Source organism: Tepidiphilus sp. HLB4 (genome assembly GCF_054823945.1).
The window spans coordinates 1-81,925 of sequence record NZ_JSYB01000011.1; the positions used below are offsets into that span (position 1 = coordinate 1).

An 81,925-nucleotide genomic window follows, 5' to 3' on the forward strand; every position below is an offset into this window, starting at 1 on the left:
GGATCAATGCAATCGTCCGGGACCTGACACCTATTCGTTGCAAGCCGCACAGGGCAACCCATGACCTTGTCAGCCGTTGGGAAATTGTTTAAAGAGTTGCGCGAGAGGTGTCCGTCATTGCCCAAAGAATTGTCTGCACATGTTTTGCGACATACCTGGAACGATGTTTTTTCAAGGGAGATGGAAAGGAAAGGTGTGGCGCCCGAGAACGAGCGTCAGATACGCAGCTATTTGATGGGCTGGTCACCTACATCAGATACGGCTGCAGTTTATACCCGCCGCTATGTGCGCAATAAGGCCAAAGAGATTTCTCTCGGACTGCAAGAGAAGCTCGTGGGCGGAGGAAAAGGGCGATGAATAAGCTGGCGAAGGTACCCGCTGGTTGGCATGCTGCTACCGAATTGCCTGTGCTGGCGAGGACTCGATCCGGTATCGAGTTCGACCCGCGCGCGGATAGGTGGGCCTATGGGGAGAGCACATACAACACAAGCCTAGATTTCTCTAGTTTGCGAGGGGTGGGAAGGGATTTCATAAAGTCCGCAAAGCTTACATTGCTTTGGTATGCGGAGAACATGTCTCAGCCGCACCTGGTAAATATGTTTATGCGATTAGCGCACTTTCTTCGTTTTATTGAAGGCAAGCGTGTCGCACCGTTAACCGAAATAACAGCTGCTGACCTCATTAACTACAGGGCCACACTCACCGACGCTACGTCTTGGTACTTTGGCAGCCTCGCCGGCCTGTTAAAGAAATGGCACGGTCTCGGATACCCAGGAGTAACTGATGATGCCATTATGCTGCTGAGGCAGTTGCGCACCAAGGGTAATCGCAAGGGCGAAGCGGTGCTGACGCATGATCCGATGCATGGTCCTTATACCGACATTGAGTTGCAGTCCATTCAGGCTGCTCTGGACAGGGCCTATGCAGAGGGCGGGATAGACCGCGAGGCTTATTTGCTGGCCTACTTGTTTATGCTGCTTGGGCAACGTGCAGTGCAGTATGCTGCATTGAAAGTGTGTGACGTTGCGGTGACGACTGCCCAAGATGGTACGTCCATTTATACGCTGCGTGTCCCACGTGCTAAGCAGCGTAACAAGCTATCGCGGACAGAATTCAAAGACCGTCTTCTCACCCCCAAAATCGGGGAACTGTTGGTGCAGCACGCCAATGAGATCCGTGCAGCGTTTCATGGTCGACTACCTGACGCATCGTACGCGCCTTTGTTTCCTGCAAAACAGGCTCGCGCCCGCGTGCCAAAAGGGTTTGAGTTCCATCGGACTTCACAATCACTCGCCGATTCCCTGGAAAGAACCCTCAATAAACTGAGGGTAATGTCAGAGCGTACGGGGCAGCCTCTCCATATCACCGCCACGCGTTTCCGTCGCACTGTAGCCACGAGAGCCGCCATGGAGGGCCACGGCGAGCTGATCATTGCCGAATTGTTGGACCATACGGATACCCAAAACGTTGGGGTCTACATCGAGGCGCGGCCAGAGATCGTGGAGCGTATCGATCGGGCGATGGCTATGCATCTGGCACCGATGGCCCAGGCCTTTGCGGGAGTCATCATTGACGATGAATCCAAGGCGACACGAGCTGGCGACCCTTCCAGCCGGATCTGTGATCCAAGATTCGACCCCTCAATGAAACCTATGGGGAGTTGCGGCAAACATGGCTTCTGCGGCTTCTTGGCACCGATTGCCTGTTACACGTGTGTAAGTTTCCAGCCGTGGCTGGATGGTCCTCACGAGGCTGTACTCGATTACTTGATTGCCGAGCGTGAGCGTCTTGCATCACAAACCGATTTGCGCATTGCTTCGGTGAATGACCGAACCATCCTGGCCGTCGCCGAAGTGGTAAGACTATGCGAGGAGAGGCGCAAGGAAATGGCCAATGAGTAACATCGTCCTGTTCACGCCGAAGGCTGAGCTCGATGCTGCTGCAAACCTGCGCGGTTTTATCGACATGTGCCGCCGCAACCTCATGATCTTTGGGGCAGATTTCCCATTTGAAAGCAATGTGTGGGACTTGAGTGATTCTGTGACGCTTAAGGGACAGCCCAACAAGCGGGTGTGCATCAACTTCTCGAACATGGCTACTGTTGGTAACAAGGCTCCAAGCATGATGCAGGAGCCTTTTCTGTCTTTCGCGAAGGCCTACTTCCGGTACATGTACGGGATGCGCCCAACCAAGACGGTTTACAACAGAATGGCTGCGCTTCGAGCCATTGAAGCGGCTTTATCAGAGAAAGGGACGAGCCCAGATCCCGTCCACATCGATTCGCATATGCTCAACCGTGCCGCCCAGATAGTCGTCGAACATTTCAGCAATGGAGCAGCCTATCGGGTAGGTCAACAGATTGAAATGGTGGCCAGGTTTATGTCCGAGAACCGCCTCACTGCCATTCCTCTTCGCTGGTGCAATCCCATTGGGCGCCCCAATAGTGCCATACGGGTTGGCAAGGAATTCGATGAGCGGCGCGTAAAAAAGTTGCCTTCTCAAGCGGCATTAGACGCGCTACCCCGCATATTTAGACTGGTTACCGAGCCATCCGACGTGATTACGATCTCGATTGCTGCGATCCTGCTGGCCGCACCAGACCGCATCAGCGAGGTTCTTACCCTTCCTGAAGCTTGCGAAGTTCGCGAGCGCAGAAAAGGAAAAGAGGAAGCCTATGGTCTACGCTGGTGGCCAGCAAAGGGCGCCAAGCCAATGGTCAAGTGGTTGGTGCCCTCCATGGCGTCCGTTGTGGAGGAAGCATTACGGAAAATACGAGCCGTGACCGAAGAGGCACGGCGTATTGCCAAGTGGTATGAGCAGAATCCAGATCGGATTTACCTGGCCGCCGATGTGGCGCACATGCGTGGTCAGGAATGGTTGTCGATGGCGGATATTGCAGAGATCATCGGGTTCGGTGACAAATCATCAGCAAACACTTGGTGCAAGGCGGTGGGCGTCAAGACTGAACAGCGCGAGGGGAGAGGAATCTACGCCAGGTTCGCAGATGTGGAGTCTGCTGTGCTCGGCATGCTGCCCAGTGGGTTCCCTATCCTTGACCAGGCAACTGGTCTGAAGTACAGCGAGGCGTTGTTCGTAGTGCGGCGTAACGAGCTTGGAGTACAGCGTGGTACGTATCGGTGCATGATCGAGCCGGTTGGCATCAACCAAATAAATTCGCGCCTGGGCAGCCGCGCGACATTTGGTTACCAGTCGATTTTCAGCAAATTTGGCTTTACGGAACCTGACGGTAGCCCAATCAAGGTTACCACCCATCAGTTCCGGCATTACCTGAATACCCTTGCACAGGCCGGTGGGCTCAGTCAGCTGGATATTGCAAAGTGGTCGGGTCGCCGAGATGTCAGGCAGAACGAAGCATACGACCACGTAACTCCAGATCAGATGCTCCAGAAAATACGCGATGCTGTCGGAGGCGATGATATGTTCGGCCCACTGGCAGAGCTTCCAAAAAAGGTTTTGATCCGCAGGGACGAGTTTGCTCGGCTGGTAGTGCCGACCGCACATACAACTGATCTTGGCTACTGCATTCACGATTACACGGCCTCACCCTGTCAGCTGCACATGGACTGTATTCATTGTCAGGAACTGGTGTGCGTGAAAGGCGATGCAGAGAAAGAGGCCGTGCTGCGCCGGCGCCTCGATGAGGCCAGAGAATTGATGAACAAAGCCGAGGCAGCAACCCACGAAGGTTACTCAGGGAGCGACCGCTGGCTTGACCACCATCGTTCGACAGTCGAACGTTTGTCGCAGCTGTGCGCGATTATGGACGATCCCAATGTGCCGGGCGGTGCGATGATCCAGTTGGCGCCCCCTAAGATGCTGGGCCGTATCGAACAGGCAGGCAGCGACCGTTTGTTACGGCGGGATGATGGGCGGGCTCGTTTGCCTACTGGTGCCGCCAAATAGTTGAGAGGGGACTTAAAATGGTTAGCCGGAGTAGAAAAACCAAGACTCGCAGGGGTAAGAACCTTACTGATGAGGCAATTGAGCAGATCGTCAGGATTCTCGATGGCTGGAGCGGAAAGTTGACTTGGGAAGCATTAATCGACGCAATTTTGCTCAGGCTCCATTGTAGGTACACTAGGCAGGCCTTGTATAAGCATGAGCGTATTAGGGCAGCCTATGCACTCAGAAAGGCATCGCTGAGAGGAGCAAGCGGAGATGATGCTCACCCAGGATCAGGGCCGCTCGCCGATGCCATGGCGCGTATTGCCAGGCTAGAGGCTGAAAACAAACGTTTGGAATATGAGAATCAGCGCTTGCTGGAGCAGTTTGTCGTATGGGCTTACAACGCTCACACGCGCGGACTCGACAAGGACTTTTTGAGCCAGCCGCTGCCGGCCGTGAATAGAGGGCAGACTTTGTCTCATGGAGAGGTGAAGGCAAGAAGCAAGATGTAGCATATGAGGACAAGATCTTGAGAGGTGGCCAAAAAATGACCAACAACGCAGCCGCTCTCCAATCCAAGGCCAACCCACAGCAGCTCGAGGCCATCCTCGCTACCGATGGCCCGGTGCTCATCATCGCGGGCCCCGGGTCGGGGAAGACCTTCACGCTCGTCGAGCGGATCGTCTACCTGATCACGCACAAGGGCGTCGCGCCCGAGTCGCTCTTCGTCGTCACCTTCACGGACAAGGCCGCGCGCGAGCTGACGACCCGCATCTCCAATCGGCTGAGCGATCTGGGTATCAAGTTCAACCTGAACGAGATGTACCTGGGCACGTTCCACTCCATCTGCCTGCGGCTGCTGGAGGACTTCCGCGAGTTCACCCGCCTCAAGCGCAGCTTCACGCTGTTCGACCAGTTCGACCAGCAGTACTTCCTCTACCAGCACATCAAGGACTTCCGCGAGCTGCCCGACGCCCAGCTCATCATGGGCGACGACCAGACGGGCCGCTGGGCACAGTCGGAGAACCTGCTCAAGTGGGTCAACAAGGTCAGCGAAGAGGCGCTCGACGCCACCACGTTGGCAGCGGCCCCAGAGCCGGAGATCCGTGCGCTGGCGGCGTGCTTTGCCAAGTACCAGGAGCTGCTGCACGAGCACAACGCGCTGGACTTCTCCGGCATCCAGTACGAGGCCCTGCAACTGCTGGAAAAGCGCCCCGAGGTTCTGGCGCAGCTGCGCGACAAGCTCACCTACCTGATGGTGGACGAGTACCAGGACACCAACACCATTCAGGAGCGCATCCTCCTGCTGCTCGCCGGCGAGCGCCGCAATCTGTGCGTGGTGGGCGACGACGACCAGGGCTTGTATCGCTTTCGCGGGGCCACCATCCGCAACATCCTGGAGTTCCCTGCGCTGTTCGACGACGGCCAGTGCAAGCAGGTCAAGTTGACCGTCAACTATCGCTCGCACCCGGACATCATCCGCTTCTACAACGAGTGGATGAAAGAGCAGGCATGGGACGACGGAACGCGCGTCTTCCGTTTCGCCAAGCAGATCGTCCCACGCGACGACGTCTTCCCCGACGTGCCGACGGTGGTGCGGTTGGCGGCCAGTGACGACAAGGACGACACCACCAACTGGCACGCCGAGGTGCTGGCCTTCCTCAAGGGCCTGAAAGCGTCCGGCAAGCTGGCGGACTGGAACCAGGTCGCCTTCCTGTTCCGCTCGGTGAAGAACGACAAGGTGGTGGCGCTCGCGCGCTTCCTCGAAGCGCAGGGTGTGCCCGTGTTCTCCCCCCGCTCGAACATGTTTTTCGAGCGCGAGGAGATCCGCCTGATGATCGGCGCGCTGATCTTCCTGTTCCCGCAGTTCCCCAAGGTGCGGGCGTGGGCCGAAGGCGTGCATCTGGACATCTGGGACTACTACGACCACCACTGCTTCAAGCCCTTCACGGACGAGCTGCGCAAGCCGGAAAACAAGCCCCTGCTGGATTGGGCCCGCCCGCTGGCCAAGCGCCACGCCGTGCTTGCGCAGAACACCGACTACGCCTTCTCGGGTCTGTTCTACCAACTGCTGCAGTTCCCGCTGTTCTCGCGCTTCCTCTCGGAAGAGGCGATGCAGGGCGTGGACAAGGGCCGCGCCGCGCGCAATCTTGGCACTTTCTCCAAGCTGCTCACCAAGTTCGAGTACCTGCACTACGTCAGCGTGCTCAACCCGGACTTCCTGGAAAAGAACCTCCGTGACCTGTTCAACCAGTTCCTGCGCTTCCTGCAGGAGGGCGGCATCGGCGAGTACGAGGACGAGGCCGAGTACGCGCCCAAGGGTTGCGTCTCGTTCCTGACCATCCACCAGTCCAAGGGGCTGGAGTTCCCGGTGGTGGTGTGCGGCTCGCTGGAGGCGGTGCCGCGCAAGCAGCACGCCGCGCTCGACGAGCTGCTGGAAGATGGCGGGTACTTGTCGAAACCCCGCTTCGAGCCGCTGGAGCACATTAAGCACTTCGATTTCCGGCGGCTGTTCTATACCGCCTTCTCCCGCGCCCAGAACCTGCTAGTGCTGGCCGCGCAGGAGCGCAATGGCCGTGGCCTGGGCAAGTCGCCATCGAAGTATTTCGAGCGCTTGTTCTACGAGCTGCCCAGCTGGCGTGACATCGATCTGTCGGCGCTGACCTTCGAGGCCGTCAAACAGATCAACCTCAAGCGCGAGTACTCGTTCACCTCGCACATCACGGTGTTCGAGAACTGCGCCGAGCAGTACCGTTTTTTCAAGGAGCTGGAGTTCGCGCCCATCCGCGAGAGCCCGATGCTCTTCGGTACTCTGGTGCACCAGACCATCGAGGACATCCACAAGACCGTCCTGCGCGGCGAAGAGCACACCATCACCCTGGACGCCATCCGGGGCTGGTTCTCGGCCAACTACGCGATGCTTTCCAAGAAAGAGCGCGTCTACCTCGCGCCCTCCTCACAGCAGGCGGCGCTACTGCACGTGCTGCGCTACTACGAGCGCGAGAACGGCAACTGGGATCGCATCAAGGAAGCCGAGGTCGAGATTTCGCTGGTCAAGGATCAGTACATCCTCAAGGGCAGCGTCGACCTGATCCGGGGCGAGAACGACACGGTCGAGATCATCGACTTCAAGTCGGAGAAGAAGCCCGACATGGAGAAGGACCGGGAGCGGCTGCGCCAGTACCAGCACCAGCTGGAGGTGTACGCCCACCTGGTGGAAGAGCGCACCGGCCAGAAGGTCAGCCGGATGCATCTGTACTACACCGGCGAGGACGGCGGCAATCCTTACGTCTCCTTCACCAAGGACGACCGCGCCATCGGCAAAACCATCGCGCGGTTCGACGACATCGTGGCGCGCATCGAGCGGCAGGACTATCGGATGGCCGCACGCCCGGCCAAGCTGTGCCAGAACTGCGACATGCGCGCCTACTGCGACAACAAGAACTGGAAATTCAGGAAAAACGACCAATGAGCAAGAACACCCCTGCGCAGGAGTCCCTGCAACTGGCCACGCCCGATGGTGGCACCACCCACGTCGAAAAGTACGAGTTCGAGCCAATCAAGGGCTACCCGATGCTCAACTGGCGCGGCAAGCGCCCGTTCACCTCGACGCAGTATTACCCGGCGCAGTTGAAAGAGGTTCACGGCGAAGAGGTGGACGGCTGGCGCAACAAGATTTACTGGGGCGACAACCTTCAGGTGATGAGCCACTTGCTAAAGGAGTTCAGGGGCAAGGTTGATCTGATTTACATCGACCCACCATTTGATTCGAAAGCAGATTACAAAAAGGTTATTCGAAGAAAAGGGGCTGAAGCCGCAGCAGACCAAAACTCTTTTGAGGAGAAGCAATACTCAGATATGTGGTCTAACGACGAGTATTTGCAGTTCATGTTCGAAAGAATAACTCTTATGAGAGAGCTGCTTTCAGACAGAGGGAGCATTTTTTTGCACGCCGACTGGCACAAGATTCATCACCTGCGATGTATTCTCGATGAGATTTTTGGATCAGATCGCTTTTTGAATGAAATAATCTGGGGCTATGGCGCAGGTGGAAATCCAAGCAAATTTTTCCCGCGGAAGCACGATACTATACTGTGGTATGCGAAAAGTACTAACCATTTCTTTACAAAGGATCTATTTCAGAAAATACTGCGCGTCCCGTATGATGACAGTACACTAGAGACTCACTATAAAAATCGAGACGAACAAGGCAGGCGCTTCCGAGTACAGACCGTTAACGGACGAGATTATGTAACATATGCTGATGATGGAAAACTTGTAACAGATGTTTGGGTAGATATTGGCGCTCAAAATGCTGGCTCCCCGATATCGCCGGAATATACGGGTTTTCCGACACAGAAACCCGAAATGTTGCTAGAAAGAATCGTTTGTGCGGCGAGTGATGCTGGAAGCCTAGTTTTTGACTGCTTCATGGGCTCGGGGACCACACAAGCCGTCGCCATGAAGCTTGGCCGCCGCTTCATCGGCGCAGACATCAACCTCGGCGCGATCCAGACGACCACCAAGCGGCTGATCAAGGTGGCTGAGGAATTGCGCCAGAAGCAGCTCGACCCCGACACGAAGTACTACACTGGCTTCGAGGTTTACAACGTCAACCACTACGACATCTTCCGCAACCCGGTGCAAGCCAAGGAGCTGTTGCTGGAGGCGCTGGAGGTGCAGAAGCTGGAGTTCAGCACCGTATTCGATGGCGAGAAGGACGGGCGCATGATCAAAATCATGCCTGTCAACCGCATTGCTACGCGGGCGGATCTGAACGAGTTGATTGCGGGCTTCGACTACAAGGCCTGGGAGCGCAAGCAGAACGAGAGCCCGAACCGGCCCGTCGAGAAGATCACCCTCGTCTGCATGGGCCACGAGCCAGACCTGGCGGCGCAACTGGAACTGGCCGCCAAGCCCTTCAAGATCGACGTCGAGGTGGTGGACATTCTGCGCGACAAGGCCAATCTGGAGTTCAAGCGCGACTCCGAGGCCAAGGTCGTGGTGAAGAACGGCGAGCTGGTCATCGAGCGCTTCTACCCGATGAACCTGCTGCAAAAGCTCTCCTTGCAGAAGGAGTCGGTCGAGGACTGGAAGGAGCTGGTCGAGTCGGTGCTGATCGACTGGAACTACGACGGCGCGGTGCTGCAGCCGGCCGTGGTGGACATCCCCGGCAAAAACGAGATGGTCAAGGGCACCTACAAGGTGCCGGAGGATGCGGGCACCATCCGCGTCAAGATCACCGACCTGCTGTCGGAGTCCTGGGAAGGGAGCGTGTCCCATGGCGACTAAACGCAAATCTACCTCGGCCAAGGCTGGATCGTCCGGCGCGTCGCTGGACTTCGCCTTCTTTCGCTTTTTGTGGCAGTTCTACCAAGACAACCGAGGGGCGATCCGCTCGCACTACAAGGAGCTGACGCGCAAGTTCCTCGACTTCAACAACCCGGAAAAGAACCCCAAGGCCTTCCTGCGCCAGCCGCAGTTCGAGGCGCTGGAAACCTACGTTTTTCTCAAGGAGTTCCTCGACAACGCCAAGGTCGAGGAGATCTTCAAGGCGTGGTACGAGCGCAGCGGCAAGTTCGAGGGCCGCAAGTTCGGCTCCTTCCTCGGCACCGCCGGTCAGGAGATGTTCCAGTTCGGCGAAACGGACGAGCTGGAACTGGATTCGTACAAGCGGCTGTTCGAGAAGATGCGCAAGAACTCGCGCGCCTACCCGAACTACATCTTCGCGCTGACGATGGGGACGGGCAAAACCATCCTCATGGCCACCTGCATCTTCTACGAGTTCCTGCTGGGCAACAAGTTCGAGAAAGATCCGCGCTACTGCCACAACGCGCTGGTGTTCGCCCCGGACAAGACCGTGCTGCAGTCGCTGAAGGAGATCGAGTCGTTCGACCTGACCCGCGTGGTGCCGCCGGAGTACGTCAACTTCCTCACCACCCACCTGCGCTTCCACTACCTCGAGGAGGCGGGCACCTCACTCGACACGCTGGATCGCTCGCGCTTCAACATCATCGTCTCCAACACGCAGAAGATCATCCTCAAGCGCCAGCGCAAGGAAAAGACCTCCGTCGACAAGCTGTTCGGCGCGACCGGCGAAACCCTGGCCGCCACCGGTGTCTATGCCGAAGCCGCCGACCTCTACAACTTCGACCAGCCGGAAGAGGAAGGCGAGCTGACCACCAACCAGCGCTTTGAGAAACTGCGTCGCTTGGAGCAGCTGGGTATCTACGTGGACGAGGCGCACCACGCCTTCGGCAAGGCGCTGGCCAAGGACATGGGCCTGGGCACCAAGGAAACCGACACCAGCCTGCGCACCACCATCGACATCCTCGCCGCCAGCCTGAACGCGGCGGGCACGCGGGTGGTGGCCTGCTACAACTACACCGGCACGCCCTACGTGGGGCGCGAGGTGTTGCCGGAAGTGGTCTACGCCTACGGCCTGAAGGAAGCCATCGACAAAGGCTTTCTGAAGAAGGTGACGCTGCACGGCTACGCCAACACCCGCTCCGACGAGTTTGTCGACATCGCCATCGAAACCTTCCTGAGGGAAACGGGTGACTTGCGACCGGAAGGGCTGCTTCCCAAGCTGGCCTTCTTTGCAGCCACCATCGACGAGCTGACCGGCGAACTGCGCCCAGCGGTGGAGCGTGCGCTGCTCAAGCACGGCATTCCGACCTCGCGCATCCTGGTCAACGTGGGCGACGACAAGCTCACCACCAACGACGACATCCGCGAGTTCAACCGCCTGGACACCGAAGGATCGGAAAAGCAGTTCATCCTGTTGGTCAACAAGGGCCGAGAAGGCTGGAACTGCCGCTCCCTGTTCGGTGTAGGACTGTTCCGCGAGCCCAAGTCCAAGGTGTTTGTCTTGCAGGCCACGATGCGCTGCCTACGCGCCATCGGCCAGGCCCAGCACACCGGCCACGTCTTCCTCTCAGACGCCAACCTCAACACCCTGAACGACGAGCTGCAGCAGAACTTCCGCATCAGCGCCGACGAGCTGCAAAAGACCGGCAAGGATAAGGTGCGCGTGGAAGTGCGTGTGGTGGAGCCGCCGGTCAAGATCAAGCTGGTTCGCGTGCGTAAGCAGTACCAGATGCGCGAGAAGCAGTTGGTGACCGGGCAAGCGTTGATGCCCGAACGCGCTGACCCGCAGAAGTGGGGGGAGTTGGTCGAGAAGTACCGCCTCATCGAAACCCAGCAGGACGGCCTGACCGCCGCCGACGCGGCGCGCGCTTCTGCAAGTCGCACCTTCGATCTGACGGCGCGCCGGGAAAAGCGGGTGTTCTCGCGGCTATCGCTGGTGGCCGAGGTGTCACGCTATCTCAATCGCAGCCCTTTGGAGATCGAGGATCTACTCGACGCGACCAAGGAAGGTGCCGACGAGCTCGTGGCCATCACCAATGAGTTCAACGAGCTGCTCTACGACGAGATCATCCCGCGCCTGTTCCGCCAGCTCTACGACCTTGACGAGTCGCAACAGACCGAAGAACACGAGGTCGAGCTGATCAAGATGCCCCCGAACGGCTACTACGAGGTGTCGGCGGCGAAGGACAAGATCGTCCGGATGCACGACCCGCAGATCAAGGACGAAGAGCGCGCCAAGAGCTTCCACCTCGACACCTACTGCTTCGACTCCGGCTCGGAGAACTGGCTGTTCTGGGACCTCCTGCGCGAGCAGCGGGTGAAGAAGATCTACTTCACCGGGATGCTGACCCACGGCCAGTCAGACTTCTTCATCCAGTACATCGACCCCGATTCGCGCACCGTGCGCAGCTACTACCCCGACTTCATCTTCCAGCGCGAAGAGCCGGATGGCAGCCTGAAGTACGTGATCGTCGAGGTAAAGGCCGACAACCAGATCGAGGATGCCGTGGTGCAGGCTAAGAAGGACTTCGCCCAGCAGATCGCGGTGGCCAGCGGGATGGAGTACCGAATCCTCAAGTCGTCTGATGCGGACAAGAGGCATTACAGGCTGCTCTTATAGGGTGGGCGGTAGAGCGCCCGAACTGTTCGGTCTCCGAAATACGAGCTGCTAAGCAAAGTTGCCCAAATTGGGCGAAAGTAATGTTTAAACTGTTAACATCAACGCATCAAAGTCATACTTATTTACATTAACGGCATTTTGTGTACTGAGGAGGTCTTGTGGAGACATTTAGAAACAATATATTACACACGATGTTTACACATATTTGGTGTGAGTAACCGTTCTAGGAAGAGGGGGCTGCTTCTGGTCCCGATCGTCCCGGTGAAGCAAAAACCCGCACCGGGATTTGCGTTTGACGAATCGTACGAATCGCGGAATCGATGCGCTGGATCGGCGAGCTCGGCGACGGTGGCGGCCATGGTCTTTTGCTACCATGAGGCTGCAGGGCTGAACCTGCCTGGCGAGAGGGGGCAACGGTGGACTATGTGATCGCACACGAGGACGGGGTGCTCACCGTCGATACGGGCTATCTTCGCCCGGGTTTGGCGGCGGTGCACTTGATCGTGCAGGACGGGCGGGCAGCGGTGGTCGATACGGGGGTGAATGCCTCGGTGCCGCGGGTGCTGGAGGCGCTGGCGGCAAGCCACGTTCCTCCCCAGGCGGTGGACTACGTCCTGCTCACGCACGTGCATCTGGATCATGCCGGCGGAACGGGGCATCTCATGGCGGCCTTGCCCAACGCCCGACTGGTGGTGCATCCGCGCGGGGCACGCCACATGATCGATCCGTCGCGCTTGTGGCAGGCGGCCGCCGCCGTCTATGGCGAAGCCGAAACGTACGCGATGTACGGGCATCTCGTGCCGGTGCCGCCCGAACGGGTGATCGCCGTGGAGGACGGGCAAACCTTCCATCTCGGCACTCGTCCCCTGACGATCTGGCACTCGCCGGGACATGCGCGCCACCACGTCGTGATCCATGATCCGGCGGCGGGGGCGGTGTTCACGGGGGATACTTTTGGCATTTCGTACCGTGAGCTCGACGTGGCGGGGCGGGCTTCGGTGATCCCGACGACCACCCCCAGCGAGTTCGAGCCGGAAGCACTGCACGCTTCGATCGAGCGCATTCTCGCCGCTGGGCCGACGGCGGCGTATTTGACGCACTTCGGCCGGGTGCGCGAACTGGAGCGCTTGGCTGCGGATCTGCATCGCTTGATCGACGCCTACGTGGAGGTGGCCCGGGCGGCGCGCGGTGAGGGGGTGACGCGGCATCTGGAAATCCTCGGCGGGCTCGATGCCTTGATGCAGGAGGAAGCGGAGCGGCAAGGCTGGCCGTTGCGCGGAGAGGCGCTCACCGAGTTCCTGCGCATGGACATGGAGCTCAATGCCCAAGGCTTGGGAGTGTGGCTCGACCGGCAGAAACGGGCAAACGCCGGATGAGCGAGGCCGTCGATCTCGAGCGGCGTTTCGGCGGCATCGAGCGTCTCTATGGCCGGGGGGTGCTTGCCCGACTGCAGCGCTGCAAGGTGGCGGTGGTCGGGGTGGGCGGAGTCGGTTCCTGGGCGGCCGAAGCGCTCGCACGCAGTGGCGTGGGGGGCTTGCGCCTCATCGACCTCGACGTGGTGGCGGAATCGAACTGCAACCGGCAGGTGCATGCGCTCTCTTCGACGCTGGGGCGCGCCAAGGTGGAAGTGATGACGGAGCGCTTGGCCGACGTCAATCCCCTGCTGTCGTGCGAGCCGATCGACGATTTTCTCACGCCGGAGAATTGCGCCGCGCTCATCGCCGGCATGGACGCGGTGATCGACGCCGTGGATGGGGTGCGCGCCAAGGCGGCGCTGGCTGCGCAGTGCCGGGCGCAGGGAATTTTCCTCGTGATGACGGGCGCGGCCGGCGGCAAGCGCGATCCGGCGCGGATCGAGGTGGCCGATCTCACGCAGACGCTGCAAGATCCGCTGCTGGCGAAGACGCGGGCCCTGTTGCGCCGGGAGTACGGCTTTCCCCGCGGCCGGGAGCGCTTCGGCGTGCCGGCGGTATTCTCTTCCGAGCCGATGCGCCGCGATGCCCAATGCGATGCCCGCGCGGGGCTTGCCTGCGCCGGCTACGGCTCGAGCATGATGATGACCGCCGCCATGGGCCTGATCGCCGCCGAGCGGGTGGTCGCCCGCTTGCTGCAGGAGGGGAGATGAATACGGCCCCGGCGGTGATCCTCTTCGCGCATGGGGCGCGCGATCCCCGGTGGGCGGAACCGGTGCTTGCCTTGGCACAACGGCTGCGGCAGACCCTGCCCGAGGCGTACGTGCAGCCGGCGTTCCTCGAGTTCCTTTCTCCGAGCCTGCCGGAGGCGGTGGAGGCGGCGCTTGCGCGCGGCCATCGGCGCGTGGCGCTGGTGCCGGTGTTCATCGCCGTCGGCGGTCATCTGCGCGAGGACCTGCCGCAGCTGCTTGCCTGCGTGCGCTCGGCGCACCCGGACGTCTCGATCGAGGTCCTTCCTGCGCTGGGGGAAGCGGAAGCGGTACGCCGGGCGATGGCCGATACCGTTTTGGAATGGATCGCGGAGGGTGCATGAAACGTGTGGTGCCGCTGTGGTAATATCGACACACGAACGATAGCCCGCGAACGATCCATGCGTTTCCTGCTCAGCAACGACGACGGTTATTTCTCTCCCGGCCTCGAGGCGCTCGCGCATGCCCTGCGCACCCTGGGCGAGGTGACGGTGGTGGCGCCCGAGCGCGACCGCAGCGGGGCGAGCAATTCCCTCACGCTCGATCGTCCGCTCATCGTGCGGCGCGCGCCCAACGGGTTTTATTTCGTCAATGGCACGCCGAGCGACTGCGTGCACCTCGCGGTGACCGGCATGCTCGACCTGCAGCCGGACATGGTCATCTCGGGCATCAACATCGGCGCCAACATGGGCGACGACACCGTCTATTCCGGTACGGTGGCGGCGGCGACCGAAGGCTATCTGCTGGGGGTGCCGTCGCTGGCGGTGTCGCTGGTGAGCAAGTCGCCGCAGGATTTCTCCACCGCGGCCTATGTCACACGCCGCTTGGTCGAACGGCTCATGTCCCGACCGCTGTCGCAGCGGGCGGTGCTGCTCAATGTCAATATCCCCGATCTGCCACTGCCGCAACTGAAGGGGTATCGGGTGACGCGGCTGGGGCGGCGGCACAAGGCCGAGGCGGTGATTCCGGCGCAGAACCCGCGCGGTGAGACGGTCTACTGGATCGGTCCGGCGGGCAAGGCCGCCGAGGCCGGCGAGGGAACGGATTTCCACGCCGTGGCCGAAGGCTACGTCTCGATCACTCCCCTGCAGATGGATTTGACGCACTACGAGCTGCTGCTGGAGGTCGAGCGCTGGCTGCAGGAGACGGGGGCGCCATGAGCACGGCGCCGGCACGCCTCGATACGATCTCGGCGCGCGCGCTCGAGCGCCTGCTCGAGAAGCTGCGCCATGAAGGCATCCGCGACGAGCGGGTGCTGGAGGCGATGCGCCGCGTGCCGCGTCACCATTTCGTCGAGGAAGGCCTGCAGCTGCGCGCCTACGACGACATCGCCCTGCCGATCGGCTTTCAGCAGACGATTTCCCAGCCCTATGTGGTGGCGCGCATGCTCGAGCTGCTGCTCGCCGGGCGCGAGGCGGGGCGCACGCTGGAAGTGGGCGTGGGTTGCGGGTATCAGACGGCGCTGCTCGCGCAGCTCGCACCGGAAGTCTATGGCATCGAGCGCATCCGCGCGCTCTTCGAACTCGCGCGGGAAAACCTTCGCCCGTTTCGCTTGGCGCACGTGCGCCTGAAACACGGCGATGGTATGCTGGGCCTGCCGGAAGTGGCGCCGTTCGACTCGATCATCATCGCCGCGGCCGCGCCCGTCGTTCCTACGCCGCTCATCGAGCAGCTCGCCGAGGGCGGGCGCTTGGTGATGCCGGTGGGCGATGCGGCGCAAACGCTGCGGGTAGTCGATCGAACCTCTGCCGGGCTCGTGATCGCGGAGCACGACCCGGTGCGTTTCGTGCCCTTGCTGGGTGGAGTGGGTTGAATGAATGCCGAAGGAGCCGTGAGATGACGAAAGCGTGGAACCGCCGCGTGGCGTTCCTCTTGGGATGGACGGTGGCTCTGGCCGGCTGTTCGAGCGCGGTCAAAGCGCCTGTGGCCGATCGCTCCACGGCAAGCCCGTCGAGTGCGTCGGCTCCGGCCGCGAAGGCGCCGGAGGCGGCCACCGAGACGGTCTATCACGTCGTTCAACCAGGCGAGACTTTGCGCGGCATCGCCCGGCAATACGGCGTGACGACGGCGGAGCTGATCTCCCTCAACCAGCTCTCCGATCCGAACCGCATCGTCGTCGGTCAGCGTCTGAAGATCCGCGAGGGAACCTCGGTGGCGGCGAGCCCGGGGACGGGGGTGCAGGTGGTGCCGGTGCCGGTCGAAGGCGGGCCCGAAACGGTGAGCGCGGCGCCCGTGGTCACCTCACCCAAAGGGGGGCGCACGGGGGCGGAGGCGGTTCCCGCACCCGTCGCCCCGAAAGCGGAGGAACAAGCGCCGGGCGCTGCGAGCGAGGGCTGGCAGTGGCCGGCCGATGGACCGATCCTCACCCGCTTCAATGGCACCACCGTCAAAGGAATCGACATCGGCGGCAAGGTGGGCGATCCGGTGCGCGCGGCCCTCGATGGCACGGTCTCCTATACCGGCGAAGGGATCGAGGGCTACGGGCTCATCGTCATCATCCAGCATCCCAACGATTACGTCTCGGTGTATGCCCACAACAGCAAGGTCCTCGTCAAGGAAGGCCAGCAGGTCAAGCGCGGCGAGGTGATCGCGGCCGTGGGCCAGACCGGCAAGGACATAAAACAACCCAAACTGCATTTCCAGATCCGCAAGGCCGGCCAGGCCATCGATCCGCTCAAACTCTTACCCCCACGCTGAGGAGGCGATGCGCCATGGAGGAGAAAGACTTCACCGCGATCGAAGCGATTTCTGCCGACGGGGAAGCGACGTGGTGGGACAGCGAGGACGAGGCCGAGGAGGTACCGCCGGAGATCGCCGCGTTCGACGAAGAATCAGCCGTCGACGACGAGCTCTTCTCGGACGTCACGCAGCGCTACCTCAATGAAATCGGCAGCTTTCCTTTGCTCTCGGCCGAGGAGGAGCGGCGGCTGGCGCAACTGGCCAAGGAAGGGGACGAGCAGGCGCGCCGCACCATGATCGAGCGCAACTTGCGCCTGGTGGTGAGCATCGCCAAGCACTACCAGCACCGCGGGCTGCCTTTTCTCGATCTGATCGAGGAGGGCAATCTGGGGCTGATCCACGCGCTCGAGAAGTTCGATCCTTCCCGCGGTTTCCGTTTTTCTACCTACGCCACCTGGTGGATCCGGCAGAACATCGAGCGGGCGATCATGAACCAGGGTCGCACGATCCGCCTGCCGATCCACGTGATGAAGCGCATCAACCGGCTCTATCACGCGCGCCGGGCGGAGGCCACGGAAAACGGCGGCGAGACGCCCCAGTCGCTCGCCGAGCGCCTCGGACGTCCCGTCGAGGAAGTGCACGAACTGCTCGCGTTGCTGGAACCCACGGCTTCGCTCGATGCGCAGATCGACCGCGATACGGCGCGCTCGCTCGTCGAGCTGGTGGCCGACGAGTCCAGCCTCAGCCCGGAAGAGCAGATCTACAACGCCGAGCTCGAAGCGCTGGTGCAGCGCTGGCTCGATGCCTTGCCGCCGAAACATCGTTTCGTCGTCGTGCATCGCTACGGCTTGCGCGGCATCCTGCCGCAGACGCTAGAAGATCTCTCCGACGAGATGGGGCTCACCCGCGAGCGGGTGCGCCAGATCCAGCTCGAATCGCTGCGCCGGCTGCGCCACATGGCGCGCGAATCGGGGCTCGACGGTCAGGCGCTTTTTTCCTGACGCAGGCGGCGGCGCAGCTGGTGTAGGGCGCGCCGCATCGCCGCGGCGGCTTCCTCCGTTGCCAGACCGCCGCCGTAGCGCGCTTGGAGATAGGGGCGAAGCAGGGCCTCGATTTCTCCGCTCGCCTGGGGAAAGTGCCGCATCAGCCGCCTGCCGTAATCGAGCGGTCCCTCGGCCGGGGCGCGCGCCAGGCCGCGGCGCGCCATCAGGCGACAGAAGCGGTGCCACTGCCGCTCCAGGGGGTCGCGCGATGTCGGTGGCCGTTGCAGCCACCAGGCGAGCAGGGCCGCGAGCGCGAGCGCCATTCCCGTGGCGGCGAGCGCCCAGCCGAGGGCGCGGTCCGGCCTCCAGCCCAGACTGCGCCACAGGCGATGCTGGCGCTCGGCATCGAACCCCGCCACCCACACGTTCCAGCCGTATTCCCAGGCTTCGAGCTGGGCACGCAGGCGCCAGGCCCAGCGCCATTCGGGGCGCAAGAGTAGCGGCAACCCCTCGCGTTCGAGCAGCACTTCCCCCAGGCCCCGCTCGGCGCGCTCGGGTTGGGCAAAGGTGGTCGGATCGACGCGCACCCAGCCGTGAGGCGCGAGCCAGACTTCCACCCAGGAGTGCGCATCCGCCTGGCGGATGATCCAGGTGCCGTTGGCCGGATTGCGCTCGCCGCCGAGGTAGCCGAGCACGATGCGGGCAGGAATCCCCGCGGCGCGGGCCATCACGGCGAAGGCGTCGGCGAAGTGCTCGCAGAAGCCTGCGTGGGTGTCGAAGAGGACGGCATCGGCGCTGTCGCGCGCCACCGGCGGTGGCGTCAGGGTATAGCGCAGCTGCCGTTTGCGGAAGAAGTCGGCGATGGCTTCCAGCCGGGCTTCGGGTTGGAGGTATTCCCGGGCGATGGCTTCGCCCGCTTCGCGGGTGCGGGGATTCGCCTGCGGCGGCAGGAAGGTCAAGGCGCGGATCGCGGTCGACGTCAAGGCCTCGGGCAGCGGCTCGCCGAAGCGCGCCTCGCCCGTGAAGCGCGTGCGCTGCAGCAGCGGCCGGCGGGCGCGCCAGGATCCGGTCGAAGTGCGCTCTACTTCCACCGCGCCGCTCAGGGCGTGGGTACGCTCCAGGGTAAATATCCATGGCAGGTCGGACGGCTCCTGCAGGCTGCGGTAGCGTACCTGGGCCGGCCCCTGCGTGGCTTCGAGCGCAGGGTTCGGCGCGCGCCAGGGGGAAGGCTTCCAGCTGCGGCCGTCGTAGACTTCGAGCACCGGGCCGCGCCAGTAGCGTGCGGCAGGTAGTTCCCCTTCCTGGACTTCGACGACGAAGGCGATCTCGTCGGAGCGGGCGAGTTGGGCGATGCTGCCTGCTTCCAGCGTCTCCGACAAGCCCGTTTTGCCGGCGCGGGCATCGGCGGGCAGCCCCCACAGCGGCCCGGGGACGCGCGGCACCAGCACGAAGAGGAGCAGCGCGAGCGGAATCGCCCAGGCCATCGTTCGAGCGGCGTCGCGCGCCGGCTGGTCGGTCGGCAGCCTCTGGAAGGAGGAGAGCGTGAGCCGAGCGCAGGCAAGCAGCACGAGTCCGGCCCCAGCGAACACCGCCAGCGCGTGCAGCGGCGTCTGTCCGCGCAAAAAGACTGCCGTGAGGAGGAAGAGGGCGAGCGCGGCGACCATGCGCTCATCCCGTTCGCTACGCGTTTCGAGCCATTTCAGCCACACCAGCAGGGCGACGAGGGCAACGCCCGGTTCCTGACCGAACCAGTAGCCGTACTGCCAGCGTACGCCGAGTGCGCAGGCAAGACCTGCCAGCCACAGACGCCAGCCGGTGAGCGGTCCGGTCTCTTGGCGGCGGCGCAGGAACCAGACGACGGCGAGGACGGCGATACCGGCCTGGATGCCGAGGGGAAATTCGTTGAACTGGCTTCCCAGGGCCAGCATGAGTGCGAGGGCGAGCGGCGCGGCGGCCGTGCCGGCAAGGGGCCCTGTCAGCAGCTTCAGTCCGCGCAGCAGCGGTGCGATCGGCGCCGTCGCGTTCATGCCGCCTCCGGGGGGAAGAGGGCGAGGCGGCGCAGCACGGCGTGCAGATGGGATTCGCCCCGATCCGGAGGCATGAGGCCGTCGGGCAATTCCACGCCAAAGGCCAGACCCTGGCGATGGGCACCGAGTACCCAGGCGCACAGGCGCGAGAGGCGCGCTTCCACGTTGCCCGCGCCCGCGGTGTCGTTCCAGCGCAGGAGCACGGTGCCGGCGGCTGGCCCTTCACGCCGGGGCAGCATGCGCGGCCCACCGCGGGCGACGATCTTCCAGAGCACGCGCCGCAGCGGTTCGCCGGCCCGCCAGGGGCGAAGATCGGCGAAGTCCTCCTCTCCCGGCCGGACCCCCGCGGACATCGCGCCCGCCTCCTCGGCCAAGGATGCGGTTGCGGGCCAGGGGGGAGCGTCGGGCTCGGGCCGGGGATAGACCCATGCGCTCGTCGTGGGCCAGAGCACCGTCCAGGCGCGAAACCAGCCGAAGGGGTGGCGTGTGGCGACGACGAGGCGCCCGAGACGTACGAGGCCGCGCCGTTCGGTGTCCTGCTCGAGGAAGACGCGAACGGACCCCTCGGTGGGGGTGAGCCAGGCGAAGGCGTGCGCTTCCGGCGCCGTGAGCTCTAGCGGGCGGAAACGCGCCACCTCGGAGCGCAGCATCACCGGCCAGCGCAGGCGCTCTCCGGCGAAGACCGCTTCGGGCTCACCGACGTCGATCGCCACGCCGCGCAGGCTGGCGGCCGTGGCCGGGATCGCCATGACCGCCACGGCGGCGAGCCAGAAGACGAGGGCGTGGCCGAGAGAGAGCGAGTAGTTGATGGCGAGCAGCCAGAGCACGAGCAGAGTGAGGGCGTAACCGGCCCCGGCGGCGGTGGGAAGAATGTAGAGGGTACGGTTCGTGACGGTGAACGTGCCCCCGGGCGTGGCGGCGCGGCGGCGCTGCCAGCGTTCGAGTCGCTTTCTCCAGCTCGGGACGGCGCGTCCGGTCACGGCACCGGCACCGTGGAGAGGATGCGGGCCGCCGTCTCCTTGGCATCCTCGCGCGCTCCGCCGCGGTGTAGCACCAGGCGGTGCGCGGTGGCGGCGACGAACACGGCCTGCACGTCTTCCGGCAGCACGAACTCCCGGCCGGCGAGGAAGGCGTGGGCGCGAGCCGCAGCGAGCAGGGCAAGCCCGCCGCGCGGGCTCAGGCCGAGCCGCACGCCGGGATGCGTGCGGGTCTCCTGCACGAGCGCGAGCACGTAGTCGAGGAGCGCCTCGCGCGCTGCCAGGGAACGCACCTCGGCTTGCCAGACGCGCAGCTCCTTGGGGTCTGCCAACGGGCGCAGGGCCGACAGTGCGGCAGTACCTCCTTCGCCGGCGAGCAGCCGTTTCTCCACCTGGGGCGGCGGATAGCCGATCTCCAGGCGCAGCAGGAAACGATCGAGTTCGCTCTCCGGCAGGGGGTAAGTGCCCACCTGTTCGAGGGGGTTCTGCGTGGCGATCACGCAGAACGGCTCGGGCAGGGGGTGCGAGGTGCCGTCGACGGTGACCTGGCGCTCGGCCATGGCCTCGAGCAGGGCGCTCTGCGTCTTGGGGGAGGCGCGGTTGAGCTCGTCGGCGAGCAGCACCTGGTGGAAGATAGGCCCGGGCACGAAACGCAGTTCGCGCCGCGCCTCGTCGTAGACCGACAGTCCTAGCAAGTCGGAGGGCAGGAGGTCGTTCGTGCCCTGGACGCGCCCGAAATCGAGCCCGAAGACCCGGGCGAGGGCCTGCGCCAAGGTCGTCTTGCCGATGCCGGGCAGGTCTTCGAGGAGCAGGTGTCCGCCGGCGAGCAGCCCGGCGAGCGCCAGGCGCACCGTCGTCCCTTTCCCTAACAGCACGTTTTCCAGTGCTTGGCATATCGCGCCCAGGCGCTCGAATGAAGGGCTCATCGCGGGAGATTGTCAGCCAGGAAGAAAGACCCGATAATAGCCGATACGGACGGGCGCGACGGAGGAGACGGCCCAAGGAGCCCGTCCGCCCAAGGAGGGGATCCCCAACATGACGATGACCGCCCTGATCACCCATCGCGAGTGCGCCTTGCACGAGATGGGCTCTTATCACCCCGAATGTCCCGAGCGGCTGGCGGCGATCCAGGATCGATTGATCGCTACCGGCCTCGACCAGTATCTCGTCTACTACGATGCTCCCCTGGCCGAGCGCGAGCATCTGCTGCGAGCCCATACGCCCGAATATCTCGATGCGCTCTTTGCCAGCGCCCCGGAAAAAGGCTTGGTGCACCTCGACCCGGACACGGCCATGAATCCGCACACCCTGCGCGCGGCGCTGCGTGCGGCCGGGGGCGGCGTGTTCGCGGTCGATCTGGTGATGAAGGGCGAGGTGGAGAACGCCTTCTGCCTCGTGCGTCCGCCCGGCCATCATGCCGAACGCAGCAAGGCCATGGGCTTTTGCTTCTTCAACAACGTGGCCGTGGCCGCCCTGCACGCGCTGGAGACGCATGGGCTCGAGCGGGTGGCCATCGTCGATTTCGACGTGCATCACGGCAACGGCACCGAGGACATCTTCCGCAACGACCCCCGGGCGATGATGGTGAGCATCTTCCAGCATCCGTTCTACCCTTATTGCGGCACCGACGATCCGCCCCGGCACATGGTCAATATTCCGGTGCCGGCGGGAACCCGGGGAGATGCCTTCCGTCAAATCGTGTGGGACATCTGGCTCCCCGCCTTGCGCGAGCACCAGCCGCAGATGCTTTTCATCTCCGCCGGCTTCGATTCGCACTACGAGGACGACATGGGCGGGCTCGGCCTGGTGGAGAACGATTACTTCTGGGTGACGCAGCAGCTCATGGATCTGGCGAAGGAATGTGGCCATCGGCGCATCGTCTCCACGCTCGAGGGCGGCTACAATCTCTCCTCGCTCGCGCGCTCTGCGGTGGCCCACATCAAGGCCCTCGCCGAAAGCTGAAATCCGGACGTACAATACACGCTTTGTGCCACCTTTTCAGGAATCGCACGCATGAACCGCATCACTGGCTCCCTGGTCGCCATCGTCACCCCCATGCATGAAGACGGCAGTCTCGACTGGGAGCGCTTCAAGGCCCTGATCGATTGGCACGTGGCTGAAGGAACCGACGGCATCGTGGTGGTCGGCACCACCGGCGAATCGCCCACCGTTTCGTTCGAAGAGCACGTCGAGCTCATCCGCGTGGCGGTGGCGCATGCCGCCGGGCGCATTTCCATCATCGCCGGCACGGGAGCCAACGCGACGCGCGAGGCGATCTACCTCGCCCAGGCGGCGAAGGAGGCCGGGGCCACGGCGCACCTCTCGGTCGTGCCCTATTACAACCGCCCGACGCAAGAAGGGCTCTACCGGCATTTCCGCGCCATCGCCGAGGCGGTGGACCTGCCGATGATCCTCTACAACGTGCCGGGGCGCACGGTGGCCGACCTGGCCAACGACACCACGCTGCGCCTGGCGCAGATTCCCAACATCGTCGGCATCAAGGATGCCACCGGCAATCTCGACCGGGCCTGCGATCTCATCGACCGCGCCCCCGAAGGGTTCCTGCTCTACTCCGGCGACGACATGACGGCGATGGCCTTCATGCTGCTTGGCGGCCACGGCACGATTTCGGTCACCGCCAACGTCGCGCCGCGGCTGATGCACGAGATGTGCGCCGCGGCGGTGGCAGGCGACGCTCTTCGCGCGCGCGAGCTCAACCGGCGGCTGGTCGGCCTGCACCGCGACCTTTTCTGCGAGGCCAACCCCATTGCCGTGAAATGGGCGCTCGCGCGCATGGGCCGCATCGCCGACGGCATCCGCCTGCCGCTCACGCCCCTGTCTTCCGTCTACCACGACCGTGTTCGCGCCGCCCTGGCGCGTGCCGGTATCACGCTCCCGCTTTGATCCCTGGAAACGACTGCATGAAGTATTTCTTCCCACGCGAACTGGCCGGCTCGCTCGCGGCGCTGGCGGCCGTCGGCGTGCTCTCTGGTTGCAGCAGCAGCGAGCTGCTCGAAGGCAAGAAGATCGATTACCGCAGTGAGCAGAAGGTGGCACCGCTCGAGGTGCCGCCCGATCTCATCTCTCCGGCCAAGGAAGACCGCTTCGTCGTGCCGACCACCTCCGGCAAGGGCGGGGCCACGTTCTCGGCCTACGTCGCCGAGCGCAACGCGCCCAAGGAGGCCTCGCAGCGCGAGGTGCTGGTCGAGCCGAAGGCGGGTATGCGCATCGAACGTGCCGGCACGCAGCGCTGGCTCGTGGTCGAGGGCACGCCCGATGCGATCTGGCCCAAGCTGCGCGATTTCTGGCTCACCATGGGCTTTTCGCTGGCGGTCGATCGGCCCGACATTGGCGTGCTCGAGACCGACTGGGCGGAGAACCGGGCGAAGATCCCGCAGGACTTCATCCGCAACACGCTCGGCAAGCTCGTCGACAGCCTCTACTCCACGCCCGAGCGCGACAAGTTCCGCATGCGCATCGAACCGGGCAAGCGCCCCGGCGAGATCGAGGTCTACATTTCGCACCGCGGCATGCAGGAAATCTATCCCACCGAGGCCAAGGATCGCACGATCTGGCAGCCGCGACCGCCCGATCCCGATCTGGAGGCCGAGATGCTGCGCCGCCTCATGGTCTATCTCGGCGTGAAGGAGGAGCAGGCGCAGCAGATGCTGGTGCAGGCCCAGCCCAATCAGCGCGCGCGGCTCGAAACCGACGGCAACCTCGCCCGTTTGGTGGTCGAGGACAACTTCGACCGGGCGTGGCGGCGCACGGGCCTTGCGCTCGACCGCATCGGCTTCACGGTCGAAGACCGCGATCCGGCCGGCGGCATCTACGTCGTGCGCTACCTCGATCCGGATGCCGACACCGGCGAGAGCCAGGGGTGGTTCTCGCGCCTCGCGTTCTGGAAGGGCAGCGACAAGCCGCAGCAGAATTCGCAGTACCGCGTGCGGGTGCGGGGGCAAGGGGATACGACGGTGGTGCAGGTGCTCACGCCCGACAGCCAGCCGGATACCTCGAAGACGGCCAAGCAGATCCTCGAACTGCTCTACGAAGAGCTGAAGTAAGGCCGTGGATCGGGTCCGCATCGAATCGCTCGATCTCGAGGGCCGCGGCGTGGCGCACGTCGAGGGCAAGGCCGTCTTCATCGAAGGGGCGCTGCCCGGCGAGCTGGTCGAGTTCGCCGTGCTGCGGCGCCGCCCGAGCTACGAGCTGGGGCGGCTTGTACGGGTGATCCGCCCCTCCAGCCAGCGCGCGGCGCCGCGCTGCCCGCACTTCGGGGTGTGCGGGGGCTGCGCCCTGCAGCACTTCGAGCCGGCGGCGCAGGTGGCGGCCAAGCAGCGGGCGCTGGAAGACGCGCTGTGGCACATCGGCCGGCTGCGCGCCGAGCGTCTGCTCGCGCCCATCCACGGGCCTTACTGGGGCTACCGCAGCCGCGCGCGCATCGGGGTGCGCCTGGTGCCGAAGAAAGGCGGCGTGCTCGTAGGGTTTCGCGAGCGCAAGAGCAGCTACATCGCCGACATGACGCGCTGCGAGATCCTGCCGCCGCACGTCTCGGCCCTGCTGCCGGTGCTGCGCGCGCTCATCGGCGAGCTTTCCTGCCCCGACCGCATTCCCCAGATCGAGGTGGCGGTGGGCGACGACGGGACCACCGTGCTCGTTTTCCGCCATCTGGTGCCGTTGCTGCCGACCGACCGCGAAGCACTCGCCGCCTTTGGCGAGCGTCACGGAGTGCAGGTGTGGCTGCAGCCCGGCGGGCCGGATTCGATCGTTCCGCTCTTCATCGGCGAGGGACGGCCGCTCGCCTACCGGCTGCCGGAGTTCGGCCTGACGCTCTTCTTCGCACCGACCGATTTCACCCAGGTGAACGTCGCCGTCAACCGCTTGCTGGTGCGCCGCGCGATCGACCTGCTCGAGCCACGCCCCGGGGAGCGCATCGCCGATTTCTTCTGTGGGCTGGGCAACTTCAGCCTGCCGATCGCCCGCCGCGGCGCGCAGGTGCTGGGCATCGAGGGGTCGGAAGCTCTGGTGGCGCGGGCCCTCGAGAATGCGCAAAAAAACGGTCTGGCCGAACGTTGCCGCTTCGATGCCGCCAACCTCTTCACCGTCACGCCCGACAGCCTCGCCGCGCTCGGGGTGTTCGACAAGTGGCTGGTCGATCCGCCGCGCGACGGGGCGATCGAGCTCGTCAAGGCGATCGATCCGGTTCATGGGCCGCGCCGTATCGTCTATGTCTCGTGCAACCCGGCCACGCTCGCGCGCGACGCGGCGGTGCTGGTGCATGAGAAGGGCTATCGGCTGGAATCGGCCGGGGTGGCGAACATGTTTCCGCACACGGCGCACGTCGAGTCGATCGCGCGCTTCGAGCGGGCCGGCTGAGGGCGGGCGGTGCAGCAGGAGGCGGCGCGGCGCAAGAACGAGGGGGGATGGCGGCATGCCTTCGTCGCCTTCGTCTATTCCTGGCGCGGCTTGCGCGCCGCCTGGCGCCACGAGGTGGCGTTCCGTCAGGAGGGGATCGTCTTTTTGCTCGCTGTGCCGGCAGCTTGGCTTTTGGGTCGCAGCCCGGCCGAGCGGGCGTTGCTGGTTGCCGTGACCTTGGCGGTGCTGGTGGTCGAATTGCTCAATTCGGCGATCGAGGCAGTGTGCGATCTGGTGCATCCCGACGCCCATCCCCTCGTGGGGCGGGCCAAGGATCTGGGCAGCGCGGCGGTCTTGCTGTCGATCGCGTGCGCTGCGCTCGTGTGGGGCGGGGTGCTGTGGATGAGGGTGTTCGATTGAGGCGCGCCGGCGGCTTGGGGAGCCTTACCGCATGCCGGAGCGCGGCCATTCATGGGGGATCTTACCGGTGTCAGGGATATCTTGGTGGGAAGCAGCCGTCTTGGGGATGGTGGAAGGGGCGACCGAATTTTTGCCGATCTCTTCGACGGGACATCTCATCATCGTGCAGGATCTGCTGGGGCATACGGACGAGGCGAGCAAGGTCTTCAACGTGGCCATTCAGCTGGGGGCGATCCTGGCCGTGTGCTGGTATTACCGCGATCGGCTCTGGCGGGTGACCCAGGGCCTGGGGCACGATCCGGCGGCGCGGCGTTTCGTCCTCAATCTGTTCGTCGCCTTTTTGCCGGCGGCGCTCATCGGCCTCGTCGCGCACAAGGCGATCAAGACCTACCTCTTCTCGCCGCTGACGGTGGCGCTCGCCTTGGCGCTGGGGGCGGTGCTCATCTTCGTGGTGGAGCGCTGGCGCCCGGCGCTGCGCATCCAGTCCGTCGACGACATGCGGCCCGCCGATGCCTTGAAGGTGGGATTCGCGCAGAGTCTGGCGCTCATTCCCGGAACCTCACGTTCCGGAGCGACGATCATCGGCGGGATGGCGTTCGGCCTATCGCGCCAGGCGGCCACCGAATTCTCTTTCTTCCTGGCGATTCCGACCATGTTCGCGGCGGTGCTCTACGATCTGGCCAAGAGCTGGTCGGCCTTGAGCCGTGACGATCTGACGGCGATCGCGCTGGGTTTCGCCGTGGCCTTCGTTTCGGCCTTGGCGGCGGTGCGCTTTCTGCTCGGTTTCGTCGCGCGGCACTCGTTCGTCGGCTTCGCGTGGTACCGGCTGGCGCTCGCGCTCGTCGTCTGGGCTTATTTCGCCGTTTGAGGCAGGGCGATCGCGCGGGCGAGCTCGGCCGCCAGGGCGTTGCGCCGCTCGGGCGCTTCGAGCATCTCGCCGCGGATGAGGAAGGTGTCTTCGGCCCGCTCGCCCAGGGTGTCGATGCGCGCCATGTCGATGGCGATGCCGTGGCGCGCGAGCGTGCGCACGATCTTGTAGAGCAGTCCCGGCTGGTCGACGGCGGTCACGCTCAGCACGTAGTGCTGACCGCGCTCGTCCGGACGCAGATGGATCTGCGGCGGAAAAGGAAAGTGGCGCACGAGGCGCGGCAGGCGCCGTCCGCCGAGATCGGGTTCAGGCGGAGGGCCTTCCTGCATCAGCCGGCGCGGCAGTTCGTACTCGAGCAGGGGCAGTAGTTCGCGCGCCGGCAGATCGTCCGGGGCACGCAACACGAAGCTGTCGAGCGCATAGCCGGCGTGCGTGGTGTGGATCTTCGCCTCCCACACGTCCAGCCCCAACTGGGCGAGACCGGCGATGAGCCGCAAGAGCAGCTCGGGAGCGTCGCGCGTATAGACCATGAGCTGGATGCCGCTGCCCTCGCCGTCGGGCAGCAGCCGCGCGCGCACCACGGGTTCTTCCTGTTGGAAACGGCCGTAGAGGATGCGGGTGTGCCAGGCGATCTCTTCGGCGGAATGGCGCAGGAAGTAGGCGGTATCCAGCGTGCGCCAGAAAGGGGTTTCGGCCTCGGGGCGCAGACCATGGAAGCGCAGCAGCCGGCGGGCATCTTCGAGCCGGGCGGTGAGCGGATCGTGCGCGAGGCCCTGGCGGCGCTGGCGCAGATGGCGGCGCGTGGCTTCGAACAGATCCTGCAGCAGGCGCTCTTTCCACGGCGTCCACACTTTGGGGCTGGTGCCGCGGATATCGGCGTGGGTGAGGAGGTAGAGGGCAATGAGGCGGCGTTCATCCCCCACCAGGGCGGCGAAGCGCGCCACGACCTCCGGATCGCTGATGTCTTCTTTCTGCGCGGTGCGCGACATTTCCAGGTGATGGCGCACCAGCCAGACGGCGAGCTCGGCGTCCGGCTCGGCGAGCCGGTGTTCGCGGCAGAATCGTTCGGCCTCTTCCGCGCCGATCACGCAATGATCTCCACCCCGCCCCTTGCCGATGTCGTGGAAGAGCGCCGCGAGGTAGAGCAGCCAAGGCTGCCCGAACTCGAACATGAGCGCATTCATCGCGGGGTATTCGTGCGCGTGTTCTCCCATGGTGAAGCAGCGCAGGTTGCGCACGACCATCAGCGTGTGGGTATCCACGGTATAGGCGTGGTAGAGGTCGTACTGCATCTGGCAGATGATGCGCCGCCAGGGGGGGATATAGCGGGAGAGGATACCGAATTGGTTCATCCGCCGCAGGCCGTGCACGATGCCGCGGCGCTGGCGCAGCAGGTCGAGAAAGAGCGCCTGGTGGCGCGGTTCGAGGTGATAGGCGTCGTCGATGAGCTCGCGGTGCGCCCACAGCAGCCGCAGGGTGCGGGCGGTGAAGTCGGTGAGCTCGCTTCGTTGCGCGAGCAGCAGGAAGACTTCGAGGAGGGCTTCCGGGTGGCGCACGAAGACCTCCTCGCTCACCACGTCGAGCCGGTCGCCGCGCTGCTGGAAGCGCTCGTTGATGGGGAAAGGCAGGCGCTGACGTTCGGGAAAGAGCGCTTCGGCGAAGGTGGCCATGAGGATGGCGTTGACCTGCAGCACCTGCTTGGCGGTGAGGTAGTAGCGGCGCATGAAGACTTCGGCGGGGCGCCGCCCGTCGCGCCCGGCGATGCCCAGGCGCTGGGCGAGCTGCTCTTGGTGGTCGAAGAGCAGCCGGTCTTCGGCGCGGCGCGAGAGTAGATGCAGATGGATGCGCACGCGGGCGAGGAAGCTCTGGCAGCGCGACAACGCCTGCGCTTCGGTGGGAGTGAGCAGACCTTTGGCGGCGAGCGCCGACCAGCCGCCGCGGTAGCCGAGCGCCCGGGCGATCCACACGAGCAGCTGCAGGTCGCGCAGCCCGCCGGGGTGTTCCTTGCAGTTGGGCTCCAGCGCGAAAGGGGAGCCGAGCATGCGGGCGTGGCGCTGCTCTTGTTCCTGGCGCTTGGCTTCATAGAAGGCGCGCGGGTCGAGCCAGGTACGATAGCGTTCGCGGAACGTGCGATAGAGCACGCGCGATCCGGCCACCAGACGCGATTCGAGCAGGTTCGTGGCTACCGTGATGTCCTCGTCGGCGAGCGCGAGCGACTGTTCGAGGGTGCGCACGCTCGCGCCCACCTGCAGCCCCACGTCCCACAGCGCGGCGACGAGGGCGTGCACCCGGGCCTCGTCTTCGGCATCCGCCGCTTGGGCCAGCAGGATCAGGACGTCGATGTCGGAGTGGGGATAGAGCTCGCCGCGGCCGTAGCCGCCCACGGCCAGGAGCGCCGCGCCGCGCGGCAAGGGATGGGTTTCGAGCAGGCGGCGCAGGGTTTCGTCGACCAGGTGCGCGTGGCGCGCGAGATAGCGCGCCGGCGAGAGGGAGCCTTCGAGGAAGGCGCGCGCGAACGCTTCGCGCCCCGTGGCGAGTTCGTCCTTGAGCGGGGCGAGGTGTTCAGCCGATGAAGCCATGGCCGAAGCGCTCGCGCACGATCTCGGGCGGCGGCGGGCAGCCGGGCGAGACGGTGAGTACTTCCACGCCGGTGTGGGTGACCAGCACCGCGTGTTCCCATTGCGCCGAGAGGCTGCGATCCTTGGTGATGACGGTCCAGCCGTCGGGCAGCACCGAGGTGGCCGCGCGGCCGGCGTTGATCATCGGTTCGATGGTGAAGATCATGCCGGGCTTGAGCTCGATGCCGGTGCCGGCTTTGCCGTAGTGCAGCACCTGCGGGTCTTCGTGGAACTTGCGCCCCACGCCGTGGCCGCAGTATTCGCGCACCACGGAGAAGCCGTGGCGTTCGGCATGGTGCTGGATGGCGGCGCCGATGTCGCCCAGGCGCGCCCCGGGCCGCACTTGGGCGATACCCAGCCACATGCATTCGAACGTCACCTCCACCAGGCGCTTGGCGAGGATGCTCGTCTCGCCGCCCACGACGAACATGCGGCTGGTGTCGCCGTGCCAGCCGTCCTTGATGACGGTGATGTCGATGTTGAGGATGTCGCCTTTCTTCAGTTTCTTCGGCGCGGGGATGCCGTGGCAGACGACGTGGTTGACCGAGGTGCAGATCGACTTGGGGTAGGGCCGGCTGCCGCCGCCGGTGTAGTTGAGCGGCGCGGGGATGGTGCCCTGGACGTTGACCATGTAGTCGTGACAGAGCCGGTCGAGCTCCTCGGTGGTCACGCCCGGCTGCACGTAGGGGGCGATGTAGTCGAGCACTTCGGCGGCCAGCCGCGAAGCGACGCGCATTTTTTCCAGGTCTTCGGGATTGGTATAGATCGCCATCGTTCGTTCGCTTCCGGTCAGACGCCCTGTTTGAGCGAGGCTTCGATGAAGCCGTCGAGATCGCCGTCGAGCACGGCCTGGGTGTTGCCCACCTCATAGCCGGTGCGCAGGTCCTTGATGCGCGACTGGTCGAGCACGTAGGAGCGGATCTGGTGCCCCCAGCCGATGTCGCTCTTGCTCTCTTCGAGCTTTTGCTGTTCCTCGCGGCGCTTGCGCAGCTCGTGTTCGTAGAGCCGGGCACGCAGCATGGACATGGCCGCGGCCTTGTTCTTGTGCTGCGAGCGGTCGTTCTGGCACTGCACGACGATGCCCGTGGGCAGGTGCGTGATGCGCACGGCCGAATCGGTGCGGTTGACGTGCTGCCCGCCGGCGCCCGAGGCGCGGTAGGTGTCGATGCGCAGATCCGCCGGGTTGATCTCGATCTCGATGGAGTCGTCGACTTCGGGGTAGACGAAGACCGAGGCGAAGCTGGTGTGACGCCGGGCGTTGGAGTCGAACGGGCTCTTGCGTACCAGCCGGTGGATGCCGGTCTCGGTGCGCAGGTGCCCGTAGGCATAGGGGCCGGAGACCTTGATGGTCGCTCCCTTGATGCCGGCCACTTCCCCCTCGGATTCTTCGAGCAGCTCGGTCTGGAAGCCCTTGCGCTCGCAGTAGCGCAGGTACATGCGTTCGAGCATCGCCGCCCAGTCCTGCGCTTCGGTACCGCCGGCTCCGGCCTGGATCTCGATGAAGCAGTTGCCCGGATCCATGGGGTCGGAGAACATCCGGCGCAGCTCGAGTTCGTGCAGCCTGGCTTCGACCGCTTCGACTTCGGGGATGAGCTGCTCGAGCGAGGTTTCGTCGCCCTCTTCCTTGGCGAGCTCGAAGAGCTCGGCGAGCGCCTGGGCCGAGTCGGCCACCTCTTCGAGCGTCAGGACGACGTCTTCGAGCGCGCGCTTTTCCTTGCCGAGTTTCTGCGCCTGCTCGGGGTCGTTCCACACCGCCGGGTCTTCGAGGGCGCGGTTGACTTCTTCGAGCCGGCTTTTCTTCTCGGCGTAGTCAAAGATACCTCCGTAAGTCGGCACCGCGCTCGGCCAGGCCGTGGATGCGGGCTTCGAGTTCGTTGATCGCTTGGGCGTCCATCGTTGCTCCTGAAAAATGGTTGAAAATTTTGCTCGGGAATTATACGCTGTCCGGTTCGACCCCGGCCGGGCGGGCGAGTTCGATCTGCAACCGCAAGCGCTCGACGCCGTTCCAGGCGTCGCGTACCGGCCGGTAGGCGAGTTCGACCTGGGCCGGCAGCGGTTCGGCATGGCCGAAGAAAATCGCCTCGCACGGCTGGCGGTCGCGGTGCAGCTTGAGCTGCAGGTGCACTTCCTTGAGGAGGCGCTGCTCGAGCACGGTGAAGGTGTCGAGAAAGAGGGGGGCGGGAAAGCCCTGTCCCCAGACTTCGCCCTCGAGCCGGCCGACGGTGGTGAGCGTGAGCGCTTCGAGGGGGAGCGAGCCGTCGGTGGGCAGCTCCGCCACGCCCAGCGCCTCGGTGCCGATCGTCTGCGCCGCCTCTTCGAAAGCCTGCTCGAAGCGGGCGAGGTCGGCGGCGCGCAGCGTCACGCCAGCGGCCATGGCGTGCCCGCCGAAGCGCAGCAAGAGCCCCGGGTGTTTCTTGCTGATCCAGTCGAGCGCATCGCGCAGGTGCAGCCCGGGCACGGAACGGCCGGAGCCCTTGAGCAGATCTTCATCGCCCGGGGCGAAGGCGAAGACGGGGCGATGGTGGCGCTCCTTGATGCGTCCGGCGACGATGCCGATCACGCCCTGGTGCCATTCGGGATGAAAGAGCGTGAGCGTGGCGCGCCCCTCGAGCGTGAGGGCATCGAGCGCGAGTTCGGCCTGCTCGCGCATCTGCGCTTCGATCCCGCGCCGTTCGCGGTTGATGTCCTCGAGCCGCTGCGCGAGTTCCAATGCGCGGCTTGGGTCGTCTTCGATGAGGCAGGCGATGCCCAGGCTCATGTCTTCCAGCCGCCCGGCGGCGTTGAGGCGGGGGCCGAGGAAGAATCCCAGGTCCTGGGCGGTGGCGCGGGCGGGATCGCGCCTGGCCACCTGGAAGAGGGCGCGTATGCCCGGCTGCATCCGGCCGGCGCGGATGCGCGCCAGCCCCTGGGCCACCAGAATGCGGTTGTTGTGATCGAGCCGTACGACGTCGGCGACCGTCCCCAGAGCGACGAGATCGAGCAGTTGAGCGAGATTGGGTTCGGGGCGGGTGGAGAAGGTGCCGCGGCGGCGCAGCTCGGCGCGCAGCGCCAGCATCACGTAGAAGACGACGCCCACGCCGGCGATCGCCTTGCTGGGGAAGTCGCAGCCGGGCTGATTCGGGTTGACGATGGCATCGGCCTCGGGGAGGACGTCGCCGGGAAGATGGTGATCGGTGATGACGAGGCTCATGCCGAGCGCGCGGGCGGCCGCGGCCCCTTCGACGCTGGCGATGCCATTATCGACGGTGATGAGCACGTCCGGCGCGAAGCGTTCGGCCGCGAGCGCCACGATCTCGGGCGAGAGCCCGTAGCCATAGGTGAAGCGGTTGGGCACGAGAAAATCGACGTGCGCCCCCATGGCGCGCAGGGCACGCACCGCCACGGCGGTGGCAGTGGCGCCGTCGCAGTCGTAGTCGCCGACGACTACGATGTGCGCCTGCGCGTCGATCGCCTCGGCCAAGAGCTCTGCCGCCTCGCGCGTGCCTTTCATCGCCTCGGGGGGCAAGAGGCGCGCGAGCGCCGTGTCGGTCTCGGCGGGGTGCTCGATGCCGCGGGCGGCGTAGAGGCGCGCGAGCAAGGGGTCGATGCCGGCTACGAGCAGCCGCTCCAGGGCGCGGCGAGGCGTGGAGCGGACGATGGGGCGAGGGGTCATGGGGCGGTTTCCTCCAGCAGCCGCGCGAGTGTGCGCGGGCGGCGAACAAGGCGGCTCAGGGGTGCGAGACGGCGGCGCCATGGGGTGATCTCCAGGCGCAGGCTCGCCTTGTCGCCCGGCAGCAAGAGCGAAAGGCGTGGCAGGCGGGCATCGAGCGCGGCGAGCCAGTCGCGCTCGAGGGCGGCGAGGACCGTGCGCCAGCCGGTGAGATCGAGCCGGCGGCAGGGGTTCTCGGCGGCATCGAGGAGCGCCACGTCGAATTCCTGGCCCGCATCGCGCTCGGCGAGTACGAGGTCGTGGCCAGCGGCGCCCGCCCAGCCGCGCGCAAGCGGATCGAGCGTGCGTGCTCCCAGCACGCGGCGGGGAGGGACGGCGTTCGCCGCCGGCCGTTCGTTGCCCCAGAGCCACAGCGAATCGACGGTGGGCCATCCCCGGCGGCGGCGCTCGGCATTGATGGGGTGGGCGTGCAGCCAGATTTGCAGCTCGTTCATCAGCCGCCGCCAGCGCCGGGCGTCTTCCCCTTGGGGCAAGAGGGCGTCGAGCGAGCGGCCGGAGGCTTCGTCGAGCGGGGCGAAGCGCACGCCCTCGACGGGAGCGGCGAGCCGCAGGTAGCCGCGCTGCGGCGCAACGAAATCGAACCCGAGGATCCAGTCCGGAGCGATCTGCGTGAGCCAGGCGGAGAGGGCCGGAGCGAGGGCAGCGGCTTCTTCGGGGCTCAGCCCGGCTTCGCCCGGTTCGGTGACGACGATGCGGTCGCGTGCGAGCGTCAGCATCACTGGGTCGGCGCACAGCAGGGACCCTCCGGCGGCAGGCGGCGCTTTCTCTTCTTCACCGCGGCGGCGCAGTTCGGCCAGCGGCGCCGGCGCCGGTCCCAGCACGGCGGCGAGCGTTTCGCGGTATGATCGCGGCGATTCGCGACGGCAGGCGCCCACGGCGAGCCATCGTTCGAGCGTGGGCTGCGGGAGGCCGTCGAGCAGGCCGTGCGCGCCGGCGTTGGGCCAGAGCAGGCCGGGGAGGACGACGGTCGGACTCATGCGGCGATTGTACCGTCGACGGCGCACGCCACGGAAAACGGAAAAGGGACGATGTACGAATGGTTCATCGGCTGGCGCTATACCCGCCGGCAACGCGGCACGCGCGGGCGCAACGCCTTTGTGTCGTTCATCTCGCTGGTCTCCATGCTGGGCCTGATGCTGGGCGTGGCCGCCCTCATCGTGGTGTTGTCGGTGATGAACGGCTTTCAGGACGAACTGCGCCATCGCATCCTGGGGGTGGCCTCGCACATCGAGGTCACGGCCCAGAGTGGCATGCTCGAAGAATGGCCGGCGGTGCTCGACCGGGTGCGACGGCATCCGGAGGTACTCGGCGCCGCGCCCTTCATCCAGGAACAGGCGATGGTGAGCGGCAACGGCCGCGTGCAGGGCGTGGGGGTGCGGGGCATCGAGCCCTCGCTCGAGCGCGGCGTCGCACAGTTCGCCGACTATTTGCGCGCCGGCAGCCTGGAGGCCTTGCAGCCGCATTCCTACGGGATCGTGCTGGGCACGGATCTGGCGCGGCGCCTGGCCGTGGGTCTGGGGGACGAAGTAACGCTGATCGCACCCACGGCCACGGCCACGCTGGCCGGTGTCATGCCACGGGTGCGCGCCTTCCGCGTGGTCGGACTCTTCGAATCGGGGATGTATGAATACGATTCGGGTCTGGTGCTGGTGCATCTGCGCGATGCCCAGGCGCTCTATCGCTACGGAGAGGCGGTCTCGGGGGTGCGCCTGAAAGTGCGCGACCTCTTCGCCGCCCCGGCTGTGGTGCGCCAACTCGCCCCGACGCTGCCCGCCGGCCTGTGGCTGCGCGACTGGACGCAGACGCATGCCAATTTCTTCCGCGCCGTGCAGCTGGAGAAGACCATGATGACGCTCATCCTCTTTCTCATCGTGGCGGTGGCCGCGTTCAACATCGTCTCCACGCTGGTGATGGCAGTGCAGGACAAGACCGCCGACATCGCCATTCTGCGCACCCTGGGCGCGAGCCCGGCTTCCATCATGGGGATCTTCGTCGTGCAGGGCACCACCATCGGCGTGCTGGGGCTGGCGGCGGGGCTCGCGCTGGGGCTGACGATCGCCCATCACCTCGACGTGGTGGTGCCGGCGCTGGAGCATCTCACCGGGGCGACCCTGTGGAACAAGGAGATCTATTTCCTGAGCGAGCTACCCTCGAAGGTGCTCGCTGCCGACGTGCTGCGCGTGCTCACCGGCTCGTTCGTGCTCACGCTGCTCGCCACCCTCTATCCCAGCTGGCGCGCTTCGCGCCTGCAGCCAGCCGAGGCGCTGCGCCATGAGTGAGACGACGGCCAGGGGGGCCGAAACGCCGGTACTGGAGGCGCGGGCGCTGAGCAAGGTATACCTCGACGCGGGCGCGCCGCTCACCATCCTCGACGGCGTGGATCTGACGGTGATGGCCGGCGAGCGTGTGGCCATCGTCGGGGCTTCCGGTTCGGGCAAGAGCACCTTGCTGCACCTGCTGGGCGGGCTCGACCGGCCCAGTAGCGGCGAAGTGGGCTGGTCGGGGCAGGCGGTGTTCGCGCTCGACGAAGCCGCCCGCGGCCGGCTGCGCAACGCCATGCTCGGCTTCGTCTATCAGTTCCACCATCTGCTGCCAGAATTCACTGCGCTCGAGAACGTGGCGCTGCCGTGGATGATCCGGCGCCGGCCTAGGGCCGAGGCGCTGGAGCGAGCGCGGGCGCTGCTGACCGAGGTGGGGCTGGAAGCGCGGCTGGCGCACTTCCCGTCCCAGCTCTCGGGCGGGGAGCGCCAGCGCGTGGCGATCGCCCGGGCGCTCGTCACCGAGCCGCCCTGCCTGCTCGCCGACGAACCCACCGGCAACCTCGACCGGGCGAACGCCGAGCGCGTCTTCGAATTGCTGCTCTCGCTCACCCGCACGCGCGGCATGGCGCTCGTAGTCGTCACCCACGACGAGCGGCTCGCCTCCCGGCTCGACCGCCGGCTCGTGCTGGAAGCGGGGCGGCTGGTAGCAGTATGATGTAGTGATGTCAGCTCATCCCTGCTACTTTTTAGGTGCAAGGGAAGTCGTCGCCATGCGACGTCGGCTCCGACGCCGGCGCCACTGGTGCACGAGATGCCATCGCCACCAGGCGCGCACGAGGAAATAGCCTGCAATGGCAAGCGTGCTTGCCAGCACGAAGAGGCCGAGAAAGAGCGGCGTCCCCAAGGAGGCCACCCAGGCGAACGCCTGATCCATCCATTCTCTCAGGCTTTGCTCACCCCATTCGGGTGCGGGCTGAAAGCCGCCGTTTTCTCGTCCGAGCAGGAAGCTTCCGATCTGGAAGGCGGCGAAATAGATCACGGGGATGGTGAAAGGGTTCGTATAGAGGGTGGTGAATACGGCAACCGGTAGATTGGCGCGAAAGAGCACGCACAGGAGCGCGGCGGTGAGCATCTGGAACGGCCCAGGAATGAGGCCGCACCACAGGCCGATGGCGACGCCCGCCGACACCGAACGGCGGTTGATGTGCCACAGTCGCGGGTGGAGCAGGGTGTTGCGAAACGGTCTCAGCCAGCGGTTGTCGCGTACGACTTCGTGATTGGGCAGAATGCGTTTGAACCAGCGGCGCATGGGAGCCTCAGGGTGAGGAGCGATCGAGCAGGAAATCGCGCACGACGGCGATCTGCTGCGGGTCCATCAGCGCCGGAGCATGGCCGACGCCGGGGATCTCGACCAGCTTGGCGCACGGGCCGCGGCGGGTCATTTCCTCGGCGGTCTCGCGCGTGAGCAGATCCGATTCGGCGCCGCGCAGCACCAGGGTGGGACAGCGGATGGCGTCCCAGAGTGCCCAGAGGTCGACGTCGAGCGCCGGTTGCGTCTGGAAGGGGACGGCGATGCCGGGGTCGTAGCGCAGCACCCAGCGCCCGTCCACGTCCTGGCGCACCGAATGCAGGGTGAGGTGCCGCCATTGCGCGTCGGTGAGCGGTCCGAAGGGGGCGTGGATGCGCCGCAGGTAGGCTTCGGCCTCTTCCTGCGTGGCGAAGTGCGGTGTTTCGGCCACGTAGCGCCCGATGCGCTCGAGCGAGGCGGCCGAGAGCACGGGGCCGACGTCGTTGAGCACCAGTTTGTCGATCGGGCTCATGGGCTGGGCGGCGAGCGTCATGCCGATCAATCCCCCCATGGAGGTGCCGAGCCAATGCAGGGTCTTGGGGCGGATCTTGCCGAGCAAGGTGAAGAGGTCCGAGACGTAGAGCGGAATCGTGTAGTCGGTCTTGACCGTGAGCCAGTCGGAGAGCCCGCGTCCGACCACGTCGGGGCAGATCACGCGGTAGTGGGGTGCGAGCGCGCGGGCGAGCTCGTCGAAGTCGCGCCCGGTGCGCGTGAGGCCATGCACGCACAGCAGCACCTTGGGGTTGGTCGGATCGCCCCATTCGTAGTAGACCATGCGATGGATGCCGTGTGGACCGACGCACATGATGTGGTCGGTGCGCATCTCGGTGGGATGGCCGTCGTGGCGCGGCGCAGATTCGCCGGCGGAAGTGCGTGGCGTGGGGCGCGCGCCGGTAAGCCAGCGCTTGGCGCGTTCGATCCAATGAGCAAGATTCATGGGGATGGCTCCTCTTCTTCGCAGGAAGGGTCTTGCCATACAGAATACCAGTAGCGCCGCGTTTCTGCCCGGTGAGTTCGCACGCTCAAGCCCTCGGTCGCGAAGAAGGCCGTGACCGCGCCGTCGCGGTCGCTGCGCCACGCCTGCGCCCCGGCCCGCCGCCAGGCCGAGGCCACGCCGCAGTCCGGATGGTGAAAACGGTTGCGGTAACCAGCGGCGTAGACGACGTGGCGCGCGCCGGTGGCGGCGATCCACTTCGGCGAGGAGCTCGTTTTGCTGCCGTGGTGCCCGGCCACGACGAGCTCGGCGCGCAGCGCCTGCGCCGGCAGGGTGGCGAGCAGATGGCGTTCGCCGCGCTGCCCCAGGTCGCCCGGTACGATCGCCGCCCCGCCGGCCGCCTCCACGCGCAGCACGCAGGAGGCGTCGTTGTCCCCGCGCCCTTTCCAGGGGTCGGCAAGGTCGGGATGGAGGATGGCAAAGCGTACGCCGTCCCATTCCCAGCGATCGTCGCGGCTGCAGGGTAGTGCCAGCGGAGGCAGCGCCGCCAGGCGGGCTTCGTCCATGCCGCCGGCGCGCACGGAGGCTGCGGGCAGCGCCCGCGCGAGCGCGGGCCAACCGCCAATGTGGTCCTCGTCCGGATGCGAGAGGATCACGCGGTCGAGCCGGCGCACGCCCTGGGCACGCAGGTAGGGCAGAAGCACGCGGCTGCCGGCGTCGAACCCGCCTTGCCGGGGGCCGGTGTCGAAGACGAGGTCGTGCGCGGCGGTCTGCACGTGTACCGCGAGTCCCTGTCCGACGTCGAGCACCGTGAGGCGCGCCTCCCCCGGTCCCGGCCGCGGCGGCTGCCAGAAAAGGATCGAAGCGATTCCGACGAGACCGATCGATCGGGCCGGCGTGCCGCGCGGCAGCAGCATCCAGGCAATCGCAGCCGTGGCGGCGGGCACCAGCGGCCAGGGCGGATGCGGCAGGATCAACGTCGCGCCAGGCAGCGATGCGCACAAGCGCAGTACCGCCTCGAGCGCGGCCACGCTCGCATCGAACGCCACCACGAACAATCCGGCCGGGAAGGCGAGCACGAGCAGCGCGAGCGGCGTGACCACCCAGCTCACCCAAGGGATGGCCACCAGGTTGGCGAGGGTACCGAGCGCGGCGACGCTGCCGAACCAGCCGAGCACCACCGGCGCGAGCAGCAGCGTCAGGCGCCATTGCACTGTGACGAGTTTCCGACCGAAGGACAGCAGCGGACGGTACCACGGCAGGGTTTCTTCGGCGGCGTTTGCTTCGGCCGCGGTGTCTTGCGTCGCCGGCGCACCATAGACGATGAGCGCCCCCATGGCGAGGAAGGAAAGCCAAAACCCGGGCGCGCCCACCGCCCAGGGATCGAAGACGAGCACCGCCCACAGGCTCAGCATCAGCACCGTCCAGCCGGAGACGAAACGGCCGCTGAAGAGCGCGCCGGCTGCCGCCAGCAGCATCACCACGGCGCGTTGCGTCGGCACTTCCATGCCCGAGAGAAGCGCATAGGCGAGCGCCGCGAGCACGCCGGCGGCCAGCCCCGCCGGCCGTGCCGGCAAGATCAGCAGCCGGGCGGGATTGCGCCGCCACAGTGCCGCCGCCATGCCCCCGGCGAGCACCGCCACCAGCGTCACGTGCAAGCCGGAGATGCTCACCAGGTGGGCCGTGCCGGTGGCTGCGATCGTTTGCCAGGCTTCTTCGTCGAACCCCCGCATGTCGCCGATCGCCAGCGCCGCGAGCCATTCGCCATGGTGCGAACCCGTGCGTTCGAGCCGCTGCCGCGCCGCCTCGCGCCAGCGCTCGAGCGCCACCCGCGGCGTCCACACGGTGCCGGGCAGGGCCGTCGGCGCTGCCGTCACCCGTCCAGTGGCGCCGATGCCGCGGGAAAACCAGAAGAATTCGCGATCGAAGACGCCCGGATCGGCCAGACCGTGCGGCGGGCGCAGCTCGACCTGCAGCCGCCAGCGCGAACCGGGCTGCCACAAGGCGTCGGGCAAGGTGACGTCCTTGCGCGTCGTCGGCGCAAGCAGCCATAGGACGGAAGGCACTCCCGCCGGTGCGCGCTCGACGGCAAAGGCGAAAGAACGGCCGAAGCTCTGTTCCACCCCCAGGGCGCGCACGTAGCCCTCGACCACGAGCTCACGCTCGGCGAGCGCCTCCGGCAGGCGATCGGCCAGGCGCAGCGCGCTGCGCCAGCCACTCGAAGAAAAGGCGAGCAGCACGGCGGCAAGAAAGACGAGCCCATGCGTGGGAAGATCCGGCGCCTCGGGTGCCTTACGCCAGCGCCGCCATCCCGGGACGAAGGCGAGCGCTCCGCCAAGGAACAGGGCCGCGAACGCCCCTCGGCCCGGCAGCGCCGGCAGCAGGTGCAGCGCAATGCAGCCGAGCAGCCAGCCGGGCGCGAGCGTGACGATCACGGCTGGGCATCCCGCCGCTCAATGCAGGTAGCGCGGCCCCGACGGCGTGTGGCCGGTCGTGTCGCCCTCGTCTTCCTCTTGGGCGGGCAGCTCGGCGTGCACCAGCTCCCCCTCGGCATTGGGAAAGAGCGGAGCGCCACAGTCCTCGCAGAATTCGAGCGGCAGGGTACGGCGCAGCGTCACGACGTCCTGGATGCCCACCGCCTTGAGGGTTTCCTGGATCTGCCGCTGCGCCTCGGCCTCCGTCTCGTCGGCGCCGAGCAAGGGCCACGGCACACCGTGCACCACCTGGCCGCCGTGCTTGAGGGCGAGTCCGATGCGGTATTCGAATTCGCCCTGGCTCTCGCATGGCGCAATCACGGCGCGCAGATGGCTCGCGGCGATGTCGGCCTCGGCGGCGAGAAAGGCGATCGCGGCATGGATCGCAAAGGGGCGGGCATCGCGGTTCGCCTTGCGCGAGGCGGTGAAGTAGGCATCGGGCAATTCCGTTTCGGTGCCGCAGCCGGGCATGATCTGCGCGAGCACCGGCCCGGCCTGCTTGCGCCATTGGTCGAAGGCGAACTCGCGATCGCCCTCCGCTTCCTGCCAGGTGAAGATGGGACCCTCCTTGGGCGCGGCGGCGGCCACCAGCACGTAGCGGATGTCGGAGAGGAAGACGGCCGACTCGGGCAGCGCGTCGCGATCGACGGCATGGTCGCGCCCGGCGAGGGCATCCTTGCCCGCGGCCTGCAGCCAGCGCCGCGTGGCGACGAAGCCTTCGGGCAGCTGGTCTGGGCTGAAGAGGTAGTCGAAGAGGGCGAACTTCACCCCGGCGGCGAAGATGTGCGCGCCCAGATGCACGCGCAGGTTCTCGCGCACCGCCTGGGGAATGGGGCGGGCCGGGATCTGGAACCGCGACCAGGCGAGCACGGGCGCAGCCACGAGCACCAGGTCATGGCTCTTGTCGAAATCGGCCAGTGTCTCGGCCTCCGAGTCGAGCACGTCGCTCAGCTCCTCATAGGCCTGCAGCTCGCTCTGATAGAGATGATCGAGCGCGCGCTCGATCGCGGCTTCGTCTCCGGCTTCGAGCAGGGCGCGGACCGTCTCGCTGAGAAGACGTTCCCAATAGCGATCCTCGATGCGGCTGCCCGACTGGGCCAGCCCCTTGGCGAGCCAGCACAGGCGCTCGGCATCGCGCGGCAGGCCGCTCGGGCGGGAAATGCGGGTTTTCTTCTTCATGGCGTTGCTCCAAAAAACCCGTCTCACAGATCGGCGTATTTTTGCATCTTTTGCAGGTGCTGCATGATCACGGCGGCGATCTCCTCGATCGATTTGGTCGTCGAATCGATCCAGGGGATCCCTTCGCGGCGCATCAGCGCCAAGGCTTCTTCCACTTCCTTGCGGCAGTTCTCCAGTGACGCATAGACGCTGTTGGGGCGGCGCTCCTGGCGGATCTGGGCCAGGCGCTCGGGGGCGATCGTCAGCCCGAAGAGCTTGGCGCGATGGAGCTTGAGCGGCGCCGGCAGCGCCTTGCGCTCGAAATCCTCGGGAATGAGCGGGTAGTTGGCCGCCTTCACCGCGTATTGCATGGCCAGGTACAGACTCGTCGGCGTCTTTCCGGAGCGCGACACCCCGATGAGGATGATATTGGCGTCGTCGAGCGTGCCGTCCTGAATGATTCCGTCGTCGTGCGAGAGCGCGAAGTTGATCGCTTCGATCCGGCGCTGGTAGCTGCGGTTGTCGAGGATGCCGTGGAACCGCCCCACCGCGTGCGTGCTCGGCATGCCCAGCTCGCGCTCGAGCGGCCCGAGAAAGGTGCCGAAGAGATCGACGATGTGGGCTTCGGCCCGATGCAGCACCGCCACCACGGCGGGCTGTACCAGCGTGCTGAAGACGATGGGGCGCAGCCCCGTGCGTCGCTTCACCCGTTCAATGCGCTCGACGAGGTCGCTCGCTTTTTCCGGCGCATCGATGAAGGGCGCGCGCACCTCGTCGTAGTCGAACTCGGGGAATTGCGCGAGCAGACTGTGACCGAGCGTTTCGGCGGTGATGCCCGTGCCGTCGGAGACGTAGAATACGGTGCGTTTGGGGGTATCCGGCATGGCGGGGGGGCAGGCGCGAGCGGCGCTTTGCGCTTACCAAAATGGGGGAAAACCCTTAGAATACCATTTTTCCGTGCCTCACGAACTCAGGAAAGGCTGCGATGACTCGATATGTGATCCCGTTCAACGAGCTGCGCATGACCGACGTCGGCATCGTCGGCGGCAAAAACGCCTCACTCGGCGAGATGATCAGCCAACTGCCCGCGGACGTGCGCGTGCCGGGCGGTTTCGCTACCACCGCCGAGGCCTACCGCCTGTTCCTCGCGCAAAATGGCCTGGCGCAGCGCATCCATGAGGCGCTCGAGGCGCTCGACGTCGATGACGTCAACGCCCTCGCCAAGACGGGCGCCGAGATCCGCCGCTGGATCATGGAGACGCCTTTCCCGCCCGAGTTCGAAACCCAGATCCGCCAAGCCTACGCCGAGCTCGTCGCCCGCGAAGGCGAGGGGGCGAGTTTTGCCGTGCGCTCCTCGGCCACGGCCGAAGACCTGCCCGATGCCTCCTTCGCCGGCCAGCAGGAAACCTTGCTCAACGTCTCGGGCATCGAGAACATCCTGCACGCCATCAAGGAAGTCTTCGCCTCGCTCTACAACGACCGGGCGATCGCCTACCGCGTGCACAAGGGTTTCCGCCACGCCGAAGTGGCGCTCTCGGCCGGCGTGCAGCGCATGGTGCGCTCCGACGTGGGCGCTTCCGGCGTGATGTTTACCATCGACACCGAATCCGGTTTCCGCGACGTCGTCTTCATCACCGCCTCCTACGGTCTGGGCGAGATGGTGGTGCAAGGGGCGGTCAACCCCGACGAATTCTACGTCCACAAACCCACCCTGATGCAGGGCAAGCCCTCCATCATCCGCCGCAATCTCGGCTCCAAGCTCATCAAGATGGTCTTCGGCGAGCCCGGCGAGGGGGTGCGCGTCAAGGTGGTCGACGTGCCCGAGGCCGATCGCAACCGCTTCTGCCTCGAAGACGCCGACATCCTCGAACTCGCTCGCTACGCGGTCATCATCGAACGCCACTATGGCCGTCCCATGGACATCGAATGGGGCAAGGACGGCATCGACGGCAAGATCTACATCCTGCAGGCGCGCCCCGAGACGGTGAAGTCGCAGGAAAGCGGCCGCGTGATGGAGAAATACCGCCTCAAGCAGCACGGCAAGGCGCTGGTGCATGGGCGCGCCATCGGGCAGAAAGTCGGCGTGGGGCCGGTGCGCATCGTCACCGATCCCAGCCAGATGGAGCGCGTGCAACCCGGCGACGTGCTCGTCACCGACATGACCGACCCCAACTGGGAGCCGGTGATGAAGCGCGCCGCGGCCATCGTCACCAATCGCGGCGGACGCACCTGCCACGCGGCCATCATCGCCCGTGAATTGGGGATCCCGGCCATCGTCGGCTGCGGCAACGCCACCGAAGTGCTGCAAGAAGGGGAAGTGGTCACGGTCTCCTGCGCCGAAGGGGATACCGGCTACGTCTATCGCGGCAAGCTCGACTTCGAAGTACAACGCACCGACCTCGGAACGCTGCCCGAGCTACCGGTGAAGATCATGATGAACGTGGGTAATCCGGAGCTCGCCTTCGAGTTCGCCCAGATCCCCAACGCCGGCGTGGGTCTTGCCCGGGTGGAGTTCGTCATCAACAACGTCATCGGAGTTCATCCGCGCGCCATTCTCGAATTCGACCAGATCTCGGCCAAACTGCGTGAGGAAATCTCGCGCCGCGCCCGTGGCTACGCCAGCCCGCGCGCTTTCTACGTGGAAAAGCTCGCCGAAGGCATTGCCACCATCGCCGCCGCCTTCTATCCCCAGCCGGTGATCGTGCGCCTGTCCGATTTCAAATCGAACGAATACCGCAAGCTCCTGGGCGGTGAGATCTACGAGCCCGAGGAAGAAAACCCCATGCTGGGCTTTCGCGGCGCGGCGCGCTACATCGCGCCGAGCTTCCGCGAGTGCTTCGAGATGGAATGCGAGGCCGTGAAGAAGGTGCGCGACGTCATGGGGCTCACCAACGTCAAGGTGATGATCCCCTTCGTGCGCACGGTGGGCGAAGCCGAGCGCGTGGTCAAACTCCTTGCGGCCAACGAGCTCGAGCGCGGCAAGAACGGGCTCGAGCTCATCATGATGTGCGAGATCCCCTCGAACGCGCTGCTCGCCGAAGCCTTCCTCGAGCACTTCGACGGCTTCTCCATCGGCTCGAACGACCTCACCCAGCTCACCCTGGGGCTGGACCGTGATTCGGGACTGGTGGCCGAATCCTTCGACGAGCGCGATCCGGCGGTGAAAGTCCTGCTCGGCATGGCGATCGACGCCTGCAACAAGCTCGGCAAATACGTCGGCATCTGCGGCCAGGGCCCGTCGGACCACCCCGATCTGGCCGAATGGCTGATGGAGCGCGGTATCCAGACGATCTCGCTCAACCCCGACACCGTCATCGACACCTGGCTTCAGCTCGCCGAGCGCCTGCGCGAGCGAAAGGGTGCTTGACACCTGGCGGAGAATAGCTATAATTTCAATCTCTGTTGCGCGCCCGTAGCTCAGTTGGATAGAGTACCTGGCTACGAACCAGGGGGTCGTGGGTTCGAATCCTGCCGGGCGCGCCAAGAACCGGAACCCGGAGCCGCTGGTGCGGCTTCGGGTTTTTTTATCGGTGTCGAGTCAATACAGCACGCTTGCCAGCTTGCGCCGATACTCGGCCACGAGCGGATCGTCTCCCAGCAGCTCGAACACGGAAAGCAGCGCCTTGCGCGCCGCCTCGTCGTTCCAGCGTCGGTCGCGACGGATCATCGCCAGCAGCTCATCCATCCCTTCCGCGTAATGTCCCGCCGCCACCAGCTGTTTGGCCAGCCGCAGGCGCGCTTCCATGTCGTCGGGGTTGCGGGCGAGCCGTTCGCGCAGCGCCCTTTCGTCTTCCGTCGCCGCGCGGGCGAATTCCAGCCGTGTGACGAGCCGTTTGGTCGCCTCGTCGAGTCGCCCAGCAGCAGAGATGGCGTCGATCTGCGCTTGGGCTTCTTCGAGCCGTCCGAGCTCGATCAGCACCTCTGCCAAGGCGCGTTTGACTTCATCGTCGTCTGGTGCGAGTGCTGCTGCGGCTTCCAGGCGCTGCAGGGCAGCAGTCAAGTCGCCGCGTCTGCGTAGTTGCTGTGCCTCGCGCAATAGATCGTCGGCCGGCGAGGGGAGCAACCGCTCGATGAAGTCTCGTACCGCCCGCTCCGGCAGCGCTCCGGTGAATTCGTCGACCACCTCGCCATGGCGGAATGCCTTGACGTTGGGGATGCCGCGCACGCCGTAGCGGGTGGCGAGCGCCGGGTTCTCGTCCGAATTCACCTTGGCGAGCAGGAAGCGGCCGCCGTATTCTTCGGACAGCTTTTCCAGGATGGGCTTGAGCACCCGGCACGGTCCGCACCAGGGCGCCCAGAAGTCGACCAAGACGGGAACCTCGTGCGAGCGCTCGAGTACGAGAGAGGGAAAAGTGCGTTCGTCGACGTCAAAAGAAAATTGACTCATCGTTTCCTTTCCTGATTTTCGACAAGGGACGACTGGGAGAGCCCATTCAGCGTAAGATATGAGGATAAGGCCTGGCCGCGACAAGGATGAAAACGAAGGCAAAGGCGCAGAGCACGCCAAGATCCCTCCCTGGTCCGAAGACACTGGAAACGCCGGGCAACCCGGAAGGGGGCCTGATGGGGGGGGAATCATCGCCTTGCCAAGGGTTTTAGTTGATTTTAGCCCCCATTGCAACCTCAACGTCAAGATTTTCGTTTGGGCGAAACAATGAGTTTTATAATCTCGATGCCGCGCTCGCGTTCGTCGTGGTGGTCATGCTCTTCGGCCAGGTTACGCGAGTGACGATTTTCGTCGGACCGGCGTGGATTGCCCCGGTCGTGACGGCTTATCATGCTTTTGGTCTTCAAAGGGAAAACGTCGGCTTGCCATCGAGGCCAATTCTTGAAAGAGGCTTCCGATTGCCGAGAAAATGACCATGCCTGCCTGGCTTGCCCCGCTTCTCACCCGCAAGATGCTGATCTGCATCTTTACCGGTTTTGCCTCTGGGCTGCCGCTCTACCTCCTCATCAACCTGCTGCCCGCCTGGCTGCGCAGCGAAGGCGTCGACCTGAAGACCATCGGCTTCTTCGCCCTGATCCAGTTTCCCTACACCTGGAAATTCCTCTGGTCGCCTCTGCTCGACCGTTTCGCGCCGCCGCTCGGCCGGCGGCGTGGCTGGATGCTGATCACCCAGATCGGCCTTTTATTTTGCATCGGCGGCTTGGGCGGTTTCGATCCGCGGACGCACATTTTCGCCATTTCCTGCCTCGCCGCGCTGCTGGCGTTCTGTTCCGCCACCCAGGACGTGGCGCTCGACGCCTTTCGCCGCGAACTGCTCGCCGAGAGGGAACTGGGCCTGGGCAATGCCGTGCATGTCAATGCCTACCGGCTCGCCGGCCTCGTTCCCGGTTCGCTTTCGCTGATCCTCGCCGACCGTCTGCCGTGGAACATGGTCTTCTGGATCACGGCGCTGTTCATCCTGCCGGGCATGGCGATGGCGCTCTTCATCCGCGAACCGGTCGTCGTCGACCGGCCGCGCACCCTGCGGGCGGCCTGCATCGAACCCTGGCAGGAATTCATCGGCCGACGCGGCTGGCGCGATGCCTTCTGGATCCTGGCTTTTCTGTTTTTCTACAAATTGGGCGACTCGCTCGCCACCGCCTTGTCGACGCCGTTCTACCTGGACATGGGCTACGGCAAGACCGACATCGGCCTGATCGCCAAACACGCCGGTCTGTGGCCGGCCATTCTCGGCGGCTTGGCGGGTGGCCTGTGGATGGTGCGCATCGGCATCAACCGCGCCTTGTGGCTCTTCGGCCTGGTGCAGATGTTCGCCATTCTCGGTTTTGCCTGGCTGGCCTGGCTCGGCCCTTTTTCGCACGTCGGCACCTTCGAGCGCGCTGCACTGGCCGGCGTGATTTCCGTCGAATATCTGGGCGTCGGACTGGGGACGGCGGCCTTTACCGCCTTCATCGCGCGCACCACCCATCCGGCTTACACCGCCACGCAGTTCGCGCTCTTCACGAGTCTCGCCGCCGTGCCGCGCACTGTGATCAATGCCTTTGCCGGCGTACTCGCCGAACGGCTGGGCTGGATGAATTTCTTTTTCTGCTGCGTGGCGCTGGCCGTGCCGGGCATGCTTTTGCTCAAATGGATCGCGCCCTGGAACGGGGAAAGATGGGGCGACTCGGAGCGCCGGCTCGATCCGTCTGGCGGCATCGGCACGATGCCACTGCGGTCGAGGTAGCGGGTAGTCTGGTTCGTCCGCTCTCGAGGGATCCGGGGGATATAATGGATCGATCAGAGGCTGGACAAGCACCTGCCCGGGCGATGGCCTTATCGTAGCATTGGGGCATTGCCGCGGTTCGGACGGGAAAATCTTCCGGAGGGGACATGAGGATCCTGCACACTGCCGACTGGCATCTCGGCCGCGTCTATCACGGCGTCTCACTCCTGGAAGACCAGGCGCACGTGCTCGATCAGCTGGTCGGGCTCGTGCGTTCGGAGCGCCCGGATGTGGTGCTGATCGCCGGCGACGTCTACGACCGCTCGGTCCCGCCGGCCGAGGCCGTTCGCCTGCTCGACGAGACGCTCACCCGGATCGTGGTGGGCGAGCGCACGCCCGTTCTGCTCATCGCCGGCAACCATGACAGTCCCGATCGGCTCGGCTTTGGTGCGCGTCTTCTGGCCGAAGCCGGGCTCACGGTCCGGGGGCTTGCGACCGCCGACGTCTCTCCCGTGCTGCTGCGAGACCGTTACGGCGAGGTCGCTTTCTATCCATTGCCCTACGCCGAGCCCCCTTTGGTGCGTCAGTGCCTGGAGGACGAGTCGATTGCGGACCACCACGCGGCGATGAAGGCTCAGGTCGAACGCATTCGACGGCTCCACGATCAAAGTCGCCGTTCGGTGCTCATCGCCCACGCCTTCGTGCAGGGTGGGACGGCGAGCGAATCCGAACGCCCTCTGTCGGTTGGCGGGACCGGTCTCGTCGGGGCGGAGGTATTCGAGGGATTCCATTTCGTGGCGCTCGGCCATCTGCATCGCCCCCAGAGCCTGGCCGGTGGTCGCATCGACTATGCCGGTTCGCCCTTGAAATATTCTTTTGCCGAGGTCGGCCACGACAAGAGCGTTTCGCTGGTCGAGCTCGACGGACAGGGCTGCGTGCGTCTCGAACGCCTGCGGCTCACTCCGCGTCGGGACCTGCGCATCCTCAGCGGCAGCCTGGACGAGATTTTGGCCGCCGCCGGAGACGATCCCGGCCGGGACGACTACGTCCTTGCCCGGCTCACGGACACGAGTGCGCTCCTCGATGCGATGGGAAAACTGCGCACGGCCTACCCCAATGCGCTCGCCATCGAGCGTCCGCAGTTTGCCGGAGCGGGAGCTGGGCTCGAAGCGGGCACCGATCACCGCAAAGTCGGGCTGGACGAACTCTTCGAGGCTTTCTACCGCGAGATGACGGGGCGCGCGCTCGATGAATCCGCCAGGCGCCTGCTGCATACCGAGATCTCTGCCCTGTCCCAGCAGGAACGGGAGGTGGCCCCATGAGACCGATCCGCCTGATCCTGAGCGCCTTCGGCCCCTTTGCCCAACGCGAGGAGATCGACTTCACGCGCCTGCCGCCGGATGCGCTCTTTCTGATCCACGGCCCTACGGGGGCAGGAAAGACTTCGATCCTCGATGGTATCTGCTACGCGCTCTATGGCGAGACCTCCGGCAGCGAGCGGAGCGCCAAGGAGATGCGCAGCCATCATGCCGCGGACGATGCGCTCACCGAAGTCGAGTTCGAGTTCGGTCTGGGACGCAGGCGCTATCGCGTCAAGCGTTCGCCAGAGCAGGAACGCGCCGCCCTGCGGGGCAAGAAGGATCAGCGGGTCAGGATTCCGGCCAGGGCCGAACTGCAGGTGTGGGATGGCGATGGCTGGAAGCCTCTCGTCAGCAAGGCGACGGAGGTCACGCAACGCCTCGTCGCGCTCCTCGGTTTCGAAGCCGACCAGTTCCGCCAGGTCATTCTGCTGCCGCAAGGGCAATTCCGCAAACTCTTGGCGGCCGACTCCAAGGAGCGGGAGCAGATTCTGGAGACGCTCTTCGCCACCGAAACCTGCAAGCGCTTGCAGGAACGGCTCAAAGCGGCGGCGAATGCTCTTGAGCGTCAGGCCGAAGAAGCCAAGGCACGAAAAAAGACGCTGCTCGAACAAGCCGGGGTGGAGTCAGAAGAAGCGCTCCGCGCCCGGATCGAGGAAGCGACGGCACAGCGCTCGAGCCTGGCGGAGGAAGAACGACGTCGCCGCGCTGAAGAGAAGGACGCCACCGCCGCGCTCGCGGCTGCTGAAGCTCTGGCGCGGCAATTCGAGGAGCGAGACCGCGCTCGCGCCGCCTTGGACGGGCTGAGCGCTGCTGCCGCCGCGATCGCAACCCGACGCCGCGAGCTGGATGTCGCTTCTCGGGCCCAGCTCGTCCTTGCGGCCCATGCGAACTTCGAGGACGCCGCTGCGCAACGGCAGCGGCTCGCCCAGCAGTTGGCGCAGGCCGAGGGCGAGGTCGAAGCCACCGCCCGCCAGCGCGAATCGGCCGAATCTCGGTTGCAGGAAGAACGCGCGCGAGCGCCCGAACGGGAACGGGCCATTCGCGAGCTCGAGCGGCTCGAAGGCTTGCGCGAGGCCGTGCGCACGTTCGACGAGGCGCGGCGGGAAGCAGAGAAGCTCTCCCGCTCGGCCGAAGCGGCAGAGGCCGAACTCGCGCGCCTGCAAGGAGAATCCAAAACCCTCACCGAGCAGCGTGCACGGCTGCAGCAGGCGATCGAGGCGGATACTCCCCTGGCTGGGCGGGTCGAGGCGCTGCGGCGCGATCTCGCCCAACAGGAACGACTCATCCGCTCGCTGCAGCAACTCGATCAGGCCAAAGCGGCCCTGGCCGCGCACCGCGACGAAGAAACCAAATGCCGCCAAGCCTTGGAGGCCGCGCAGACCGGGCGGGATGCCGCTCGGGTGCGTAAGGAGGATTTGGAAGCGCGCTGGCGCAGTGGCCAAGCCGCCGTGCTCGCCCTGCACCTGAGCGAAGGTGCTCCGTGTCCCGTTTGCGGCAGTCTGGAGCATCCTGCCCCGGCGACGGCGGGCGAGGCCGTGCCGAGCGAGGAAGAACTGAATGCGGCCGCCAAGGCCCTGCAGCAGGCCGAATCCGCCTTGGAAAGCGTTCGTGCCAAGCATCAGGCCGTTCTGGGTCGGATCGCAGGGGCCGAATCCGTAGTTTCAACCTTGGAGGCGGGACTGCCGCCCGATCCCCCCAGCCTCGAGCAGGCCAAAGCGCGCCTGGTCGACCTCGAACGTGACCTGGCGAGAGCGCTCGAAGCGACCAAACGGCTCGATGCAGCCAAGGCCGAGTTCCAAGCTTGCGAGCAGCGGCTCGCCGCGCTCGGTCCTGCGCTGGAGCAGACGCGCAGCCGCACCGAAACCTTCAAGATCCAAGCCGCGGCGGCTGCGGCCCAAGTCCGCGAACGTTCCGACCGAATTCCGGAACCTCTGCGCGACGTACGCACGCTCGAGCAGGCGATCGACGCTGTCCGCAAGCAAGCGGATACGCTCGCCGCCCGGCTCAAAGCGGCCGAGGAAGCGCATCAGCAGGCGAGTACCGCGCACGCGGCTGCGGGTTCGAAGCGGCAGGAGCGCGCCGAAGCGCTCGATGCCGCCTCGGTGCGCCTCGCCCAGTCCCACGCCGTCTTCCTCAAGGCCCTGCAGGAACAGGGTTTCGCGGACGAAGCCGCTTTCCGCGAGGCCATGCGTTCCCCCGAAGAAATTGCCGTCTTGCGCACCGAGATCCAGTCCTACGACGAATCCGTGGCGGCAGCCAAGGAACGCCTGCAGCGCGCCGAAAACCAGGTCGCCGGAAAAACGCCACCGAATCTCGCCGCGCTCAAAGCCGCCCAGGAAGAGGTCCGGCGCGCCGTCGAGCAGCTTGTTGCCCAGCAGCAGAGTCTCGAAGAGCGTATCGGGCAGGACCGCAGGACGTGCGAAGTGCTCGCGGCCATCGGGCAGGAGCTGGGGGAGATTGAGTCGCGCTACGAAGTGATGGGGCACCTCGCCGGTATCGCCAACGGGGACAATGGCAAGAAGCTCACCTTCCAGCGGTTCGTGCTCGCGGCACTGCTCGATGACGTGCTGCGTCAAGCCTCCCTGCGCTTGCGCACCATGAGCCGCGGCCGCTACAGCCTGCAGCGGCGCGAGGACGTGGCCGATGCGCGCAGGGCCTCCGGCCTCGATCTCGAAGTCTTCGACGAATACACCGGTCGATCCCGGCCGGCCAGCACGCTTTCGGGCGGCGAGAGCTTCATGGCCGCCCTCTCGCTCGCACTGGGGCTATCGGACGTCGTGCAAGCCTACGCGGGCGGCATCCAGCTCGACACCCTCTTCATCGACGAAGGCTTCGGCAGTCTCGATCCCGAGTCGCTCGACATGGCGATGAAAGCCTTGAGCGAGCTGCGGCAGAAGGGACGAATGGTCGGCATCATCTCCCACGTCGACGAGCTCAAACGCCAGATCGACGTCGGCATCGAGGTGATCCCGGGGAGAAGCGGCAGCCAAGTCCAGGTCGGAGCGGTGGGGTGATACCGAGCGATTCATCCGCTGAACATGGGATGACGTTTTTTAGGCGTAACGCACCTCGACGCGCTCCACCCCCGGAATCGCGCGCAGGGCGGCGAGTAAGCTCTCCTGCGGGTGCAGGGTCCAGACGGAGGGGAGGCGCAGCGTCCCTTCGGTGCCGTCGAGGCGCAGGGTGAGCGCGAGCGGCAGCCTGCCGCCGAGATGCGGACGCAGTGCGGATTCCAGCTCGGCGGTGAATTCCGGCGTGGTGCGTTCGAGCGCCACGGTGAGGGCGAGCGCCCGGGCGCGTTCTTCCCGCAGCTGCGCGAGCGTGGCGAAGCGCTCGGCCACCACCCGCAAGCCCCCCGAGTAGTCATCGGGGCTTACTTTCACCTCGGCGAAGAGCGGCTCGTCGAGCACGATGGCGTGGCGCCACGCCTCGTAGACCTCGCTGTAGGCGAGCACCTCGACCTGGGCCGTGCCGTCGTCGAACTCGACGAAGGCCATCTTGCCGCGGTTGCCCATCTTGGTGCGCAGGTTGGTGGCCACCCCGGCGATCCACACCGGATCCCAACCGGGTTCGAGGCTGGCAAGTGGCTTCGAGACCAGACGGCGCACCTCCTCGGCCCAGGCATGGAAGGGGTGCCCCGAGAGGAAGAATCCGAGGGCGCTCTTCTCTTCCTTGAGCCGTTCGCGCTCGGTCCAGGGGCGCACGGCGGCAAAGGCCGGCTGCATCGCTTCGGCCTGGGGGAGATCGTCGAAGAGTCCCGCCTGCAGGACGTTCGCCTGCGCCTGCTCGGCCGCTTCCAGCGCGAGCCCGACGGTGGCGAGCAGCTGCGCCCGGTCGCGTCCGGCATGTCCCGGCAGGGTGTCCAGCGCCCCGGCGCGCACCAGGGCTTCGAGCACGCGGCGATTGACCGCTCGCCGGTCGATGCGTGCGCACAGCTCGAAGAGATCACGGAAGGGGCCGTTGCGCTCACGCTCGGCGACGATGGCTTCGGCCGCCGGCCGGCCCACCCCCTTGATCGCGCCCAGACCGTAGCGGATGGTGCCCGAGTCGACCGGTTCGAAACGGTAGGCGGAGGCGTTGACGTCCGGCGGCAGGATCTCGAGGCCGTTGGCGCGCGCGTCTTCGACGAAGATCTTGACGCTGTCGGTGTCGTCCATGTCGGAGGACAGCGTCGCGGCCATGAAGGCGGCGCAGTGGTGCGCTTTCAGCCAGGCGGTCTGGTAGGTGACCACGGCGTAGGCGGCGGTGTGTGACTTGTTGAATCCGTACTCGGCGAATTTCTCCATCAGGTCGAAGAGGCGCATGGCGAGCGCCTCGTCGTAGCCTTTCTTGCGCGCCCCCTCGCGGAAGATCTCGCGGTGCTTGGCCATCTCCTCGGGCTTTTTCTTGCCCATCGCCCGGCGCAGCAGGTCGGCCCCGCCCAAGGTGTAGCCGCCGATGATCTGCGAGATCTGCATCACCTGCTCTTGATAGACGATGACGCCGTAGGTGGGTTCGAGGCAGGGCTTGAGGTCGTCGTGGAAATAGTCGATGGCCTGCTCGCCTTTCTTCCTCAGGATGAAGTCGTCGACCATGCCCGACCCCAGGGGGCCGGGGCGGTAGAGGGCGAGCACGGCGATGATGTCTTCGAAGCGGTCGGGCTGGAGCTTCTTGAGGAGCTTCTTCATCCCCTCCGATTCGAGCTGGAAGACGGCGGTGGTGTTCGCCTCTTTCAGAATCTGGTAGGTGGCCGGATCCTCGTAGCCCAGGGTTTCGAGTTTGGGGCGACTGCCGGTGAGTCGCTCGACGTAGTCGAGGGCGAGGTCGATGATGGTGAGGTTGCGCAGCCCCAGGAAGTCGAATTTCACCAGACCGATCGCTTCCACGTCGTCCTTGTCGAACTGCGACACGGGCACGGCGTCCTCGCCGTCGGCCAGATACAGGGGACAATAGTCGGTGAGCTTGCCCGGGGCGATGAGCACGCCGCCGGCGTGCATGCCCACGTTGCGCGCCAGTCCCTCGAGCGGGCGGGCGAGCTGCCACAGCTGCTGGATCGCCTCGCCGTCGTTGGCGTCTTCCATCAGCTCGCGCAGCTGCGGTTCGAGCTCGAGCGCCTTGTCGAGCGACACCGGTTTGACACCCTCGAGCGGGATGAGCTTGGAGAGGCGGTCGCACAGGCCATAGGGCAAGTCGAGTACGCGCCCCACGTCGCGCACCACGGCTTTGGAGGCCATGGTGCCGAAGGTGGCGATCTGGCTCACCGCGTCGTGCCCATAACGATCGCGCACGTACTCGATCACTCGGTAGCGCCGATCCTGGCAGAAGTCGACGTCGAAGTCGGGCATGGATACCCGCTCGGGGTTGAGGAAGCGCTCGAAGAGGAGCGCATAGCGCAGGGGGTCGAGGTCGGTGATGCGTAGGCTGTAGGCGACGAGCGAGCCTGCGCCCGAACCGCGTCCCGGGCCGACGGGCACGCCGTTTTCCTTGGCCCAGTTGATGAAGTCGGCCACGATGAGGAAGTAGCCGGAAAAGCCCATCTGGACGATGGTTCCGGTCTCGAAGGCGAGCCGCTCTTCGTAGCGCGGGCGCTGGCGTTCGCGCTCGGCCTCGATCGGGTAGAGTTCGCGCAGACGCACTTCCAGCCCTTCCTTGGCGCGCTCGACGAGGTAGTCGTCCAGCGTCACGCCCGGTGGCGTGGGGAAGGGCGGCAGGAAATTCTTGCCCAGCGTGATGGAGAGCGAGGCGCGCCGCGCGATCTCGCCGGCGTTCTCCAACGCCTCGGGCAGGTCGGCGAAGCGCTCGGCCATCTCGGCGCGGCTGAGGAAGTACTGCTCGGCGGTAAAGGGCTTGGGGCGCCGGGGGTCGGCGAGCACCGTGCCCTGGGCGATGCACACGCGCGCCTCGTGCGCCTCGAAATCCTCTGGGCGCATGAATTGGATGGGGTGCGTGGCCACCACCGGCAACCCCAGGCGGGCGGCGAGCCCGACTGCGGCTTCCACGTAGAGCTCGGTGTCTGGCTGCCCGGCGCGCTGCAGCTCGAGGTAGAAGGCGTCGGGGAAGACCTCGGCCCAGCGCCGCGCCGCCGCTTCGGCTTCCTCTTCTTTTTGGGCGAGCAGCAAGCGCCCCGGTTCGCCCTCCATCGCCCCGGAGAGGGCGATGAGGCCGCTGCAGGATTCCCGTTCGAGCCAAGCCGGGTGGATCTCGGCGCGGCCGCGGTACTGGTTCTCGAGATAGGCGCGACTGAGGAGCTCGCACAGTTGGCGATAGCCTTCGCGGTGGCGGGCAATGAGCAGCATCCGCCAGGGGTGGGCGCGGTCCTCTTCGTTGCTGATCCAGACGTCCACGCCGATCACCGGCTTGATGCCCTTGGCGCGCGCGGCCTTGTAGAACTTGACCATGCCGAAGAGGTTCATCGCATCCGAGATGCCCAGGGCGGGCATGCCGTCGGCGGCGGCCGCGGCGACGGCATCCGTGAGGGTGCAGATGCCGTCGGTGAGCGAGTATTCCGAGTGCAGGCGCAGATGGACGTAGGGCGTCATCAGGGCAGCAGAAGGGTGGCGCCGATGGTGCGGCGCGATTCGAGCGCGCGGTGGGCCTCGGCCGCCTGGCTGAGCGGAAAACGCTGGCCGATTTTGACGTCGAGCCAGCCTTGACGGATCGCCGCGAAGAGCTCTTCGGCCATGGCGAGCAGATCCTCGCGCCGGGCGATGTAGGTGAAGAGCGTCGGGCGCGTGAGGAAGAGCGAACCCTTCTGCGCGAGAAGCCCGATGTCGAAAGGCTCGACCTTGCCCGAGGCGTTGCCGAAGGAGACCATCAGCCCCAGGGGGCGGAGCGAATCGAGCGAGCCGAGGAAGGTGGCGCGGCCCACCGAGTCGTAGACCACGTCGACGCCTCGTCCGTTGGTGAGCGCACGGGTGCGCTCGGTGAAATTCTCCCGCGTATAGACGATGACGTGATCGGCGCCGTGCGCGCGCACGAGTTCGGCTTTTTCATCGTTGCCTGCGGTGGCGATCACCGTGGCGCCGAGCTGTTTGGCCCATTGCACGAGCAGCAGTCCCACACCGCCGGCAGCGGCGTGGATGAGCACCGTGTCGCCCGGCTGCACGCGGTGGGTGCGGCGTACCAAACACTGCGCCGTCAGGCCTTTCAGCATCACCGCGGCGGCGGTCTCAAAGGAAATGTCGTCGGGCAGGCGCACGGCGCGCTCGGCCGGGAAGTTGCGTACTTCGCTGTAGGCGCCTACGGGTGAGAGAGCCCCGCCGCAGTAGGCGACGCGATCGCCCGGGCGAAATTCGGTCACGCCAGGGCCGACGGCCTCGACCACGCCGGCCCCTTCCTGACCCAACCCCGACGGGAGGGCGACGGGATAGAGGCCGGTGCGGTGGTAGGTGTCGATGAAATTCACCCCGATCGCCTGGTGGCGGATGCGGAGTTCGCCCGGACCGGGATCGGGCAGATCTACCGTCTCCCAGCGCAGGACTTCGGGGCCGCCGTGGGCGGAGAAACGGATCGCGTGCGTCAGCATGGCCTTGCTTCCCCGGTCATTGCGCTTTGAGTTTGTTGCGCAGCTCGAGCGCGTCGACCACCGATACGGCCGTCATGTTGACCAGGCGACGCACCGTCGAGGAGGGCGTGAGGATCTGTACTGGCATGGCCGCGCCCAGCAGCATGGGGCCGACGGTGACCCCGTCGCCATTGGCCACTTTCATCAGGTTGAAGGCGATGTTCGCCGCGTCCAGATTGGGCATCACCAGGAGGTTTGCTTCGCCTTCGAGCGTGCTTGCCGGAATCAGGCGCTGGCGGATGCCCGGGTCGAGCGCCGAGTCACCGTGCATCTCGCCGTCCATGTTGAGCTGCGGGCACAAGGCGCGCAGGATGTCGCGCGCCTGGCGCATCTTGCGCGCCGAAGGAGTGTCGGCCGAGCCGAAGTTGGAGTGCGACAGCAGCGCCACGGCGGGTTCATAGCCGAAGCGGGTGAGCTCGACGGCGGCCATGCGGGCGATTTCGGCCACGTCTTCGGCGCAGGGGTCGTAGTTGACGTAGGTGTCGGTGATGGCCAAAGTGCGCTTGGGCAGCATGAGGATGTTCATCGCCGCGAAGAGGCGCGCGTCCGGGGCCAGGCCGATGACGTCGCGCACGTGCTGCAGGTGGGAATGGTAGGTGCCGAAGGTGCCGCACACGAGCGCATCGGCGTAGCCGTTCTTGAGCAGCATGCAGCCGATGAGGGTCGTGTCGCTCATCATGCGCACCTTGGCGATTTCGGGCGTCACCCCCTTGCGGCACATGAGTTCGAGGTATTGCTGCCACAATTCCTTGTAGCGCGGGTCGGATTCGGGGTTGACGACGTCAAAGTCGCGCTCGGGCACGAGGTTGAGCCCCAGGCGCTTGATGCGCATCTCGATCACCGCGGGGCGGCCGATGAGGACGGGGCGGGCGAGCTTCTCGTCGATCACGGCGCGCGCAGCGTGCAGCACCCGTTCGTCTTCCCCTTCGGCGTAGAGCACGCGTTTGTGCTCGGGCGGGACGCTTTTCGCCACCGAGAACACCGTTTTCATCACCACGCCGGAGTGGTAGACGAAGTTCTGTAGCGTGGTGCGGTAGGCGTCGAAATCCTCGATCGGCCGCGTGGCCACGCCCGAGTCCATGGCGGCTTTCGCTACCGCCGGGGCGATGCGCACGATGAGGCGCGGATCGAAGGGTTTGGGGATGAGATAGTCCGGTCCGAAGGTGAGTGCGGCTTCCCCGTAGGCTCCCGCGAGCATGTCGCTCTGCTCGGCGCGCGCGAGATCGGCGATGGCGTGCACGCAGGCGAGCTTCATCTCTTCGGTGATGGTGGTGGCGCCCACGTCGAGTGCGCCGCGGAAGATGAAGGGAAAGCACAGGACGTTATTGACCTGGTTGGGATAGTCGGAGCGTCCCGTGGCGATGATCGCGTCGGGTCGCACGGCCTTGGCGACTTCCGGCATGATTTCGGGAATGGGGTTGGCGAGCGCGAAGATGAGGGGGTCGCGCGCCATCTTGGCCACCATCTCCGGCTTGAGCACGCCCGCCGAGGAGAGCCCGAGGAAGACGTCGGCGCCGTCGATCACCTCGGCGAGCGTGCGCGCGTCGGTGACCTGGGCATAGCGCGCCTTGTTCGGTTCCATGTCCGGCTCGCGCCCGACGCGGATCACGCCGCGTGAATCGCACACATAGACGTTCTCCCGTTTCAACCCGAGGCGCACCATCAGGTCGAGGCAGGCGATCGCGGCAGCCCCCGCGCCCGAGCACACGAGCTTGACTTCGTCGATCTTCTTGCCCACGACCATCAGCCCATTGATGAGCGCCGCGGAGGAGATGATGGCGGTGCCGTGCTGGTCATCGTGGAAGACCGGGATCTTCATGCGCTCGCGCAGCTTCTTCTCGATGTAGAAGCACTCGGGCGCCTTGATGTCTTCGAGGTTGACGCCGCCCAGCGTCGGCTCCATGGCGGCGACGATGTCGATGATTCGATCGGGGTCTTTCTCGTCGAGCTCGATGTCGAAGACGTCGATGCCGGCAAATTTCTTGAAGAGGCAGCCCTTGCCTTCCATCACGGGTTTGGCGGCGAGCGGCCCGATGTTGCCCAGCCCCAGCACCGCCGTGCCGTTGGTGATGACGGCCACGAGGTTGCCGCGCGAAGTGTATTCCCGCGCGGTGAGGGGGTCACGCACGATCTCCTCGCAGGCGGCCGCGACGCCAGGGGAATAGGCCAGCGACAGGTCACGCTGGTTGCTCAGGCTCTTGGTGGGCACCACCGAGATCTTGCCGGGGGTGGGGTGGCGGTGGTAGTAGAGCGCGGCGTCGCGGAAGGTTTTGTCCATGGGAAGCTCTCCAGAACGGTTGGATGCGTGCGCCCGCCCTCGGTCGCACGTCGAAACGGGGGTCTATCCATCAGGTGGGAAGTATACCGCGGGGTGAGCTTCAGGTGTCGGCGACGAAGACGCGGTTCTTGCCGGCGCGCTTGGCGTGGTACATCGCCTGGTCGGCGCGATCGAAGGCGCTCTCCCACGTGTCTTCGGGGCGGACGTCGGCGACGCCGGCGCTGAAGGTGACGACGCGATGGCGATCGTCCTGGAAGAAGATCTCGCGCGTGAGGATGCGCTGCAGCCGGCGCAGGATCTCGGCAGAGGTCTCGGCGCTCGCGCCCGGCAAGAGGACGACGAATTCTTCCCCGCCGTAGCGGCCGATGACGTCTTGTTCGCGCAAGTGCTTTCGGGCGATCTTGGCGAGGAATTTGAGGGAATCGTCGCCGGCCTGGTGGCCGAAGAGGTCGTTGATGCGCTTGAAGTCGTCGAGATCGATCACGCCCAGCGTGAGCGAAGGGATGCCCCCCTGACGTAGTGCCTCGATCGCCCGGGAAAAGGCGGCTTCCAGGCCGTTTCGGTTATAAAGGCCGGTGAGAGGGTCGCGCACGAGTTGCTCGTTGAGCGCCTGCAGCTGCGCTTCCAGTGCGCGCACCTTGGCATCGGCATCCTCGGCTTCGCGGCGGGTGCGTTCGAGCGCTTCGCGCGCCTGGCGGGTGGTCTCGCTCATGTGGCGCGTCGCCTGCAGCAGGGTGCGGAGCTCGCCCGCGACGGAGGCGAGATCGTCGGCCTGTTCGATGGCCACGGCCGCCTGCTGCAGTTGGGACTGGTACTGCTCGGTCTCCCGGCTCATCTGCCCCAGCTGGGAGAGGAAATCGGCCAGCAGGCGTTTGAGTTCGGCCTCGGCTGCGCGCTTGCGCTCGAGGGTGCACTGCAAAGGGTCGAGCAGGGCGTCGAGCCGTTCCTGCAGTAGGCGCACCACCTGAGGCGTGAGGTCCGTGGCCGGCTGGAGGAGTTCGTGGCGCAGACGGCCTAACTCGGCTCGAATGCCGTCGTTGTCGCCGCCGACGAGCTCGAGCGCGTGCATGGTATGGGCGAGCAGCTCGAGCAGCGCTCCCGTGAGGGCGGCCGTGTCGATCTCTGGGGCAGCAGCCGGGGCGGAGGACGTTTCTCCGGGCGGCTGGCGCAGTCCAGCGATGAAGCGCTCGAGCCGCCGTGGGAGCCAACGACTCTGTCCCTCCTCGAGAATCGTCTCCAAGGCATGGAGTTTGCGCTCCGGCGTCCATCCAGGGGCGGCGTGCTCCCAGGCGTCGATCAGCCGGCGGATCAGGGGGACCCACGAAACCTCCGTTTCGTGGGCTGGAGGCAGGGCGAGCAAGGCTTCTTCGACGTCAGCCAGAGCCTGTGCCGTCTCATTGCGCTTGAGGTGATCCCTTGCGCGCGCGAGTGCGGCGCAGGTCCGCTCTCCCGTGCGGGGGAGTTTGGCCACGACCAGCTCGAGCAAGCGCACGAGCCGCGGTGGTAGCAGCTCCGGTTCCCCGGCGAGTTCGCAATAGATGCGGGTGTAGTTCTCTGGGGTGGGCGGCTGCTGCAGCTGCGCCAGGCGCAGGAGGGTTTCTTTGGCGAGATCGACGGGAGAGGAAGGCATCGTTCGTGAGAGGCAAGCGCCGGCAAGGATGTCAGTGTATCACTGCGGCCGCTAGCGCGCCTCAATCCAGTGCCGGCGCTCGGGGCCATGCGGAGGCGCCGTTAGGCGAATTGGGGTGCGAAGCGGCGGCATTGCTCGGCTGCGAGGACACGCGGTGATTGGACGCAAGACCTTGGCTGCCTGCGAGTGATCATCGCCACCCGAACATCATCTGCTGCGCGAAGCGCGCTTTGAGCGGCAGGCAGGCATCGAGTGCGAAGAGGGCAGCGCCGCGTGCGAGCGGGATCAAACCTTCTCGAGGCAGGAATCCGCGTGCGAAGCCGTCGGTGAGGCCGATGGTGAGCCGCCGGTCGGGGGTGCGGCGCCGGGCGTAGCGCTCGAGCGTCCAGGCGCTGCCGGGGTCGTCGGCCTCGCGCAGCAGTTCCACCAGCGTGCCGACGTCGCGGGCGGCGAGGTTGAAGCCCTGGCCTGCCACCGGGTGCAGGGTCTGGGCCGCGTTGCCCAGCCACACGGTACGCTCGGCCACCGGCCGGCGGCGCCAGCGCAGCACCAGGGGGTAGGCGGCGCGGCCGTGGATCCCACCCAGCCGCCAGCGGTTGCCGAAGGCGCGCTCGAGGCGCTCGAGATAGGCCGCATCGGGCAGGGCGGCGGCCTGTCCGGCCTCGCCGTGCGGCAGCACATGGACAAAGGTCCACTGACCGTGATCGGGCAGGAGCGCCGCCGGCCCTTGCGGCGTGAAGCGTTCGACGGCGCTCTCCGGCGCGAGCCCCTCGGCGTGCACCCAGCCGATGAGGGCGCTCTGGCCGTAGTCGTGCGAGACGACGTCCGACGTCTCGCCAGACAATCGCCCCTCGGCACGGGCGCAGAGCCGGGCGAGGAAGACGCCTCTGGGCGTGCCGAGGGCGATGCGCTCGCCCTGGACTTCGCTCGTCTCGACTGGCGTCCCGTCCAGCAGCGGGATGCCGCGTGTCTGTGCCGCCTCGATCAGCGCCGCGATGAGATCGGCCGCGCGCACGACCGTACCGAAGAAAGGCACTCCCAGCGTTTTCGCGTCCAGCCGCACGCGGCCGAAACCGTGCTGCGAGACGTGAATGGTGCGAATCGGCGTGGCCGGCAGCAGCCGGGCGAGCCCCAGCCGCTCGAACTGGCGCCAGGTGCCCAGCGACAGCGCCAGCACCCGAGCATCGTCGGCAAGGCGCGTGCGCGGGCGGGCGTCGAACACCACGGTGTCTCGGCCGAGTTCATGCAGCCACAGGGCGAGCGTCAGCCCGACGGGGCCGGCGCCGACGATGGCCACGTCATGATCGGATGAGCGCGGGGCAATCGCCTGCGGATGCTCTCCTGGCTCTCGAAACGAGGATGCGCCTGGATTCTGGAGGTTCATCGTGCGTCACTCCCGCCGTGCTGCATCAGCGCTTCGATCGCCTCGGCCGCGACGGGCACGTCGCGCGTGAGGAGCCGGCACCCCTTCTCGGTCACGAGGGCGTCGTCTTCGATGCGGATACCGAGGTTCCAGAAATCGCGCGGCACGTCGTCGGCCTCGGGCACGTAGAGCCCCGGCTCGACTGTGAGCACCATGCCGGGTACGAGCGTCACCGGCTGGCCGTTCTCATGGGTGGGGCCGGCGTCGTGCACGTCCAGCCCCAGCCAGTGACCGGTGCGATGCATGTAGAAGCGCTTGTAGGTCTGTCGTTCGAGCGCCTCGTCGAGCGAACCGGAGAGGAGCCCCAAGTCGAGCAGCCCTTGAGTGAGTACGCGCACCGCGGCCTGATGGGGGTCGTCGAAGGTGGCGCCGGGGCGGATCGTGGCGATCGCCGCTTCCTGCGCCGCGAGCACGAGGTCGTAGAGCAGGCGCTGCGGCGGACGGAAGCGCCCGTCGACGGGGAAGGTGCGGGTGATGTCGGAAGCGTAGCCGTCGTATTCACAGCCTGCGTCGATGAGCACCAGTTCGCCTGCCTGTAGCCGCGCGCGGTTGTCGGTGTAGTGCAGGATGCAGGCGTTGGCGCCGCCGGCGACGATGGAGGGGTAGGAGGGGCCTTGGGCGCCGTGGCGGCGGAATTCGGCGATGAGCTCCGCTTCCAGCGCGTATTCGTGCAGTCCTGGCCGGCAGACACGCATGGCGCGGCGGTGGGCATGAGCGGCGATCGTCGCACTGCGCTGCATCAGCTCGAGCTCGAAGGCGTCCTTGACGCGGCGCATGCGGGCGATGAGCGCGCGGGCGTCGTGTAGCGTGTCTGGCGCTGGCGGGCCGAGCCGGGCCTTGGTGCGCAGGGCCGCCAGCAGGCGGCGCAGCCGGGCGTCGATCTCCTCGTTCTCCGCGAGCGGCAGCCACAGCGCCGGAGCTCCGGCGAGGAGTTCCGGCAGTTTCGCGTCGAGCTCGGCAAGCGGAAACGCCGCTTCCAGCCCCAACGCCTGGGGTACGGCGGCTACCCCCAGACGGCGGCCTTCCCACAGTTCCTTTTCCGGATCGCGGTCGCGGCAAAAGAGCACGCTGCGCGGCGATTCATGGGTGCGAAGCAGCAGCCAGGCATCCGGCTCGAGGTAGCCGGTGAGATAGTAGAAGTCGCTGTCGAAACGGTAGGGGTAGGCGGTGCCGCCGTTGCGGATGCGCTCAGGGGCGGTGGGCAGTAGCAGCGCCCCGCCGCCGGCGGCCTCGAGCTGTGTCAGCAGGCTCGCGCGGCGTTTGGCGAAGGCGCTCAGGTCTTCGTGGTAACGGCCGACGGGAAAATCCGGATTCATGCCTTCTCCTCGTTCGCCGCCGGCAGTTGGCGGCGCAATGCTTCCAGGCGCTCGGGGGTGCCAACATCGACCCATAGGCCGTCGTGGCGCTCGCCGCTCACCTTGCCCGCGCGCATCGCCGCGCGCAAGAGCGGCGCCATTGGCGTGCGCACCCCAGCCGGCAGGGGCCGAAAAAGCTCGGCGCGGTAAAAGCCGATGCCGGCGAAGGTGAGTGCAGTGCCGCGCGCCTCCTGCGCATCAGGATACACCATCGCATCCTCCCCCAAGGCGAAGTCTCCCTGGGGACGGTGCGCCGGATTGGGGACGAGCAGCAGGTGCGCCAGGAACCCGGATTCGAGCCGCTGCCGGGCACGGCGCACGAAGGCGGCCACGTCGAGCGGGCAGTAGACGTCGGCATTGACGACGAGAAACGACTCGGCATCGAGCAGGGGCAGCGCCTGGCGCACGCCTCCGGCCGTCTCCAGGCCGGGTGCCGGCTCCGGGCTGAAGAGAAGTTCCATCGTGCTTCTTCGCCGCTGCCCCAGGTGGGCGACGATGCGCTCGCCGAGCCAGCAGGGATTGACCACGGCGCGGCTGCAACCGGCCTCGGCGAGCCGCTCGAGCCAGTGGTCGATGAGCGCCTTGCCGCCTACTTCCACGAGCGGCTTGGGGCAGGTGTCGGTGATCGGGCGCAGGCGCTCGCCGCGTCCGGCGGCGAGTACCATGGCCGCGAAACCCTCAGAATGTGTAGCCAACGGCCAGTTCCTCGGGATGCAACCGTTCGAGGAGCCGGCGCAAGGGGGCGAGTTCCCCGTAGCGGCGGCTCGTGAGCAGCAGATGGCGGCGTACGCGCGGCAGGTCTTCGAGGTAGCGCGTCTTGCCGTCGCGATGCGCGAGTCGCGCGAAGATGCCCAACACCTTGAGGTGGCGCTGCACGCCCATCCATTCGTAGTCGGTATAGAACGCTTCGAATTCCGTGTGGATCGGCAGCCCGAGTTTCCTGGCTACCTGCCAGTAGCGCACCAGCAGATCGAGCGCGAATTCCTCGGTCAGATCGACATAGGCATCCTTGAAGAGCGAGACCGCGTCATAGGTGATGGGGCCCCAGACCGCGTCCTGGAAATCGAGCACGCCCGGACCGCGGCCATCGTCGAGCAGCATCAGGTTGCGGCCGTGGTAGTCGCGATGCACGAAGACCCGCGGTTGCGCGAGCGCCCGCGCGACCAACGCCTCGAAGAGCCGTTCGAGCATCGCTTCTTCGCTCGGCGCGAGGGTCACGCCCAGGTGGCGGCGCAGGTACCATTCGGGGAAGAGCCGCAGCTCGGCGAGCAGTTTTTCCCGGTCGTATTCCGGCAGCCAATCCGGGCGCGTCAGGGCTTGCATCGCCGCGAGCACCCCCAGAGCCTGGGCGTAGCGCTCGTGGGCGGATTCTGGGGAAACGTTGCCGGCGTAGGGGAGATCGCCGAAATCCTCCATCAGCACGAATCCTTCGGCCGCGTCGACCGATTCGAGGCGCGGCACGGTGATGCCGGCCCCGTACAACAGACGCTGTACGGCGAGCCAGGGGGCGAGCGGCTCTTTTTCGGGCGGAGCGTCCATAACGATGCGCGTGCCGCCTTCGGGGAGCGCCACACGCCAGTAGCGGCGAAAACTCGCGTCGGCGCTCGCCGGCCGTGGTTCGGCGGCAATGCCCAGATCGGCCAGCCAATGGCACAGGCGCGCGAATCGATCCATGAGGGAGAGTTCCTTGCGGTACAATGGCGGACGATTTTAACAAAGCCGAGGCTGCACGCCCGTGACTTCCGGGGAGTAGGATTTTGCGTGACGGGGAAAATTTCGCCTTGCTCGCCTGGGCAGCGGTATTCTTGGCCTGGAGCCTACCCTGCGCCAAGGCGGTCGCTCAGCCCTTGCCGCCCTTGCCCGTGAAACCGGAGCTCCTCGGCCTGCCGCCGGCGCCCAAGCCTGCGCCTGCGCCCTCCGCCTCGCCCGCCACATCGCCTTCCGGCGCTACGGTCACCGTCGTTCCTTCGCCTGCGGGAGGAAGCGCCCAGCCTTTGCCTCCGGCCGGCGCACCCCAAGCCGTTCCCTCTGCACGGCAGCAAGCGACTCCATCCGCAGCCGAGCCGGCGCAAGCGCCGGCCGCCGCTTCGCCAGCTGCCCCTGCTGCGGCTTCAACCCAGGCGCCAGCGGGAACGGTTCCGGCTCCTTCGCCCCCTGCCGGGCCAAGAGTGGCTCAACCGCAGGAACCCCCCCGTATCCGCCTCTCCACCGACACGGCGAGCGGCGTCGAGATCCCCCTCCTGCCCCAGGGAACGATCGTCGAGGCCGACGAGATCCGCGGCGAGCGGGGCGCCGCCGTCGAAGCCGTGGGCAACGCCATCCTCGTGCGCGACAACATCCGCATTCAAGGCGATCGCCTGCGCTTCGACGAGCTCACCGACGAGGCGAGCGGCGAGGGGAATCTTTTCATCCAGGACACGGCCAAGGGCTTTCAGGTCGAAGGACCTCGCGGCCGACTCTACGTCACCGCCAAGGAAGGCGAGATCGAGCAGCCGGTCTATCGCTACGACCCGCCGGAGAACGTCAAGGAGCAGAGCCGCGCGGGCCACGGTGCCGGCGAGAAACTCTTCTTCGAAGGAGAGAACCGCTACCGCCTGCTCAATGGCACCTGGACGAGCTGCGCGGCGCCCGACCCGGCCTGGTACGTGAGGGCCGACGAGCTCAAGCTCGACTACGACCGCAACCAGGCCCAGGCGCGAAACATGGCGCTGGTGTTCCACGGCGCGACGATCCTAGCTGCACCTTATGCGGAATTTCCGTTGGGGCGGGAGCGCAAGTCCGGTTTCCTCACCCCCAGCGTCGGCATGTCGACCAATTCTGGCTTCGACGTGGCCGTGCCGTACTATTTCAACCTCGCGCCCAACTACGACGCGACCTTGACCACGAGGGCGATCGCGCGGCGCGGCCTCCAGCTGGGGGGCGAATACCGCTACCTCACGCCTTCCTACCAAGGGCAGATTCGCGCCGAGGTCCTGCCCGATGACCGCGAGGCCGAACGCAACCGGGCGCTCGCCTCATTTCAACACCAGCAAAGCCTCGGCCCGGAATGGTCCTATGGGCTGGATTTCAACCGTGTCAGCGACAAAGACTATTTCAACGATCTGAGCAACCGCATCGAGCTTTCCTCCACTGCCCATCTCGTGCAGCAGGGGGTGCTGAATTATCAGAATTCCTCGGGCTGGGGTGGGTCTTTGCTGATGCAGCAGTATCAGACGATCGACCGGGAGGTGAGCGAACCCTACCGGCGCCTGCCGGAGTTTTCCTTGTGGCACCAGCCCGTCGAATTGCCGGGTGGGCTCGAGTTCAAGCTGCGCACGCTCTACACCCAGTTCCGTCACGACGACGCCGGCCAGCGCGGCGATTACGGCATGAACTGGGTCGATGGCGACCGAGCCGTGCTCAACCCTTCCATCTCTTTACCCATATATCGTAGCTGGTGGCATTTCGAACCGAGCCTGCAGTGGCACTACACGAGCTATGACCTGGATCAGCCGGCCCTGGCGGGGGGGCGCACGTCCATCGATCGCAGCGTTCCGATCGCCTCGCTCGACATGGGGCTCGCCTTCGAGCGCGACGCGAGCTTCTTCGGTCGTGACTGGCTCCAGACCCTGGAGCCGCGCATCTACTACGTGAAAACCCCCTATCGCCGCCAGGATGACATCCCGCTCTTCGACACGGCGCGCTTCGGCTACGGTTTTGCCCAGATTTTTTATCCGAACCGCTACGTGGGCGACGACCGCATCTCCGATGCCGACCAGGTCACGGTGGCGGCGACCACCCGTCTCCTGGAATCGGACACCGGCTGGGAACGCCTGCGGCTCACGCTGGGTCAACGCTATTATTTCGAGACGCCGGAGGTGCTCATGCCCGACGAGAGCCCCATCGTCGACCGGCGCACCGATGTCCTTGGCGAGGCCGATGTGCATCTCACCCGCCGGATGCAGTTCAAATCGTTCTGGCAATACAACCCCAGCGAAGACCTGACGCAGCGCTTCAACGCCGGGGTGCGTTATCAGGCCGGATTCGCGCGGGTGCTCAATCTCGACTACCGTTATACGCGCGATCTGCTCGAAGACGTGGGAATCGGGGCGCAGTGGCCGCTTGCCCGTGGCTGGGTTGGCGTGGGGCGCCTGAGCCGCTCGATTCTCGAAGAGCGCCTCACCGAGGCCATCCTCGGCCTCGAGTACGATGGCGGCTGCTGGGTGCTGCGAACCGTCTTCCACCGCTACGCCTTGTCGGAGAACGACAACAACACCGCCTTTTTCGTGCAGCTCGAGCTCACGGGCCTGGGGAGCCTCGGCTCGAGCCCCGAGACGCTGCTGCGCCGCTCGGTGCCGGGTTACGGCAAGATCTCGCCTACCGCCACCAGCACCCTGTTCGGATCCGCAGGAGGAATGTGATGGCAGTGAAACGACGCTCGCTTCCGCTGCTCGGGGCGGTTTTTCGCTCTGCGCTATTGCTGCTCGCGCTGTGGGCAGGATCTACCGCTGCCGCCGAGCTCACTCGGGTCGTGGCCGTGGTCAATAACGAACCGATCACTTCCACCGAGCTGCAGCAGTACATGGTGCGTGCCAAGCGGCAAGTGGCCAAGCAAGGGGTGCAGATCCCCGAGGACGAGCTGCGCCAGCAGGTGCTCGAACAGATGATTTTGGAGAAACTGCAGCTGCAGGTGGCCAAGCGCATGGGGATCACCGTCGACGATACGGCCATCGATCGCGCCATCGAGGACATCGCCCGGCGCAACAATATGACGCTCGATGCCCTCAAACAGGCGCTCGCCGCCGACGGCATCACCTTCGAGCAGTTCCGCGAGCAGATTCGCCGCGAGATGACCATTGCCCGCCTGCGCGACCGCGAAATGGAAGGGCGGGTGACGGTGTCCGATGCCGAGGTCGACCACTTCCTCGCCAACAACCCCGACGTGATGCGCCGCATCGAAGCGGAAGCCGGCAACGTGACGCAGACCCACGTGCGCCACATCCTGGCCCGTACCAACCAGACCACCAACGACGAGGCAGCCAAGGCCAAATTGCTGGCGCTGCGCGAGCGCATCGTCAATGGCGTCGATTTCGCCGAGCTCGCCAAGGCCAACTCCGACGACGGCTCCGCCTTCAAGGGCGGTGATCTCGGCTGGATCAACCCCGGCGATACCGTTCCTCAATTCGAAGAAGCGATGAACCGGCTCGCTCCGGGTGAGATTTCCCAGCCGGTGAAAACCCCCTTTGGCTGGCACCTGATCCAGGTGCTGGAACGCCGTCCGCTCACCGCTTCCGAGGACTACCGCCGCAACTACGCCCGGCAGTTGCTTCGGCGGCAAAAGATGGATCAGGCCTATAATGCCTGGTTGCAGACGATCCGGGCCGAGGCCTTCGTCGAGATCCGCCGCGATGCGCTGGAGGCGAAATGAAACCGATCGCCATCACCACCGGTGAGCCCGCCGGAGTAGGGCCCGAGCTCTGCGCCCGGCTCGCCGACCGTCTGTGGCCTGCGCCGCTCGTGCTGATCGGCGACCGGAAGTTGCTGCGCGAGCGCGGCGTGTCGTCGTTGCCCGAGTTCGATCCGGCTGATCCCGCACCCTTGTCGATACGCCATGTGCCGCTGCGCGCGCCTTCCATCCCCGGCCGGCTCGAACCGGCCAACGCGCCTTACGTGCTCGAAGTGCTCGATACGGCCATCGACGGCGTGCTCGGCGGCCTTTTCAGCGCCATCGTTACCGCACCAATCCAGAAAAGCCTCATCGCCGACGCGGGTCACCCCTTTACGGGACACACCGAGTATCTCGCCGAGCGCAGCGGCACTCCGCTCGTGGTGATGATGCTGGTGGGCGCGGGGCTGCGCGTGGCGCTGGTCACCACCCATCTGCCGCTCGCCGAAGTGCCTGCCGCGGTCACGCCGCAGCGGCTCGAAGCCGTGCTGCGCATCCTCGATCGGGATCTGCGCCGACGTTTCGGTATCCCGCAGCCGCGCATCCTCGTGGCGGGCCTCAATCCGCACGCCGGCGAGGGCGGCCACATCGGGCGCGAAGAGCTCGAGGTCATCACTCCGGTGCTCGGGCGCCTGCGCGCCGAGGGCATGACCCTGATCGGCCCTCTGCCCGCCGATACGCTCTTCACCCCCCGCGTCATCGCCGGCAGCGACGCGCAGCTCACCATGTACCACGACCAGGGCCTGCCGGTGCTCAAATACGCCAGTTTTGGCAACGGGGTCAATGTCACCCTGGGCCTGCCCTTCATCCGCACCTCGGTCGATCACGGCACGGCGCTCGATCTGGCCGGAACCGGGCGCGCCGATCCAGGCAGCCTCTTCGAAGCGGTCACGCTCGCCTGCCTGCTCGCTTCCGTCGAGGAGCGCCTTGCTGCCCAAGGAGAAAGCGGTACGTGAGCGCCGAAGTACAAGGCCACCGGGCGCGCAAGCGCTTCGGACAGAATTTCCTGCGCGATCCCAATATCGTCCGGCGCATCGTCGCCGCCATCGACCCGAAACCCGGCGAGCATCTGGTCGAGATCGGCCCCGGACTCGGCGCGCTCACCGAGCCGCTCATCAATGCTGCCGGCCATCTCACGGCCATCGAGCTCGACCGTGATCTCGCCGCCCGCTTGCGGGAGCGTTTTCCCGAGGAGCGGCTGCGGCTCATCGAGGGCGATGCCCTGCGCTTCGATTTCGCCACCTTGCCGGCGCCGCTGCGCGTGGTGGGAAACCTGCCTTATAACGTGTCGACGCCGCTCCTCTTCCATCTCGCTGGGTACGCCGATCGCATAAAAGACATGACTTTCATGCTGCAAAAGGAAGTGGTGGAACGCATGGCGGCCGAGCCGGGCAGCGCTGCCTATGGGCGATTGTCGGTGATGCTGCAACTGCGCTTTGCCGTGCGCAAGTGCTTCGATGTGCCGCCGGGCGCGTTCGTGCCGGTGCCGAAAGTGACTTCCAGCATCGTGCGCCTCACCCCGTTGCCTCGAGGCAGGTACGAGGTGGACGACTTCCCCACGTTTGCGCGCGTAGTGGCCGCAGCATTCAACCAGCGGCGCAAGACGCTACGCAATGCCTTGAAAGCGCTGGCGTCGGCCGAGATTTTTTCCCGTACCGGCATCGATGCGTGTCTGCGCGCCGAGATGCTGTCCGTGGCCGATTTCGTGCGGCTGGCCAATGCGCTCTCGCGCGAGAAGCCAGAGACATCCGCCGACTGAGCTTCGACGGATGTCTCCTCAACTCAGGAGGCCTGACCGGAGCCGGATTCCTTCTTCTGGCAAGTGTTGACGCCGATCAGGGTATACAGCGGGCACCAGTTGAGCAGCCCCGTAGCCAGCGGCAGCACGCCGATCCACGTCCACGGCGTACCGATACCCATCAAAGCGAGGACGATCAGCACCACCCCGACGACGATGCGCGCGATTTTATCGATGCCGCCGACGTTTCGTTTCATTTCCATCTCGCTTCTCCTGTGCTTCCTGTGCTTCCAGTAAACCCGCGTATCATCATAGATCACTTCGGCGGATTTTGGAGTTTCCGGTCATGGATTTTTTGCTACTCATCGTGCTGGCCACAGCCGTCGGCGCTGCTTTGTCCTTCTTGGGGGCGCGTCTGGCGCTCTCGGCCCAGCGGGCGAGCTTCGAGCGCGAGCTCGCTCAGCGCCAGGAGGCCGAGCTGCGCCTGCAGAGCGAATTGCGCCAGCGCATCGAAGCGATCGAAGGAGAGCGCCGCGCGCTGCACGAGGAGGTAGCGCAGCTGCGCGGCGAGCTCGCGCATCGCGCCGGGCTCGAAGAGCGGCTCGCCGAGGCCAAGCAGCGCCTTGCGGAGGTACAGGACCGCTGGCAGCAGACACTGGAAGAAAACCGGAGTCTGGCCGAACGGCAGGCGGCTCTGGCCCAGGAGCTGGAAGCCGAGCGCCGGGCGGCAGCAGAGAAACTGCGCTTGCTCGAAGACGCGCGCCAGCAGCTCACCGAGCAGTTCAAGAATCTGGCCAACGACATCCTCGAAGAGAAATCTCGCCGCTTCACCGAGCAGAACCAGAACGAATTGGGTGCCTTGCTCGAACCGCTCAAGCTGCGTCTGACCGAATTCCAGCGCAAGGTCGAAGAGGCCTACGTCACCGAAGGAAAGGATCGCACCGCGCTCGCCGAGCAGGTGCGACAGCTCATGGCGCTCAACCAAACCCTGAGCCGTGAAGCGCGGCAGCTCACCGAAGCCCTCAAGGGCTCGAGCAAGACCCAAGGCACCTGGGGAGAGCTCGTGCTCGAGCGGGTGCTCGAAGCTTCGGGGCTGCGCCGCGGCGAAGAGTACGAGGTGCAGGTCGCCCACACCGACGGCGAAGGGCGGCGCCTGCAACCCGACGTCGTCATTCGCCTGCCCGAGGGGCGCCACCTCGTCATCGACGCCAAGGTCTCGCTCAACGCCTACGAAGCCTACGTCGCCGCCGAGAACGACGGCGAGCGTCAAGGTGCGCTCAAGCGCCATCTCGACTCGGTGCGCACCCACATGAAAGGGCTGTCGCAGAAGCGCTACGAGCAGCTCTATGGGGTCTCCTCGCTCGACTTCGTGCTGCTCTTCGTGCCGATCGAACCGGCCTTCATGCTCGCCGTCACGCATGACAAAGAGCTCTTCATGGACGCCTGGCAGCGTAACGTGCTGCTGGTGAGCCCCTCGACCCTGCTCTTCGTCGTGCGTACGGTCGCGCATCTGTGGCGCCAGGAGCAGCAGAATCGCAATGCCCAGGAGATCGCCAAACGCGGCGCCGAGCTCTACGACAAACTCGCCGGCTTCGTCACCGACTTGCAAGCGCTCGGGCAGCGCCTGGAGCAGGCACGCAGCGAGTACGACAAAGCGATGGGAAAGCTCGTCGCCGGCAGGGGAAACCTGCTGCACCGGGCCGAGTCGCTCAAGGCTCTGGGAGTCAAGCCAGGGAAGAATCTACCGCTCGGCCTGCTCGGCGAGGATCCCGAAGCAGACGGCCCATTGGCGGAGACGGCGGAGGAGCCGAGGAGGTAGAAAAACCCCCGGACGGGGCCGGGGGTGAAAGGGATTGCCTTGTAGGGACGATCAGTGGTCTGAAGCCGCCGCCGCGCCGAAGCCGGTCTCGGAGCGCACGCGCTGGGCCGCGTAGGCCGCGCGCTCTTTCTTCGCCTGTTCGCTCTGGTCGAGCACCGAGAAGAGCCAGGTGCCGAGGAAACCGGCCAGCATGGAGAAGAGCGCCGGCGAGGTGTAGGGGAACCAGGCCGAACCCTTGGGATTGCCGAGCACGTCTTCCCACACCGCCGGCGAGACCACGGTGAGCCCGACCGAGGCGATCAGGCCGAGGAAGCCGCCGATCACCGCGCCGCGCGTGGTGCAGTCTTTCCACAGCACCGACAGCAGCAGCACCGGGAAGTTGGCCGAAGCCGCCACCGCGAAGGCGAGCGACACCATGAAGGCGACGTTCTGCTTCTCGAAGGCGATGCCGAGCAGCACGGCCACCACGCCCAGGCACAGGGTGGCGATACGCGAGACGCGCAGCTCCGAGGCCGAATCCGCCTTGCCCTCCTTGAAGAGGGTGGCGTAGAGGTCGTGCGACACGGCCGAGGCGCCCGACAGGGTGAGTCCCGCCACCACTGCGAGGATGGTAGCGAAGGCCACCGCCGACATGAAGCCGAGGAAAATGTTGCCGCCCAGGGCGTTGGCGAGGTGGATCGCCGCCATGTTGCTACCGCCCTTGAGCGCGCCCTTGGCGTCGAGGAAGCTTGGATCGGTGAGCACGAAGATGATCGCGCCAAAGCCGATGATGAAGGTGAGGATGTAGAAGTAGCCGATCCAGGTGGTGGCCCAGAGCACGGATTTGCGCGCCTGCTTGGCATCCGGCACCGTGAAGAAACGCATGAGGATGTGCGGCAGGCCGGCCGTGCCGAACATCAGCGCCATGCCGAAGGAGATCGCCGAGATCGGGTCCTTGATGAAGTTGCCCGGTCCCATGATCGATCGCCCGACGTTTTGCGCCACCTCCATCACGTCCTTGCCCTGCTCGGCCGCCTTGGCGACCACCTTGGGATCATTGAGCGCCAGGTTGGTCTTGATCTCCACCGCCTTGGCGAACATCGCCTCCACGTTGAAGCCGAAGTGGAAGAGCACGGCGAAGGCCATGAAGGAAGCGCCGGCGAGCAGCAGGCACGCCTTGATGATCTGCACCCAGGTGGTGGCGGTCATGCCGCCGAAGAGCACATAGACCATCATCAGCACGCCGACGATCACCACGGCCATCCAGTAGTCCAGGCCGAAGAGCAGTTTGATGAGCTGCCCGGCGCCGACCATCTGCGCGATGAGGTAGAAGGCCACGACCACCAGGGTACCGGCGGCGGCGAAGGTGCGGATCGGCCCCTGCCGGAAGCGGTAGCCCGCCACGTCGGCGAAGGTGAAACGACCGAGGTTGCGCAGCCGCTCGGCGAGCAGGAAGGTGATGATCGGCCAGCCGACCAGGAAACCGATCGAGTAGATCAGCCCGTCGTAGCCGTTGGCCATGATGGCCGCCGAGATGCCGAGGAAGGAGGCCGCGGACATGTAGTCGCCGGCGATCGCCAGTCCGTTCTGGAACCCGGTGACGCCGCCTCCGGCGGTGTAGAAAGCCGCCGCCGTCTTCGTACGCGCCGCCGCCCACTTCGTGATCCACAGCGTCAGACCGACGAAGATCAGGAACATGATGATCGCGGTCCAGTTCGTCTCCTGCTTGACGGTCTGCCCCAGGTCGCCACCGGCCGCGAAGGCAACCCCAGTGGCTGCGAGCAGCGTCAGCGCGCCGCACAGTTTCGTCGCCGTTCTCATTTGCGCACCTCCTTGAGGATCTCTTCGGTCAGGGCGTCGAACTCGGTGTTGGCGCGGCGCACATAGATACCGGTGATGATGATGGCAAAGAGGATGACACCGACGCCGATGGGGATACCAAGGGTGGTGACGCCGGTGCCGATGGGCTTGGCGAGGAACTCCTTGTCGAAGGCGATCAGCGCGATGTAGCCGTAGTAGACGATCAGCATGAGGATCGTCAGGATCCAGCCGAAACGCCCGCGCTCCTGCACGAGGCGCTGGTACTTCGGATTCGCCCGAATCCGCTCGTAGATGTCGTTTTGCATGGTGCTCTCCTCCTAAGCGTTTGCAGGGGTCTGCAGATCGTAGGCTAGAGGGGAAGCCTTACAAAATGCTTACGCGTGCAAAAATAAAAATTATTTGATAATCTCGCGCCAAGAACGCGGCGGTGAGATGTCACCGCCCTTCAAGTATTTTTTCCTTGGAGAGGACCGAACCATGGACGCCACATCACGCACCGAGCGGACTCCCTCTGCCTATCCCTATCCCTTGCTGATACGGCACATGCTCGAACGGGCGGTATCCGATCACCCTACCTCCCTGATCGTCTATGGCCAGACATGCCATTCGTACCGGCAATTGCGCGAACGGGTCGGACGGCTGGCCGATGCCCTTGCCGCACTCGGGGTGGGGCGAGGGAGCACCGTCGGGGTCATGGACTGGGATACGAACCGCTATCTCGAATGCTTCTACGCCGTGCCGATGATGGGTGCGGTGCTGCACATGGTCAACGTGCGCCTTTCGCCGGAGCAGATCGTCTATACGATCAACCACGCCGCCGACGACATCCTGCTCGTCAATGTCGAGTTCTTGCCGCTGCTGCAGCGTATCGCCGGGCAATTGCGCACCGTCAGGGCTGTCGTGCTGCTCGACGACGAAGGAAAGGCTCGCGAGGCAGATTTGCAGGGCTTGCGCTGCGCCGGGGAGTATGAGGCGCTGCTCTCGGCGGCTTCGCCGGATTACCTCTTTCCCGAGCTCGACGAAGACACCCGTGCCACCACTTTCTATACCACCGGCACTACGGGCCTGCCCAAAGGGGTGTTTTTCAGCCACCGCCAGCTGGTGCTGCACACGCTCGCCTGCCAGCTCGCGCTGGGCGCTGCGGCGCACTGTCGTCTCGACAAACGGGACGTCTATATGCCCATCACGCCCATGTTTCACGTCCACGCCTGGGGCATGCCGTACGTGGCGACGAATCTCGGTCTGAAGCAGGTCTATCCTGGCCGCTACGTGCCGGAGCGCCTCCTGAAGTTGCGTACCGAGCATGGCGTGACGTTTTCGCATTGCGTGCCTACCATCTTGCAGATGCTGCTGATGAGTCCGGCATCGGCCACGACCGATCTGTCCGGCTGGAAAGTGATCATCGGCGGTTCGGCCCTGCCAGCTGCATTGGCCAAGTCCGCCTTGGAGCGCGGCATCGACGTCGTCACCGGCTATGGCATGTCCGAGACCTGCCCCATCCTGACCGTGGCCTTCCTCGATGAAGACATGCTGTCGTGGGACCTGGAAGCCCAAGCCCGGCAACGGGCCAAGACGGGACGGCCGATCCCCTTGGTGCAGCTGCGCATCGTCGATGGGGCGATGAACGAACTGCCGCACGATGGCAAGAGTGCCGGGGAAGTGGTGGTGCGCGCGCCCTGGCTCACCCAGGGCTACCTGCACGATCCCGAGGGCTCTGAGCGCCTGTGGCGCGGCGGATGGCTGCACACGGGAGACATCGGCGTGATCGACCCCGACGGCTTCCTGCGCATTACCGACCGGCTCAAGGACGTGATCAAATCGGGCGGGGAATGGATCAGTTCGCTCGAGATCGAAGGGCACATCCTTCGGGTGCCGGGGGTGGCCGAAGTGGCGGTGATCGGCGTACCCGACGAGCGCTGGGGGGAGCGCCCCTTGGCCTTTGTCGTGCCGTCCCGACCGGGGGCGGTGAGTTCCGAAGAAATCCTCCAGGCGCTGCGGCGCGCCGCCGAGGCAGGGGAAATCTCGCGCTATGCCGTGCCCGATCGCATCGTCTTCCTCGAGGAAATCCCGAAAACGAGCGTGGGCAAGATCAACAAGCGGGCCCTGCGCGAGCGCTACGGCGCCGCTTGAGGAGGGCGGGCCGAGGCGGCGGCCGAAGACGGTCGGGGAAGGAGTTCGGAAGCCGATCCCCACGCCTCGATCTCCCCGCAGGTGGCCTCCAGCGCGGCGGTGTCCAGCCCCGTGAGCCGTACCCGGGACGCCTGTACGAGCTCCGGATGGCGGGCGAGCGAGCGGCGGTAGAGGGGATCGTAGTGCCGGGCAATGAGCTCGGCAAAGAGCGTTGCCAGATCGCGGCGAAGGGCGAATTCCTGCCAGCGGCGCAAGGTCTCGTTCGGGACGAACCCTTTGAAGCGTTCGAGCCGCCGCGCGAGCGCCTCAGGCTCGTCGCCCAGCCAGGCATAGTCTTCGAGCAGGAGCTGCAGGCGGCACTCCTGGGGCGTATCGAGCACGATCATGGGAGCGAGCCGCATTGCTTCGTGGAGTGCCTCGGGCAGCTGCACCAGGCCGATGCGCTTGCTCTCGGCTTCGACGAAGACGGGCCGGAAAGGGTCGAAGCGGCGCAGCGCCGCGACGAGCGCCGTATCGAAGGCTTTTTGCGTGGGCTGGGCTTCGCCTCCCGGCCAGGCGCCGAGGATGGAGCCGCGATGACGCGCCAAGGCTTCGAGGTCGAGCACCTGATGGCCGCGGAGCTCGAGCGCCTGCAGCACGCGCGTCTTGCCCGAGCCGGTGGGGCCGGCGATGACGCGCCAAGAAAAGTGCGCCGGCAGCTCGGCGAGCCGCTCCAGCACCCAGCGGCGATAGGTCTTGTAGCCGCCCGCCAGCTGCGCCGCCGACCAGCCGATCATACGCAGCCAGGTGACGAAGGCGCCGCTGCGCTGCCCGCCGCGCCAGCAGTAGACGAGCGGACGCCAGGAAGGAGGATGCTGCTGCAGGCGTTCCTGCAGGTGACGCGCGAGATTCTTGGCTACCCAGGCGGCCCCGAGCCGGCGCGCCTCGAAGGCCGAGTGCTGCTTGTAAATGGTGCCGATGATGCGCCGTTCGGTGTCGTCGAGCACTGGCAGGTTGATCGCGCCGGGGATGTGGTCTTCGAGAAACTCGGCGGGCGAGCGTGCGTCGATGATCGCGTCGAATTCGTCCATCCGTTCGAGCGGTACAATCCGGTCTTTGTCTTTGGCAGCCATGGATCTCGAGGAGGTCAAATATATGGAACGAGGAACAAGCACTTCGGCGCACGGCATCCGGCTCACCGAATGGGCCCACGGCGGCGGTTGCGGCTGCAAGATCGCGCCGGCGGTGCTGCAGCGCCTGCTCGGTTCGCTGCCTCCCGGGTTGTGTCCGCCAGAGCTGCTCGTGGGTACCGAGGCGAGCGACGATGCGGCAGTCTACCGCCTGCGCGAGGATTTGGCGATCGTCGCCACCACCGATTTCTTCACCCCGGTGGTCGACGACCCCTACGATTTCGGCCGCATCGCCGCCACCAATGCGCTCTCCGACGTCTACGCCATGGGCGGGCGGCCGATTTTGGCGCTGGCCCTCGTCGGCATGCCGGTCGGCAAGCTGCCCGAGGAGGCGATCACCCGCATCCTGGAGGGCGGCGCGGGCGTGTGCCGTGAGGCGGGCATTCCGCTCGCCGGAGGGCATTCGATCGACACGGTCGAACCGATCTACGGCTTGGTGGCATTGGGCGTGGTGCATCCCGAGCAGGTGAAGACGAACGGCGGAGCGCGCCCGGGCGACGTCCTCATTCTCAGCAAGCCGCTTGGCATCGGCATCCTCTCGGCGGCGCTCAAGCAGGGGCGGCTCTCCGGCAGCGAATACGCCGAGATGCGGCTGTGGACGATGACGCTCAACCGCGCCGGGCGGGCGCTCGCCAGTCGCGAAGCGGTGCACGCCATGACCGACGTCACCGGCTTCGGCCTGGCGGGGCACCTCCTGGAAGTCTGCCGTGCGAGCGGCGTGGCGGCGGTGCTCGACCGGGAGGCGATCCCCGTGCTCGCCAGTGCGCGGCGATATGCCGAAGAGGGCGTGGCCACCGGGGCCTCCAAGCGCAACTGGGCGAGTTACGGCGAGGAGGTCGATCTGTCGGCGCTCACTGAAGACGAAGCGGAGGCGGCGCTGTGGCGCACCCTCCTCACGGACCCACAAACGAGCGGGGGGCTCTTGATCGCCTGCGCGCCAGAAGCGGCCGAAGGGGTGATGGCCGAGATCCGGGCGCACCAGGCGCTGGGCGGCTGGAAGATCGGCGAGATCGTCGAGTCGCCCGTGCCGCGGGTCGTGCTGCGCTGAAGGGCTTTCAGCGCCCGGAGGCGGCGCCGCGTTTGCGCACCGCTTCCAGCGCCGAGGCGATCGCCGGCCACACCGTCTGGGACAGCTTGGGCACGGCCTCCAGCACCGGGTGCAGCCCGTCTTCCTGGAACGCATCAGGGTCGAGCGCGATCGCTTCGAGCAGGAAGGGGACGAAATGCACGGGGTAACGGGCTGCGAGGCGCGGATAGACCGCATCGAACTCGGCAGTGTAATCGGGCCCCAGATTGGGGGGCAGTCTCATGCCCACGAGCACGACTTCGCAGCCGGACTGTTTGGCCATGAGGATCATGCGCTCGAGATTGGTCTCCATCGCTTTCGGCGGCAGGCCGCGCAGGCCATCGTTGGCGCCCAGGGCGAGCACGACGACATCGGGTCGGTGCCGTTCGAGCAGCCTCGGCAGGCGGGAGGCTCCCCCGGCCGTGGTCTCCCCCGAGACGCTGGCGTCGATGACGCGGTGTGCTCCAGGTTCGAGCGCATCGAGCTGGCGCTGCAGCAGGTAGGGCCAGCCGCTTTGCGGCGGTAGCCCATAGCCCGCGGAGAGACTGTCGCCGAAGACGAGAATCGTGGCTGCGCTGGCCGGTAAAGCCGTTGCGAGCAGGGCAAACGCGAGGAAGAGCAACGCGGGAATGGATCGACCACCCTTTGGGTGGAAACGCGGAGGAAGGATCGACATGGGCAATGAGACTCCGGGAAAAAACGTCACCCCCATATTGTGCGCCGAGAAACTGCGCAAGGTCGTTTTACGCCGCGGCGAGGAGCCGCTCGTGATCCTCGACCAAATCGATCTTGCCGTTTTGCAGGGCGAAGCGGTGGCCATCGTCGGGGCCTCCGGCTCGGGGAAATCGACCTTGCTCGGTTTGCTCGCCGGCTTGGATATCCCCAGCGAGGGGGCTGTGCTTCTGGATGGAACGCCGCTCTTTGCTCTGGACGAAGATGGACGCGCGGCCCTGCGCGGCCGCACGATCGGTTTCGTCTTCCAGAATTTCCAGCTTTTGCCCACCCTCTCCGCCCTGGAAAACGTCATGCTCCCGCTGGAGTTGAACGGCGTGCCCGCGGCCGCGGAGCGGGCCCGTCAGTGGCTCGAACGGGTGGGATTGTCCCACCGCTTGCACCATTATCCCCGTACGCTCTCCGGCGGCGAGCAGCAGCGCGTGGCGCTGGCGCGCGCTTTCGTCACTTCGCCCAAGGTGATCCTGGCCGACGAGCCTACCGGCAACCTCGACACCGCCACCGGCGAGGCGGTGATCGAGCTGATGTTTGCCTTGCGGGAGCGCGAAGGCACCACGCTCGTGCTCGTCACGCACGATGTCTCGCTGGCCAGGCGCTGCGACCGTATCTTGAAGATGCATGCGGGGCGACTCGTTCAGTGAGGGGTGTGCGCTTCGGCGCGCGTGAGCTCCGCCGCTTCCCGGCCCCGTTCCCTCGTCTGGGCCCAGAGGATGCCGGCAAGGAGGATCGCCGCTCCGAGCCACTGGCGCGGAGTCATCGTCTCGCCCAACCACAGGGCGCCTGCCAGCGCGGCGAAGACGCTCTCGAGCGAGAGGATCAGCACGGCGTGCATGGGTCGCACCGTGCGCAGCGCCTGGATCTGCAAGGTGAAGGCCACGGCGCTCGAGAGCACTCCGGCCCACAGCAGCGGCAGCCAGGTATGGGCGAGCGACTCCAGCTTCGGTTGTTCCCACAGCAGGGTGCATAGGCCCGAGAGCACGGCGGCCACGGCGAACTGGCCGGCAGAGAATCCGACGGTCGGCAAGTGCCGCCCGTAATGGCTCAGGGCGATCACGTGCGCCGACCAGAAGATCGCGCCGACGAGCTCGAGGAGGTCGCCGCGATGCACCTCCAGATTCCCCTGCACCGACAGAAAGTAGAGGCCGGCGACGCAGGCGGCCAGGCCGGGCCAGAAGGCTGCCGGCGGTCGCACGCCGCGCAGCCATCCGAGCAAAGGAACGAAGACGATGTAGCTCGCCGTAATGAAAGCGGCATTGGCGGCGGTCGTCTCGGTCAGGCCGATCTGCTGGAAGGCGAATCCCGCGAAGAGCAGCGTCCCCGTCACGATCGAGGCGCGTAGCCAGCGCTTCAGAGAGACTCCACGGCGCTGGCGCTCGAGGGCCCACCACAGCGGCAGCAGCGCCACCGCTGCCAGGGCGAAACGGGCGGCGTTGAAGGCGAAAGGCTCCATCGTCGCCATTGCCTGGCGCTGCGCGACGAAGGTGCTACCCCAGATGGCGGCGACGAGCAGGAGCAGGAAGTGGTCGCGGGAGAAACGCGGCATGGAGGAATCCGGAACCGAAAACCCGATTCTATCCTGCCGCCGTTGCCGGACGCAGGATCGCCCCGGCCGTGCGCCAGCCGCTGGCCGCCGCCGATTCCGCCCCCGGCAGGGTCGGTTCCGGCGCCATCCAGCCACCGGCGAGCCAAAGGCCAGGGAAAGGGTGCAGGGGCGGGGGAGAAGGTGCAGGCAACGGAAAGCGCTCGTCGCACCATGGCGCCGCGAGCGTTTCTTCGCCCAAAGGGAGGAGCCGCTCCGGCCCGGGGGGAGCGAGACAGGCCAATGCGGTGCGGCCACCGCCCGCCGGCGCTTGCCAAGCATCGGCTTCGGGGGTGAAGCACCATCCGTGCGTGGTATGGGGGGTGATCGCGCTCCAGAGCCGGATCTCCGGCCAATTCGAAAGCCGTGCGACCAGCGCTTCGAGCCCGGCGATTCCCCGGAGCAGGGACGCTGCGTCCCGGGGCGGAACGGCGAGCACGACGTGATCGAAATGGCGGACGTCGGTCTGCGGCAGGCGCCATCCGCCTTCCGCCGGCTCCAGGGACTGCACCGGCGCGGCGATCGCCACCTCGCCGCCGCGTCGCCCCAGCGCGCGGGCAAGCGGCACGGCAAACCATTCGACGAAGGAATCCGGCAGGCGGAACCACTGGCGGTGCGCCCGTGCGCCCAGCGCGGCGGCGAGAAGACGGGCGAAGCGGGGCAGAGGGGTCTCTTCGGCCGGAGCAAGGCACAGAAGGCGGCACAGGGGGCGCCACAAGAGGTGCAGCGCCGCTTCGTCGCCCCACGGCAATGCCGTCTGGGCGAGCGGTAGGTCGGGTAGGGCGCTCCCGCCATGCCGGCCGGCGCGCAGCAGCCGCCGCAAGGCGCGGCTGGTCGCGCGTCGTTCCCTGCTAGAG

General features: G+C 65.8%; 62 protein-coding genes and 1 tRNA gene. 34 read left to right on the forward strand and 29 right to left on the reverse strand.

The window, feature by feature from the left end; all coding sequences use genetic code 11:
- Window positions 1–60: 60 nt before the first annotated feature.
- The 13 genes from OA56_RS02905 (at window position 61) to rpoS (ending at window position 17,737) form a co-directional block, all read left to right on the forward strand.
- Complete coding sequence (locus OA56_RS02905) at window positions 61–357, forward strand: hypothetical protein (protein WP_461583351.1); 297 nt, start codon at window positions 61–63, stop codon at window positions 355–357.
- Complete coding sequence (locus tag OA56_RS02910; RefSeq protein WP_461583352.1) at window positions 354–1,901, forward strand: site-specific integrase; 1,548 nt, start codon at window positions 354–356, stop codon at window positions 1,899–1,901. Before OA56_RS02905 ends, OA56_RS02910 begins: the two co-directional genes overlap by 4 nt.
- Window positions 1,894–3,924, forward strand: coding sequence for an integrase (locus tag OA56_RS02915; RefSeq protein ID WP_461583353.1), 2,031 nt, complete (start codon window positions 1,894–1,896; stop codon window positions 3,922–3,924). Before OA56_RS02910 ends, OA56_RS02915 begins: the two co-directional genes overlap by 8 nt.
- Before the next feature lie 529 nt (window positions 3,925–4,453).
- Window positions 4,454–7,378: an ATP-dependent helicase gene (locus OA56_RS02920; RefSeq protein WP_461583354.1), complete on the forward strand. Its 2,925-nt coding sequence runs from the start codon at window positions 4,454–4,456 to the stop codon at window positions 7,376–7,378.
- Entirely contained in the window at window positions 7,375–9,198 is a 1,824-nt protein-coding gene (locus tag OA56_RS02925) for a site-specific DNA-methyltransferase (protein WP_461583355.1), read from the forward strand. The genes OA56_RS02920 and OA56_RS02925 overlap by 4 nt, the downstream gene beginning before the upstream one ends.
- Window positions 9,188–11,896, forward strand: coding sequence for a TnsA endonuclease N-terminal domain-containing protein (locus OA56_RS02930; RefSeq protein WP_461583356.1), 2,709 nt, complete (start codon window positions 9,188–9,190; stop codon window positions 11,894–11,896). The genes OA56_RS02925 and OA56_RS02930 overlap by 11 nt, the downstream gene beginning before the upstream one ends.
- A 416-nt stretch (window positions 11,897–12,312) precedes the next feature.
- On the forward strand, window positions 12,313–13,272 hold the full coding sequence (locus OA56_RS02935) for an MBL fold metallo-hydrolase (RefSeq protein WP_055422848.1): 960 nt from the start codon (window positions 12,313–12,315) through the stop codon (window positions 13,270–13,272).
- Window positions 13,269–14,021, forward strand: coding sequence for a tRNA threonylcarbamoyladenosine dehydratase (locus OA56_RS02940; RefSeq protein WP_461583357.1), 753 nt, complete (start codon window positions 13,269–13,271; stop codon window positions 14,019–14,021). Before OA56_RS02935 ends, OA56_RS02940 begins: the two co-directional genes overlap by 4 nt.
- On the forward strand, window positions 14,018–14,401 hold the full coding sequence (locus tag OA56_RS02945) for a sirohydrochlorin chelatase (RefSeq protein WP_141056233.1): 384 nt from the start codon (window positions 14,018–14,020) through the stop codon (window positions 14,399–14,401). The genes OA56_RS02940 and OA56_RS02945 overlap by 4 nt, the downstream gene beginning before the upstream one ends.
- A gap of 57 nt (window positions 14,402–14,458) precedes the next feature.
- Window positions 14,459–15,217 (forward strand): 5'/3'-nucleotidase SurE, encoded by a 759-nt coding sequence (gene surE / locus OA56_RS02950; RefSeq protein WP_461583358.1) that lies wholly within the window; start codon window positions 14,459–14,461, stop codon window positions 15,215–15,217.
- Window positions 15,214–15,870 (forward strand): protein-L-isoaspartate(D-aspartate) O-methyltransferase, encoded by a 657-nt coding sequence (locus OA56_RS02955; protein ID WP_461583359.1) that lies wholly within the window; start codon window positions 15,214–15,216, stop codon window positions 15,868–15,870. The genes surE and OA56_RS02955 overlap by 4 nt, the downstream gene beginning before the upstream one ends.
- 23 nt (window positions 15,871–15,893) lie before the next feature.
- On the forward strand, window positions 15,894–16,754 hold the full coding sequence (locus OA56_RS02960) for a M23 family metallopeptidase (RefSeq protein ID WP_141056232.1): 861 nt from the start codon (window positions 15,894–15,896) through the stop codon (window positions 16,752–16,754).
- A 14-nt stretch (window positions 16,755–16,768) separates the two neighbouring features.
- Window positions 16,769–17,737 carry an RNA polymerase sigma factor RpoS gene (gene rpoS, locus OA56_RS02965; RefSeq protein ID WP_461583360.1) on the forward strand — a complete coding sequence of 323 codons (969 nt, stop codon included), beginning with the start codon at window positions 16,769–16,771 and terminating at the stop codon, window positions 17,735–17,737.
- Here the strand turns inward: rpoS and OA56_RS02970 are convergent.
- Genes OA56_RS02970 through OA56_RS02980 form a run of 3 tightly spaced genes read right to left on the reverse strand, consistent with a single transcriptional unit; the run spans window position 17,719 to window position 21,649 of the window.
- A complete protein-coding gene (locus tag OA56_RS02970; RefSeq protein ID WP_461583361.1) occupies window positions 17,719–19,746 on the reverse strand; it encodes a transglutaminase TgpA family protein in 2,028 nt (675 codons plus the stop codon). The two genes, rpoS and OA56_RS02970, sit on opposite strands and share 19 nt — an antisense overlap.
- A complete protein-coding gene (locus tag OA56_RS02975; RefSeq protein ID WP_055422841.1) occupies window positions 19,743–20,726 on the reverse strand; it encodes a DUF58 domain-containing protein in 984 nt (327 codons plus the stop codon). Before OA56_RS02975 ends, OA56_RS02970 begins: the two co-directional genes overlap by 4 nt.
- On the reverse strand, window positions 20,723–21,649 hold the full coding sequence (locus tag OA56_RS02980) for an AAA family ATPase (protein WP_461583362.1): 927 nt from the start codon (window positions 21,647–21,649) through the stop codon (window positions 20,723–20,725). Before OA56_RS02980 ends, OA56_RS02975 begins: the two co-directional genes overlap by 4 nt.
- 109 nt (window positions 21,650–21,758) lie before the next feature.
- Here OA56_RS02980 and OA56_RS02985 point away from each other — a divergent pair, with 109 nt between their 5' ends.
- The 6 genes from OA56_RS02985 to OA56_RS03010 all read left to right on the forward strand — a co-directional run bounded on the left by OA56_RS02985 (window position 21,759) and on the right by OA56_RS03010 (window position 27,366).
- Entirely contained in the window at window positions 21,759–22,685 is a 927-nt protein-coding gene (locus OA56_RS02985) for a histone deacetylase family protein (protein WP_461583363.1), read from the forward strand.
- A gap of 51 nt (window positions 22,686–22,736) precedes the next feature.
- Window positions 22,737–23,627: a 4-hydroxy-tetrahydrodipicolinate synthase gene (gene dapA / locus OA56_RS02990; protein ID WP_055422838.1), complete on the forward strand. Its 891-nt coding sequence runs from the start codon at window positions 22,737–22,739 to the stop codon at window positions 23,625–23,627.
- A gap of 17 nt (window positions 23,628–23,644) precedes the next feature.
- Window positions 23,645–24,787: an outer membrane protein assembly factor BamC gene (gene bamC, locus OA56_RS02995; protein ID WP_461583364.1), complete on the forward strand. Its 1,143-nt coding sequence runs from the start codon at window positions 23,645–23,647 to the stop codon at window positions 24,785–24,787.
- Between the two features lie 4 nt (window positions 24,788–24,791).
- Window positions 24,792–26,099 carry a 23S rRNA (uracil(1939)-C(5))-methyltransferase RlmD gene (gene rlmD / locus OA56_RS03000; protein ID WP_461583365.1) on the forward strand — a complete coding sequence of 436 codons (1,308 nt, stop codon included), beginning with the start codon at window positions 24,792–24,794 and terminating at the stop codon, window positions 26,097–26,099.
- 9 nt (window positions 26,100–26,108) lie between these two features.
- Complete coding sequence (locus OA56_RS03005) at window positions 26,109–26,498, forward strand: diacylglycerol kinase (RefSeq protein ID WP_461583366.1); 390 nt, start codon at window positions 26,109–26,111, stop codon at window positions 26,496–26,498.
- 67 nt (window positions 26,499–26,565) lie between these two features.
- Window positions 26,566–27,366: an undecaprenyl-diphosphate phosphatase gene (locus tag OA56_RS03010; protein ID WP_461583367.1), complete on the forward strand. Its 801-nt coding sequence runs from the start codon at window positions 26,566–26,568 to the stop codon at window positions 27,364–27,366.
- Here OA56_RS03010 and OA56_RS03015 read toward each other — a convergent pair.
- The 5 genes from OA56_RS03015 to OA56_RS03035 all read right to left on the reverse strand — a co-directional run bounded on the left by OA56_RS03015 (window position 27,351) and on the right by OA56_RS03035 (window position 34,670).
- Entirely contained in the window at window positions 27,351–29,945 is a 2,595-nt protein-coding gene (locus OA56_RS03015) for a [protein-PII] uridylyltransferase (protein ID WP_141056225.1), read from the reverse strand. The two genes, OA56_RS03010 and OA56_RS03015, sit on opposite strands and share 16 nt — an antisense overlap.
- Window positions 29,929–30,756, reverse strand: coding sequence for a type I methionyl aminopeptidase (map, locus tag OA56_RS03020; RefSeq protein ID WP_055422833.1), 828 nt, complete (start codon window positions 30,754–30,756; stop codon window positions 29,929–29,931). The genes OA56_RS03015 and map overlap by 17 nt, the downstream gene beginning before the upstream one ends.
- Before the next feature lie 17 nt (window positions 30,757–30,773).
- Window positions 30,774–31,878 (reverse strand): peptide chain release factor 2 gene (gene prfB / locus OA56_RS03025; protein ID WP_141056223.1). Its coding sequence is split into 2 segments (ribosomal slippage): window positions 30,774–31,796 and window positions 31,798–31,878, totalling 1,104 coding nucleotides; the frame shifts between segments, so codons are not numbered across the junction.
- A 39-nt stretch (window positions 31,879–31,917) separates the two neighbouring features.
- Window positions 31,918–33,636: a single-stranded-DNA-specific exonuclease RecJ gene (recJ, locus tag OA56_RS03030; RefSeq protein ID WP_461583368.1), complete on the reverse strand. Its 1,719-nt coding sequence runs from the start codon at window positions 33,634–33,636 to the stop codon at window positions 31,918–31,920.
- Window positions 33,633–34,670 (reverse strand): hypothetical protein, encoded by a 1,038-nt coding sequence (locus tag OA56_RS03035; protein ID WP_055422831.1) that lies wholly within the window; start codon window positions 34,668–34,670, stop codon window positions 33,633–33,635. The genes recJ and OA56_RS03035 overlap by 4 nt, the downstream gene beginning before the upstream one ends.
- A 51-nt stretch (window positions 34,671–34,721) precedes the next feature.
- On the opposite strand from OA56_RS03035, the gene OA56_RS03040 reads away from it, so the two are divergent.
- Both OA56_RS03040 and OA56_RS03045 read left to right on the forward strand, forming a co-directional pair.
- The gene (locus tag OA56_RS03040) at window positions 34,722–35,972 is read left to right on the forward strand and encodes a lipoprotein-releasing ABC transporter permease subunit (protein WP_141056221.1); all 1,251 of its coding nucleotides are present in this window, start codon (window positions 34,722–34,724) and stop codon (window positions 35,970–35,972) included.
- Window positions 35,965–36,669, forward strand: a complete 705-nt coding sequence (locus tag OA56_RS03045; protein ID WP_055422829.1) for an ABC transporter ATP-binding protein — start codon at window positions 35,965–35,967, stop codon at window positions 36,667–36,669. The genes OA56_RS03040 and OA56_RS03045 overlap by 8 nt, the downstream gene beginning before the upstream one ends.
- A gap of 24 nt (window positions 36,670–36,693) precedes the next feature.
- Here OA56_RS03045 and OA56_RS03050 read toward each other — a convergent pair whose 3' ends face one another.
- The 5 genes from OA56_RS03050 to ppsR are packed head-to-tail and all read right to left on the reverse strand — an operon-like array spanning window position 36,694 to window position 42,752.
- Complete coding sequence (locus tag OA56_RS03050; RefSeq protein ID WP_461583369.1) at window positions 36,694–37,263, reverse strand: DUF2062 domain-containing protein; 570 nt, start codon at window positions 37,261–37,263, stop codon at window positions 36,694–36,696.
- A 7-nt stretch (window positions 37,264–37,270) separates the two neighbouring features.
- Complete coding sequence (locus tag OA56_RS03055) at window positions 37,271–38,239, reverse strand: alpha/beta fold hydrolase (protein ID WP_055422827.1); 969 nt, start codon at window positions 38,237–38,239, stop codon at window positions 37,271–37,273.
- Window positions 38,236–40,671 (reverse strand): DNA internalization-related competence protein ComEC/Rec2, encoded by a 2,436-nt coding sequence (locus OA56_RS03060; RefSeq protein WP_055422826.1) that lies wholly within the window; start codon window positions 40,669–40,671, stop codon window positions 38,236–38,238. Before OA56_RS03060 ends, OA56_RS03055 begins: the two co-directional genes overlap by 4 nt.
- Before the next feature lie 18 nt (window positions 40,672–40,689).
- Window positions 40,690–41,889 (reverse strand): DUF2863 family protein, encoded by a 1,200-nt coding sequence (locus OA56_RS03065; RefSeq protein ID WP_055422825.1) that lies wholly within the window; start codon window positions 41,887–41,889, stop codon window positions 40,690–40,692.
- Window positions 41,890–41,912: 23 nt separating this feature from the next.
- Complete coding sequence (gene ppsR, locus OA56_RS03070; protein WP_055422824.1) at window positions 41,913–42,752, reverse strand: posphoenolpyruvate synthetase regulatory kinase/phosphorylase PpsR; 840 nt, start codon at window positions 42,750–42,752, stop codon at window positions 41,913–41,915.
- Between the two features lie 101 nt (window positions 42,753–42,853).
- On the opposite strand from ppsR, the gene ppsA reads away from it, so the two are divergent.
- Both ppsA and OA56_RS03080 read left to right on the forward strand, forming a co-directional pair.
- Window positions 42,854–45,235 (forward strand): phosphoenolpyruvate synthase, encoded by a 2,382-nt coding sequence (gene ppsA / locus OA56_RS03075; protein WP_141056218.1) that lies wholly within the window; start codon window positions 42,854–42,856, stop codon window positions 45,233–45,235.
- Window positions 45,236–45,274: 39 nt separating this feature from the next.
- Window positions 45,275–45,351: transfer RNA gene (locus tag OA56_RS03080), tRNA-Arg, on the forward strand.
- A 55-nt stretch (window positions 45,352–45,406) separates the two neighbouring features.
- Here the strand turns inward: OA56_RS03080 and OA56_RS03085 are convergent.
- Window positions 45,407–46,255: a tetratricopeptide repeat protein gene (locus OA56_RS03085; RefSeq protein WP_461583370.1), complete on the reverse strand. Its 849-nt coding sequence runs from the start codon at window positions 46,253–46,255 to the stop codon at window positions 45,407–45,409.
- A gap of 475 nt (window positions 46,256–46,730) precedes the next feature.
- On the opposite strand from OA56_RS03085, the gene OA56_RS03090 reads away from it, so the two are divergent.
- The 3 genes from OA56_RS03090 to OA56_RS03100 all read left to right on the forward strand — a co-directional run bounded on the left by OA56_RS03090 (window position 46,731) and on the right by OA56_RS03100 (window position 52,395).
- Entirely contained in the window at window positions 46,731–48,041 is a 1,311-nt protein-coding gene (locus OA56_RS03090) for an AmpG family muropeptide MFS transporter (protein ID WP_072247891.1), read from the forward strand.
- Between the two features lie 146 nt (window positions 48,042–48,187).
- A complete protein-coding gene (locus OA56_RS03095) occupies window positions 48,188–49,342 on the forward strand; it encodes an exonuclease SbcCD subunit D (RefSeq protein WP_461583371.1) in 1,155 nt (384 codons plus the stop codon).
- On the forward strand, window positions 49,339–52,395 hold the full coding sequence (locus tag OA56_RS03100; protein WP_461583372.1) for an AAA family ATPase: 3,057 nt from the start codon (window positions 49,339–49,341) through the stop codon (window positions 52,393–52,395). The genes OA56_RS03095 and OA56_RS03100 overlap by 4 nt, the downstream gene beginning before the upstream one ends.
- 39 nt (window positions 52,396–52,434) lie before the next feature.
- Here the strand turns inward: OA56_RS03100 and dnaE are convergent, their stop codons facing one another.
- From dnaE to OA56_RS03140, 8 genes are all read right to left on the reverse strand, one after another.
- The gene (gene dnaE, locus OA56_RS03105; protein ID WP_461583373.1) at window positions 52,435–55,899 is read right to left on the reverse strand and encodes a DNA polymerase III subunit alpha; all 3,465 of its coding nucleotides are present in this window, start codon (window positions 55,897–55,899) and stop codon (window positions 52,435–52,437) included.
- Window positions 55,899–56,882, reverse strand: a complete 984-nt coding sequence (locus tag OA56_RS03110) for a quinone oxidoreductase family protein (protein WP_141056249.1) — start codon at window positions 56,880–56,882, stop codon at window positions 55,899–55,901. The genes dnaE and OA56_RS03110 overlap by 1 nt, the downstream gene beginning before the upstream one ends.
- Before the next feature lie 19 nt (window positions 56,883–56,901).
- Entirely contained in the window at window positions 56,902–59,202 is a 2,301-nt protein-coding gene (locus OA56_RS03115) for an NADP-dependent malic enzyme (protein ID WP_461583374.1), read from the reverse strand.
- Window positions 59,203–59,302: 100 nt separating this feature from the next.
- Window positions 59,303–60,832, reverse strand: coding sequence for a GGDEF domain-containing protein (locus OA56_RS03120; RefSeq protein ID WP_461583376.1), 1,530 nt, complete (start codon window positions 60,830–60,832; stop codon window positions 59,303–59,305).
- A 190-nt stretch (window positions 60,833–61,022) separates the two neighbouring features.
- Entirely contained in the window at window positions 61,023–62,129 is a 1,107-nt protein-coding gene (locus OA56_RS03125; protein ID WP_461583378.1) for an FAD-dependent monooxygenase, read from the reverse strand.
- Window positions 62,130–62,212: 83 nt separating this feature from the next.
- Complete coding sequence (locus OA56_RS03130) at window positions 62,213–63,571, reverse strand: aminopeptidase P N-terminal domain-containing protein (protein ID WP_141056210.1); 1,359 nt, start codon at window positions 63,569–63,571, stop codon at window positions 62,213–62,215.
- Complete coding sequence (murU, locus tag OA56_RS03135) at window positions 63,568–64,275, reverse strand: N-acetylmuramate alpha-1-phosphate uridylyltransferase MurU (protein ID WP_461583399.1); 708 nt, start codon at window positions 64,273–64,275, stop codon at window positions 63,568–63,570. The genes OA56_RS03130 and murU overlap by 4 nt, the downstream gene beginning before the upstream one ends.
- A 13-nt stretch (window positions 64,276–64,288) precedes the next feature.
- Window positions 64,289–65,284: an aminoglycoside phosphotransferase family protein gene (locus tag OA56_RS03140; protein WP_055422811.1), complete on the reverse strand. Its 996-nt coding sequence runs from the start codon at window positions 65,282–65,284 to the stop codon at window positions 64,289–64,291.
- A gap of 494 nt (window positions 65,285–65,778) precedes the next feature.
- Between OA56_RS03140 and OA56_RS03145 the strand changes: the two genes are divergently transcribed.
- From OA56_RS03145 to rsmA, 4 genes are read left to right on the forward strand one after another with little or no spacing between them, the layout of a single operon-like run.
- A complete protein-coding gene (locus OA56_RS03145) occupies window positions 65,779–68,010 on the forward strand; it encodes an LPS-assembly protein LptD (protein WP_461583381.1) in 2,232 nt (743 codons plus the stop codon).
- A complete protein-coding gene (locus tag OA56_RS03150; RefSeq protein WP_461583383.1) occupies window positions 68,010–69,017 on the forward strand; it encodes a peptidylprolyl isomerase in 1,008 nt (335 codons plus the stop codon). Before OA56_RS03145 ends, OA56_RS03150 begins: the two co-directional genes overlap by 1 nt.
- Window positions 69,014–69,991 carry a 4-hydroxythreonine-4-phosphate dehydrogenase PdxA gene (pdxA, locus tag OA56_RS03155; RefSeq protein ID WP_461583385.1) on the forward strand — a complete coding sequence of 326 codons (978 nt, stop codon included), beginning with the start codon at window positions 69,014–69,016 and terminating at the stop codon, window positions 69,989–69,991. The genes OA56_RS03150 and pdxA overlap by 4 nt, the downstream gene beginning before the upstream one ends.
- Window positions 69,988–70,794 (forward strand): 16S rRNA (adenine(1518)-N(6)/adenine(1519)-N(6))-dimethyltransferase RsmA, encoded by an 807-nt coding sequence (gene rsmA, locus OA56_RS03160; protein ID WP_461583387.1) that lies wholly within the window; start codon window positions 69,988–69,990, stop codon window positions 70,792–70,794. Before pdxA ends, rsmA begins: the two co-directional genes overlap by 4 nt.
- A 23-nt stretch (window positions 70,795–70,817) precedes the next feature.
- Here rsmA and OA56_RS03165 read toward each other — a convergent pair whose 3' ends face one another.
- On the reverse strand, window positions 70,818–71,030 hold the full coding sequence (locus OA56_RS03165; protein WP_055422975.1) for a YgaP family membrane protein: 213 nt from the start codon (window positions 71,028–71,030) through the stop codon (window positions 70,818–70,820).
- Between the two features lie 89 nt (window positions 71,031–71,119).
- Between OA56_RS03165 and OA56_RS03170 the strand changes: the two genes are divergently transcribed.
- Window positions 71,120–72,592 (forward strand): DNA recombination protein RmuC, encoded by a 1,473-nt coding sequence (locus tag OA56_RS03170; RefSeq protein ID WP_461583389.1) that lies wholly within the window; start codon window positions 71,120–71,122, stop codon window positions 72,590–72,592.
- A gap of 51 nt (window positions 72,593–72,643) precedes the next feature.
- On the opposite strand, the gene OA56_RS03175 is transcribed toward OA56_RS03170, so the two are convergent.
- Together OA56_RS03175 and OA56_RS03180 are read right to left on the reverse strand one after the other, a co-directional pair.
- Entirely contained in the window at window positions 72,644–74,392 is a 1,749-nt protein-coding gene (locus OA56_RS03175; protein WP_055422804.1) for a cation acetate symporter, read from the reverse strand.
- Window positions 74,389–74,697: a DUF485 domain-containing protein gene (locus OA56_RS03180; protein ID WP_055422803.1), complete on the reverse strand. Its 309-nt coding sequence runs from the start codon at window positions 74,695–74,697 to the stop codon at window positions 74,389–74,391. Before OA56_RS03180 ends, OA56_RS03175 begins: the two co-directional genes overlap by 4 nt.
- 172 nt (window positions 74,698–74,869) lie before the next feature.
- Between OA56_RS03180 and OA56_RS03185 the strand changes: the two genes are divergently transcribed.
- Window positions 74,870–76,522 carry a fatty acid--CoA ligase gene (locus tag OA56_RS03185; RefSeq protein WP_461583392.1) on the forward strand — a complete coding sequence of 551 codons (1,653 nt, stop codon included), beginning with the start codon at window positions 74,870–74,872 and terminating at the stop codon, window positions 76,520–76,522.
- On the opposite strand, the gene mnmH is transcribed toward OA56_RS03185, so the two are convergent.
- Window positions 76,507–77,634 carry a tRNA 2-selenouridine(34) synthase MnmH gene (gene mnmH / locus OA56_RS03190; RefSeq protein WP_461583394.1) on the reverse strand — a complete coding sequence of 376 codons (1,128 nt, stop codon included), beginning with the start codon at window positions 77,632–77,634 and terminating at the stop codon, window positions 76,507–76,509. The genes OA56_RS03185 and mnmH overlap by 16 nt on opposite strands.
- A gap of 22 nt (window positions 77,635–77,656) precedes the next feature.
- On the opposite strand from mnmH, the gene selD reads away from it, so the two are divergent.
- The gene (gene selD / locus OA56_RS03195; protein WP_055422973.1) at window positions 77,657–78,739 is read left to right on the forward strand and encodes a selenide, water dikinase SelD; all 1,083 of its coding nucleotides are present in this window, start codon (window positions 77,657–77,659) and stop codon (window positions 78,737–78,739) included.
- A gap of 7 nt (window positions 78,740–78,746) precedes the next feature.
- Here the strand turns inward: selD and OA56_RS03200 are convergent, their stop codons facing one another.
- Entirely contained in the window at window positions 78,747–79,433 is a 687-nt protein-coding gene (locus OA56_RS03200; RefSeq protein WP_082438342.1) for an arylesterase, read from the reverse strand.
- Between OA56_RS03200 and OA56_RS03205 the strand changes: the two genes are divergently transcribed.
- Window positions 79,432–80,130 carry an ABC transporter ATP-binding protein gene (locus tag OA56_RS03205; protein WP_055422800.1) on the forward strand — a complete coding sequence of 233 codons (699 nt, stop codon included), beginning with the start codon at window positions 79,432–79,434 and terminating at the stop codon, window positions 80,128–80,130. The two genes, OA56_RS03200 and OA56_RS03205, sit on opposite strands and share 2 nt — an antisense overlap.
- Here the strand turns inward: OA56_RS03205 and OA56_RS03210 are convergent.
- Together OA56_RS03210 and OA56_RS03215 are read right to left on the reverse strand one after the other, a co-directional pair.
- The gene (locus OA56_RS03210) at window positions 80,124–81,032 is read right to left on the reverse strand and encodes a DMT family transporter (protein ID WP_170210802.1); all 909 of its coding nucleotides are present in this window, start codon (window positions 81,030–81,032) and stop codon (window positions 80,124–80,126) included. The two genes, OA56_RS03205 and OA56_RS03210, sit on opposite strands and share 7 nt — an antisense overlap.
- A gap of 28 nt (window positions 81,033–81,060) precedes the next feature.
- On the reverse strand, window positions 81,061–81,925 hold an 865-nt coding region (locus OA56_RS03215; protein ID WP_461583397.1), incomplete at its 5' end, for a hypothetical protein.

Bases quoted from the DNA above. Each gene is read 5' to 3' on its own strand.
- mnmH (WP_461583394.1), bottom strand. From the start codon at position 77,634: ATGGCTGCCAAAGACAAAGACCGGATTGTACCGCTCGAACGGATGGAC.
- OA56_RS02920 (WP_461583354.1), top strand. From the start codon at position 4,454: ATGACCAACAACGCAGCCGCTCTCCAATCCAAGGCCAACCCACAGCAG.
- OA56_RS03040 (WP_141056221.1), top strand. From the start codon at position 34,722: ATGTACGAATGGTTCATCGGCTGGCGCTATACCCGCCGGCAACGCGGC.
- dapA (WP_055422838.1), top strand. From the start codon at position 22,737: ATGAACCGCATCACTGGCTCCCTGGTCGCCATCGTCACCCCCATGCAT.
- OA56_RS03095 (WP_461583371.1), top strand. From the start codon at position 48,188: ATGAGGATCCTGCACACTGCCGACTGGCATCTCGGCCGCGTCTATCAC.
- rpoS (WP_461583360.1), top strand. From the start codon at position 16,769: ATGGAGGAGAAAGACTTCACCGCGATCGAAGCGATTTCTGCCGACGGG.
- OA56_RS02970 (WP_461583361.1), bottom strand. From the start codon at position 19,746: ATGAACGCGACGGCGCCGATCGCACCGCTGCTGCGCGGACTGAAGCTG.
- OA56_RS03140 (WP_055422811.1), bottom strand. From the start codon at position 65,284: ATGGATCGATTCGCGCGCCTGTGCCATTGGCTGGCCGATCTGGGCATT.
- bamC (WP_461583364.1), top strand. From the start codon at position 23,645: ATGAAGTATTTCTTCCCACGCGAACTGGCCGGCTCGCTCGCGGCGCTG.
- OA56_RS03180 (WP_055422803.1), bottom strand. From the start codon at position 74,697: ATGCAAAACGACATCTACGAGCGGATTCGGGCGAATCCGAAGTACCAG.
- OA56_RS03205 (WP_055422800.1), top strand. From the start codon at position 79,432: ATGGGCAATGAGACTCCGGGAAAAAACGTCACCCCCATATTGTGCGCC.
- OA56_RS03175 (WP_055422804.1), bottom strand. From the start codon at position 74,392: ATGAGAACGGCGACGAAACTGTGCGGCGCGCTGACGCTGCTCGCAGCC.
- dnaE (WP_461583373.1), bottom strand. From the start codon at position 55,899: ATGACGCCCTACGTCCATCTGCGCCTGCACTCGGAATACTCGCTCACC.
- OA56_RS02985 (WP_461583363.1), top strand. From the start codon at position 21,759: ATGACGATGACCGCCCTGATCACCCATCGCGAGTGCGCCTTGCACGAG.
- OA56_RS03185 (WP_461583392.1), top strand. From the start codon at position 74,870: ATGGACGCCACATCACGCACCGAGCGGACTCCCTCTGCCTATCCCTAT.
- OA56_RS02955 (WP_461583359.1), top strand. From the start codon at position 15,214: ATGAGCACGGCGCCGGCACGCCTCGATACGATCTCGGCGCGCGCGCTC.
- OA56_RS03090 (WP_072247891.1), top strand. From the start codon at position 46,731: ATGCCTGCCTGGCTTGCCCCGCTTCTCACCCGCAAGATGCTGATCTGC.
- recJ (WP_461583368.1), bottom strand. From the start codon at position 33,636: ATGACCCCTCGCCCCATCGTCCGCTCCACGCCTCGCCGCGCCCTGGAG.
- OA56_RS03055 (WP_055422827.1), bottom strand. From the start codon at position 38,239: ATGAATCTTGCTCATTGGATCGAACGCGCCAAGCGCTGGCTTACCGGC.
- OA56_RS02905 (WP_461583351.1), top strand. From the start codon at position 61: ATGACCTTGTCAGCCGTTGGGAAATTGTTTAAAGAGTTGCGCGAGAGG.
- OA56_RS03170 (WP_461583389.1), top strand. From the start codon at position 71,120: ATGGATTTTTTGCTACTCATCGTGCTGGCCACAGCCGTCGGCGCTGCT.
- OA56_RS03035 (WP_055422831.1), bottom strand. From the start codon at position 34,670: ATGAGTCCGACCGTCGTCCTCCCCGGCCTGCTCTGGCCCAACGCCGGC.
- OA56_RS03200 (WP_082438342.1), bottom strand. From the start codon at position 79,433: ATGTCGATCCTTCCTCCGCGTTTCCACCCAAAGGGTGGTCGATCCATT.
- OA56_RS03050 (WP_461583369.1), bottom strand. From the start codon at position 37,263: ATGCGCCGCTGGTTCAAACGCATTCTGCCCAATCACGAAGTCGTACGC.
- OA56_RS03165 (WP_055422975.1), bottom strand. From the start codon at position 71,030: ATGAAACGAAACGTCGGCGGCATCGATAAAATCGCGCGCATCGTCGTC.
- surE (WP_461583358.1), top strand. From the start codon at position 14,459: ATGCGTTTCCTGCTCAGCAACGACGACGGTTATTTCTCTCCCGGCCTC.
- OA56_RS02945 (WP_141056233.1), top strand. From the start codon at position 14,018: ATGAATACGGCCCCGGCGGTGATCCTCTTCGCGCATGGGGCGCGCGAT.
- OA56_RS02930 (WP_461583356.1), top strand. From the start codon at position 9,188: ATGGCGACTAAACGCAAATCTACCTCGGCCAAGGCTGGATCGTCCGGC.
- murU (WP_461583399.1), bottom strand. From the start codon at position 64,275: ATGGTACTCGCCGCCGGACGCGGCGAGCGCCTGCGCCCGATCACCGAC.
- OA56_RS03045 (WP_055422829.1), top strand. From the start codon at position 35,965: ATGAGTGAGACGACGGCCAGGGGGGCCGAAACGCCGGTACTGGAGGCG.
- OA56_RS02940 (WP_461583357.1), top strand. From the start codon at position 13,269: ATGAGCGAGGCCGTCGATCTCGAGCGGCGTTTCGGCGGCATCGAGCGT.
- OA56_RS03100 (WP_461583372.1), top strand. From the start codon at position 49,339: ATGAGACCGATCCGCCTGATCCTGAGCGCCTTCGGCCCCTTTGCCCAA.
- ppsA (WP_141056218.1), top strand. From the start codon at position 42,854: ATGACTCGATATGTGATCCCGTTCAACGAGCTGCGCATGACCGACGTC.
- OA56_RS03120 (WP_461583376.1), bottom strand. From the start codon at position 60,832: ATGCCTTCCTCTCCCGTCGATCTCGCCAAAGAAACCCTCCTGCGCCTG.
- OA56_RS03015 (WP_141056225.1), bottom strand. From the start codon at position 29,945: ATGGCTTCATCGGCTGAACACCTCGCCCCGCTCAAGGACGAACTCGCC.
- OA56_RS03150 (WP_461583383.1), top strand. From the start codon at position 68,010: ATGGCAGTGAAACGACGCTCGCTTCCGCTGCTCGGGGCGGTTTTTCGC.
- OA56_RS02980 (WP_461583362.1), bottom strand. From the start codon at position 21,649: ATGAGCCCTTCATTCGAGCGCCTGGGCGCGATATGCCAAGCACTGGAA.
- map (WP_055422833.1), bottom strand. From the start codon at position 30,756: ATGGCGATCTATACCAATCCCGAAGACCTGGAAAAAATGCGCGTCGCT.
- OA56_RS02915 (WP_461583353.1), top strand. From the start codon at position 1,894: ATGAGTAACATCGTCCTGTTCACGCCGAAGGCTGAGCTCGATGCTGCT.
- OA56_RS03130 (WP_141056210.1), bottom strand. From the start codon at position 63,571: ATGAATCCGGATTTTCCCGTCGGCCGTTACCACGAAGACCTGAGCGCC.
- selD (WP_055422973.1), top strand. From the start codon at position 77,657: ATGGAACGAGGAACAAGCACTTCGGCGCACGGCATCCGGCTCACCGAA.
- OA56_RS03210 (WP_170210802.1), bottom strand. From the start codon at position 81,032: ATGCCGCGTTTCTCCCGCGACCACTTCCTGCTCCTGCTCGTCGCCGCC.
- ppsR (WP_055422824.1), bottom strand. From the start codon at position 42,752: ATGCCGGATACCCCCAAACGCACCGTATTCTACGTCTCCGACGGCACG.
- pdxA (WP_461583385.1), top strand. From the start codon at position 69,014: ATGAAACCGATCGCCATCACCACCGGTGAGCCCGCCGGAGTAGGGCCC.
- OA56_RS02925 (WP_461583355.1), top strand. From the start codon at position 7,375: ATGAGCAAGAACACCCCTGCGCAGGAGTCCCTGCAACTGGCCACGCCC.
- OA56_RS02960 (WP_141056232.1), top strand. From the start codon at position 15,894: ATGACGAAAGCGTGGAACCGCCGCGTGGCGTTCCTCTTGGGATGGACG.
- OA56_RS02910 (WP_461583352.1), top strand. From the start codon at position 354: ATGAATAAGCTGGCGAAGGTACCCGCTGGTTGGCATGCTGCTACCGAA.
- OA56_RS03065 (WP_055422825.1), bottom strand. From the start codon at position 41,889: ATGAAGAAGAAAACCCGCATTTCCCGCCCGAGCGGCCTGCCGCGCGAT.
- OA56_RS03115 (WP_461583374.1), bottom strand. From the start codon at position 59,202: ATGGACAAAACCTTCCGCGACGCCGCGCTCTACTACCACCGCCACCCC.
- OA56_RS03085 (WP_461583370.1), bottom strand. From the start codon at position 46,255: ATGAGTCAATTTTCTTTTGACGTCGACGAACGCACTTTTCCCTCTCTC.